This is a genomic window from Caballeronia sp. LZ065 (assembly GCF_031450975.1).
Lineage (GTDB): Bacteria > Pseudomonadota > Gammaproteobacteria > Burkholderiales > Burkholderiaceae > Caballeronia.
The window spans coordinates 1,018,324-1,132,493 of sequence record NZ_JARUXV010000002.1; the positions used below are offsets into that span (position 1 = coordinate 1,018,324).

Annotated in this window: 108 protein-coding genes (1 of these 108 running past the window's edge); 44 read left to right on the forward strand and 64 right to left on the reverse strand. The window is 65.2% G+C overall.

The genetic code is table 11. From position 1 onward, the window contains the following. From tssI to QCE63_RS18765, 11 genes are all read left to right on the forward strand, one after another. Positions 1-1,051 (forward strand): type VI secretion system tip protein TssI/VgrG (tssI, locus tag QCE63_RS18715; RefSeq protein ID WP_309835030.1); only part of this gene is annotated, 1,051 nt, incomplete at its 5' end. A 29-nt stretch (positions 1,052-1,080) separates the two neighbouring features. Further along, a complete protein-coding gene (locus QCE63_RS18720) occupies positions 1,081-3,528 on the forward strand; it encodes a DUF2169 domain-containing protein (RefSeq protein WP_309835032.1) in 2,448 nt (815 codons plus the stop codon). Beyond that, positions 3,525-4,598 (forward strand): pentapeptide repeat-containing protein, encoded by a 1,074-nt coding sequence (locus QCE63_RS18725; protein WP_309835034.1) that lies wholly within the window; start codon positions 3,525-3,527, stop codon positions 4,596-4,598. The genes QCE63_RS18720 and QCE63_RS18725 overlap by 4 nt, the downstream gene beginning before the upstream one ends. Positions 4,599-4,616: 18 nt before the next feature. Then, positions 4,617-5,279, forward strand: a complete 663-nt coding sequence (locus tag QCE63_RS18730) for a DUF3540 domain-containing protein (protein WP_309835036.1) — start codon at positions 4,617-4,619, stop codon at positions 5,277-5,279. A gap of 17 nt (positions 5,280-5,296) precedes the next feature. Next, on the forward strand, positions 5,297-5,686 hold the full coding sequence (locus tag QCE63_RS18735; protein WP_309835038.1) for a PAAR-like domain-containing protein: 390 nt from the start codon (positions 5,297-5,299) through the stop codon (positions 5,684-5,686). 14 nt (positions 5,687-5,700) lie between these two features. Then, positions 5,701-6,213 carry a type VI secretion system lipoprotein TssJ gene (tssJ, locus tag QCE63_RS18740; protein ID WP_309835041.1) on the forward strand — a complete coding sequence of 171 codons (513 nt, stop codon included), beginning with the start codon at positions 5,701-5,703 and terminating at the stop codon, positions 6,211-6,213. Between the two features lie 8 nt (positions 6,214-6,221). Beyond that, positions 6,222-7,592, forward strand: coding sequence for a type VI secretion system baseplate subunit TssK (gene tssK / locus QCE63_RS18745; RefSeq protein ID WP_309835043.1), 1,371 nt, complete (start codon positions 6,222-6,224; stop codon positions 7,590-7,592). Positions 7,593-7,649: 57 nt separating this feature from the next. Beyond that, the gene (gene icmH / locus QCE63_RS18750; RefSeq protein WP_309835045.1) at positions 7,650-8,906 is read left to right on the forward strand and encodes a type IVB secretion system protein IcmH/DotU; all 1,257 of its coding nucleotides are present in this window, start codon (positions 7,650-7,652) and stop codon (positions 8,904-8,906) included. Then, positions 8,903-12,451 carry a type VI secretion system membrane subunit TssM gene (gene tssM, locus QCE63_RS18755; protein WP_309835047.1) on the forward strand — a complete coding sequence of 1,183 codons (3,549 nt, stop codon included), beginning with the start codon at positions 8,903-8,905 and terminating at the stop codon, positions 12,449-12,451. Before icmH ends, tssM begins: the two co-directional genes overlap by 4 nt. Before the next feature lie 38 nt (positions 12,452-12,489). Then, complete coding sequence (locus QCE63_RS18760) at positions 12,490-13,374, forward strand: FHA domain-containing protein (protein WP_309835048.1); 885 nt, start codon at positions 12,490-12,492, stop codon at positions 13,372-13,374. A gap of 19 nt (positions 13,375-13,393) precedes the next feature. Continuing rightward, positions 13,394-14,221 (forward strand): peptidase, encoded by an 828-nt coding sequence (locus QCE63_RS18765; RefSeq protein WP_309835050.1) that lies wholly within the window; start codon positions 13,394-13,396, stop codon positions 14,219-14,221. A 15-nt stretch (positions 14,222-14,236) separates the two neighbouring features. Here QCE63_RS18765 and QCE63_RS18770 read toward each other — a convergent pair whose 3' ends face one another. From QCE63_RS18770 to QCE63_RS18810, 9 genes are all read right to left on the reverse strand, one after another. Then, positions 14,237-15,265 carry a hypothetical protein gene (locus QCE63_RS18770; RefSeq protein WP_309835053.1) on the reverse strand — a complete coding sequence of 343 codons (1,029 nt, stop codon included), beginning with the start codon at positions 15,263-15,265 and terminating at the stop codon, positions 14,237-14,239. Between the two features lie 63 nt (positions 15,266-15,328). Continuing rightward, the gene (locus tag QCE63_RS18775) at positions 15,329-16,258 is read right to left on the reverse strand and encodes a LysR substrate-binding domain-containing protein (protein ID WP_309835055.1); all 930 of its coding nucleotides are present in this window, start codon (positions 16,256-16,258) and stop codon (positions 15,329-15,331) included. A gap of 759 nt (positions 16,259-17,017) precedes the next feature. Further along, positions 17,018-17,776 carry a flagellar brake protein gene (locus tag QCE63_RS18780; protein WP_309835057.1) on the reverse strand — a complete coding sequence of 253 codons (759 nt, stop codon included), beginning with the start codon at positions 17,774-17,776 and terminating at the stop codon, positions 17,018-17,020. A gap of 199 nt (positions 17,777-17,975) precedes the next feature. Then, positions 17,976-18,995 carry an ABC transporter substrate-binding protein gene (locus tag QCE63_RS18785; RefSeq protein ID WP_309835059.1) on the reverse strand — a complete coding sequence of 340 codons (1,020 nt, stop codon included), beginning with the start codon at positions 18,993-18,995 and terminating at the stop codon, positions 17,976-17,978. Positions 18,996-19,025: 30 nt separating this feature from the next. After that, complete coding sequence (locus tag QCE63_RS18790; protein WP_309835061.1) at positions 19,026-19,931, reverse strand: SMP-30/gluconolactonase/LRE family protein; 906 nt, start codon at positions 19,929-19,931, stop codon at positions 19,026-19,028. A 36-nt stretch (positions 19,932-19,967) separates the two neighbouring features. Then, the gene (locus QCE63_RS18795) at positions 19,968-20,957 is read right to left on the reverse strand and encodes an ABC transporter permease (protein ID WP_309835063.1); all 990 of its coding nucleotides are present in this window, start codon (positions 20,955-20,957) and stop codon (positions 19,968-19,970) included. Further along, the gene (locus QCE63_RS18800) at positions 20,954-21,889 is read right to left on the reverse strand and encodes an ABC transporter permease (protein ID WP_309835065.1); all 936 of its coding nucleotides are present in this window, start codon (positions 21,887-21,889) and stop codon (positions 20,954-20,956) included. Before QCE63_RS18800 ends, QCE63_RS18795 begins: the two co-directional genes overlap by 4 nt. Further along, positions 21,886-23,343 (reverse strand): sugar ABC transporter ATP-binding protein, encoded by a 1,458-nt coding sequence (locus tag QCE63_RS18805; RefSeq protein ID WP_309835067.1) that lies wholly within the window; start codon positions 23,341-23,343, stop codon positions 21,886-21,888. Before QCE63_RS18805 ends, QCE63_RS18800 begins: the two co-directional genes overlap by 4 nt. 21 nt (positions 23,344-23,364) lie before the next feature. Continuing rightward, on the reverse strand, positions 23,365-24,393 hold the full coding sequence (locus QCE63_RS18810) for an ABC transporter substrate-binding protein (protein WP_309835070.1): 1,029 nt from the start codon (positions 24,391-24,393) through the stop codon (positions 23,365-23,367). A 474-nt stretch (positions 24,394-24,867) separates the two neighbouring features. On the opposite strand from QCE63_RS18810, the gene QCE63_RS18815 reads away from it, so the two are divergent. From QCE63_RS18815 to QCE63_RS18825, 3 genes are all read left to right on the forward strand, one after another. Continuing rightward, entirely contained in the window at positions 24,868-25,668 is an 801-nt protein-coding gene (locus tag QCE63_RS18815) for a hypothetical protein (protein ID WP_309835072.1), read from the forward strand. Between the two features lie 263 nt (positions 25,669-25,931). Beyond that, the gene (locus tag QCE63_RS18820; RefSeq protein ID WP_309835074.1) at positions 25,932-27,164 is read left to right on the forward strand and encodes a GNAT family N-acetyltransferase; all 1,233 of its coding nucleotides are present in this window, start codon (positions 25,932-25,934) and stop codon (positions 27,162-27,164) included. Between the two features lie 390 nt (positions 27,165-27,554). After that, positions 27,555-28,502, forward strand: coding sequence for a GNAT family N-acetyltransferase (locus tag QCE63_RS18825; protein WP_309835076.1), 948 nt, complete (start codon positions 27,555-27,557; stop codon positions 28,500-28,502). 113 nt (positions 28,503-28,615) lie between these two features. Here the strand turns inward: QCE63_RS18825 and QCE63_RS18830 are convergent, their stop codons facing one another. From QCE63_RS18830 to QCE63_RS18850, 5 genes are all read right to left on the reverse strand, one after another. Further along, complete coding sequence (locus QCE63_RS18830) at positions 28,616-29,797, reverse strand: GNAT family N-acetyltransferase (RefSeq protein ID WP_309835078.1); 1,182 nt, start codon at positions 29,795-29,797, stop codon at positions 28,616-28,618. A 486-nt stretch (positions 29,798-30,283) separates the two neighbouring features. Next, entirely contained in the window at positions 30,284-31,801 is a 1,518-nt protein-coding gene (locus tag QCE63_RS18835; protein WP_404990155.1) for a diguanylate cyclase, read from the reverse strand. A 179-nt stretch (positions 31,802-31,980) separates the two neighbouring features. After that, positions 31,981-32,328 (reverse strand): hypothetical protein, encoded by a 348-nt coding sequence (locus tag QCE63_RS18840; RefSeq protein WP_309835081.1) that lies wholly within the window; start codon positions 32,326-32,328, stop codon positions 31,981-31,983. 30 nt (positions 32,329-32,358) lie between these two features. After that, positions 32,359-33,474, reverse strand: a complete 1,116-nt coding sequence (locus QCE63_RS18845) for a CAP domain-containing protein (protein WP_309835082.1) — start codon at positions 33,472-33,474, stop codon at positions 32,359-32,361. Between the two features lie 256 nt (positions 33,475-33,730). Further along, positions 33,731-33,922: a hypothetical protein gene (locus QCE63_RS18850; protein WP_309835084.1), complete on the reverse strand. Its 192-nt coding sequence runs from the start codon at positions 33,920-33,922 to the stop codon at positions 33,731-33,733. A 121-nt stretch (positions 33,923-34,043) separates the two neighbouring features. On the opposite strand from QCE63_RS18850, the gene QCE63_RS18855 reads away from it, so the two are divergent. Beyond that, entirely contained in the window at positions 34,044-34,823 is a 780-nt protein-coding gene (locus QCE63_RS18855; RefSeq protein ID WP_309835086.1) for a helix-turn-helix domain-containing protein, read from the forward strand. A gap of 110 nt (positions 34,824-34,933) precedes the next feature. Then, a complete protein-coding gene (locus tag QCE63_RS18860) occupies positions 34,934-35,188 on the forward strand; it encodes a DUF1272 domain-containing protein (RefSeq protein ID WP_309835089.1) in 255 nt (84 codons plus the stop codon). Positions 35,189-35,275: 87 nt separating this feature from the next. Here QCE63_RS18860 and QCE63_RS18865 read toward each other — a convergent pair whose 3' ends face one another. Further along, on the reverse strand, positions 35,276-36,133 hold the full coding sequence (locus QCE63_RS18865; RefSeq protein WP_309835091.1) for a DMT family transporter: 858 nt from the start codon (positions 36,131-36,133) through the stop codon (positions 35,276-35,278). Positions 36,134-36,277: 144 nt separating this feature from the next. Here QCE63_RS18865 and QCE63_RS18870 point away from each other — a divergent pair, with 144 nt between their 5' ends. Further along, complete coding sequence (locus tag QCE63_RS18870) at positions 36,278-37,147, forward strand: LysR substrate-binding domain-containing protein (RefSeq protein ID WP_309835093.1); 870 nt, start codon at positions 36,278-36,280, stop codon at positions 37,145-37,147. Here QCE63_RS18870 and QCE63_RS18875 read toward each other — a convergent pair. Together QCE63_RS18875 and QCE63_RS18880 are read right to left on the reverse strand one after the other, a co-directional pair. After that, positions 37,139-38,134 (reverse strand): FkbO/Hyg5 family chorismatase, encoded by a 996-nt coding sequence (locus QCE63_RS18875; RefSeq protein WP_309835095.1) that lies wholly within the window; start codon positions 38,132-38,134, stop codon positions 37,139-37,141. The genes QCE63_RS18870 and QCE63_RS18875 overlap by 9 nt on opposite strands. Continuing rightward, positions 38,131-38,403, reverse strand: a complete 273-nt coding sequence (locus QCE63_RS18880; protein ID WP_309835097.1) for a hypothetical protein — start codon at positions 38,401-38,403, stop codon at positions 38,131-38,133. Before QCE63_RS18880 ends, QCE63_RS18875 begins: the two co-directional genes overlap by 4 nt. Before the next feature lie 209 nt (positions 38,404-38,612). Here QCE63_RS18880 and QCE63_RS18885 point away from each other — a divergent pair, with 209 nt between their 5' ends. Continuing rightward, positions 38,613-39,677 (forward strand): Ldh family oxidoreductase, encoded by a 1,065-nt coding sequence (locus QCE63_RS18885; RefSeq protein ID WP_309835099.1) that lies wholly within the window; start codon positions 38,613-38,615, stop codon positions 39,675-39,677. A gap of 104 nt (positions 39,678-39,781) precedes the next feature. Then, positions 39,782-41,974, forward strand: coding sequence for an ATP-binding protein (locus QCE63_RS18890; RefSeq protein ID WP_309835101.1), 2,193 nt, complete (start codon positions 39,782-39,784; stop codon positions 41,972-41,974). An 18-nt stretch (positions 41,975-41,992) separates the two neighbouring features. Here QCE63_RS18890 and QCE63_RS18895 read toward each other — a convergent pair whose 3' ends face one another. From QCE63_RS18895 to QCE63_RS18905, 3 genes are read right to left on the reverse strand one after another with little or no spacing between them, the layout of a single operon-like run. Further along, positions 41,993-42,580: a flavin reductase family protein gene (locus QCE63_RS18895; RefSeq protein WP_309835104.1), complete on the reverse strand. Its 588-nt coding sequence runs from the start codon at positions 42,578-42,580 to the stop codon at positions 41,993-41,995. 19 nt (positions 42,581-42,599) lie between these two features. Beyond that, entirely contained in the window at positions 42,600-43,286 is a 687-nt protein-coding gene (locus QCE63_RS18900) for a GntR family transcriptional regulator (protein WP_309835105.1), read from the reverse strand. Next, complete coding sequence (locus QCE63_RS18905) at positions 43,283-44,200, reverse strand: polysaccharide deacetylase family protein (protein ID WP_309835107.1); 918 nt, start codon at positions 44,198-44,200, stop codon at positions 43,283-43,285. Before QCE63_RS18905 ends, QCE63_RS18900 begins: the two co-directional genes overlap by 4 nt. A 272-nt stretch (positions 44,201-44,472) precedes the next feature. Between QCE63_RS18905 and QCE63_RS18910 the strand changes: the two genes are divergently transcribed. From QCE63_RS18910 to hpxZ, 7 genes are read left to right on the forward strand one after another with little or no spacing between them, the layout of a single operon-like run. Next, on the forward strand, positions 44,473-45,528 hold the full coding sequence (locus QCE63_RS18910) for an ABC transporter ATP-binding protein (protein WP_309835109.1): 1,056 nt from the start codon (positions 44,473-44,475) through the stop codon (positions 45,526-45,528). Between the two features lie 37 nt (positions 45,529-45,565). Beyond that, on the forward strand, positions 45,566-46,855 hold the full coding sequence (locus QCE63_RS18915) for an extracellular solute-binding protein (RefSeq protein ID WP_309835111.1): 1,290 nt from the start codon (positions 45,566-45,568) through the stop codon (positions 46,853-46,855). A gap of 16 nt (positions 46,856-46,871) precedes the next feature. After that, complete coding sequence (locus QCE63_RS18920; protein WP_309835113.1) at positions 46,872-47,786, forward strand: ABC transporter permease; 915 nt, start codon at positions 46,872-46,874, stop codon at positions 47,784-47,786. A 1-nt stretch (position 47,787) separates the two neighbouring features. Further along, positions 47,788-48,675: an ABC transporter permease gene (locus tag QCE63_RS18925; RefSeq protein ID WP_309835114.1), complete on the forward strand. Its 888-nt coding sequence runs from the start codon at positions 47,788-47,790 to the stop codon at positions 48,673-48,675. 39 nt (positions 48,676-48,714) lie between these two features. Further along, positions 48,715-48,909 carry an AtzG-like protein gene (locus QCE63_RS18930; RefSeq protein ID WP_309835115.1) on the forward strand — a complete coding sequence of 65 codons (195 nt, stop codon included), beginning with the start codon at positions 48,715-48,717 and terminating at the stop codon, positions 48,907-48,909. Next, a complete protein-coding gene (locus QCE63_RS18935; protein ID WP_309835117.1) occupies positions 48,906-50,312 on the forward strand; it encodes an AtzE family amidohydrolase in 1,407 nt (468 codons plus the stop codon). Before QCE63_RS18930 ends, QCE63_RS18935 begins: the two co-directional genes overlap by 4 nt. Then, positions 50,309-50,689 (forward strand): oxalurate catabolism protein HpxZ, encoded by a 381-nt coding sequence (hpxZ, locus tag QCE63_RS18940; RefSeq protein ID WP_309835118.1) that lies wholly within the window; start codon positions 50,309-50,311, stop codon positions 50,687-50,689. The genes QCE63_RS18935 and hpxZ overlap by 4 nt, the downstream gene beginning before the upstream one ends. Before the next feature lie 12 nt (positions 50,690-50,701). Here the strand turns inward: hpxZ and QCE63_RS18945 are convergent, their stop codons facing one another. The 11 genes from QCE63_RS18945 to QCE63_RS18995 form a co-directional block, all read right to left on the reverse strand. Further along, on the reverse strand, positions 50,702-51,763 hold the full coding sequence (locus QCE63_RS18945; protein WP_309835120.1) for an amidohydrolase family protein: 1,062 nt from the start codon (positions 51,761-51,763) through the stop codon (positions 50,702-50,704). A gap of 1 nt (position 51,764) precedes the next feature. Then, complete coding sequence (locus tag QCE63_RS18950; protein WP_309835122.1) at positions 51,765-53,069, reverse strand: MFS transporter; 1,305 nt, start codon at positions 53,067-53,069, stop codon at positions 51,765-51,767. A 156-nt stretch (positions 53,070-53,225) separates the two neighbouring features. Continuing rightward, the gene (locus QCE63_RS18955) at positions 53,226-53,876 is read right to left on the reverse strand and encodes a GntR family transcriptional regulator (protein WP_309835125.1); all 651 of its coding nucleotides are present in this window, start codon (positions 53,874-53,876) and stop codon (positions 53,226-53,228) included. Between the two features lie 190 nt (positions 53,877-54,066). After that, positions 54,067-55,503, reverse strand: a complete 1,437-nt coding sequence (gene aldA / locus QCE63_RS18960; protein WP_309835127.1) for an aldehyde dehydrogenase — start codon at positions 55,501-55,503, stop codon at positions 54,067-54,069. A 50-nt stretch (positions 55,504-55,553) separates the two neighbouring features. Then, the gene (locus tag QCE63_RS18965; protein WP_309835129.1) at positions 55,554-56,468 is read right to left on the reverse strand and encodes an SMP-30/gluconolactonase/LRE family protein; all 915 of its coding nucleotides are present in this window, start codon (positions 56,466-56,468) and stop codon (positions 55,554-55,556) included. A 27-nt stretch (positions 56,469-56,495) separates the two neighbouring features. Further along, positions 56,496-57,839: an MFS transporter gene (locus QCE63_RS18970; RefSeq protein ID WP_309835131.1), complete on the reverse strand. Its 1,344-nt coding sequence runs from the start codon at positions 57,837-57,839 to the stop codon at positions 56,496-56,498. A 48-nt stretch (positions 57,840-57,887) separates the two neighbouring features. Continuing rightward, positions 57,888-58,298, reverse strand: coding sequence for an OB-fold domain-containing protein (locus QCE63_RS18975; RefSeq protein WP_309835132.1), 411 nt, complete (start codon positions 58,296-58,298; stop codon positions 57,888-57,890). A gap of 3 nt (positions 58,299-58,301) precedes the next feature. Then, positions 58,302-59,486 (reverse strand): thiolase family protein, encoded by a 1,185-nt coding sequence (locus QCE63_RS18980; protein ID WP_309835133.1) that lies wholly within the window; start codon positions 59,484-59,486, stop codon positions 58,302-58,304. Continuing rightward, positions 59,483-60,700 (reverse strand): CoA transferase, encoded by a 1,218-nt coding sequence (locus QCE63_RS18985; RefSeq protein ID WP_309835135.1) that lies wholly within the window; start codon positions 60,698-60,700, stop codon positions 59,483-59,485. The genes QCE63_RS18980 and QCE63_RS18985 overlap by 4 nt, the downstream gene beginning before the upstream one ends. Continuing rightward, positions 60,700-61,839, reverse strand: a complete 1,140-nt coding sequence (locus QCE63_RS18990) for a CoA transferase (protein ID WP_309835136.1) — start codon at positions 61,837-61,839, stop codon at positions 60,700-60,702. The genes QCE63_RS18985 and QCE63_RS18990 overlap by 1 nt, the downstream gene beginning before the upstream one ends. A gap of 134 nt (positions 61,840-61,973) precedes the next feature. After that, positions 61,974-63,395, reverse strand: a complete 1,422-nt coding sequence (locus QCE63_RS18995; protein ID WP_309835137.1) for an aldehyde dehydrogenase family protein — start codon at positions 63,393-63,395, stop codon at positions 61,974-61,976. A 100-nt stretch (positions 63,396-63,495) separates the two neighbouring features. On the opposite strand from QCE63_RS18995, the gene QCE63_RS19000 reads away from it, so the two are divergent. The 3 genes from QCE63_RS19000 to QCE63_RS19010 all read left to right on the forward strand — a co-directional run bounded on the left by QCE63_RS19000 (position 63,496) and on the right by QCE63_RS19010 (position 67,923). Continuing rightward, positions 63,496-64,428: a LysR family transcriptional regulator gene (locus QCE63_RS19000; RefSeq protein ID WP_309835138.1), complete on the forward strand. Its 933-nt coding sequence runs from the start codon at positions 63,496-63,498 to the stop codon at positions 64,426-64,428. A 410-nt stretch (positions 64,429-64,838) separates the two neighbouring features. After that, the gene (locus QCE63_RS19005) at positions 64,839-66,053 is read left to right on the forward strand and encodes a porin (protein WP_309835488.1); all 1,215 of its coding nucleotides are present in this window, start codon (positions 64,839-64,841) and stop codon (positions 66,051-66,053) included. A 94-nt stretch (positions 66,054-66,147) separates the two neighbouring features. Continuing rightward, positions 66,148-67,923 carry a tannase/feruloyl esterase family alpha/beta hydrolase gene (locus tag QCE63_RS19010; RefSeq protein WP_309835139.1) on the forward strand — a complete coding sequence of 592 codons (1,776 nt, stop codon included), beginning with the start codon at positions 66,148-66,150 and terminating at the stop codon, positions 67,921-67,923. 25 nt (positions 67,924-67,948) lie between these two features. Here QCE63_RS19010 and QCE63_RS19015 read toward each other — a convergent pair whose 3' ends face one another. After that, positions 67,949-68,842, reverse strand: a complete 894-nt coding sequence (locus tag QCE63_RS19015) for a LysR family transcriptional regulator (RefSeq protein ID WP_309835140.1) — start codon at positions 68,840-68,842, stop codon at positions 67,949-67,951. 177 nt (positions 68,843-69,019) lie between these two features. On the opposite strand from QCE63_RS19015, the gene QCE63_RS19020 reads away from it, so the two are divergent. The 6 genes from QCE63_RS19020 to QCE63_RS19045 all read left to right on the forward strand — a co-directional run bounded on the left by QCE63_RS19020 (position 69,020) and on the right by QCE63_RS19045 (position 75,196). Continuing rightward, complete coding sequence (locus QCE63_RS19020) at positions 69,020-70,480, forward strand: amidase family protein (RefSeq protein ID WP_309835142.1); 1,461 nt, start codon at positions 69,020-69,022, stop codon at positions 70,478-70,480. 40 nt (positions 70,481-70,520) lie between these two features. Further along, entirely contained in the window at positions 70,521-71,981 is a 1,461-nt protein-coding gene (locus QCE63_RS19025) for a TIGR00366 family protein (RefSeq protein ID WP_309835143.1), read from the forward strand. 637 nt (positions 71,982-72,618) lie between these two features. Next, positions 72,619-73,635 (forward strand): lipopolysaccharide biosynthesis protein, encoded by a 1,017-nt coding sequence (locus tag QCE63_RS19030; RefSeq protein WP_309835489.1) that lies wholly within the window; start codon positions 72,619-72,621, stop codon positions 73,633-73,635. Between the two features lie 87 nt (positions 73,636-73,722). After that, entirely contained in the window at positions 73,723-74,004 is a 282-nt protein-coding gene (locus tag QCE63_RS19035) for a hypothetical protein (RefSeq protein WP_309835144.1), read from the forward strand. 93 nt (positions 74,005-74,097) lie between these two features. Next, positions 74,098-74,640, forward strand: coding sequence for a hypothetical protein (locus QCE63_RS19040; protein ID WP_309835145.1), 543 nt, complete (start codon positions 74,098-74,100; stop codon positions 74,638-74,640). Positions 74,641-74,665: 25 nt separating this feature from the next. Beyond that, positions 74,666-75,196, forward strand: a complete 531-nt coding sequence (locus QCE63_RS19045; RefSeq protein ID WP_309835147.1) for a hypothetical protein — start codon at positions 74,666-74,668, stop codon at positions 75,194-75,196. A gap of 154 nt (positions 75,197-75,350) precedes the next feature. Here the strand turns inward: QCE63_RS19045 and QCE63_RS19050 are convergent, their stop codons facing one another. Genes QCE63_RS19050 through QCE63_RS19060 form a run of 3 tightly spaced genes read right to left on the reverse strand, consistent with a single transcriptional unit; the run spans position 75,351 to position 78,251 of the window. Then, positions 75,351-76,226, reverse strand: a complete 876-nt coding sequence (locus tag QCE63_RS19050) for a tyrosine-protein phosphatase (protein ID WP_309835148.1) — start codon at positions 76,224-76,226, stop codon at positions 75,351-75,353. Further along, entirely contained in the window at positions 76,223-77,518 is a 1,296-nt protein-coding gene (locus tag QCE63_RS19055; RefSeq protein WP_309835149.1) for an ATP-binding protein, read from the reverse strand. The genes QCE63_RS19050 and QCE63_RS19055 overlap by 4 nt, the downstream gene beginning before the upstream one ends. Before the next feature lie 4 nt (positions 77,519-77,522). Then, positions 77,523-78,251, reverse strand: coding sequence for a response regulator (locus QCE63_RS19060; RefSeq protein ID WP_309835150.1), 729 nt, complete (start codon positions 78,249-78,251; stop codon positions 77,523-77,525). A gap of 233 nt (positions 78,252-78,484) precedes the next feature. Here QCE63_RS19060 and QCE63_RS19065 point away from each other — a divergent pair, with 233 nt between their 5' ends. Beyond that, positions 78,485-79,234: a response regulator gene (locus QCE63_RS19065; protein ID WP_309835151.1), complete on the forward strand. Its 750-nt coding sequence runs from the start codon at positions 78,485-78,487 to the stop codon at positions 79,232-79,234. Positions 79,235-79,249: 15 nt separating this feature from the next. Here QCE63_RS19065 and QCE63_RS19070 read toward each other — a convergent pair whose 3' ends face one another. The 6 genes from QCE63_RS19070 to QCE63_RS19095 form a co-directional block, all read right to left on the reverse strand. After that, positions 79,250-79,903 carry a flagellar basal body L-ring protein FlgH gene (locus tag QCE63_RS19070; RefSeq protein WP_309835153.1) on the reverse strand — a complete coding sequence of 218 codons (654 nt, stop codon included), beginning with the start codon at positions 79,901-79,903 and terminating at the stop codon, positions 79,250-79,252. A gap of 18 nt (positions 79,904-79,921) precedes the next feature. Next, positions 79,922-80,542 carry a hypothetical protein gene (locus QCE63_RS19075; protein WP_309835154.1) on the reverse strand — a complete coding sequence of 207 codons (621 nt, stop codon included), beginning with the start codon at positions 80,540-80,542 and terminating at the stop codon, positions 79,922-79,924. Position 80,543: 1 nt separating this feature from the next. After that, complete coding sequence (locus tag QCE63_RS19080; protein WP_309835155.1) at positions 80,544-80,726, reverse strand: DUF6726 family protein; 183 nt, start codon at positions 80,724-80,726, stop codon at positions 80,544-80,546. 3 nt (positions 80,727-80,729) lie between these two features. Then, complete coding sequence (locus tag QCE63_RS19085) at positions 80,730-80,900, reverse strand: hypothetical protein (protein WP_309814673.1); 171 nt, start codon at positions 80,898-80,900, stop codon at positions 80,730-80,732. A gap of 140 nt (positions 80,901-81,040) precedes the next feature. Continuing rightward, positions 81,041-82,195 (reverse strand): phytanoyl-CoA dioxygenase family protein, encoded by a 1,155-nt coding sequence (locus tag QCE63_RS19090; RefSeq protein WP_309835156.1) that lies wholly within the window; start codon positions 82,193-82,195, stop codon positions 81,041-81,043. Between the two features lie 62 nt (positions 82,196-82,257). Next, a complete protein-coding gene (locus tag QCE63_RS19095) occupies positions 82,258-83,034 on the reverse strand; it encodes a helix-turn-helix transcriptional regulator (protein WP_309835158.1) in 777 nt (258 codons plus the stop codon). Between the two features lie 97 nt (positions 83,035-83,131). Between QCE63_RS19095 and QCE63_RS19100 the strand changes: the two genes are divergently transcribed. Then, positions 83,132-83,410 carry a hypothetical protein gene (locus tag QCE63_RS19100; RefSeq protein ID WP_309835160.1) on the forward strand — a complete coding sequence of 93 codons (279 nt, stop codon included), beginning with the start codon at positions 83,132-83,134 and terminating at the stop codon, positions 83,408-83,410. Beyond that, a complete protein-coding gene (locus QCE63_RS19105) occupies positions 83,407-84,363 on the forward strand; it encodes a zinc-binding alcohol dehydrogenase family protein (RefSeq protein WP_309835161.1) in 957 nt (318 codons plus the stop codon). The genes QCE63_RS19100 and QCE63_RS19105 overlap by 4 nt, the downstream gene beginning before the upstream one ends. 23 nt (positions 84,364-84,386) lie before the next feature. Here QCE63_RS19105 and QCE63_RS19110 read toward each other — a convergent pair whose 3' ends face one another. From QCE63_RS19110 to QCE63_RS19135, 6 genes are all read right to left on the reverse strand, one after another. Next, entirely contained in the window at positions 84,387-84,728 is a 342-nt protein-coding gene (locus tag QCE63_RS19110) for a DUF3140 domain-containing protein (protein WP_309835162.1), read from the reverse strand. A 62-nt stretch (positions 84,729-84,790) separates the two neighbouring features. After that, a complete protein-coding gene (locus QCE63_RS19115) occupies positions 84,791-86,044 on the reverse strand; it encodes a hydantoinase/carbamoylase family amidase (protein WP_309835163.1) in 1,254 nt (417 codons plus the stop codon). Then, positions 86,041-86,922 carry an alpha/beta hydrolase gene (locus QCE63_RS19120; protein ID WP_309835165.1) on the reverse strand — a complete coding sequence of 294 codons (882 nt, stop codon included), beginning with the start codon at positions 86,920-86,922 and terminating at the stop codon, positions 86,041-86,043. The genes QCE63_RS19115 and QCE63_RS19120 overlap by 4 nt, the downstream gene beginning before the upstream one ends. Before the next feature lie 16 nt (positions 86,923-86,938). Further along, complete coding sequence (locus QCE63_RS19125) at positions 86,939-88,072, reverse strand: pyridoxal phosphate-dependent aminotransferase (protein WP_309835166.1); 1,134 nt, start codon at positions 88,070-88,072, stop codon at positions 86,939-86,941. A gap of 10 nt (positions 88,073-88,082) precedes the next feature. Then, complete coding sequence (locus QCE63_RS19130; RefSeq protein ID WP_309835167.1) at positions 88,083-88,868, reverse strand: short-chain dehydrogenase/reductase; 786 nt, start codon at positions 88,866-88,868, stop codon at positions 88,083-88,085. A 148-nt stretch (positions 88,869-89,016) separates the two neighbouring features. Further along, positions 89,017-90,333: an MFS transporter gene (locus tag QCE63_RS19135; RefSeq protein ID WP_309835168.1), complete on the reverse strand. Its 1,317-nt coding sequence runs from the start codon at positions 90,331-90,333 to the stop codon at positions 89,017-89,019. Positions 90,334-90,562: 229 nt separating this feature from the next. On the opposite strand from QCE63_RS19135, the gene QCE63_RS19140 reads away from it, so the two are divergent. From QCE63_RS19140 to QCE63_RS19155, 4 genes are all read left to right on the forward strand, one after another. Further along, entirely contained in the window at positions 90,563-91,633 is a 1,071-nt protein-coding gene (locus tag QCE63_RS19140; RefSeq protein WP_309835169.1) for an SDR family oxidoreductase, read from the forward strand. Between the two features lie 59 nt (positions 91,634-91,692). Beyond that, positions 91,693-91,899, forward strand: coding sequence for a hypothetical protein (locus QCE63_RS19145; protein WP_309835170.1), 207 nt, complete (start codon positions 91,693-91,695; stop codon positions 91,897-91,899). Between the two features lie 81 nt (positions 91,900-91,980). Continuing rightward, the gene (locus tag QCE63_RS19150) at positions 91,981-92,277 is read left to right on the forward strand and encodes a DUF4148 domain-containing protein (RefSeq protein WP_309835171.1); all 297 of its coding nucleotides are present in this window, start codon (positions 91,981-91,983) and stop codon (positions 92,275-92,277) included. 340 nt (positions 92,278-92,617) lie between these two features. Continuing rightward, entirely contained in the window at positions 92,618-94,423 is a 1,806-nt protein-coding gene (locus QCE63_RS19155; RefSeq protein WP_309835490.1) for a serine hydrolase domain-containing protein, read from the forward strand. 16 nt (positions 94,424-94,439) lie between these two features. Here the strand turns inward: QCE63_RS19155 and QCE63_RS19160 are convergent, their stop codons facing one another. The 14 genes from QCE63_RS19160 to QCE63_RS19225 all read right to left on the reverse strand — a co-directional run bounded on the left by QCE63_RS19160 (position 94,440) and on the right by QCE63_RS19225 (position 109,234). Then, complete coding sequence (locus QCE63_RS19160; protein WP_309835172.1) at positions 94,440-95,201, reverse strand: 3-oxoacyl-ACP reductase; 762 nt, start codon at positions 95,199-95,201, stop codon at positions 94,440-94,442. A gap of 71 nt (positions 95,202-95,272) precedes the next feature. Next, positions 95,273-96,619, reverse strand: coding sequence for an MFS transporter (locus QCE63_RS19165; RefSeq protein WP_309835173.1), 1,347 nt, complete (start codon positions 96,617-96,619; stop codon positions 95,273-95,275). A gap of 158 nt (positions 96,620-96,777) precedes the next feature. Further along, on the reverse strand, positions 96,778-97,230 hold the full coding sequence (locus tag QCE63_RS19170) for an RpiB/LacA/LacB family sugar-phosphate isomerase (protein WP_309835175.1): 453 nt from the start codon (positions 97,228-97,230) through the stop codon (positions 96,778-96,780). Between the two features lie 41 nt (positions 97,231-97,271). After that, positions 97,272-98,033 (reverse strand): triose-phosphate isomerase, encoded by a 762-nt coding sequence (locus tag QCE63_RS19175; protein WP_309835176.1) that lies wholly within the window; start codon positions 98,031-98,033, stop codon positions 97,272-97,274. A 71-nt stretch (positions 98,034-98,104) separates the two neighbouring features. Beyond that, complete coding sequence (locus QCE63_RS19180; RefSeq protein WP_309835178.1) at positions 98,105-99,058, reverse strand: D-ribose ABC transporter substrate-binding protein; 954 nt, start codon at positions 99,056-99,058, stop codon at positions 98,105-98,107. A 61-nt stretch (positions 99,059-99,119) separates the two neighbouring features. Then, on the reverse strand, positions 99,120-100,220 hold the full coding sequence (locus tag QCE63_RS19185) for an ABC transporter permease (RefSeq protein WP_309814739.1): 1,101 nt from the start codon (positions 100,218-100,220) through the stop codon (positions 99,120-99,122). 23 nt (positions 100,221-100,243) lie between these two features. Then, on the reverse strand, positions 100,244-101,797 hold the full coding sequence (locus QCE63_RS19190) for a sugar ABC transporter ATP-binding protein (RefSeq protein ID WP_309835179.1): 1,554 nt from the start codon (positions 101,795-101,797) through the stop codon (positions 100,244-100,246). Beyond that, positions 101,794-102,447 (reverse strand): DUF2291 domain-containing protein, encoded by a 654-nt coding sequence (locus QCE63_RS19195; RefSeq protein WP_309835181.1) that lies wholly within the window; start codon positions 102,445-102,447, stop codon positions 101,794-101,796. Before QCE63_RS19195 ends, QCE63_RS19190 begins: the two co-directional genes overlap by 4 nt. A 61-nt stretch (positions 102,448-102,508) precedes the next feature. Continuing rightward, positions 102,509-103,153, reverse strand: coding sequence for a dihydroxyacetone kinase subunit DhaL (gene dhaL / locus QCE63_RS19200; protein WP_309835182.1), 645 nt, complete (start codon positions 103,151-103,153; stop codon positions 102,509-102,511). Then, on the reverse strand, positions 103,150-104,172 hold the full coding sequence (locus QCE63_RS19205) for a dihydroxyacetone kinase subunit DhaK (protein WP_309835184.1): 1,023 nt from the start codon (positions 104,170-104,172) through the stop codon (positions 103,150-103,152). Before QCE63_RS19205 ends, dhaL begins: the two co-directional genes overlap by 4 nt. A 10-nt stretch (positions 104,173-104,182) precedes the next feature. Continuing rightward, positions 104,183-105,115 (reverse strand): TIM barrel protein, encoded by a 933-nt coding sequence (locus QCE63_RS19210; protein ID WP_309835185.1) that lies wholly within the window; start codon positions 105,113-105,115, stop codon positions 104,183-104,185. A 16-nt stretch (positions 105,116-105,131) separates the two neighbouring features. Next, a complete protein-coding gene (locus QCE63_RS19215; protein ID WP_309835186.1) occupies positions 105,132-106,640 on the reverse strand; it encodes a glycerol-3-phosphate dehydrogenase in 1,509 nt (502 codons plus the stop codon). Positions 106,641-106,661: 21 nt separating this feature from the next. Continuing rightward, complete coding sequence (locus tag QCE63_RS19220; protein ID WP_309835187.1) at positions 106,662-108,257, reverse strand: FGGY-family carbohydrate kinase; 1,596 nt, start codon at positions 108,255-108,257, stop codon at positions 106,662-106,664. Then, positions 108,257-109,234 (reverse strand): sugar-binding transcriptional regulator, encoded by a 978-nt coding sequence (locus tag QCE63_RS19225; protein WP_309835188.1) that lies wholly within the window; start codon positions 109,232-109,234, stop codon positions 108,257-108,259. Before QCE63_RS19225 ends, QCE63_RS19220 begins: the two co-directional genes overlap by 1 nt. Positions 109,235-109,411: 177 nt before the next feature. Between QCE63_RS19225 and QCE63_RS19230 the strand changes: the two genes are divergently transcribed. Together QCE63_RS19230 and QCE63_RS19235 are read left to right on the forward strand one after the other, a co-directional pair. Then, positions 109,412-110,929, forward strand: a complete 1,518-nt coding sequence (locus tag QCE63_RS19230; RefSeq protein ID WP_309835189.1) for an FGGY-family carbohydrate kinase — start codon at positions 109,412-109,414, stop codon at positions 110,927-110,929. A 16-nt stretch (positions 110,930-110,945) separates the two neighbouring features. Then, positions 110,946-112,664: a glycerol-3-phosphate dehydrogenase/oxidase gene (locus QCE63_RS19235; protein ID WP_309835190.1), complete on the forward strand. Its 1,719-nt coding sequence runs from the start codon at positions 110,946-110,948 to the stop codon at positions 112,662-112,664. An 8-nt stretch (positions 112,665-112,672) separates the two neighbouring features. Here the strand turns inward: QCE63_RS19235 and QCE63_RS19240 are convergent, their stop codons facing one another. From QCE63_RS19240 to QCE63_RS19250, 3 genes are all read right to left on the reverse strand, one after another. Then, complete coding sequence (locus QCE63_RS19240) at positions 112,673-113,134, reverse strand: GNAT family N-acetyltransferase (protein ID WP_309835191.1); 462 nt, start codon at positions 113,132-113,134, stop codon at positions 112,673-112,675. A 163-nt stretch (positions 113,135-113,297) separates the two neighbouring features. Then, positions 113,298-113,618: a hypothetical protein gene (locus tag QCE63_RS19245; protein ID WP_309835193.1), complete on the reverse strand. Its 321-nt coding sequence runs from the start codon at positions 113,616-113,618 to the stop codon at positions 113,298-113,300. Between the two features lie 88 nt (positions 113,619-113,706). After that, a protein-coding gene (locus QCE63_RS19250) for a chloride channel protein (protein ID WP_309835195.1) crosses the window boundary here: on the reverse strand, positions 113,707-114,170 show its 3' end. 844 nt of this gene lie beyond the right edge of the window; the window shows 464 of its 1,308 coding nt (coding positions 845-1,308); the start codon falls outside the window, past its right edge; it ends in the stop codon at positions 113,707-113,709.

The following is a 114,170-nucleotide window of genomic DNA, read 5'->3' on the forward strand; positions in this document are numbered from 1 at the left end:
GACCATCTGGACCGATCAGCACGGCCGCGTGAAGCTGCAATTCCGCTGGGACCGCTACGGCAAGAGCGATGAGAACAGCTCCTGCTGGGTACGCGTCTCCGATGCATGGGCCGGGTCCAACTATGGCGGTATCTATATCCCGCGCATCGGTCAGGAAGTGGTGGTGGACTTCATGAACGGCGATATCGATCGCCCGCTCATCACCGGGCGCGTCTACAACGCCTCGCAGATGCCGCCGTTCAACCTGCCCGACTCGGCCACGCAGAGCGGCTTCCTCACCCGCACGCCCAACGGCAACAGCAGCAACGCCAACATGTTCCGCTTCGAGGACAAGCAAGGTTCCGAGCAGGTCAAGCTGCATGCCGAGCGCAACTACGACACGTCCGTCGAAGCCAACACCACGCATGCCACGGCGGGCTCGCATACGATCGAGGTCGGCCTGCCGCTCGCCTCCGGCGACAGCTCGACCTCGCCACCGCCCTCCGGTGCGCAGCGTCTGTTGCAGCAACAAACAGGCGCCAGCACGGCCGAGCCATTGCAGCAAGCCATGGCCGCGCGACCTGCCAAGCGCGGCAGGAACGCCCATGCGCGCAGCGGCATGCAGCAATCCACGCCGTCGACGTCGGACTCGACGTCATCGGGCACGCCACAGTTCAATACGCTGGCCAGCCAGATCCCAGCCTTCGTCCAGAACTTCTTCCATCCCGCCCTGGGCGGCAGCGTCTACAGCGTCACCGTGAACGGATTCAAAAATTCCCTCGTCGTCGGCGAGTCGACGTCTCTGACGTTCGGGGTCGCCAACGCCGTCATCAGCGGCGTCGAGAACCGCCTCAGCATAGGCAACAAGTTCGAAATCATCGCCGGCGCGCGTGAACAGCTTCACGCTTTCAACATGAGCATCCGGGGCGTCGAAGTCGCGGCGAGGGCCTTCTCCGTCGAAACCAAGGGGAGCGAAATCAAGGCCACCGGTTCGTCCATCTCGACCCTCGGCTCATCGATATCGAGCACAGGGTCATCGATGCGTACCGTCGGTTACGACGTCAAGTTCTGAGACCGGCATCCCATGAAAGAAGACGTGCAATGAAGATCATGAAACCAACCCGGCTGACGGTGCTGACGCGCCCTTACCGTCACCAGGGCAATGAACTGCTGGGCGTTGCAGTGGCGTGCATGGCCACGCTGGGCGACGCCTCGCGCGTCCTCGGCGAGCAGACGCTCTGGAACACGGTCGGCGCTGAACTGGCCGGTCAGACGCTGGATCTCGGCTTGCCGAAACGCCATCCCGAGTATCTGGCCACCGCCTGGGCCTACGGCGTGCATTGCGATGACCAGCATGCCTGCGAAGTCGGTCTGCGGGTCGCGCAGAGCAGCAAGCGGCTGCGCGTCACCGGCGACCGGGTCTCGCAGGACGGGCGGCCCCTGCCCGCCGCCCCGTTCGAGCGCATGCCGCTCGACTGGACGAAGGCGTATGGCGGCGCGGACTATCCGCAGAATCCACTCGGCCTGGGTCATGAGGCCTCCCCTGCGAAGCTGCCGAACCTCGCTTACGCCGACGACCTCATGACGTCATCGGACGCACCAGTGCGCAGCGCCAGCTTCGCGCCGGTGCCCTCTTCGTGGCCGCAGCGTCGCGAGCTGTACGGCGAACTCGACGACACCTACCTCGAAGAGGATTTCCCGGGCTATCCGCGCGGCATGGATGCCGCGTACTTCAACATCGCGCCCGCCGACCAGCAGTTCCCCGACCTGAGCGCGCTGCCCGCCGCGTGCGACTATGAGCTCGTCAACCTGCATTCGGAGCGCGCGCGCATCGCGGGCCGGCTGCCGCCGCTGCACGTGCGCGCCTTCGCCTGGCACACGAACACCGCCTCAGGGCGCGAGATCCCGATGCGGCTCACGACGCTCTGGTTCCTGCCGCACATCGAGAAGGTCGTGATGATCTATCACGGCGTGGCGGCAATTCGTAGCTTCGATGCAAGCGATATCGCCTGCCTGATGCTGGCCGCCGAGACCGCCGGCCATCCGCGTCCCGCCGCGCACTACGAAGACATTCACACGCGCAGACTCGATCCACGGCGAGGCGTGCTGTACGCGATGCGCGACGGCGATCTGTTCCCGGAAGATCTGGCGGCGAGCGGCGACTCGGCATGGACGCCCGGCGAACCGAATGCGATGGCCCGCCAGTTCCTCAACCGCCTGGAGCGCGAGACGCAGGCGCTCGGCGCGCCGGCGGCTCCGGCCGCGACGCCCATGCCCGCGCGACCGGAGCAACTGGTCGACTACGTCGAGCAAACCCAGACGGACGCGGACCGCAAGATTGCCAATCTGCGCGAGCGCGCCGACGAAATCCTCGCGGCCCCGCGCCCGCCCGCTCCCGCGGAGCACGCGACGCCTCCGGAGATGCCGGAGATGCCGGGAGCGGTCATCGATCCCGCACTGCTCGCCATGCGCCGCAAGACCCACTTGCAGTCCGCGCAATTCCGGCCCGCGCCGCCGCTCCTTCCGGGCCAGAGCGCCCGGGCGGCCAGCAAGCGCGCGTGGGTGACGCAGGCGCTCGCGGACGGCCTGTCGCTGATCGAAGCCGATCTCGCCGGAGCGGATCTCTCGAACCTCGATCTCTCCGGTGTCGATCTCTCGCGCGCCAGCCTCGACGGCGCCGACCTGAGCGGCGCGATCTTCATCGGCGCATGTCTGCGGCAGGCCAATCTGGTGCGCGCGAAGCTGCGCGGCACGCGCCTGTCCAACGCCGACCTGAGCGAAGCGAATCTCTCGCTCGTGGAAGGCGAATCCGCCGATTTTCGCGAGGCCTGCCTGCGGCAAAGCGTGATCGAGCAAGGCAGCTTCGAACAATGCGATTTCTCGGGCGCCACGCTCGACCGCACGCAGCTCAGCAAGGGACGGCTCGGCACGAGCTTCTTCCGCGAAGCGCGCATCAGCAACGTCGTCATGATGGATCAGGAGATCGACCGGGCGGACTTCAGCCGCGCGATCATCCGCAAGTTCGTGCTGTTTCGCTGCCCGTCGCAGACGCTGGACTTCAGCGACGCCGACATCATCGGGCTCGGGCTGACGGAATCTCCGGTCGAACAACGCCTGTGCTTCAAGGGCGCGCGTCTGCACAAGGCGTGCTTCCTCCAGTGCGGCGCGCTGCATGCGAGCACCTTCGCGGAAGCCGAGCTGGTGGAAGTCAATCTGCACGCGGCCGATCTCGCCCGCAGCGACTTCACGCGCGCCCGCATTGCCAACAGCGACCTCTCGAACGCCGATCTGCAAGCCTGCACGTTCCTCGACGCCCGCTTCGAGCGCGGCTATCTGGTCCGCGCCGACCTGCGTCTGGCCAGCCTGCACGGCGCCGATCTGATCGAGGCCCTGCTGCGCGCCGCGGATCTGCGCGGCGCGGACCTGCGTGAGGCCAATCTGTTCCGCGCCAATCTGGGCGACGTGCTGATCGACGACGCGACGCGTCTCGACGACGCCTATCAGGAACGGGTCATCTGGTGTCCGCGCGCGCGTCCGGAGGCGGCATGATGGATCGGCTCGGACTTGAACAGCAGGTGCGTGACGGCATGCCGGTCAGGGCGCTGTTGCTCGAAAGCGCCGCGTTGCAAGGCATGGATTGTTCGGGCGGCGTCTTCGAGAAGGTGGATTTTCGCGCCGCGAACCTGACGGACGCCGTGTTCGCCGACTGCGTGTTCGACCGTTGCCGCTTCGAACACGCGGTGCTGGCCGGCGCGCGCGTGAAGGGCAGCCAGTTCCTGAATTGCGACATGGAACAGGCCGACTGGTCCGCCTCGACCGTGCAGAGCGTCAGCTTCGTCGATTGCCGCGCGCCGCATGCGCGCTTCACGCGGGCCGCGCTGGACAGCTTCAATGTCCTGAAAGGCGATCTTGCGGGCAGCCACTTCGATCACGCGCGGCTCGCGCTCAGCTTCTTCGACGAAACCGCCGTGGCCGGTGTGAGTTTCAACGCCAGCACGTTGCACAAGGTGTTCTTCCATCGCGTCGATCTGCGTCAGGCGGCGTTTCCCGAGGCCTCATTCGACAACGCGATCTTCGCGGAATGCAACCTGAGCGGACAGACGTTCAGCGGCCAGACGCTGCTGCGCTGCCAGTTCATCGAATGCGACATGAGCAAGGTCTGCTTCGAAGACGCGCATCTGCCTTACACCGGCTTCACTGGCTCGCTGCTCGAAGGCGCGCGCTTCGACGGCGCGCGCGCGGCCTCGGCCTGCTTCTTCCGCGCCCGGGCCGAACGCATCCAGTGTCGCGACGCCGATCTGTCCGGCTCGATCTGGAGCGAGGCGCACATCGACAACGCGGACTTTTCGCGGGCGCAGCTGCGCGGCAGCCAGTTCCGCCAGGCACAGGGCCGCGCCGCCTGCTTCGACGCGGCTCGCCTCGACGCCGCGGATTTCACGGGCGCGGCGCTGCACGACGCCCGCTTCGAAGACGCCACCTTCGAACGCACGCTGTTCCATCGCGCCGAGTCGGAAGAACGGCCCTGGTCGGACAAGGAAGGCGCCCGCGACACCGACGAAGAACTGTATGCGGCCGAACAATGGTCGTCCCGGCGCGCCAGCCGGGCGCCTGCTGCCTGATTACCGGAGAACCACTCAATGAGCAATCCTGCCAACCTGTTGACCCAGCAGCACATCGAAGCACAGTGGCCGCGCATCGGCCGTGTCCAGCAACTCGACGACGACGGCGCGACCGTAGGCGTCGCGCTGGACGGTGAAGTGATCGCGTGCCAGCCCGCGTTCAGTTGCCTGCTCGCGCCGGCCTGCGGCGACACCGTGCTGGTCACGCGCGAGCGCACGCACGGGCATTTCGTGATCGCCATCGTCGAGCGGCCCGGCGACGCGCCGGCCACGCTGCGCATGTCCCGCCCGCTGGTCGTCGAAGCTGAAGGCGGCTTGCGGCTGTCGAGCGCGCGCGATATCGAACTGGACGCGGCGCGGCGCTGCGCCATTCGCACAGACCACATGACACTCGACAGCACGCGCGCCGAGTTGCACACCCAGACGCTGTCGCTGCGCGCGACGGTGGCGCAGGCGAGCGCGGAGACCTGGCGCAGCGTGACGCGCTCGCTGGAAACGCTGGCCGATCACATCGTGCAGGTCTGCAAGCAAAGCTTCCGCACCTGCGAAACGGTGGATCACGTGCGCGCCGCGCAGATCGATCACGAAAGCACGGAACTCATGCGGCTGCACAGCCGCAACGTGCTGCTGAGCGCCGAACATCTGTCGAAGATCGATGGTGAACAGATCCATCTCGGCTGAACCCAGGGAGAACCAACATGGTGATGGTGAATTCAAGTGCGGGCGGCGGCAACGACGCGGTGTCGGTGAACAAGACGCCGCCGGTCGGCACGCCGGCAGGCTACGACAACAACTCGCAGCGCGCGTCCGCCCAGCCCAACGTGACCAACGTGATGGTCGGCGGCGGCTTCGCGCACAACATGGGCACCACGATCCCGGCGTCCAACGGCGATCAGGGCGGCGCGCAAGGCGGCGTGGCGTCGGGCTCGGTATCCGCGTCGTCGCGCAATTCGCGCGGCGCGAACACCGTGTTGCTGCAAGGCATGCCGACCACGCGCATGACCGATCCCACCTTGCAGAACAACGCCAACACCACGGGCACCGGCAGTTCGCCCAGTCAGACCAAAGTGCTGAACATGGCGTCGTGACACCGGGAGTTCCCATGATGAAAGGATTCGCACACCGTGCGGTCTGCGTCGTCGCGGCCATCGCGATGTGCGGATGCGCGTCCACCGAGCGCGACATGGACGTGCCGTACGAGATCACGCTGCACGTCGCCGAGGACGCCAATCTCGGCGTGACCGGCAAGCCGTCGCCGATCCTCGTCGGCCTGTACGAACTGAAGTCGACCTCGACCTTCGACGCAGCCAGCTTCCCGACGCTTCAGGACCGCGCCAAGGAAGCGCTCGGCGAAGACCTCGTCTTCACGCAGCAACTCATCATGCAGCCCGGCGAAACGAAAACGCTGCACCGCCCGGGCGGCGCGCTCGCCACGCAACTCGGGATCGTCGCGGGGTATCGGCTGATCGACAAGCGTGTGTGGAAACAGTCCGTGGCGCTGACGCCGCCGAAGAGCACCAACCTCTACAAGGTGTGGCAGTTCTCGCCCCGCACCGAAAAGATTGCGGTGGACATCACTCGCCAGAGCGTGACCGTGACGCTCGGCAAACGTTGAAGAACCTCATGAAAAACACCATCCGGACGCGCGAATCATGGATCGATCACAGCAAGGTCGTGTGGTCCGAAGGCATGTATCTGCGGCCCCAGCACTTCCAGCAACTCGAGCGCTACGTCGAGCACTACGTGCAGCATCGCAGCGCGGCCGGCGCGTCGCCGTTCTTCTGGGGTCTCGCCGATGTCGAACTCGATCATGGCGCGCTCAAGATCGGCAAGATCGCGTTGTTGTCGGCGGAGGGCGTGCTGCCTGACGGCACGCCGTTCTCGTTCCATAGCGGCGAGGACGCGCCGGTGCCGCTCGAGGTTCCCGCCACGCTGCGCGACCAGCGCATCGTGCTCGCCGCGCCGCTGCGCCAGCACGGCGCGGTGGACGTGATCTACGAGGACAGCCAGGCCTCGCTCGCGCGCTACGTCGCGCAGAACACCGAACTCGCGGACAACGTTGCGGTTTCGCTCGGACCGGCGGCCGTGCAGCTCGGCAAGATGCGCCTGATGCCCGAGTCCGAACTCGGCGCGGACTGGCAGGGCATCGGCGTGGTGCGGGTGCGCGAGCGCCATCCGGACAACCACGTGTCGCTCGATCCGGACTACATCGCGCCGATGCTGTCCGCGATCCGTCATCCGGTCCTGACCGGGCTCGTGCGCGAACTGCATGGCCTGCTTGAACAGCGCGGCGCGCTGCTCGAACAGCGGCTCAAGCGTTCCGGGCGCGGCAGCGTCGGCGAAGTGGCGGACTTCCTGCTGCTGGGTCTCGTGAACCGCGCGCAGTCCGAAACCTGGCACGTGCAGCAGGCCGGCATGCAGCATCCGGAAATCCTCTTTCGCGACTGGCTCAGGCTCGCCTGCGATCTCAGCACCTTCACCAGCCCGACACGGCGCCCGGTGGTGTGGCCGGTATATCGCCACGACGATCTGCAAAGCTCGTTCGGCCCGCTGATGCTCGAACTGCGGCGTTCGTTGTCGAGCGTGCTCGAACAGAGCGCGGTGGCCATCGAGTTGCAGGAACGCGCGCAACGCGTCTGGGTGGCCCGCATCCCGACGCCCGAGCTGCTGCGCCGCGCCGCCTTCGTGCTCGCGGTGCGCGCGGACCTCCCCGCCGAAGCCGTGCAGACGCGCTATCCGGCGCAGGTCAAGATCGGGCCGGTCGAGCATCTGCACAACCTCGTGCATCTGCAGCTGCCCGGTATCGGACTGCGCGCGCTGCCGGTCGCGCCGCGCCAGATTCCCTATCACGTCGATCACCACTACTTCGAGCTGGACTCCAGCTCGGAACTGTGGGGCCAGCTCGAAAAGTCAGGCGGGCTCGCGCTGCATGTCGCGGGCGACCTGCCCGGACTCTCGATGGAATGCTGGGCAATCCGCAGTCAGGAACGCTAGCCCGGCGCGCCGCCCCGACTCACTGTTCACCGACCTCAAGACGCTATGGCAGAAGCAATGGCACTGACGCCGCCGGATACGGTTGCGTCGCCGGCAGCCCCGGCACGCGGCGGCACCCTGCTGCTCGCAACGGCAAACAACCTGCTCGATACGGCTATCCAGATCCGCATCGGCGGCCCCATCGAGCTCGAGGCCTTGCGCACCTTTCTCGTCAGCGAGATGCACGCGTTCCAGGAGCGCGCGACGATGCTGGGCATTCCGGTCGAGACGATCATCGGCGCGCGCTATTGCCTCTGCACCGCGCTCGACGAGGCGATCGCGCTGACCCAGTGGGGCGGCGAGGGGCGCTGGTCCACGCACAGCCTGCTCGTCACCTTCCACAGCGAAACCTGGGGCGGCGAGAAGTTCTTCCAGCTGCTGGCGCGGCTGTGCCAGAACCCGGAGGCGCATCTCGATCTGATCGAGTTGCAGTACTACTGCCTGCAACTGGGCTTCGAAGGCCGTTACCGCGTGCTCGACCAGGGCCAGAGCCAGCTCGACGGCATCCGTCAGCGGCTGTTGCGGATCCTGCGGACGCAACGCGGCGAGTACGGCGCGCTGCTGTCGCAACATGCGCTGCCGGACAAGCGCATGGCAAACGGACGGCGCGGCCGCGTGCCGGTCTGGGTCTGGCTGATCGGCGCGGTACTGGCGACGGGCGGCATGTTCATGGCATTCAAGAGTTCCGCCGATCGGCGCGGCGACGTCGTCGCGGCTGCGATTCGCCACGCGCGGCTGCCCGACATCGCCGCGCAGAGCGCAAAGACGCCGACGGCGGCGAATCTGCTGCAGGGCCTGTGCCGCCTCGGGCTGATCGAGGTGAAGGATCTGCCTGACCGCAGCATCGTGACGATTCACGGCGACGGCCTGTTCGCGTCGGGTTCGGCCAACGAGAAGGACGCGTACCGGCCGGTGCTGGCGAGCATTGCGGGCGCGCTGAACCAGTTGCCCGGCGACATCGTCGTCAACGGTTTCACCGACGACCAGCCCATGCACACCCAGGCATTCCCGTCGAATGACGCGCTCTCGCTGGCGCGCGCCCGGCGCGTCGAACAGATGCTGCTGGTGAACGGTTTGTCCGCCAGCCGGCATATCACCGCGGCGGGGCTCGGCGACGCGAATCCCGTCGCGTCGAACGACACGGCGGGCGGCCGGTCGCGCAACCGTCGTGTGGAGATCGTGCTGATGCGCTCGTCGGCCTCGCAGATCGGCAACGCACCGGGCGGCGACTCGCACAACCCGCAGGACAGCAATACCCAGGGAGCAGCGCAATGAGCTTTTTTCAACGAATCAGGAGCGCGCTGTTCAGCCGCGAAATGGCGGTGACGATTCTGGTGCTGATCGTCGTCTGGCTCATCTGGAACGACTTCTCGCTCATCGCAATCGGCAATGCGCATCCGTTCGAAACGCCCGAGGCCCGTGAGTGGCTGATCGGCGCCGTGCTGGTGATTTGGGCCATCTGGCTGCTCTGGCGGCTCGGCTGGATCGTCGCCATCGCGCGGGCCTGGGGACGCACGCGCACCCGCTGGGTCGACCGCGCCGAGGTGGTGCAGCAACGGCGCGTGCCGCTGGGCGAGACCGAAAAGCGGCTGCGCGACGCGCTCACCGTGCTCAGGCGCGGCACGCACGAGCGCGGCAAGCCCTGGCGCGGCTGGCTCGACCGGCTCACCGGCCACTACGTTTACACGCTGCCCTGGTATGCGCTGCTCGGCTCGGACGGCGCGGGCAAGACTTCGTTCATCCGCGAAGCCGGGCTCGCGCAGCCCAAGTCGTCCGGGCCCGCTTCGCCGCTCGAAGACTGCTCGTGGTGGTTCGGCAATCGCTGCGTGCTGGTGGACGTGCCAGGCAGCTTCCTCGCGCCCGCCGACGGCAGCGCCGAGCGCTTTCCGCTGATGCGTCTGTTGCGGCGGCACCGTGCGGATCAGCCGGTCAACGGCGTGATCCTCGCGCTGCCCGTCGACGACCTGATGCATGCCGACGAGCGCCACTGTCTCGAGCTGATCGCCCGGCATCGCGCGCGTCTGCAACGCATGCAGGAAGAAGCCGGGATCGTGCTGCCGGTGTATCTCGTCGTGACCAAGATGGACCGTCTCGCAGGCTTCCCCGATACCTTCGACGCCCTGCCCTCCGAAGCGCGCGCGCAAGTGTGGGGCTGGACGCGCCCGGCCGATCCCGGCGCGGCGCCGGACGTCGCTTTCGAAAACGGACTTGCGGCGCTGCTCGACCGCCTCAACGACGGCCTCGCCGATACCCTCGCCCGCGAACCCGACGTGCGCAAGCGCCAGGACATCTATGTGTTTCCGCAGCAGTTCGCCGCGCTCAGGCCACGGCTCGCGCAGTGGTACGGAGAACTGTCGCGTCACTCGCAATACGAAACCAATCTTGCCGTGCGCGGCGTCTATTTCACCAGCGCGCGACAGGGCGGCGAGCCGCTCGACCTGGTGCTCGGCGAACGGCGCCAGCGGCTGGGACTGGCGGCCGCTCAGGCCATGCCGGCCCTGGCGCCGCGCCTCGGCAGCACGTTCCTCGCGCGGCTGCTGCCGGACGTGTTGCTGGAGGAAAGCGCGTGGGCCGGCCGGAACCGCGCGCAAACCGTCAGGCGCATGCTGATGCACGGCGGGGCGCTGCTTTGCACCGGACTGGCGCTGACCGTGCTGGCCGCGCTCTGGACCAACAGCTATATGTCCAACCGGACCTTCCTGCGCGATGTCGCCGGGCAGACAGCCGACCTCGATCACTACGCCGGCGCGCCGCTGGAAGTGCCGCCCGGCGATGTCAGCGCGCTCGCGCCGCTGCTCGAGATGGAACGGGCCTTGCCGGAGAGTCCGGTCATCGACGTCGAGAATCCCTCCACGCTGAGTCACCGCATGGGCCTGTACCAGGGCGACAAGATCGTCGACGCAACCGGCGAGCTCTATCGGAAGACGCTGCGGGAAAAGCTGCTGCCGGTGGTCGCGGTGCGCATTCACGACATCCTCGAAGGCGCGCCGTCCGCCGACCTGGAATTCACCTATGACGCGCTGAAGGCCTATCTGATGCTCTACGACCAGAAGACCTGGGATCCCGAATTCCTCGCCGCCTGGCTGCAACTGAACGTCAACCACGCGCTGCCCAGCAATGCCACGAAGGAGGCGCGTTCCTTGATCGACGGCCAGCTCTCGGATCTCGTCGCGCTGGGGCCGCTCGCCTCGCCGTTTCCGCTCGACAACACGCTCGTGAGCACCGTGCGCAGCCGCCTGCTGCAAATGCCGTTCGCGCAGCGCACCTACCATTACCTGCGCCGCAAGGAGATGGACGCCATCAAGGCGCCCGCCATTTCCATCGCCTCCGCCGGCGGTCCGGAAGCGAGCCTCGTGCTGACGCGCAAGAGCGGACGGCCCATCACCGAAGGCGTGCCCGCGCTGTTCACCGTGAGCGGTTACTGGGAGCACATCAACAAGGATATCGACGACGCGGTCGAGCAGATGCGCCGCGAGGATCACTGGGTGCTCGGCGTGCCCGCCGACGCCGCCGGCCAGGAGAGCGGCGATTCGCGCCGCCAGTTGATCGACGCGGTCAAGCGCCAGTATTTCGGCGACTTCATCCAGACCTGGGACGACTATCTCGCCGACATCAAGGTCGTGCCCAGCCAGTCGCTGGTGCAGAGCATGCAGATTGCCCGCACGCTGTCCTCGCGCGACTCGCCGCTCAAGCTGTTCTTCACGGCGGTCGCCCGTCAGACCGATCTGCTGGATGGCCACGGCGCGCAGGTCCGGCGCGATACCGGGCGCATTGCCGAACGCATCGGCGAGGCGCGCAGATCGCTGGCGCAAATGTTCGGCGACGAATCGTCGCCCGCGAGCAGCAGTTCCGGCGAGCAGCCCGAGAGCATCGTCGACGATCATTTCGCATCGCTCAGGCATCTGGTGCTGACCGGCGACGTCAACGACAAGGGCCCGGCGCCGATCGACGACGTGCTGAAGACCATCGACGGGCTGTATCAGTATCTGGTGTCGGTGAACGGCGCGGTGGACAGCAACAATCCGCCGCCCCAGACCGACGTGTTCAACCGGCTGAAGGCCGAGGCGGGACGCATGCCGTCGCAGATGCAGGGGATCGTCACCGACGTCTCGAAGACCGGCGAGGCGCAGGTCAACGGCATGATGAAGCGCGATCTGCGCAAGAACGCTTACTCCAGCGTGGGCGCGGTGTGCGCGCAGACCATCGCGGGACGCTATCCGTTCGCACGCAATTCGAATCATGACGTGGCGAGCAGCGACTTCTCGCGGATGTTCTCGCCAGGCGGCCTGATGGACGACTTCTATCAGAAGAACCTGACGCACGCCGTGACGACGAGCGCGGACACGGCGTCGTTCAATGCCGATCCGGGCGGCGGCTTCGCGGGCTCGTTCCACAATGCGTCGATCATCCGCAACGTGTTCTTCGCGGGCAACGCGGCTTCGATGTCGTATGGCTTTTCCATGACGCCGCTCGACCTGGATCCCGCGATCACGGAATTCGTGCTCGACGTCGGCGGCCAAAGCATGCGTTACGCGCATGGCCCGCAGATTCCCGTCAACATGCAATGGCCCGGATCGCACAGCGAAGTGGTCAGCCTGCAGGTCGTGACGCCGTCGGGCGCGTCGGGCATCCGCACGCAGGGTCCGTGGGCGCTGCAACACCTGTTCGATCAGGCGAGCATCGTGCCCAACGGCAACGCGGACGGCTTCGTCGCCACGTTCACGGTGGACGGCCACAAGCTGTCGATGACGATTCGCAGCAATAGCGCCTACGACCCGTTCTTCCTGCCGCAGATGAGGGCCTTCGCATGTCCGTCGTGAACGCCTTGCACCACAGCAACACAGATAGCGAGTCCCTCATGCGACCTCTCAGACTGACCGCCATTGCGTACGACAACAAGATCCTGACGTCCCGCCTGAGCGCGACCTGCGACGCCGACGGCGCGGGCATCGGCCGGGCCGACGGCAATCTGCTGATCCTGCCCGACGAAGCCTTGCGGGTCATCGAGCGGCACGCGGTGCTGCATCACGAAGACGGCTGGCACATCGAGAACCTGGGCCCCGCCGCGTCCGTGGCGTTGAACGACCGCCCGCTCGCGGCGGGCGAGCGGGCGGGCATCGCGCCGGGCGACCGCATCGCGGTGGGTCCGTACACACTCCTCGCCAGCGACGCCGCCCCGGCCAACTGGAATCTCGCGCCGGCCGCCCCCTCGCCAGAGACCAGCGCTACGGCCAAGGAAAGCACGCTGACCAGCCTGACCGGCACGGCCTTGCCGGACCTCCTGGATCTGCCTTCCGACCCGCTGCTGCTGTTCGCGCAGCAGGACGGCGTGAACCGCACGCTGCTCAGCGGCCCGGAGGATCCGATGGGCATGCCCGGCCTGGCGGAGTTCGGCGCGCCGTTGTTCGCGGAGCGCTCCGGCGGGCTCAAGTCCGAGTATTCGCGGACAGCCAGCCTGGACGACGGCGCGATGCACTACGACAGCCACTTCGGCGCACTCCATCCGCATGAGGACGACACGCCCGCCGCGCCGCCGCCCCGAAACATCGAGGCGAGCGCGAACGTGCGCGGCGCATCGCCGGAACTGTCGCGCTGGATCGAACTCGCCCGCGCCCTGGCCGCCGGCGGCGGCTGGCAGGCCGAGCAGGCGCTGCCGCCCGCGCAGCTCACGCCGGAACTGATGCACACGCTGGGCTCGTTGCTGCGCTATCTCGAATTCCGCACGCGCGGCGATCTCCAATGAACGCCCTGAAGGAGATTTCATGACCTACTGCGTGGCGATCAGCGTGGATGACGGCCTCGTGTTCCTGTCGGACACTCGTGTCAGCGCGGGCGTCGAGGAAGTCGCCGAGGCGCGCAAGATGACCGTGTTCGAAACGCCCGGCGAGCGCGTGCTGGTGCTGCTCGGCGCGGGCAGCCTGGCGCAGACCCAGGCGGTCGTCGATCTGCTGAAAGACGCCTGCGACGGCGGCAGCGCGTCCCTGCTGACGGCGCCGACGCTGCGAGCGGCAGCCGGCATGGTCGCCGATGCCGTGCGCGCCGTGCATCGGCGCGAGGCGTCCGCGCTGGAGGCGTTCGAGCTCGACTTCAATTGCAGCTTCATTCTCGGCGGCCAGATACGCACGCATGCCGTCATGCCGCCGGCACGGCCGCTCCGCGACGGCGAGCCTGTCGCGCCGCCGGAGCCGCAACTCTTCATGATCTATCCGAGCGGCAACGCGGTATGCGCGTCGGCTGCCATGCCTTATCTGCAGATCGGGGAGTCGCGCCATGGCCGTCCGATGCTCGACTGGGCATTCACGCGGCGCGGGCTGTCCCTCGACGAAGCAGCCAAGTGCGCGTTGCTCTCAATGGATGCGACCCTGCGCGCGAATCTCTCGGTGGCCTATCCGCTCGATCTGCTGGCTTACGAGCGCGACACGTTCCGCGTGGACCGGTTCACGTCGCTGGATCAGCATCACGACTATCCGCGCAACTTGCGGCGCGCGTGGTGCGAGCGTGTCGATGCCGCGCTCAAGAGCATGCCTTCGCTCATCTGGGGCGAGCCCGAAGGCGTGCCCCGCGCGCGCAAGGCAAGACGCGCGGGCTGATGCGGGACCGGCGTCTTACCTGAACCGTCCGAGCAGGCCGACATCGGCGGCCATGCGGGCGCATGCGCGGATGTCGTCGAGTCCGAGCTTCTTCTTGATCGACTTGTACAGCCGGTAGACCTGTCGCTGCGTCACGGAGAGATCGGCGGCGGCGTGGCGCGCGTCGCCGCCGCGCCGGATCCATTCGAGAATGATGCGCTCGGAGTCGCTGAGCCTGTACTGCAAGGCGGCCGTGCGGCGGAAGCGGATCGACGGCCAGTCGAGCAGTTCTTCAGCCAGGCCGCGCAACTCGCGTTGACCCTGCCAGATCCGCTCCTCTCCCGCCGGCGCGGCCCCCTCGGACCCAACGTGCAGCAGGCCGAACACGCGGCCGTTGGCGCCGCCACGGTTGGCGGGAAAGAAGACGTGGTTGAGCAGTCCGTGCTGATGGGCCTCGGCGCCCAGCCAGGAACCGCCCGATCCGGCGAACGTGCCGAGGCCGCGCACTGGAAAATGCTCGTTCCGGGCATATTCCAGCACCGGGTCCGTCACGACGCGGCGCACGTAGGTCTGCAGCCAGCCCGGCGAACAGGCAGCCAGGATCACGTGGGTGTCGTAGATCGCCCGGCTGGGCGCCGATCCCGGCGTGGTCGAGAGCCAGTGAAACAGGGCGAACGTGCCGCCATGGCGCTGACACACCGAGCGCATGAGCCTCGACACGTCAAGTTCGCTCATGCACTCGGACACGCTCGCTGGCGGCCGCACCGCGCCGTGCGCGCGTGCGCGGTGGGCAATGGCATCGAGACAGGTGCGGTAGTGTTGCGCCAGCATTTCCTTGTAGGGATCGCTCTCGCGGAACTCGATCAGTTCCGCCACGCCGGACACCGGCAACAGCTGCACGACGACACTGCCGTCACCCCGCGTGAGGACACGCTGGAGCATGACTTCGTCGTCGCCGGCGTCGTCGAGCCGCAGTTCGACCGACCCTTCCCGCACCACGGCGCGCTGGCTCCCGGCCATGCTGCCGCCCGCCTCACGGAACAGATTGTGGAGCTCACGGCTCATTGCTCGAGACTTCCGCCGGTCGGTGGTTATGCGTGTCAGGGACAGGCGTGCCGGAACGCGCGCCTAGATCCGCACGAGGCCCGAGTTGATCAGTTGCGTGTCCCAGCGCGCGGGTTCGCCGATCTCCTCGATCAGGTGATCGACCAGCACCTTGATGCGCGGCGGCGTGCCCACCGTCTTGCGATACACCGCCGAAATCCGCCCGCCGCTCGGCGCGTAGTCCTGCAGCACCGGCACCACATCGCCCGCGAGGATGGCATCCGCCGCGACGAAGGTCGGCAGGATCGCGAGTCCGAGGCCGGCGCGCACGGCCTCCAGCAGGACGGCGCCCGAGTCGGCGCGCATGCGGCGGCCGATGCGGAACGAGCGATACTTGCCGTCCACCATCAGGCTCCACATGCCGTTGGGTTCGAAATTGCAGTTGTTGAGGCCGTCATGGTGGATGAGGTCGCCGGGATGCGCCGGCGTGCCGCGCTTCTCCAGATACGCCGGGCTCGCGCACACCAGGGTGTGATTGGCCGTGATCGTGCGGGCCACCAGCCGGGAATCCGGCAGTTCTCCGGTCCGGATCGCGACGTCGTACTGTCCGTCCTGCAGGTTGCCGATGCGGTTCTGCGCTTCGACATCGAGGCACAGATCGGGATGCCTTGCCGCGAACGTGGTAAGGACCGGCCCGAGGTGCGACGCCAGCAGGCTGGTCGGCACCACGATGCGCAGCGCACCGCGCAGGCTCGACTGGCTATCGCGCACCGACTCTTCCGCGAACTCGACTTCCTCCAGGATCTGCACCGCGCTCTTGTAGAACACGAGACCCGGCCCGGTCGTCCGCAGCGGCCGGCCCCGCTCGAGCAGCGCGCAACCCAGATAGCGTTCGAGCTGGGAGATGCGCTCGCTCACGATCGACTTGGTTGCCCCAAGGCGGCGGGCGGCCTCGGAAATACTCGCGGCTTCCACTACGGCCACGAACGTCGCCATGTCGCTGAACTTGTTCATACTCTTTTTCCCCTGATGCAGAAAGCCTGTTGCGTACCGCTTTTCTGATTCGGCATCCCTGCCCGACCCTTGCATGAAACCGGCAGTGCCGGCGCATATCACGATGCGAAGAAATATCGATTTCGTGAGATTTTCATGCTACTCAATCGCCACTTGATATTTTTGGCGAATCCTTGAAACAAAACCGTATTCAGCATTTATTTCGCAGGCAATTTTAGAAAACACTTAATGCCCCGCTTTAGAAAACACTTAAATCGCTTGCGTATGAAACGTTTAAACGCGGGTCGCCCCGACGGAAAAACCGCGAGTAAGATAAATGACAGGGAGGCAAAGTCTTTTGAAATATTTCGAAAAAGCGCCGGCTTCGCCGGGCATTGCCGTTGTGGATTCCGCAACCGGGACCTCAACGGCGTGGCTGTTTCATTTCTTTTGAAAATTCATTCGAGACAACTCGAAAATGACGTGATCACCCCGGCCCGCGTTGCGCAGTCTACTACGCCATTCATCGCCGCAAATAGTGATATTAATTCATAGCGGGATAACTTCGGAGAATTGCCTTGGAACACGTCACATTTGTAATACGCGGTAAGAATGGCATTAATCCAGCGGATTTTCAACCGCATGTCATTTTCGAATGGACCAGGCCAGAGCGGAAGTCGAAACGCAGAAAAGGGCTGCCAGCCAGCGGCTTGCAGCACCCGTGAGAAAGAAATCGAAAGCGCCGTGGCTCATCCCGATGAGCCACGGCGCATAGGCGGATCAACGGCCGGAGGTGCGCAGGTTGCGGCTTTCCAGTTGCGTGATGACTCGCTGCAGCGTGCGTTCCGCGCGGCCGGAGAGGTCATGAAAACGGCAGCCGAGCACGGTGCGCGCTTCGCCGGAAGGCGTGAGTGCCTGACGCGGCGCGACGATCCCGAGATTGACCGTCACCAGGCTGAACGCGCCCATTTGCAGCGTGACGTCGTTCCAGACCGTCCCGCGCGGCAGCGCTGCAAAGCGCGGGTCGGACGTCCGCAACGCAATGCCGCCAAGCGACATGTCTTGCAGGTCGAGATCGAACGGCTCGCCTTCCGCATCGATTCCGCTCGCGACGAACGGTTCGCCCACCGGCGTCTCCACGCGATGAAACTCGCGCCGCTGGACGAAATACAGCAGTGCGGGAAAAGCGGCTTCGAAGGCCGGGCGGCCCTCGAAGCTCACCGGCGTTGCGCGGCCCGTGTCGAACTCCGTGCGGATGCCGCCCGGATGACTGCGGAACGTGAGGCTGTCGGCGGCGGCGAGCGCGGCGTTGTCGCTGCGCGCGCCGCCGTAGTCGAACACGAAGCGCGCCCTGCGGGAATCGACATCGAGGAGTTGCGTGACAATCTGGCCGCCTTCGAACCCGGCCACCAGAAAGTCGCGGCGGGCCGCCAGCCCGCGCAGACAAAGCGCCATCTGCAACGGATGGCGCAACGCGTAGCGTGCGTCGATCTGGCTCGGGCGCGCAGCGGTATCGGCGAAAGTGAGTTCGGCAGTCATGTTGGGTTGGTCTCAGCGTATGGTTTTTTTTCGGCACATGAAGCGCCGCCTTCCACCATGCAGAGTCCGTGCCAACCGGCGCTGAAGCCGTCTGGTCGAGCGGGAGCGGGTTTTAGCCGCTCCCGAAGTGCCCGGCGTTACGTTACGTCCCCACCGCGTCACGTGCCTGCGTCACGCACATCGAGCCGCACGCGACGCGTTACTTCTTGCCGTCCACCACCGCGACCACCTCCTCGCGCGTGTATTCCTTGTTCGCGAGCGCGCCGGCCGGCGTCTTCGCGAGCACGGCATCGAGTTCTTCCGGCTTCACTTCGAGCACCGGCATGCGGATGTCGTGCGGCACCTTCTTGCCGGCGAGAATCTGCTGCGTGACCCAGAACGCAAACGACGACGCCCCCGGCGGAATGGTCACTGACATCGTCTGATAGCCGCTCTTCTTCTGCTCGGCCCACCACGCGAGTTCTTCCTGACGGTTGCCGAGGATGATGATCGGCGTCGGACGGCCGGCTGCCTTGAGCGCCTGCGCCGCGCCGAAGCCATCGCCGCCCTGCGTGACGACCGCGTCGATCTTCGGCAGCGTCGGCAGGATGCCCGCTACCTGCTTTTGCGCGACCGTTTGGGTCCAGTCGCCATGCACCGACCCGACGATCTTCATGTCCGGATACTTCTTCAGCTCGTCGACGATGCCCTGATGGATCTCGTCATCCACCGACACCCCGGCCAGCCCCCTGATCTCCAGCAGGTTGCCCTTGCCGTTGAGCCGTTTGGCGAGGTAGTCGACCTGCATGCGCCCCATGCCCTGGAAGTCCACGGCAATGCGATACGCGCACGGTTCGGTCGCGATGCCGTCGAACGACACGATGGTCACGCCCGCGCCGCACGCCTGCTTGATGACGCCGTTGAGCGCCGTCGGCGAGACCGCGTCCACGGCGATGGCCTTGTAGCCCTGCAGGATCAGGTTCTGGATCTGCTGCACCTGTTCGGTGGCCTGGCTCTCGGCCGTGGTGAAGCTCGGCGCCGCCGCGACCACCTTCTGCTTCACCGCCGGATCGGCGACATTGGACCAGCTCTTGAGCATCTGCTGGCGCCAGCTGTTGCCGGCATAGTTGTTGGACAAGGCGATCTTCATCGCCGAGGTATCGCCGCTGGCAACCTGCGCGAACGCGGATGCCGAGAGTGCGGCCATGAGCAGGCCCGCGGCCAGTCGATGCAAATGCATGCTGAGTCTCCTGTTATGGGTGCTTGCCGGTCAGCGGCCCGCGCCTCGCACGCCCACGTGCAGCGAGTAGATGGACGAGGTCGCGGCAATGAAAAGCCGGTTGCGGTTGAATCCGCCGAAGGTGAGATTCGCCACCACTTCGGGGATCAGGATCTTGCCGAGCAGCGCGCCATCGGGCGCGTAGCAGTGCACGCCGTCATCGGCGCTCGTCCAGATGTTGCCGTGTTCGTCGAGGCGCATGCCGTCGGGCACGCCGCTTTGCATCTCGATGAAGACGCGGCCATTGCGCAACGTGCCGTCCGTCGCGACATCGAACACGCGGATATGACGGGGCGCTGCGTCGTCGTGCGACGCGCCGGAGTCTGCTACATACAGCTTCGTCTCGTCGGGCGAGAACGCGAGGCCGTTGGGCTTCACGAAGTCGTCGCATGCAATGCGCACCTGCCCGTTCTCCGTCACGCGATACACGTTGCAGCGCCCGATTTCGCTGTCCGCGCGATAGCCTTCGTAGTCGCTGAGAATGCCGTAGTCGGGATCGGTGAACCAGATTTCGCCGCGCGAATCGACGATCACGTCATTGGGCGAATTGAGCCGCTTGCCTTCGAACTTGTCGGCCAGCACGGTCACGCTGCCGTCGTGCTCCGTGCGCGTGACGCGCCTTGCGCCGTGCTCGCAGCTGACGAGCCGTCCTTCGCGGTCGCGCGTGTTGCCGTTGCTGTAATTCGACGGCGCGCGATACACGCCCACGCCCATGCCGGGCGCCCAGCGCAACATGCGGTTGTTCGGGATGTCGCTCCAGATGAGCAGGTCGGAGGCCGGGAAATACACCGGGCCTTCGGCCCACAAGCACTGGTCCGTCAGCTTGCTCAGGAACGCGTTCGGCTGCAGCAGCAGTCTGAAGCGCGGGTCATGGACTTCGATATCGCTCGGTTTCATGTCTCCTCGTCCGGTTGGTTTTTCAAGTTGTGCGGTTCAACGCAGCGCCTTGCCGCCCGCCGCGACCGTCACCGCGATGATGAGCACGCCATAGACGATCGAGCGCACGCCCGCGTCCGCGCCCACCGCGTTGAGCACGGCATTGGTCAGGAACAGGAACATCGACGCGCCCCACACGCCGGCGATGCTCGCCTTGCCACCGGTTACGAGCGTGCCGCCGATCACGACCACGGCGATCGAGATCAGCATGTACTCGACGCCCATGTCGAGCGACGCGCCGCCCGACACCGCAGCAAGCAGCAGCGCGGCGAGCGCCGCGATCATCGACGAGAGCACATAGGCGAGGCAGCGCGTGCGATGCACGTTCACGCCGGCAAGCCACGCGGCGCGCGCGTTCTGGCCGATGGCCGAGAGCCTGCGTCCATACACCGCGCGATGCAGCAGCACGGCGAGCGCGCAGGACAGCGCCAGGGCCACGAGCGCGATATAGGGCACATCGAGCAGACGGCCCGTCGCGAACGCGCCGAGCGCGGGCGGCGGCGGCGGAAGCTGGCGGCCCTGCGTGATCGCGACCGACTGGATGATGAAGCTCGAAGACAGTGTCGCGATGATCGGCGGAATGCGCAGCAGGCGGATCAACGCGTAGTTGGCGATGCCCACCACGACGCCCACGCCGAGCGCGGCCGCGACGCCTGTGGCGATCTGCGCGTTGTCGGCGTGCATTGCGTGCATGCCGACGACGCCCGCGAGCGCGATGGTCGAAGGCACCGACAGGTCGATGTTGCCGACGCCCGAGGTGATGACGAGCATCTGCCCGAGCCCGACCAGCACCATGAACACGCCGTAGGTGAGCGCCGTCTGCGCGACGTTGCCCGCGATGCCCAGTCCGAAGATCCCGGCGATGGCGATCCACACGAGCACCGCGCCCACGAATGACCACGCCCACGGTGCCTGAATGTTGCGCAGCCGCGTCCAGCCACTTTGCGCGGGGGTGGCGACGGCGTCGCTGGAAGTGTGCGGATTCATCGGCGTTCTCCCCGTTGCAGCAGCACGCGCAGCGACAGCACGACGATCAGGATCGCGCCCTGCATGCCGACCTGCCAGTCCGCCGAGATATTGAGGAAGGCGAGGAACGACGCGGCCAACGTCAGCGTGATTGCGCCGAGCACCGCGCCGATCACACTCACGCGTCCGCCGATGAACTCGCCGCCGCCGAGAATCACCGCCGCGATGGAGAGCAGCGTGTAACGCAGGGCGAGATTGGCGTCGGCGGACGTGGTGAGGCCGAGCAGCGACAGTCCCGACAGCACCCCGAAGCAGCCCGCCACGCCATACAGCGTCGCCTTGCTGCGCACCAGCGACCAGCCGAAGCGGCGCATCGCGCGCGGATTGCCGCCCGCGCCGCGAATCCGCACGCCCGCGGAGGTGCGCATCAGCAGCAGATGGCCGATGGCCGCGATCAGCACGGACCACACGATGGGCGCGGCAATCCACGGCGTCTGATAACTCATGGCCGTGCCGAGCCACGCGGGGCTCGTGCCGCCCGGCGACGGCAGCAGCACGATGGCAAGACCGCTCCACACGAACGAGAGCCCGAGCGTCACCACGATCGACGGTATCTGCCGCAGTTCGATCAGCGCACCGACGGCGGCATACGCGAGCACGCAGCCAACCAGCGCCAGCACGCCGAGCCACGGCTGCTTCACGAGCAGCGTCGCGCCGATGCAGGCAACCAGGCTCACGAACGGACCGAGCGAGAGATCGAGATCGTTCACGGTGATGATCGCGAGTTGCGCGAGCGTCGCGAGCACGATGGGCACCGCGAGATTGAGCAACAGGTTCGAGCCGAAGTAGCTCATCACCGCCGGCTGCATGACGAGGATCGGCACCAGCACGGCGATCAGCGAAATGGCGGGCAACGCAGCGCGCAAACGCCCTTGAGCAATGGCGAGACTCATGCGGCGTGCTCCTGGAAACTGGCGGCGAGCAGCGCTTCTTCCGTGCATTCGTCGGCGTGCAATACGCGTGTAACCGCCGATGAGCGGAACACATAAGTGCGGTCGCAATGCGACAGCTCCTCGTTCTCGGTCGTGTACCAGACGAAGGTGCGGCCCTTCGCGGCCTCGTCATGCACAAGTTGGTAGATGTCGCGCTTCGTGCCGACATCGACGCCGCGCGTGGGATCGTCCATCAGGATCAGATCGGCGTCCGATGCAAGCGCACGCGCGAACAGCACCTTCTGCTGGTTGCCGCCCGACAGCGACAGGATGCCCGCGCTCATCGCCGCACCGCGTATGCCGATCTTCGTGCGCCACGCCTCCACCACCGCGCGCGCCGCCGCGAAGTCGATCAACCCGCGCTTCCTGCGCGCGCCGCCGAGCAGCCAGCGTATGTCGAGATTGCCGGCAATCGACCAGACCGGGAACACGCCGTCGCGGCCACGGTCGCCCGCGACGAACGCGACTTTCGCGCGCGCCGCGCCATGGCCCGTCGCGGCCGTGTAGATGGACAGCAGCGCCTCGGTCTGCCCCTGCCCCGCCAGCCCCGCAAAGCCGACAATCTCGCCGCGCGCCGCCTCGATCGCCGTATGCCTGCGCGCGCCGACCTTCCATTGAAATTGCGGCCCGGCCTCGCGCACGGCTCGCGCGCGCTGCGCGGCCGGCGTGCGCTCGGCTTCGAGATGCTGGCCCATCGCCTGGATGATCGACGCACGGCTCGACGCCTCGCGCGGCAACACGCTGACGATGCCGCCGTCGCGCATCACCACGACCCGGTCGGCCACGCGTTCGATCTCGCCCAGCATGTGTGTGATCAGCACGCACGTGATGCCGCGCTGCGCTGCCTGCCGCACGAAGGCGAGCAGCTGGTCGGCCGTATGGGCGTCGAGCGAGGACGTGGGTTCGTCGAGAATCACGAGCCGCACCGGCGACTCCGTCACCGTGAAGCCGCGCGCGATCTCCACCATCTGTTGCTGCGTGAGCGTCAGGTCGGAGACGAGCTCGTTGCCCTTCAGGCCATTGCCCGGAAAGATGGCTTCCAGCGTCTCGCGCATCAACGCCGTGGCGCGGCGCCGCCAGCCGCGTCCGCGCAACTGCGGGTGCACGATGCACATGTTCTCGGCCACCGTCAGGTTCGCGCACAGCGACAGTTCCTGGAACACGCAGCGCACCCCCGCCGCGCGCGCCGCGTTGGCGTCGTAGTGCGGCGCGGCCTGTCCGTCCACCTCGATGCGGCCGTGCGTTGGCGGATAGACGCCCGCGAGCACGGCCATCAGCGTCGACTTGCCCGCACCGTTGTGTCCGGCGATGCCCACACATTCGCCGCGCTCGAACGCGAAGTCCACGCCTTCCAGCGCGCGCACCCGGCCGAACGTCTTGCCGATGCCTTCGAAGCGAATCAGCGCGTCATTCATCCACAAGCTCCTTGCGGGCAGTTATTTCTTGTCGAGCAGCGCGACCGTCTGCGGCAGCGTGTAGGTCACGTCGGCGATGCCGCCCGGCGGCGTGGCCGCGAGCGTCGCGGGCAGTTCCTGCTGCGAGATCGCGAGCAGCGGCACGTTGATGGTCACGTCCTTCGGCAGCTTCTTGCCCGCCAGCACCTGCTGGGCGACCCAGAACGCAAAGCTCACCGCGCCCGGCGGATTCGACAGCGAACGCGACTGGTAGCCGCTCTTCGTCTGCTCGTTCCACCATTGGAGTTCGGGATAGGTGCTGCCGATGATCATCGGCGGCGCGGGACGGTTGGCCGCCTTGAAAGCCTGCGCGATGCCGAACGACATCTCGCCCTCGGTCGCGACGCCGTCCACTTGAGCGAGCGTCGGCAGGATGCCCGCGACCGCCTTCTGCGCGACGGACTGCGTCCAGTCGCCATTGACGGAGCCGACCAGCTTCATCTCCGGATGCTTCTTGAGTCCTTCGAGGACGCCTTCGTGCATCAGGTTATCGACGGAAATGCCCGCGACGCCGCGCACTTCCAGGATGTTGCCCTTGCCGTTCAGGCGCCCGGCCAGATACTCGACGCCCTGCTCGGCCCAGCCCTTGAAGTCGAAGTTCACGCGATACGCGCAGGGCTCGTCGACGATGCCGTCGAACGACACGACCACCACGCCCGCTGCGCAAGCCTTCTTGATGGTGCCGTTGAGCGCGGTGGGCGAGACGGCGTCGATGACGATCGCGTTGTAGCCCTGCAGGATCAGGTTCTGGACCTGCTGCGCCTGTTCGGTGACCTGATTCTCGGCGGTCGTGAAGGCGGGCGCGGCGGCGACTTTCTTCTCCATCACCGCCTGCTGCGACACGGCGTTCCAGCTCTTGAGCATGGACTGCCGCCACGCGTTGCCGGCGAAGCTGTTGGAGAGTGCGATCTTTTTCTGCGACGTGTCGCCGGTGGCGACTTGTGCGTGCGCGGCCTGGGTGAGCATGCAAGCGGCCAGCGCGGCCGTGGCCAGCATTCCTGTGCGGAACATACCGTTGTCTCCTGCTGTTCTTGTTGATCGAACTGCGCCGCGTTCAGCGGCGGTGACGGGATGGGCGGCAAGGTGGAAAGCGGGTGTGGCAGGCGTGGCTTGAATGCGGGAAGGACGGATGGAACGACATCATCTTGAGCACGCCTCTTTGGGAGCGCCTCGGTGCGATTACCGAAGCCTTGCTTTCGAACAGCTGCCGGAGTGTTTCCATTTTGGTCAGGCCAATCAGAGTGGTCAGGCCAGACCGCCGACGCAGTATAACGATTGCTTAACTGGCATGCAATTCGTTCGAGGAAGGGCTTGAGCACGGCGCGCGGCCTGTGTCAGCGCGGCCGTCGTCAATTTATGTTGCTGATAGTCGGTGGAAAGCGCGCGTCCTTAGAATCGTTAACCGCGCCCGCTCGGTCTCCCGCCCGGCTCCGAACTTCAGCACAGGAACGCCTCATGTATCGATTCCCCACACGGCTCCGAAGCATGCCTGCGAAACGCACGCTGGCCACGATCCCGGAGCAGGACGAAACGCGAGCGAGCCCGTCGCTCATGCAGGACGCAGGCGCCTCCAGCTCGCCTGGACAGGTCGAGGCGGAGTTGACCGCGTCACGCGTGCAGGCGCTGCTCAATCTCGTGAACTTGCCGGAGTGGCAGGCGTTCTGTCATGACCTGGACCTGAGTGCGGCGCTGGACGACGAAGTAGACGGCGCGGAGCCGGACGAGATTTATGCCCGCCGGGCCTTCGTCAGGGTCCGCAACCAGTTCAGCAAGGTCGGCTTCAAGTCGGGCAACAAGGTCCGTCCGGACGATCCGGCCAGCATGCAGCGTGCCGATGTCGCCAACGATATGGTCACTGCTCTTCAAGATTGCGTGTATGGCACCATGCCGCCCGATTTCGTCCTGCCGATGATCTGGGGCTGTGGCAACTGCGGCGAAATGAGCGGTGCCGCAGCGCGCCTGCTCAGGCGTGCCGGCGTGCAGGCATCGATCTATGGCGTGGACTACAAGGGCAGCCATGCCTTCACGATGGTCGGCGACGTTCCCGATAGGGCCATGGATCACGTCGGACTGACGGACTATGACGGATGCTGGGTCGTCGATGCGTGGGCCGGTATCGTGTGCCCGGCCACTCGCTACTGCGACACGTTTCTCCGCAAGATGAACACGTGGACGGGGCGAGGAAAGATGATCATGCACGGCGAGCATTGGGTCAGGGCCAATGACCCGGACTGGCTCGACGCGGTCATCAAGGGGCTCAAGCATCCCACCGTCGCACAGCCGTGACGTCACTCTGCGGCAAGCACATCGCCTACACCCACGCAAGCTCGATGGCCCGGTCGCGCGCCTATGCCGCAGGCCTGTTCCGGCGCTTTATTACAATTTGTCAGGAATGTGTTCCAGCGCATATTCCGGTACCGACGTGCACGTGAAACTGGTCGCCGATCTGCTCTATCGAAGCAGCGAAGCACAACGAGAAGTGCACTGACTCCGCACGGAACGCCGCGTTTGCGCGCCCGGCAGGGGAATCACTCATAGGGGCCGGAGACATGAACAGCACATCGGAAGACGGCGACGCGCATCCTGCCAGATTCACCAGCGCGGTGGACCGGACGCTCAGCATCGAAGCGTGCCGCGACCTCGAAACATTTCGGCTGCTGCGCGACGAATGGACCGATCTGTTACAGCGCGCCCAGGGCCGCTACTTCCAGTCGTTCGAGTATTGTCACGGCAGTCTCATGGCCGAACATGCCGGCACCACGCGCACGCTGCATTGCGTCGTTGCACGGCGCGAGAGCCGGCTCGTCGCGGTGTGGCCGCTGCTTACGTCGGGGCGTCGCTGCTGGACCTTCGCGGAGCCGCTGGCGCCGCGCAACCAGTCGCCGACCGATATCCTCGTCGCGCCTGAACCCGACGCCGACGCCATCGTCAAGGCCGTCTGGGACCATGCCGCGCGCACGAGCCGCGCGGACGTGTTCGAGCTGTGGCGCATCCGCAAGGATTCACCGCTGCATGCGTGCCTGAAGCGGCACGCGATGATGCGTCGCGAGGTCGATGAAGCCACGCCGTTCGCCGCGTTGCGCGAGGAGCGCGACTGGCTCGCATATTGCCGCTCGCGACCCGCGCGCGAGCGGAATGCGCCCGAGTATCTGAAGCGCCGCATGGCAAAGCACGGCGCCATTGCGATCGACGTGATCGAGCCGACGGATGCGCGTCTGCCTGTGCTCATCGAATGGTTCGTCGCGCAAAAGCGCAAGTGGGCCGAAGAGAAAGCGGCAGACAGCCAATGGACTTTTTCCGCCGCGAGCCTGCGGTTCTGGCAAGCGTTGCTCACCGCAGACGCAGGCAAGCATCCGGCGTTTCGCCTGTTTGTTCTCACGCTCGACGGACACGCGATTGCCGCCAACATTCTCGCCATCGACAGCGACACGGTCAGCCTCGTCGCCAATACCTACGATCTCGCGCACCGCAAGTTATCGCCGGGCACGGTGCTCGTCGATGAATGCGTGCGCTGGGCCTTCGAACGCCAACTGGACTTCGACTTCGGTCCCGGTGAACAACGCTACAAAACTTCGTGGACTGCGGGAGCGTCGTATGCCAGCGCGTCGTTCGTCGTGCTCGCCACGCGCTGGGGACGAGCGGGCTACATGAGCAAGCAAGCCGTCAAGCACGCGCGTGACATCGCGATGCGCGGGCTGGAACGGCTCCCACGCCGCCGTGATTTCAGCGAACATTTACCACGTGTGGGGTCGACAACAAATCATCCATGCACCAGCAGATAACATTTCGTAACACATTGCATGCATTGGCAGTTATCGCGGCATGCGTATCTGTAGTTTGCGAGACCGCATCGACACGGGATCGGCGTAGGCCAGCACTTCATTGAGCGGGTCCGTTCTGAAGCGCTCCGCCACGCGTTCCGATGTTGCCTTGAACAGCGCTACACGACGTATCGACCTGTTCCGAACCGCACAACACTACATAATGGTCCTGAATGTATGGAATCGTCACTCGCCGGTAAATTCCTGAGGTTCGAGACGAACCGCAAGACCCCGTCCAGCAAGTTTCGCTTCGAAAGCGATCTTCGAACCACGCCAAGCCGCATCGATCCGATGGCGGCACAGCCCGCTCGAGCCGAAGCGCCTGCGTCCCCTGTGTCGCCTGTGTCCCTTGTGGCCGACCCGCTTCCCGCCCCCTCGATCTTCCATGAACCCTGGTGGCTCGACCTCGCAACCGACGGCAACTGGCAAGCGGCCACCGTCCGGCGCGGCAACGAAGTAGTGGGTGAGATGCCCTACTCGCTGCAACGCAAGGGATGGTGGACCACCTCGAAGATGCCGCCGCTCACGCGCACGCTCGGCCCGGCGTTCAGGCCATCGACGGGCGACACGACCCGCACGATGCTCGACCGCATCAGCATCACCGAAGAACTGATTGCGCAGATTCCCGAGGTCGACAGCTTCTATCAGATCCTCGATCCGCGCATCGAAGACGCGCTCGCTTTCGGACTCAACGGCTTCACCGTAGCCACGCGCTATACCTTGCAGTTCGCGCCGGACCGGGACGTCGAAGCCGTGTGGAAAGGACTCAACGGCAAGACGCGCAACCTGATCCGCACGGGACAGAAGTTCCTGACGGCGCGGCGCATCGAGTCGCCCGAGGAGTTCAACGCGTTCTACGAAGCGAACCTCGCGGTGCGCAGCCGCAAGAACGTCTATGGCACGCAGTTGATGCGCAGGCTCGTGGAGGCATTCGTGGAGCGCGACGCGGGCTATCTGCTCGGCGCCTACGATGCCAGCGGCAAACTGGTCGCCGCGATTGGCGTGACCTTCGATTCCCATGCCGCCTACTACCTGCTCTCGTCACGCGATCCCGGGGCGCACGCGGGCGCGATCAGCGTGCTGATCTGGGAAGCGATCCAGGATGCCAGGCGCCGCAATCTGATCTTCGATTTCGATGGCATTCCCAATGCCAGCACGTTCCGCTTTCTCTGCGGCTTCAAGCCGATGCTCAAGCCGCGCCTCGTGATCGAGCGCCACAAGTCGGTGTGGTCGATGGCCCGCGCAGTCAAGCGCGTGTTGCGCCCGGGCCGGTCCGAATGGTTCCTTCCCACGGCTTGAATGAAGGCAGGCGCATGAAAGAACAAGGGCGGACATGAATCTTCATGTCCGCCCTTTTTGCTTGCCTGAAAAGATTCGTTGAGCCGCGGCGTTCATGCGCCGCGGCTTCCTTTTCATGCTGCCGGATGCTCCGCCCCGTTGCCACTGGCCGGCACCGGGGCGACCGGGCGGCGCGAGCGATTCGCGCGCCATTCCTTGAGTTTCTTCGACAGCAGTTTCGCGTGGAAGGCAAAGCGCCCCCAGCCTGAAATCGCGATCTGATAGCTGCGCGTCGAGTCGACGTTGCCGCGGCTCCAGTACGCCTTGAACTCTTCCTTGCCGACGCCGAAGTCGAGATCGAGCCGGTTGTCCCAGCACCATTTCACGCAGTGCGCCATCATGATCGCGCCGGGCGAGAAGCGCGCGAAGGCCGGATCGAAACCCGCGATCAGACCGCTCGCCGACGTATCCGCCAAGCCCACGATATTGACGACGAGCGGCACGCCGTCGAGCGTCATCACGAACATCACGCCAAGCGGTTTGTCACGCGTGCCGTCGAGCAGATCGACGAGAAAGCTGCGATATTCCTTCGAGTACAGCCACGGTCCGTTCTTGCCGGAACGCTCGGCCCATTCCTGCTTGCGCGCGAGCATCCAGTCGACCCAGTGCGCGTGGGCGGCGGTATCGTCGGTGGCGAGCACGCGGATCTCGAGCGCGCCTTCTTTCATCAGGCGCCGTTCAAGTGCGGCAGGCTTCTTCTTCGAGAGCTTGCCGAGCGCATCGCGATATGCATCCCAGTCCGGCTCCGCGCGCAGCAGCGCCATGGCGCAGACATCGGTGGTGGTTTCGGCGAGGCCCGGATGGCGTGTCGCGAGCTGGTCGAGCCGCGTGTCGTGGCCGACGTAGGGCAGCGCAAGGACATCGCCGCGGCATTGCCGGGTGACCGCTTGCCAGGCGGCGTCGATGGCCGCGCGCGCGTCGCTGCGGGCCAGGATCGCGCTGTGTTCGGCCGTACCCGGTGTAAGCGGCTCAATGACATTCCAGAACAGCCGGCGATGACTGACGAGCGGCCATACGAGCACCAGTTCGCCCTTCTCCCGAACCACGATGCAATGCAGCCGCCGGCCGCGCGGACCGGCCACGCGCGTCCAGCACAACCTGCATACCTCGAAGGCCTGATTATGCTGTCCTTCGACGGCGCTCCAGAGCGCGTCCCACTCGCTCTTCAGTGCAAGAAACGCGGCTTCATCGCTGATGATGCTCAGGCCGTCGGGCTGAACTTCCGGATTGCAATTCGAATTGCGGTCTGATGGCATGGCGCTGGGTCGGATCGTTTTGTTTTGATGGTCGTCGAACGTGCCTCGCACGTCCCGCTGCATGCCGATGCATGCATCAGGGACGAACACGAACGCGCCTCGGGACATCGGCATGCGAGAGTCGATGGCCTTCGACATCCATCAAGCTACCGGATGTCGCGTTCGGCAAATGGGCGTTTGCGCACGAGCAGCGCAGCGATGGCGACAATCCACTCGGCTTTGTCGCGGCATGACAGGAGCCATCCGGCATGACGGCCGGCGGACGGCTGCGGCGGCATCCGACGCGTTGCTTGCCGACGCGTTGCTTGCCGACGCGTCGCTGGTTCCCTGAAGGCAATCCCCGGCCTCATGTCGATCGTCCTTTGCTGGTTCTTTTTGTGCGCGTCGGGCATCGCGAAGATGCGCCAACCCGGTGCAAAGTCTAGACCCGCTCGCGTGAGTGCGAACGTTCGATCACGCGCATTGATGAAGATCGCGGCGCGACGCTCAGCCCTGACCCGCCCGCATGACGCGATTACGCCCGCGCGCCTTCGCGTCATAGAGCGCTTCGTCGGCGGCACGGATGACCGCGCTGACATCGTCGTCGCGTTCCGGCCGCCAGCTCGCGAGCCCGATGCTCGCCGTGACCCGGCCGAACTCGCTGCCCGCGTGCTCGATCGACAGATCGCTGATCGCCTTGCGAATCGTCTCGGCGACGCGCGCGGCGCCCTCGGCGGGGGTGTCGGGCAGCACGACGACGAACTCCTCGCCGCCATAGCGCGCCGCCGTATCGAGCGGCCGCCGGATGTTCTCGCCGATGCAGCGCGCCACGGCCGCCAGCGCATCGTCGCCGGCCTGATGGCCGTAGGCGTCGTTATAGGCCTTGAAGCGATCGATATCGACGAACAGCAGCGAGAACAGACTCCGGGTACGCCGCGCGCGCCGCCATTCCTGATCGAGGATCTCGCCGAGCGTGCGGCGATTGTGCAGCCCCGTCAGGCCATCCGTGCGCGCCAGCAATTGCAGTTCGGACTCCGCGCGGATACGTCGCCGGAACTGCGCGGCCAGCACGAACGACAGCGCGATGAAGCCGATCGCGAGCGCGCCCATCGACGAGCCGATGATGATCGCGCGCCGCGTCCACGCCGAATAGATGTCTCCCTCCGCTTCGGCGACCATGATGATGAGCGGCAGGTTCGGAAAGTTGCGGTAGAAGTAGAGGCGCCGCGTGCCGTCGATCGACGAGGTTTCGCTGAAGCTGCCTTCCGGCGCGTTCTGGAAGCGGCGGAAGGAGTCGGCGCCGCGAATGTCGCGGCCGATCACGTGTGATTCGAACGGCTGACGCATGATCATGAGGCCGTCCTTGCTGATGAGCGACACGGCGCCATGCCGTCCGAGCGACAGACCTGCGAACAACGTCCGGAAATAATCGAGATTGATCGTGATCATCGCGATGCCCGCGAACGAGCCGTCCGGATGCTTCAGCCGCCGGCTGAGCGCGATGCTCGGCGCGCCCCCGCGCAGCCGCGACAGGAACGGGCTGCTGATGTACAGCCCGGCGTCGGGGTTGTCGCGCTGGACGGTGAAGTAGCTGCGGTCGGCGAAGTTGCCTTGGCGCGGAGTGACGCTGCTCGAATCGATGACGATGGTGCCGGTCGAATCCAGCACGAGCAGCGAACCCAGGTCGCGCGCGGTGGCGGCGCGGTCGAACAGCACGTCGTTGCGCAACGCCGGCGGCAGCGCGGCCACCTCCGGCCGTTCGACACCCTCGACCACCGCCTGCAGCGAGAGTTCATACAGCTCGAAGTTACGTTCGATATCGCGTTCGGCGAGCAGCGCCAGGTTGCGCGAGGTGTCGCGTGCGCGGTCCAGCGCGTCGACCCGGCCCTGATACAGCACCAACGCGCACAGGCCCATCATGATCAGCGCGATCAGCGTGCCGCACAGCACGATGATGTTCGGCGTCGAGATTTCCGGCTTCGCCGCCGCCGGTGGATTCAGGGTCAGGTGAGAGAGTTTGTCGATTGCCACTATTAGGATTTCTCAAATGCCGCAAAGCAAATGCATCGTTGCTCAGCACGGTCCTGGTTAGCGAACGTCGACGGTATTCTCTCCTATTTGTCCGAAACGGGTCGAATAAGCAACAAATCGACCGATTTGTTTCGGGTCTTGCAATCATCTCGGCGCCGGGCCGTTCTGGCCGATCATGCGGCCTTCTGCCGGCTGAGACCTTCGTCGATGGCATCCTTCGCCACCGGCACGGCGGCGATGGCCGCGGTCAGATCGGCGAATCCGTCATGCGGAAAGCGGCCGTCCAGCTCGTGCAGGTTACGCAGCGGGCACGGCTCTCCGCCCTTCGGATCCTCGACGATCAGCACGTACCGCCCCGCCTGATTGGCGCTCACGCGCAGCAGATAGCCACGATGCGATTCCCGGTATTCGATCGACGACGGTCCCGTGACCGGGGACTCAATGAATGCGTCAGCCGATACGGACGCCTCCGCGCGCCGGCTGTGCCGCAACGTCCTCCGGATCAATGATGGCAAGCACATGACAGTTGAATCCCCCGAAAGGCCGCTTGGTCATTCGAGCACCATGGGCAGGCGCGAGCGGCCTTGCGCCTTGTTCGTCGCCGCGAGCGCCGCGCCGGTCGTGAATGACCAGCTCACGGAAAACGCTGTGGCGGTGGTGATCGAGGTGTTCGTCAGTGAACCGGTCACTGTCACGAAGTATCTGGAGTTCGCCGCCAGCGGCGCGTATGGGACGCACAGCGCGAGGCGAGTCGAGTCTTCGTTGTTGGAGTTGTCGGATTCTTCGCACGGCACCGGGTTGCCGGAAACGTCGGTGATCGCGAAGCGCACGTTCGAGAACGCGCCATTGCCCGAGGCGTTCAGCGTCACCGGATAGCCGACGCTTTTCATGATGTATTGCGGGACGCGCGCCATCGGATTCGGGCTTTCGTTCGCGATCCACGAGGGCTTCACGTTCGTCTGGCCGTCGTACGGATAGGCAATCAGCCGGTTGTCCGGCGTCGCCGCGACGTAGTCGACGAAATCGGCAACCAGGGTCGCGTATTGGGTGGGATCAGTGGTCGGCACCTGGCCAATGCCCACGCTCGTCGTGTCGAACAGGAAGATGGAGCGGTGGAACGGGGCGTCGAACAGGGCGTCGATCGCCTGGATCGAATTGAGGAAGCCACCGCCATAACCCGCCGCGATTTCTCCCGTCGAGTTCGTGGTGTAGCCGGCGGCCGCGACGCGGTCCGAAGGCTTCACGCCGGAGAAATACGGCTGTCCCGCGGTTTCATAATGACCGATGGCCCCAGCCGCCTGCATGTAGCGCGCATGATTCGCCGCCGCCACGCCCACCGCCGACACATACTTCAGCGCGCTGAGGTTCAATTCCGCGCGGCGCGCGTTGATGTAAGCGAAAGAATCGTTGACGATGTCGCCGGTCGTGACCGTCGCGGGCGCCGCCGCCGCGCCCGCTGGCGCGAACAGCGCGATGGCCGCCGGATCATTCGTGGGGGCGATCGTGGGCGTGACGACAGGCTTCTGGGTCGAGTCGCCGCTGCCCTTGTTCGATTGCGTCGCACCCGTGGTCTGCGCCGCGCCCCCGCCATCCCCGCCGCCACCGCCGCCGCAGGCAGCAAGAAGCAATGACAACGCCGTCACGGCAGTCCGAGCCGCTTTTTTCATCCAATACCCCGTCAAATTTGTTATTAGTGCCTGCGCTATCTGTCTGAGAACGCGAGGTAAGTGCTTGCATGGATGTTATCGGCGCGCCGGCTCCGGACTTTCGGTTTGTCTCTCAGGTTCGTTCAAGTTCGTGTATCTGCCATGTTCCTCGACCCATACCGTCGCTGTCGGACAAAGTGTCCGCAAAATCCTCTCAAATCGTCCGGCAGTGTCTTGCGGTGCCCTGCCCGCGACTCCAGCCGCGAACTCTCGGGTGTCACTTAAGCTCCAGCTTAAAACCACCGATAACACGGAAAATCCGAAAGAATTCAACACGTAACGAGACACCGGCTCGTCGCCGCCGACTTTTTCCATGCCGCAACCGCTCCACTTCGACAGTGCGCTGATCGACGCCGAGACCGCCGAGGAAATCTGGCGCGAGAGCCTCAAGCCGATGTACGAGATCCATCGGCCGCGCGGGGTGCCGTTCCGGGCGTCGATGCGCACCTGGGATCTGGGCGGCGCGCTGCTGATGACGCATCACGGCGCCGGCGACGAGCGGCGTCGATCATTACCTGCTGCATTGCCTGTTGGGCGGCGCGCTGACGTCCGAATCCGTCGATGGCGAGCAGCGCGTGCCGGTGAACAGCGTCGCGATCCGCGACGTGGCGGTGGAAAACGTCGGCATTGCCCGCGATGCACCGATGCTCACGCTCAGCATCCGGCGCGCGGCGCCGGATCGCCGCATCCCGGCCGGCGCGCGGCTGCACGGCGCATGCTGGGACGCGCACGATCCGATCGGCGGAATGATTGCCGCGCATCTTTGCTCGCTGGCGAAGTTTGTGACCGACATGGACGACGCGCAGGCCGCGGAAGCCGCGCTCGAACTGCTCGGCGCGTGCCTGATCCCGAAAACCAGTCTGGATGTGAGGAAGGACGATCCGCGGCGCGCGCCGATGCTGCGTGCGCGGGCGCTGTCCTACATCGAGCAGAACCTGTCCGATCCGACGCTCGGCGCGGACACGCTGCGCGGCGCGCTGGGCGTGTCGCGCACGGCGCTGTACGAACTGTTCGATCAGGCGGGCGGCGTCGCGCGGCATATCCGTGACCGCCGGCTCGATGAATCGATGCGGCGTCTGATTGCGCCGCGACATCGTCACGAACGCATTGCCGACATTGCTTATGCGATGGGGTTCGGCAGCGAGAAGACGTTCAATCGCGCGTTCCGGAAGCGCTTCGCGTGCGCGCCGGGCGAAGTGCGCGAGCAAGGCGAGATGCGTCCGGCGCAGCGTGCGGCGCTCGAAGAAGCAAGCGATGTCGGCACGATTGCCGCGCAGTATCACGCGAAGGTGCGCGGCATTCGCGGATGAGGCCGGGCAGCGGGAATGCATGACCGCTGACGGTCAGCGTTTATGATTCGGCGACGGCCATGGCATGCGTGCATGGCGTTCAATGCATGTCGATCTTAAGGAGACTCACGATGCTCGAACTGCGCCCCGGCTGCGAATGCTGCGACAAGGACCTGCCTCCCGATGCCACCGATGCCCTCATCTGCTCGTTCGAGTGCACCTTCTGCAGGGACTGTGCGGATCATGTGCTGAGCGGTATATGCCCGAACTGTGGCGGCGAACTCGTCGCGCGTCCGCGACGTCCTGTCGCAAAGCTCGCGAAGAACCCGGCCTCCACGAAGCGCGTGTTCAATGCGCAATGCCGCGAGCAACACGCAAAGGCTTGAATGATCGAATGGCTGTGATGCAAGCGTGAATATCGAACGCGGATCCATGCGCAATCCAAAGACGCCCGCGCGAGGGACAGTTAGTTGCTACGAGCGACGACGACGCTGTTCGGCAAGCCCGATTGCGATCAGCATCAACATCACGCCCATCAGTTGCACGCCACCGAGACGCTGATCGAGCAACAGCCAATCGATGACGATGCCCACCGCCGGATAGACAAACTGAAGTACGGCGATGCGTCCCGTGTCGAGCCGCGCCATGCCGCTGTACATCAAGGTGTAGGCAAGACTCGTGTGAATGACGCCGAGTCCCGCTAGCCAGAGCCATGACGCGCCCCATGCGGGCCAGCCGTGCTGCATGGGCCAGATCCACAACGTCAACGTGCCGACCGCGCATTGCCACCACGCGAGCGTTCCGGCGGGCAGATCACGCAAGCGTCGCGCGATGATCGTCACGCAGGCCATGCAGAACGCGCCCAGCAGACACGATGCAATCGCGAGCCAATAGCCCTCGCCACCCGCCTCGTGCCCGATGACGCCCGTCGCGAGCACGAGGCCGATCATCGCCACCGCGACCGCGCCGGCGCGCCGCCTGCCGACGCGTTCGCCCAGGCACAGCGCGCCGAGCGCCAGCACCCACACCGGCTGCACATGGAACAGCACGATCGCCATGCCGGTCGGAATGTGTTCGATGGCGTTGAAGAACAAGCCCCAGCTCAGCACCATCAGCGAGCCGGCTGCCAAAACCCACGGCCCGGTTCGTCCATTGAGCCGGAGGAAGCGGACCTGACCGCGCAGCACGAGCCAGAGCGTCAAGCCGACCAGACCGAAGACGCAGCGAAACCACGTCGCGGTCAGCGGACCGGCGTGCGCTTCATGCACGAAGAGTCCGATGGTGCCCAGCAACGCACAGCCGAACACGAAGGGAACTGCACCGGATGCCATAGCCGGCCTCGCCAGGCCGGCCGTCGCGGGTTGAATGTGCGGGTGCGGGTTCGTGTTCATGCAGCCAGTGTGGTCTGCATCGAGATGTCAGAAAAGCGCATAATTCATCTGGTATCCATTCGAAAATCGAAAGCGACCAAAACGATGAAGCAAGGCGATCTGCAAACCGACTGGCTCAAGTGCTTCGTCGCGGTGGTCGATGCCGGCTCGCTATCGAGCGCGGCCGGCGAGGTCAATCGCTCGCAATCGGCGGTGAGCATGCAGCTCAAGAAGCTCGAAAGCGCGCTCGGGCTGCGGCTCATCGAGCGCAACGCGCGCACGCTCGAACTCACCCACGACGGCCAGATCTTGCTCGGCTACGCGCGCCGCATCCTCGACCTGCACACGCAGGCGCAGGTCGCGCTGCAAGGCGAGCAACTGACCGGGCGCGTGCGCCTCGGCGTGCCCGACGACTACGCGGAAAAGTACCTCACCCCTGTGCTGAAGCGCTTTGCGCCGCGTCATAGCGGCGTGGAGATCGAGTTGTCGTGCGAGCAGTCGACCGCGCTGATTCCGCGCGTGGCAAGTGGTGAACTGGACCTTGCCCTGATCTCGCGCGATCACGCGCGGCGCGGCACGCTGCTGTTTCACGAGCCGATGGTCTGGGTCGGCGCGGCGCAGTTCGAGTTATGGCGGCGCGATCCGCTGCCGATTGCCGTGTATGAAAGCGCGAGCCTCGCGCGACAGAGCGCGATACATTCGCTCGCGCAGCAGGGAAGACGCTACAAGGTGGTCTATCACAGCTCGAGTCTCGCCGGACAGATCGCGGCCGTGGACAGCGGCCTCGCCGTCGCGGCGCTCACGCAATGCAGCGCGCCCGGACATCTGCGCATACTCGGCAGCGAGGAAGGCCTGGGACCGCTCGGGCCGATGCAGGTCGCGGTCTATCGCAGCCGCGATTCGCGCGGCTCGAAGGCGGTCGACGGCCTGCACGGCCTGCTGCTCAAGACGCTGCGCGAGTCGGCGTCACTCTGAGTCGCGGTGCCGCGCGATCCCTTCGATCTCGACAAGAAGATCCGTACGGCAGATATCGACTTTCAGGAAGCGCACCTCGGCGCGCGGATGAAACGTATCGCGAGCCAGTTGCATCATCTGCGGCAGATCATCCGCGCGCCGGTAGTAGACCTTGATCTGATCGAGATCGTGCAACGTGTAGCCGTCGGTCACGCCCTGCGCCGCGAGATTGCCCGCGCTAATGAGATGCGCCACGTTGTCCGTGGCCACGTCCCACTGTTTCAGCAGGTCGCCCGCATGCAGGGTTTCGTGTCCGACAATGCTCGCCGTGCCCGACACATACAGCACACCGTGTCGGTACGTGGCGCGCGCGAAGCTCGGCGGCTTCGGACCGTAACGCTCGGGATAGCGATAAGCGGGCATCTGCCGCGAGTTCTCGATGTGCTTCGCGTCATCGTCACGGCAGGCAAGAAAGTAGAAGCCGACGCCCTCGCCCCAGGTCCCGATGCCAGTGGCCGCAGGCATGCCCGCCTGGCCCGCGTCCGCTGCTTCGAACGCCAGCGCGCGTCCCCGGCAGAAGTCGCGATAAACCTCGAGCCCGTCCGGATTCTCGCCATTGATCTCCGGGATGTAGTTCCACATGCGGAAGATTGTCGGGAAGTCGAGCGTGCGAACGAGCGCGAAGGCATCGCCATAGGCCTGGCGCGCGGCTTCCGTATAGCCTGCACCGGCCGGAATGAAGCCCGCGCAAAAGAGCAAGGCGTCGTCATGACCGTAGACAAGACCCTTCTTCATGCCGCAGCGCGTTTCGCCGGACGTGCGCCAGATTTCGGCGAAGCTGTCGCGGGCGTCGTCGACCATCTGCAGGCAGAGCGTCGGCACGCCGTCTTCCAGGCGAGGCGCGGCGCTCGCCGCACCGAACACGACCCGCCCGAGCACGCCGCCGCTCGCCGCTGCGCCGCTAGTGACGAAGCGCGCCTCGATCCCTTCCGGTTCAGCCGGCCTCAATCCGTTTCCTCCGCGTGCTCCGTGCCGAACAGATCGGCCATCGGGGGGGTGTCCTTCGGCGTCGGCAACGCGCCGCTGCGCACTTGCTCCAGCACATCCGGCGGCAGCCAGGTGTCCTCCAGCGCGCCGATGCCGTTTTCGATCATCTGCTGAAGGAAGAACGATTGCTTGCGTCCCGTCACTTCCGCGAGGAGTCGCAGCCGTTGTTCGAATTGCGGATCGACACGGACTGCGACCACCTTGAGCTTGTTTTCGGCGGTCCTTCTCACTGCATGCTCCTGTTACGTTGATGGCGCGCCGCGCTACGGCGCATCGATGCGGTGCTTCTACCATGGCGAATCGCAGCGCAGCAAGCGAAAGCTTCGATCGGTCTGCGGGCAGCCTGACTGCGCGGTCTGGCGCCCATGCAGGGCGGACGAAAGCTCAACCTGTTAAAGAGTGTCCGACACCCCAATGACCGCCACGGAGACTTTCGCTCATGACCGACGCCGCACTCGTCCGCGTGCATCCCGATGCGCTGCGCGCTTTCATTTCGCAAGTTTACCGTTCCGCGGGCGCGCCCCCCGAAGATGCGCTCCTGGCCGCCGATGCCATGGTGCAAGCCGACCTGTGGGGCCATCAATCGCACGGTGTGTTGCGGCTCGGCTGGTACTACGCGCGCTTGCGCTCCGGCGCGATGAAGGCGGTCACGCAGCCAACGTTTCCCGTCGATGCCGGCGCCATCGCGGTGATGGACGGCAACGACGGCATCGGTCCCGTCATCGCCCGGACGGCCGCGCTCGATGCCATCCGCCGCGCGAAGGCGCATGGTATCGGCGCGGTGTCGGTGCGTCATTCGAATCACTTCGGCACGTGCATGTATTTCACGCGCATGGGCGCCGAAGCGGGCTGCATCATGCTCGCGATGACCAACGGCGGCCCGAACATGGCGCCCTGGGGCGGTCTCAAGAAGATGATCGGTACCAATCCGTGGTCGGTGGCCGCACCCGCCGGCCGCTATCCGCCGATGGTCATGGACGTGGCCAACTCGGGCGTCGCGCGCGGCAAGATTGTGCTGGCGCAGTTGCGGCGCGAAACGATTCCGCAAGGCTGGGCCATCGACGTGCGCGGCCGGCCGACCACGGATCCAGTGGAAGGCCTCAAGGGCTTCATCCTGCCGATGGCCGGGCACAAGGGCTATGCGATCGGCACGATGGTGGACGTGCTGTCCGGCGTGCTGTCGGGCAGCGGCTTCCTGGACGACGTGCGCGGTCCTTATGAACCCGTCGGGCGCAGCAACGTCGGGCATCTGATGATCGCGCTGAACATCGCCGCGTTCCAGCCGCTCGATATCTTCGAGGCCCGCATGGAACATTATGTGGAGGCGCTGAAGTCCGCGCCGCGCGCGGATGGTGTCGACGAGATTTTTTATCCCGGCGAAAAGGAAGTTCGCACGCAGGAAGCGCAGTTGCAGCAAGGCCTTTATCTGCCCGCCGACACGCTCAAGGGCCTCGATGACGTGGCCTCGCAAGCCGGCGTAACCCCGGTGGCGCGCGACGACTGACAACGCACGAACGTGCAAGGTGCGTGGCGGCACGCGTGCTAACATCGACGACGCTTCGAGCCGACCGGTTCATGCTGTCGATCGTACCTGCCTGCACTGGCGTCATGGAAGAACCAGAAGAACTTTCCGGCTTCGGCACTGCGGAGCCGCTGCCCGCACTGCCGCCTCTCGACTTTCGCGCCGCGCGCAGACGGCTGTTTGCCGCGCTCGCTGCGTCCATCGCCATTCCGTTCGCCTTTTTCGCCCTGTACGGTTACTACACTTACGGACGCGCGCTGAGCGAAACCGGCGAATCACTGCAACGGCTCGTGCGCGTGGTCGATCAGCAGGCGGACACCGTCTTCAGCATCAATCGCGAAATGATTTCACGCGTCGAGGAAATGCTCGGCAGCGGCGATGCGGACTTCATCGCGCGCAGCCAGAAGGAACTGCACGACAAGCTGGACCATCTCGTCGAAAGCCATCCGCAGATCGCGGCCATTTCGGTTGTCGACAGCAACGGCAAGCTCCTCGTCAGCAGCCGCTTCCTGCCGGTGCCGGACGTGTCGATCGGGGATCGCGCGGACTTCATCGCCACGCGCGACACGCGTTCGACGTTTCATGTGTCGATGCCCGAACGCGGCCGCATCAAGAACACCGACATGATCAACACGCTCACGTCGCGCTTCGCGCAGGACGGGCGTTTCCTCGGCGAGATTTCGATTGCATTGCGGCGCGACACACTGATCGATTTCTATCGCCAGCTCTCGCTGAACGAGCCCGCGCTGACGCTTGCATTGCATCGCGCCGACGGAGGCGTGCTCGCGCGCTTCCCCGCACCAACGGCACCCGATGCGCCCGATCGCCATGGCGTGCTCGCCCAGGCCTTCGCGCAGCATGAGACCGAGGGCCTGATGCGCTACGTCTCGCCACTCGACAATGACGAGAAACTGGCCGCATGGCGGCGCGTCGGCGGCTATCCGCTGTATGCCGCCGCGGGTTTCTCGATCCACGATATACGGCTCGCCTGGTGGCGGCGCGACGTGTCGATTGCCTCCATCGCACTGATCCCGTGCATCGCGGTATGGGTGTTGATCGGCTTCTCGTTGCGGCGGTTGCGTGCCGAAGAAGCGGCGTGGCACAACTGGCGCGGCGAACTGGCCCGACGCCGCAGCGCCGAGGCCACGACGCGCCGCATGCAGCGCATGGGCGCGCTCGGCAATCTCGTCGCCAACGTCGCGCACGACTTCAACAACCTGCTGATGGTCGTGACCTCGAACATGGAGATCGCGCGGCGCAAGCGCTTCAACGGGCTCGAAAAGGAAGTGACCGCCGTGGAGCGCGCATCGGTCAACGCGCAGGCGCTCGCGCGCCGGCTGATGAGCGTCGCGCGCCGCCAGCCCTTGCAGATGCAGGTCATCCACCTGGACCGCTGGATGACGGAAGCGGAGCCGCTGATCCATGCATCGGTGGGCGAAAAGATTCGCGTACACACGCGCGTGCCGGAAGCGACCTGGCCTGTGCGCGTCGATGCCACCGAGTTGAACTCGGCGCTCATCAACATTGCCGTCAATGCGAAGGACGCGATGCCGAACGGCGGCACCTTCCATATCCAGTGCAGCAACGTGCGCCATCTGGACGGCCAGGAAGGACTGGATGGCGGCGAGTACGTCGTGATCTCGTGCAAGGACAGCGGCACCGGCATGCGGCCGGAAGTGGCCAAGCATGCGTTCGAGCCGCTCTTCACGACCAAGGGCGCGGGCGCCGGCACGGGACTCGGCCTCGCGCAAGTACAGGCGATGGCCGAGCAGGCCGGCGGCGGCGCGCGCCTCGATTCGGCGTGGGGCTACGGCACGACCGTGGTCATCCATCTGCCGCACTGGACCGGCGACGACGACACCCCCGCCGACGCACCGCCCGTCGCGAGCGTCGCGCGCGATGCGCCCTCGTCGACGGTGCTCCTGGTGGAGGACAACGAGGAAGTCGCGGCGGGCCTGTGCGCGGTGCTCGAAGTGCTGGGCTGGCAGGCGCGTCACGAACCTTCGGGCGACGCGGCATTGCGTGTGCTGGAAGCGGGCGACGAATTCGACCTCGTGCTCTCGGACATCCAGATGCCCGGCGCCTATGACGGCATCAAGCTTGCCGAATGGATCAAGGCGCGTCGCCCGAAGCAACCCGTCACGCTGATGACGGGCTATGCGGATCAGCTCGAACAGGCGCGGCGCACCGGCTTTGCGATCCTCGCCAAGCCCTTCAACATCGACGACCTGAAGGCGCTGCTCAACGGCCTGCCGATGCGCGGCGCGGGCAAGGCCTGACGCGCGCTCACGCAGGCCTTACATCTGGAAGCGTTCGCGCGTGGTGATGTAGTCGCTCGCGCCGAAGCGGCCGACCGGAAAGTAATGTTGCAGCCGCACGCGCCACGATTCAAGATCGATGAGTTCATCGCGCGCATGCAGCATCAGCACCTTGCCGATGAAGATATGGCGGCTCGCGGTCGTCAGCGTCTCCCATAGTTCGCATTCGAACGCGACGGGCGCCTGCGCGATGCGCGGCGGCTTCACGCGCGACGAAGCCAGCGCCGTGAAGCCCACTTCGTCAAGTTCGGAGATGTCGGCGGCGAAGCGCTCGCCGCAGCGATGCATCTGCTGCGCGATGGCTTCATCGGCGAGATGCACGACGAACTCCTTCTCGCGCGGAATATTCACCGCCGTGTCCTTCAACGTGCCGTCCGCCAGCCGGTTGATGCTGAGCATCACGATGGGCGGTTCCTCGCCCAGCATGTTGAACATCGAGAACGGCGCGGCGTTCACGATGCCATCCGCGCCGAGCGTCGTTACGAGCGCGATGGGACGCGGCACGATGAGGCTCGCCATCAGCTTGTAGCGCTGATATTCGGTGATCGCTTCGAAGTCGATTTCCATGTCACTCCACTGCGGTTCGTCATGCGGGGTCGATGCCGAGCAGATGCGCGAGTCCCTTTGCGCCCGGCATGCGCGAGGTCTCGATACGTGTTTCCAGCGCACGCAGATGCGCGCTCATGTGGGCCATGGCGCCTTCGGCATCGCGTGCTTCGAGACAATCGAGGATAGCGGTGTGTTCGTCGTGTTCGCAAGGCGCATGCCCCGCCGACTCGTAGGCGCCGACGATCAGCGAACAGCGCGACACCAGCTCCGTCAGATAGTGCTCGAGGATCGCATTGCCGGCAAGCGCCGCGATGCGCAGATGGAAGGTGCTCGCGAGCCGCGCCCATGAAGGCTGATCGAAGCGATGCATGGCTTCGTGCTCCTCGTGCAACTGCTCGCGCAGCGTCGCGATGTCGGCGGGCGTCGCGCGCTGCGCCGCCAGTTCGACCAGCGCCCGTTCAACGCCAAGACGCGCCTCGAAGATTGCGCGGGTCTCCTCGCGCGTCGGCTGCGCGATCACCGCGCCCTTGTTCGGACGCAGGACCACGATGCCGTCGTAGGCGAGCTTTTCGAGCGCGCGCCGCACCACAGCGCGGCCCACGCCGAACAGCGCGCAAAGTTCCGGCTCGGGCAGCTTCGTGCCGGGCGTGAGCTTGCGGCTCAGCACGCCTTCGAAGATCGAGCGATAGATGCGCGCGTCGGCGCTTGCTTCGCGCGGCTTCATGCGACGGAGGCCATGCGCGGCAAGACCGTATCGACGTGCTGCGCGATTGCACCGGGCGTCGTGAGCCAGATGTCCTGGCGCGCGGATGCGATATACGTGAGTGCGCGCCGCAGATGCCGCAGCCGATACGGCTGCCCGACCACATAAGGATGCAGCGCGATGCCCATCACGAGCGCCTGCGGCTCGCGGGCGCGTTGCGTCTGGTCGAGCATCTCGTCGAACTGGTCGACGATCATGTCGGCGAAGTCGCGCATGTCCATCTGCCGGGCCATGATCATCGGCAGATCGTTGAGTTCCTGCGGATAGGGAATGGACCACAGCGGACCGCTGCGCGTGTCCATGCGCACCGGACGGTCGTCGTGACACCAGTTGAGCGTGTAGCGGTAGCCCGTCTCCGCCAGCAGGTCCGGCGTCCGCCGCGATTCGGAGATCCACGGCGAGAGCCATCCCGCTGGCGCAACACCCGAGCGCTCCGCCATGCGGGCGCGGCAATGCGCGAGCAGCGCGCGTTCGCCTGCTTCGTCGAGATCGCTCTGGCGTTGCGCATTCGTGTGTCCGTGTGCGATCAGCTCGTCGCCACGCGCGGCGCAGGCTTCGATGAGTTCCGGACAGTGATCGTAGAGCGAGGTATTGATGAGCGTGCCCGCAGGCATGTCGAGCGCATCGAACAGTTCGATGCAGCGCCATGCGCCCACGCGGTTGCCGTACTCGCGCCAGCTGTAGTTGAGCACGTCGGGCTGCGGCGACAGTGGCCCGAGCGCGGCGCCGAGTCCCTTGCCGAACGCGAAGTGCTCCAGATTGAAGCCGAGATAGACGGCGAGACTGGCGCCATTCGGCCAGCGATAGCCATCGCCATCATGGATCGGGCGATAGGCGAAGCGCCCATGCGTCTGCAACGGTTCGAAGTCGTTCATGTGGGTTCCGGATGAACCGGTTTGGTCAGGTCATGCCCCATTGCGGACGTTATCCGCACCTCGATCGCACACGCGTGTTGCGTCTACGTGCCGACGATCGCGCAACGGAATCGTGTGCAATATGCGCGCCAATTCGTCGACATGCGTTGCCGGGCATGCGTCGCGGGGCATCGTCCCTCACTGCGTCGTACGCTGCGCAATGCGAATGGCATATGTCTTGCAATGGCTGGGGCGCTTCACCCTCCAAGCGTCTTCACACAGGACAAGCCTTCATGGTTCAGCCGGCATCCACCGTGGTTCACGCAAGCCCCGCCGATATCGAACTCGTGCACGTGACGAAGCGCTATGGCGATGCGCTCGCCGTCGATGCCATCGACCTGCGCATTCCCGGCGGCGCGTACTGCTGCCTGCTCGGCCCTTCCGGATGCGGCAAGACTTCGACACTGCGCATGATCGCGGGCCACGAATGGGTTTCCGCGGGTGACGTGCTGATCGGCGGACGCAATGTCACGCGCGAGCAGCCCGTCGCGCGCGGCACGGCGATGGTGTTCCAGAGCTATGCGCTGTTTCCGCATCTCTCCGCGCTCGACAACGTCGCCTTCAGCCTGAAGGTACGCGGCGTCGCGAAGGACGCGCGCAGAAAGCGTGCGGGGGAACTGCTCGACCTCGTCGCGATGTCGCCTTATGCGGAGCGCAAGCCAGCACAGCTTTCCGGCGGTCAGCAGCAACGCGTCGCGCTCGCCCGTGCGCTGCTCAACGAACCGCGCTGTCTGCTGCTCGACGAACCCCTCTCCGCACTCGATCCTTTCCTGCGCGTACAAATGCGCGCCGAACTCAAACGCTGGCAGAAGGAACTGGGCATCACCTTCGTACATGTCACGCATTCGCAGGAAGAAGCCATGGCGCTGGCCGATCTCGTCGTCGTGATGAGTCACGGTCATATCGAACAGAGCGGCACGCCGTTCGATGTCTTCAACCGGCCGCGCACGGAATTCGTCGCGCGCTTTCTCGGCGGCCATAACGTGCTCGGCACGCACGGGCGTCTCTTCACGGTGCGTGCGGATCATCTGCGCATCGCGCCGCAAGGCAGCGTGCCCGGCACGAGCGCGAGCGAGAGCGGGCTGTCGCGCATCGGCGGCCTCGCCTGCTCGGTGCGCGAGGCCGAGTATCAGGGCACGCACCTGCGCATGACGCTCGTCCCGCTCGACGGCTCGCCCGAACTCGTCTCGGTCATCAGCGACGCCGACTACGATCCGCAACGTGCCGGTCCCGGCGCGCGTGTGACCGTGTGGTGGGACGAACAGAATGCGCATCCGCTCGCTGCATGAAAAACCGCGCTTCACAAACGAATTCGAGGAGAGTCCAATGAACGACGATCAGGGCAAGGCTTGCGAAGACCACGGCACGAGCACGGGCATTTCACGGCGCACGTTCATCAAGGGCGCGGTGGCGGCGGCGGGCATTGCCGGCTTCCCCTATGTGCATGCGCAGGAAAAGATCACGCTGCGCTATCTCGGCACGGCGGTGAACCAGAGCGCGGAGATCGCGAAGAAGTTCAAGGAAGATACGGGCATCGAGATCCAGTACATCCCCGTCACGACCGATGACGTCACCAAGCGCATCATCACGCAGCCCAATTCCTTCGATATCGTCGATACCGAATACTTCGCGCTCAAGAAGCTGATTCCGGCCGGCACGCTCGCGGGCATGGACGCGAAGCGCATCAAGCTCGCCGACAAGATCACGCCCGTGCTCACGAAGGGCGAGGTGAACGGCAAGAAGATCGGCGACCAGGGCACCGCGCCGAAGAAGGTGATGTTCCTGAAGGGCGCACGTTCGACCGAGTTCAGCGCGACGCCCACCGAATGGATGACGCTCATTCCCACTACCTACAACGCGGACACGCTCGGCATCCGTCCGGATCTGATCTCGCGTCCGGTGAGCAGCTGGGCCGAACTGCTCAACCCGCAGTTCAAGGGCAAGGCCGCGCTGCTCAACATCCCGGCAATCGGCATCATGGATGCCGCGATGGCGATCGAAGCGATGGGTCAGGTGAAGTACGGCGACAAGGGCAACATGACGAAGGCCGAGATCGACCAGACCATCAAGGTGTTGATCGAGGCCAAGCGCGCGGGACAGTTCCGCGCTTTCTGGCGTGACTTCAACGAGAGCGTCAACCTGATGGCCTCGGGTGAAGTCGTGATCCAGTCGATGTGGTCGCCGGCCGTCACGAAGGTCCGCACGATGGGCATCGCGTGCAAGTTCCAGCCGCTCAAGGAAGGCTATCGCTCGTGGGCATCGGGCTTCGGCTTTCCGCGCTCGCTGCAGGGCAAGAAGCTCGATGCGGCATATGAATTCGTCAACTGGTTCCAGGACGGCTGGGCGGGCGCGTACCTGATGCGTCAGGGCTACTATCCCGGCGTGACCGACACGGCGAAGACCCATATGCAGGCTTACGAGTGGGACTACTGGATGGAAGGCAAGCCCGCCGCGCAGGACATCAAGGCGCCCGATGGCCAATTGCTGGAGAAGGCCGGCACCGTGCGCGACGGCGGCTCGTACACCCAGCGCATGAGCGCGATTGCCTGCTGGAACGCGGTGATGGACGAGAACATCTACATGGTCCAGAAGTGGAACGAGTTCATCGCTGCGTGAAGGAGGGCCGTTCAAGATGGCTTCTGTCGAATATCTCCCGCAGTCAAAGCCGGCGACCGTGCGTCACCGGCGCGTGAGCGCATGGTTGCAGGCCACACCGCTCACGCTGACCTTCGTGCTGTTCTTCATCGTGCCGCTGATCATCACGTTGATCGTAAGCTTCTGGGACTTCAACGAATATCAGATCATCCCCGCGTTCACGTTGAAGAACTATGCGGCGATATTCGACGGCTGCGGCTCGCTCACGGATGTTTGCGTGACCTTCAAGACCTATTGGTCCACGTTGCGGTTCTGCGCGATCGTATGGGCTGTGACGCTGCTGATCGGCTTCACGATCGCCTACTTCCTCGCCTTTCATGTGCGCACCACGGCAATGCAGACCGTGCTGTTCCTCGTCTGCACGATTCCGTTCTGGACCTCGAACGTGATCCGCATGATCTCGTGGATCCCGCTTCTCGGGCGCAACGGTCTCGTGAACCAGGCGCTGCTCTCGGCGCATCTGGTCGAGCGGCCGGTGGACTGGCTGCTGTACTCGAACTTCTCCGTGGTGCTGGCGTTCGTGCACCTGTACACGTTCTTCATGATCGTGCCGATCTTCAACGCGATGATGCGCATCGACCGCTCCTTGCTCGAAGCCGCGCGCGACGGCGGCGCGAATGGCTGGCAGGTGATTCGCGACGTGGTGCTGCCGCTCTCGAAGACCGGCATCGTGATCGGCTCGATCTTTGTCATCACCATCGTGATGGGCGACTTCCTGACGGTCGGGGTGATGGGCGGACAGCAGATCGCCTCGGTCGGCAAGATCATTCAGGTGCAGACAGGTTATCTGCAATTCCCCGCCGCTGCCGCGAACGCCATCATCCTGCTGGCAGTGGTGCTGATGATCGTATGGGCGCTGACGCGCGTGGTCGATATCAGAAAGGAGCTGTGACATGGCGGGCGCCATCATGCATCGCGAACATCGGCCGGCAAGCTTCTATTGGCTTGCGCTGGTGTTCGGGCTCTTCGTGCTGTTTCTCTATGGGCCCGTCATCACCATCTTCATCCTGTCGTTCCAGGGGCCGGAAGGCGGCCTCACCTTTCCGATGCGCGGCGTCTCGCTGCACTGGTTCGCCGCACTGCGCGACGGCGTGGGCGACATCGACATCTGGGCAGCGTTCGGGCGCTCGGTGAAGCTGGCGCTCGCCGTGACCGTGCTCACCGTGTTGTTCTCCGTGACCGCCGGGCTCGCGTTCAGGCGGCGTTTTCGGGGCGATACAGCGGTGTTCTATGTGTCCGTGGCGAGCTTGATCATGCCGTCGATCATCGTCTCGCTGGGGATCGGCCTTACGTTCCGGCTGCTCGATACGTGCATCAAATATCTGGCGAACGCATGGGGCTTCCAGTCCTTCGCCGACAACTGGACCACCTCGATGAGTCTCTATACCTCCGCGCTCGGCGCACATCTCACCTGGACCTTGCCGTTCGGCCTGCTCGTGATGTTCGCCGTGTTCAACCGCTTCAATCCCGCGTATGAAGAGGCCGCGCGCGACCTCGGCGCGTCGCCGTGGCAATCGTTCAAGCATGTGGTGCTGCCGATCATCGGGCCCTCGGTGATCGGCGTCGGCATGTTCGGCTTCACGCTCTCGTGGGATGAGATTGCGCGTACCTCGCAAGCCATCGGCGACCAGAACACCTTGCCGCTCGAATTGCAGGGCCTGACGACTTCGGTCACCACACCCGTGATCTATGCGCTCGGCACGATGACCACGCTGCTCTCGCTTGCAGTGATGATCGGCGGATTGCTGATTGTCTGGGCGATCTCGAAACGAAGGGCTTGAACAAACGCGCACGCTTCTCCAATGTCCTTGAGCCATATCTTGACGCTTCCTGAATCAAACGATGCCCTCGACGCCTACGCCGATGCCGCGCTCGCCCTGTACTTTCCGGCGCTCTCCGGCGAAGCCGCGCTGCGCGTAAAGGCCCAGTTCATGCGGATCGCGCAACTCGCCGCGCCCGTACTCGCCTATCCTTTGAACCCTGGCGACGAACCCGCGCCGGTATATCGCCCGTGAACGCACGTCAGCACTTTCCCCTCGATGCACTCGCCATCGCGCGCGCCTATGCGGACGGCGCGTTCAGTGCGCGCGATTTGATCGAAGCGACGCTCGCACGCATCGATGCCGGTAACGCGCATGTCAACGCGTTCACCGCGATCACGCGCGACCGGGCGCTTGCCGAAGCAGCCGCGCTCGATGCACGCCGCGCGCGCGGCGAACCTTTGCCGCCGCTCGCGGGCGTACCGTTCGCCGTCAAGAACCTGTTCGATATCGAAGGACTCGCGACGCTCGCCGGATCGCGCGTGCTGGCCAACACGCCGCCCGCCACGCACGATGCAACGCTCGTGAAGCGTCTTGTGATGCAGGGCGCGATCCTGATCGGCGCGCTCAACATGGACGAGTTCGCATACGGCTTCACCACCGAGAATCATCACGCGGGGCCCTGCCGCAATCCGCACGATCTGACGCGCTCGGCGGGCGGCTCATCCGGCGGCAGCGCGGCTGCGGTCGCAGCGGGCTTCGTGCCGGTCACGCTCGGCAGCGATACGAACGGCTCCGTGCGCGTGCCGGCTTCGCTGTGCGGCGTGTTCGGCGTGAAGCCCACGTATGGCCGCCTGTCGCGTCACGGCACCTGGCCCTTCGTTGCCAGCCTGGATCATATGGGTGCGTTCGCGCGCAACGCCGACGATCTCGCGGCCATCTACGATGCGTTGCAGTTCGCCGATCCGCTCGACCCCGCCTGCGCGCCGCGCCCCTTCGAGACGGCGCGCCAGACGCACGGCACGTTGCGCGTTGCGCGCCTGAGCGGCTACTTCGACGAGCATGCGCACGACGATGCACGCACTGCCTCGCATGCCGCGGCCGCAGCGCTCGACGCGGCGCAGACCGTCGAATTTCCCGACACCGATGCCGCACGCGGCGCGGCGTTCCTGATCACGGCGGCGGAAGGCGGACAACTGCACGCGGAGAATCTGCGCGCGCGTTATGACGAGCGCGAGCCGCTGTCGCGCGACCGGCTGATCGCCGGCGCGCTGCTGCCGGCCGCATGGATCGTGCAGGCGCAGCGCGTGCGTGCCGCCCTGCGACGGCGCGTGCTCGAACTCTTCGAGCATCATGACGTGCTGATCGCGCCCGCGACGCCGATGGTCGCGCCGCGCATCGGCGACGAATTCATGGAGATCAACGGCGAGACGCTCGCGGTGCGGGCCAATCTCGGCCTGCTGACGCAGCCGATATCGTGCCTCGGCTTGCCGGTCGTCGCCGTGCCGATGCGCAGCGCCAGCGGCCTGCCTATCGCCATGCAATTGATAGCGGCGCCGTGGCGCGAGGATCTCGCCTTCGAGGCCGCGCGCCGGCTCGAACGCGCGCAGCTTGCGTACTGTCCGCCGCCGCCGTCGTTCGACGCTGCACTGGCATGATGGAAATGAATCGTCCGGACGTGCTCGCCGAAGTCGATGCGGCCTTCGACGCCTATGAGCAGGCGCTCGTCAGCAACGACGTCACCATGCTTGACGCGCTCTTCTTCGACTCGCCTCATACGCTGCGTTATGGCGCAGCGGAAAATCTCTACGGTTACGACGCGATCCGCGCGTTTCGGGCTGCGCGGCCGGGCAAGGGTCTCGCGCGCACGGTGACGGCGCGCGTGGTCACGACTTATGGCGATGCATTCGCCGTGACCCACATCGAGTTTCGCCGCGACGGCGAGCCGCGAGTCGGACGGCAAAGCCAGACGTGGGTAAAGATGCCCGAAGGCTGGCGCGTGGTCAGCGCGCATGTGAGCTGGATGGAGCGTTGACTGGCAACGCCGCTATTCGATGCCATAGACGCGCGCGGCGTTATCGTGGAACAGCGCGGCCTTGTCGCGCGCATCCAGGCCCGCCGCGATCCGCTTGTACGCGTTCCAGATCACGCCATAGCTGAAGCAGCCTTTGTCCACCGGGAAATTGCTCTCGAACATGCAACGCGCGGGACCAAAAAGTTCGATGCAGGTTTCGACGTAAGGCCGGATCGCCTCCGCGACGCGCGCTGAATCCGGTGGCGCGGCCGTGGTGTGAAAGTCGAAACCGAACAGCGCCATGCCGAAGCCGCCCAATTTCACATGCACCTGCGGACATGCCGCGAGCGCGGCCATCTCCTTGTGCCACGCGTCGAACACTTCCGCGCGGTGTCCGCGATACGGCCCGAGCGCCAGCGGCCCGCCCACATGATTCAGCACGATCGTCGTCGCCGGGTGCGCCTGAGCGAGCGCGCGTAATTCGGCGAGCTGCGTATGCACGAGCCATGCATCGAAGGCGAGCGAGCGCGCCGCGAGTTCGCGCATGCCCTGGTTGAACGCGGATTGCAGCAGCAGTCGCGGCGGTGGCGTGGCAGCGGACGCGCGCACGTTCGGATCCGCATGCCAGACGGCGATGTTGCGGATGCTTCGCAGCCGCCCCTCCGACACCTCCAGCATGCGGTCGAGCACCGGCCCCACGGCTGCGCCGAGTGCGAGGTCCGCGTTGCCCACCTGCGCTGCCGCCACGCGTGTCTGCGTCTGTGTTTCCGTCTGTGCTCGCCGCGCCTCGCCCAACGCGAATTCGGTTTCGCCGAGCGACGCATACTCCGGCGGACCGTCGCTGCGATAGTGCGTGTGACACTCGACGAACACCGTCGCCCGCACGTTGTGGCCCGAGTCGAGATCGCCGACGAAATCCTCCGCGCGATAGATCTTCCCCGGCAACTCCCACAGATGATGATGCGCGTCGATGATCGGAAGCGCCGGTTCCAGCGCATCCTCATCATGCTGCGCGAGCCATGCCGTGCGAATGGCGATGTGCGGCGCGTTGGGGCGGGCTTCCGTTGCGGTTGCGTGCGTGGTCGTCCCGGTCATGTCAGCCCCCGACCTGTTCGGACATCGCGGGGTTCGCGGCCGGCACGCGGCGCGCGCCGATGTGCGACCGCGTCAGCAGCCACGACGACAGCGCGCCCACGACGAGCAGCCCGCCCGCGACGGCAAACGCCGCGTCGAAGTGGCCCGTTGCCGAAACGACATAGCCGGTCACGATGGGCGCCAGGAAACCGAATACATTGCCGCCGACGAGTTGCAGGCCCATCGCGCGGCCGAGGTCGCTACGCGAGTTGAGCAGGTCGCTCAGCAGCGTCATGTTGAGCGCGAGGCCTCCCGACACGCTGCCGAGCGCGATCGTGATGAGCAGCAGGATCACCACTACGCTCGACACGAACGGCACCAGCAGGATGACCGCGCCGCCGAGCATCACTGCGCCGAGCAACAGGCGCCGGCCGCCCGCTTCGACGGCGCTCGCCGTCAGCAGCCGGTCGCTCAGCAGTCCGAGCGCAATCGAGATGACCATCGAGCCGATATAGGGCGCGGCCATCGCGGTGCCGCTCGTCATCAGCGTCATGCCGCGTTCCGTTTGCAGATAGTTCGGCAGCCAGGTCAGGAAGAGGTATTGCGTGTAGGCGCCGGTGCCCTGCGTCAGCATGAGGCCCCACATGGTCGGACTTCTCATCAGCCCGCGCAGTCCGATGGGCGCTTCGTCCGCCTTGCTCTGGCTCGTGGTTTCGCGCTCGCGGCAGATCAGCGCGCGCTCTTCATCGCTCAGCCAGGTAGCCGCTTCCGGTTCGCGAAAATACTTGAGCCACAACGCGAGCCACACGAAGCCCACCGCCCCGCAGATGGCGAACGACCAGCGCCAGCCGATCGCGGACACGAGCCAGGCCAGCACCACCGCGCCCAGCGCCGGGCCAAAGTACGCGCCCGAGTTCGCAAAGGTCATGGCGGAGGCGCGTTCCTGGCGCGGCACCCATTCGCGGATGATGCGCGCCTCGGCCGGATAACACGATGCCTCGCCAATACCCATCACAATGCGCGCCGCCGCCACGCCCGCCAGTGTCGAGGCCGCCCCGGTCAGCGCCGTGGCGGCGGACCAGACCGCCATGCTGGTCGATGCGACGATGCGCGCACCGAAACGGTCCACCATCAGGCCGATGGGAATCAGGAACAACGTATATCCCCACAGGAACGACGAGAACAAATAGCCGAGCTGCACATTGTTCAGGCCGAGATCAGCCTTCACATGGCCCGCCGAAACCGAGAGCGCCACGCGGTCGAGATAGTTGATCGCGCACAGCGAGAACAGCATCAGGTACACCCAGTAGCGTGATTTCCAGCGCACTTCTGTCTCCTTGTTGTAGGTCGCGAACGGACCATCGTTCGCATGGCGCGATGGGTCACGGACGAGCGTTTATGCGCGTTCGAATATAATTTATATTTTGTATAGAGACAAACCAAACCCGTGGCTTACAGGGTAATCACGGGGAAGAAATGAAGTTCAGCGCGCTTCCTTGTGTTCCAGCAACAACGAGCCAACCCGGTTCCAGCCGCTTTCGATGTGATGGCACATTGCTTCCACGGCGCGCTCGAAGTCGCCAGCGGCCGCGTGTTCGAGGAATTCGTCGTGCTCGCTCGCAATCTGCTTGAAGCGCACCGACTGCTGCTCCTGATAGTTGAACGGATACTTTGCCCACAGCACGCGCACGAACTGTAGTGTCTGTGGCCGCTCCGCCATCTCGTACAGCCGGAAATGGAAGCGCACGTTGGCGGCGCGCGCCGCGAAGATGTCCTTGGATTTCGACAGCCGTGCGAACTCCGCCTCGGCTGCCTTCAGTTCCTTCAGCCCATCGATTGTCAGATTGGCGAGGGCGGCGCGTGTCAATTCGCGTTCGAGCAGCAGACGCAGCATGAAGATCTCGACGGCCTGGTCGTAGTCGAGTTCGGGCACGCACAGCCCGCGATGCGGCTGGCTCACGATGTAGCCTTCCATCTCGAGGACCTTGAGCGCCTCGCGCACGGGCGTGACCGACACGCCCAGTTGCTCGGCGATCTCGACCTGCTTGAGCTTCTCGCCGCGCGCATATTCACCCGCGATGATCTGCTCGCGCAGTTTCTCCGCCACCTGATCCAGTTTCGTCAAGAACGCCATGTCTGCTGCTCCCCGTTCGGCCGAACGTCCGTCGTATGCGCCGCTGCCGCTGTCGCCGCCGCTTGCATGATGATGCTGAAATTGCCGGAATGGAAAACGCCAGTCCCATCCGGCGGACTGGCGCAATTTTATAATATATAACCGCCCGGAACGACCCAGGCCCGGCTTGGAATCCTCCTAAATGTGCCGCTCAAGCCTGCATGTACACCACATGCGTATGCATGAACTCGTACAGCCCATGCTTGCCGTCCGCGCCGCCGATGCCGGACTTGCGCACGCCTGCATGAAAACCCTGCATCGCCTCGAAGTTCTCACGGTTGATGTAGGTCTCGCCGAAGTCGAGTTCACGGCACGCCTTCATCGCCGCCGAAAGATCGCGCGTATAGACCGATGACGTCAGCCCATAGATCGTGTCGTTGGCGAGCGCAATGCCTTCGTCGAGATCGTCGATGATCTGGATCGGCAGCACCGGCCCGAAGATCTCGTCGCGCATCACGCCCATGTCGGCGCTGCAGTTTGCGAGCACGGTAGGCAGGTAGTGGAAGCCGGGACCGTCGGTGAAGATCGCGCCGCCTGTCACGGCCTGCGCGCCCGCCTGCACGGCCGAGCGGACCATCGCATCGACCTTCGCGAGTCCCTCGCGATTGATGAGCGGCCCCATGTCCACGCTTTCATCCAGCAGCGGGTCGCCGAATGTCGTCAGCTTCATCGCAGCGGCCATTTTGTCGGTGAATGCCGCGGCGATGGAACGCTGCACATAGACGCGCTCCGCGCAGTTGCACACCTGGCCGCTGTTGATGACGCGCGAATTGCGGATGGCGCTGACGGCAAGGTCGAGATCGGCGTCGGCGAGCACGATGGCAGGCGCCTTGCCGCCGAGTTCGAGATTGACCTTGGTGACGTTAGCCGCGGCCGCCGCCATGATGCGCGAGCCGGTTTCCACGCTGCCTGTGAAGCTGATGAGATTCACGCCGGGATGCGCCGAGAGCGCCGCTCCGGTCTCCCCGGCTCCGCCCACCACGTTGAACACGCCGGCGGGAAGATCCGTTTCCGCGACCAGACGCGCGAACTCGAAACAGTTGATGGGCGTCTCCTCGCTCGGTTTCACGACGATCGTGTTACCAGTGACGAGCGCGGGCGCCATCTTCCGCGCGATCAGGAAGAACGGAAAATTCCACGGCAGAATGCCCGCCACGACACCGAGCGGCTTGCGGAACAGGAAGATCTGCTCGCCCGCCCGATCGCTCGTGATGATCTCGCCTTCGATGCGCCGTGCCCATTCGGCCATATAGTCCATATAGTCTGCGGTGAAGGCGACTTCCACCTGCGCGAGCGCGAGCGTCTTGCCCTGCTCTTCGCTGATGATGCGTGCGAGCCGCGCAGCCTGTGCGCGGATTTTCTCCGCGATGCGGCGCACGTATCCCGCGCGCTCGATGGCCGTCTTCTTCGCCCAGGCGGGCTGCGCGGCGCGCGCAGCGGCCACGGCTTCATCGACGGTCGAGCGGCTCGCCACCGGCGTGCTGCCGATCACCTTCCCCGAGGCCGGATTGACGACATCGAGCGTTTCCTGCGCATCGATGAAACGTCCGCCGATGTAATGCCGGTATCCATTTTTGTTTGCTTGCATCGCTATTCCAGTTCGAGAATGCGCGTCCCATGAAGGGCGTGCGCATGCGTTCAGAGGACCGGTACGCCGCGCGTTCCGGTGTAGATCGAGAACAGGCGCGGCCCCGCCGTAATGAACAGCCGGTTGAGCTTCGGTCCGCCAAAACACAGATTGGACACAGGCTCGGGCACATGGATGCGGCCGATCAGTTCGCCGTCCGGCGCGATGCACATCACGCCTTCATCGGAGACGGAACTGGTCCACACATTGCCGTCCACGTCGACACGCAGCCCGTCCGGCACACCCTTCTCTACCGAGAAGAACACGCTGCGCCTGCCCGGCTTGCCCGTGCTGTCCAGTTCGAAACGGTAGATCGCGTGCTCGCCCTGCGGATCGTGCGTGCGGCCGCTATCAGCGACGTAGAGGCACCCCTCGTCATGCGAGAAAGCCAGTCCGTTCGGCTTCGACAAACCCTCGCACGCAATTGTCAGTTCATGCGTCAAAGGGTCCCAGCGATATACATTGCATGCGCCGATCTCGCTCTCTGCGCGGTCGCCGGTGTAGTCGCTCAGGATGCCGTAGTCGGGATCGGTGAACCAGATCGATCCATCGGACTTCACGACGACATCGTTCGGTGAATTGAGGCGCTTGCCCTGATAGCGGTCCGCGATCACGGTGACAGCGCCGTTCAATTCGGTGCGCGTCACGCGGCGCGTGCCGCTTTCGCAGGTCACGAGCCGGCCTTGCCGGTCGCGCGTCATGCCGTTTGCATGATCCGACGGCTCGCGCAAGATCGAGACGCCCTGCCCCTCCACCCAGCGATGAATCCGGCTCGACGGGATATCGACGAACAACAGCGTCTGCGTATCCGCGAACCATACCGGGCCTTCACTCCAGCGCATGCCCGCATGCAGTTCCTCGAGTACGCTGTTCGTGATGTAGCGGCGAAAGCGCGCATAGTTGATGGCTTCAAAACTTCGTGACATCGAATGCTTCTCCGTTTGATGTGAGGCTCAGTCGCCGATCTTCTCGAAGACGGGTTGCGCCGACGGCATGGTCTGCATCGCGGGACGGCGGCGTTCGCCGTTCACGGGCCAGCGCATCGTCGAGACGACCAGTGCGCCGACAATCGCGGCCAGTGCGATGGCGAACAGGCCGTACACCGGCGAGCCCATGGTTTGCGCCACCCAGGTGCGCAGATTCGGCGCGATGAATGCCCCGACGATGCCGAGCGAACTCGCGAAGCCGATGCCGAGTGCCGCCGCGCCGCCCGCGAGGCAACGCGGCAGGAAGGTCCAGTAGATCGAGCACACCGTGAGCAGCGCCCCACACGACACGCACATGGACAACATCCGCAGGACGGGCGCGCCATAGGCGGTGAACGCCAGCGACACACCGCCTATCAGGAACAACGTGATGCAGATCGCGCGATGCCGGTGGATGCGGTCAGCGAGCGTCGGCAGCCAGATGCAGACGACGCACGCAATAGCCCATGGAATCGCCGTCACGAGGCCGACCTCGAAGCCCATCGTCTTGCCGAGCAGCGCGCCCACCTGCGCCGGCAGATAGAACACCACGCCGTAAAAGGCCATCTGCCCGAAGAAATGGCACACGGCTCCGCGCCATACGTTGGCGTCGGCGAGCACCTGTTTCCAGTTGCCGCCTGCATCATCGCGCGCCTTCGTCGACGCTTCGAGCGTGAGGCGATCGACGAGCGCCTGGCGTTCCTCGTCGGTAAGCCAGGCGGCCTTCGCGGGCGCATCGTCCATGTAGAAGAACGCCCATACGCCGACCACGCATGCGGCCAGCCCTTCGATCAGGAACATCCACTGCCAGCCGGCGAGCGACAGCATTCCGTGGAGATTGAGCAGCGCGCCCGACACCGGTCCGCCCACCACCAGCGCAAGCGGCGCCGCGACGAAGAAGTAGCCAATGGCCTTGCCGCGCGAATCGTCCGGAAACCAGCAGCTCATGTAGTAGATGGCCGCCGGGAAGAGTCCCGCTTCCGCGGCGCCGAGCAGCAGACGAAACACATAGAAGGACACCGGCCCTTGCGTGAACATCAGCGCGGCGCTCGCAAGACCCCACGTGACCATGATGCGCGAGATCCAGATCTTCGCGCCGAAGCGATGCATCATGATGTTGCTTGGCACCTCGAACAGCGCGTACGACACGAAGAACAACCCCGCGCCGAGTGCGAAGACGCTCTCTGATATCCCGACCGACACTTGCAGATCGCCCTTCACGAAACCCACGTTGGCGCGATCGAGAAACGACACGAGGAAGATGAGCATCAAGAAAGGAATCAGGCGGCGCTCGACCTTGGCCGTGGCGCGTGACAACGCTGCTTCGTTCACAATGGGTCTCCGATATTATTTATATTGCCTGTAGGCTGCGCGCCACGCTCATTCGAGCCTGAAGCGCGGCAGGATGGTGTGGTCATCGAGCTCGGCATACACGAGGCGCACTTTCGCGCCGATGGCGCACGCGGCTTCGTCGAGCGGTTCGGGATTGGAGATCATCACGGGGCCCTCCGCGAGCCGCACGGCAATCACCTTGTAGGGTGCGGGATAGCGTTCGAGATAGGTGCGCTCGAAGCGCACCCACGAGATGATTTCGCCCTTGCCCGACAGCGGCTTCCAGACCAGCGCAGGCGACAGGCAATGGGGACACGCCGGTCCCGGCGGATAGTGGAAGCGGCCGCAATCGGCGCAGCACGGCAGCTCCATCGCATGGCCGGCGATGCTGCGCCACATCGGCAGGTCGTAGTGCCCCAGCACCGCGCCCGGCGGGAATGAGAGGTTGTCTGCGTCCATGTCCTAGCCCTCGTTTCCGTAGATGATCGACACGGCCTTGCCCGCCACGTCCGACGTATAGTGCGCAAAACGCGCATCGCGCACCTGGCGCTCGCCGCATTGCCCGCGCAACTGGCGCACGCATTCGATCTGATGCGCCCAGCCCTGCATGTAGGTTTCCGACAGATGCCCGCCGCTTGTGTTGGTGGGCAGCGCGCCATCGGGCCCGATACCCTGCTCGCGCAGGAAGCGTCCCGCTTCGCCGACCTCGCAGTAGCCATAACCTTCGAGGGCGAGCGGCACGTGTACCGAGAAGCTGTCGTAGACCTGGAACACGTCGATGTCGCGTGGCCCGATGCCTGCCATGTCGAATGCCTGGCGCGCACAATCCTGCTGCGCCGGCAAGTAGAACTCTGTGAGGCGGGGCTCGAGACTCGTCGCGCCCGCGTTCAAGTCGCGCCTTCCGAGGGCTTCGATGAACACCGGCTTCTGCTTCGCGCGCTTCGCCCGCTCGCGGCTCGTGATGATCAGCGCCACACCACCGTCGTTGATCATGCAGTAGTCGTACAGGCGCAGCGGCGCGCAAATAGTCTTGGCCGCGAGGTAGTCATCAAGCGTGATGGGCTTGCGCATCACCGCGTTCGGATTCATCGAAGCCCATGCGCGCTGCGCCACGGAGACGCGGCCGAGATCGGCATCTTCGAAGCCGCGTGCGGCCTTGTATGCCTGGAAGGTGAGTGCATACAGCGCGCCTTGCGACGTCATGCCCCATGGTGCGTGATAGACGTATGAGAGGAACATGTCGCCGCCCATCGCCTGCGGGCCGCCGTACTGAATCTTCGCCGTGCGCTGGTCGTTGCCGTAGACGAGCGCGATGGTCTCGGCCAGACCGCTTTCGATGGCCGAGACCGCCTGCGCAACCGACAGCACTGCGTCGGCCTGATCGCCCCAGCGCGGATTGATGCCGAGCACTTCCGACATGCGTTCGTAGGCCGTGGTGGGTCCGACGATCAGTCCGTCGATGTCGTCGCGGGTCAGGCCGGCGTCATTGAGCGCCGCGCGGAAGGCGGCGGCGCCATAGCCATAGCTGTCGGCGGGCTTTTCGTCGCGGCGCGCACGTTGCCAGTCGCCGGGCCAGTCGGTATGACCGATGCCGACGACCGCTGCCGCATGGCTGAGCCGGCTTGTCGATGTCGATGTCCGCGTCATTTCAGGACCTCCCGTTCTTCCAGTTCGCGGATGCGTTCCTGCGAAAGACCCAGGTCGTCGCGCAACACCCGCCGGGTGTGCTCGCCAAAGAGCGGCGGCGGCGCAAGCGCGATGCGCGCGCCATCGACCAGGAATGGCGGCGAGCTGATGAGCGTCGGACCCACCTCCGGATGGGGCACGCGCTGCCAGTAGTCGCGCGCGGCGAGTTGTTCGTCTTTCTCGATGAGATCCCGCGAACTCGCAACGGCCGCCGCCGGCACGCCGGCTGCGCGCAGCAGCGCGGCCGCCTCTGCGGGCTGCTTGCCGAGGGTCCACGCCGACACCGCCGCTTCCACGCGATCCACCTGCGCGAGCCGTCCTGACGCGTGCTTCAGGCTGGCGTCGTCAGCGAGGTCCGTGCTACCGATGAGCCCGGCAAGCGCGCGCCATTGCGCGTCGTCGAGCACCGAGATGGCGACCCAGCGGTCCTGCCCCGCGCAACGGAAGATGTTGTGCGGCGAGTGCGTGCGATGCCGGTTGCCGACAGTCGGCGGCTCCTTGCCGGTGCGGGCGGCTTCGACGAGCAACGGTCCCATGAAGTTCGCCGTCGATTCGACCTGCGACAGATCGATCTTCATGCCGCGCCCCGTCTTGCGCCGGTGCCGCAGCGCGGCCAGCACCGCGAAAGCGGCGTGATAAGGATTGGCGGCGTGATCCGGGAAGTGCGTGCCCGGGCCGATGGGCTCGGCCGCATCGTAGGCGGTGTGCATCATGATCCCGGTCACCGCGCTGATCGTCATGCCCACGCCGAGCAGCGACGCACGCGGCCCGTCCTGGCCGTACATCGGCATCGAGAGATAAATGAGATCGGGTTTGAGGGTCTTGAGCGCGTCATAGCCGAGACCGAGACGATCCATCGCACCGGGGCCGAAGTTGTTGGTCACCACGTCGGACCGCGCGATCAGATCGAGCACGAGCTGCTTGCCTTCGGGCGTCTTCATGTCGATGGCAATGCTCTTCTTGCCCGTATTGCGCGACGCGAAGTAGCCACTGCGATTGGTGCCCGCAATACCGTCCTTGAACGGTCCCGCCGTGCGCACGGAATCGGGACGCGTCATGCTCTCGACTTTAACGACCTCCGCGCCGAAGTCCGAGAACACCTTGGTGCCGAACGGGCCCGCGCCCGCCCAGGTGAGATCCGCGAAGCGAATGCCCTTCAACAGGTCCTGCCGCATTACTGCACCTCCTCGGTGTCGATATGAGCCACGCGTTGCGGCAACCCCGGCGCGGGCGACACCTTCCACACGTCCTCCGAGAAGCGATACGGCGCGCCGGGCATCGTGAGCGTGTCGTCGAGCACACGGAAATAATCGGTATGCGCGAGTTGCGGATCGGCTAGCACGTCGCAGAGCGTCGAGGCCGGCCCGAGCACGATCTTGCGTTGCATGCCTTCGCGGGTGATGTCGTCCTTCGTGAACTGCGCAAAAAAAGGTTCGATGGTGCGCCGGAAGACGTCTTTCGCTTCGCGCGTCAGGCGCCATTGGCGGTCGGCCCAGCGCGGCGTCTCGAACTCATGCAGCGCGGCATGGCCGGTCTGGCCGATCCACGTCATCAGCGCATTCCACGACACGCCGAGCGTGCGCGGCGCGGCGAGGAACACGTAGCCGTCCCTGCAGGCGAAGACGTTTTCGCTTGCGTCGCGTGTGCCTTCGCCGCCGCGCATCGAAATGCGTTTCTCGAAGTCGTAGACCTGGATCGAGTTCTGCAATGAATGCGCGATGGCCTCCTGCGCCGATATCTCGATCACATGTCCCTCGCCGCTCGCCTGCGCATCGAACAACGCAACCGACAACGCGACCGCCAGATAAACGCCGGTGACCATCGTCGACTGCGAGCCGGGCAGACGCAGCGGCGCGTCGTCGAGCTGGCCCGACAGCCATGCGATTCCCCCCGCCGCCTGCAGTACGAGATCGCTCGACGGCGCATCGGCGAGCGGGCCGGTGCGGCCGAACGGCGACACCGAAGCAAGCACGGCGCGCGGCGCCACTTCACGCAGCCAGTCGAACGCGTCATAGAGCGCCGCGCCGCGTTCGACGACGATCGCATCGGCATCACGCGCTAGTTCCGCGAATGTGCGGCGCCCTTCGGCCGTGGTCGTGTCGAGGGCGATGGCGGACTTGCTGGCATTGAAGAATTCGAACTCACAGCGCGCCGCCGGATCGCCCGGTGACTGCGCCGCGCGCCGGTCGGTCGCACCGTGCGGCGGTTCCACCCGCAGCACGTCCGCGCCGAGGTCGGCGAACAATCGCGTGGCGTAGCGACCAAGATCGTCGGTCAGGTCGAGGATCTTCAGGCCCTCGTAAGGTTGAGTCATGGGTTGTCTCCATGGTCTGGTTTCCGTTGCTCGAAAATATAATTTATATTTTGTATCGAAACAAGGCAACGCGGATTCGGGATTACCCTTCAATGGCGGGAAGCCGGCACGGCTCCCGCTGCATCGTTATTTGATCAACTCAAGCCCAACAACGACTTCGGCTCCAGAAACGCTTCAATCCCAAACGTCCCGTACTCCCGCCCGATTCCCGATTGCTTGAAGCCGCCGAACGGCGCGAGCGGTTCGTGCGCGAGCGTATTGACCAGCACGCGTCCCGCCTCGATGCGCGACGCCACTTCACCCGCGCGAGCCTGATCGGCGGAACAGACGTACGCCTGCAAGCCGTAGGGCGTGTCGTTGGCAATGGAGATGGCGTCTTCGGTATCGCGATAGGGAATGATCGAAAGGACCGGCCCAAAGATTTCCTCCCGCGCGATAGTCATGTCGTTGCGCACGTCGCTGAACACGGTCGGACGCACGAACCAGCCCGCGTTCGCGCCGTCCAGCCGCCCCGCGCCTCCCGCAATCAGCCTCGCCCCTTCCTCGATGCCGATGCCGATATAGCGCTGCACGCGCTCCCATTGCTTGCGGCTCACCATCGGGCCGACGGTCGTGCGCGGATCGCGCGGATCGCCTGCCTGCACGTTCGCCACGGCGCGCACCATCTTGTCCTCGAACTCGCGCAAGCGCGCCTGCGGCACCAGAATGCGCGTGCCCGCGATACATGCCTGCCCGCTGTTCATGAAGCCGGCATCGAGCGCGAGCGGCACGGCGACGTCGAAATCGGCGTCATCGAGAATGATCATCGGCGACTTGCCACCCAGTTCCAGCGTCACGCGCTTGAGCGTTTCCGCGGCGTTGCGCAGGATCGACTTGCCGACCACCGTTGAACCCGTGAACGACAGCTTCGCCACATCCGGATGCGTGCCGATCTCCGCGCCCGCTGTCTCGCCACGACCTGTGACGATGTTGAACACGCCCGGCGGCAACCCGGCCGCATGCAATGCCTCGGTCACGACGCGCGTCTGCATGGCGCTCATCTCGCTCGGCTTGATGACGGCGGTGCAGCCCGCCGCCAGCGCCGCCGCGAGCTTGCCGCAGATGAAGCCCGCGTTGCTGTTCCACGGCGTGATCAGTCCTGCCACGCCAAGCGGCTGCATCACGACTCGCGCCGATCCCGCGCGGCGTTCGAACGCATAGTCTTCCAGCACGCGGGCTGCGTCGAGCAGCACGTTGGCGGCATGCTGCGCCATCCAGCGGCCGCGCGACACGGGCGCGCCGTACTCCTCGATGATCGCCTCGAACAGATCTTCCTCTCGCGCGCGAACCGCTTCGTGCATGCGTTTCAGCATGTCGATACGCTCGCGCTTGCTGGTGCGCGAGTGCGCCGGGAACGCCCGTTTCGCGGCGGCAATGGCGAGCCGCGCATCTTGCGCATCGCCTAGCCGCACCCGGCCGATCACCTGTTCCGTGGCGGGATTGACGAGCTCGAAAAGCTCGTCGCCGTGCGGCGTCACGAAGGCGCCGTCGATATAAATGTGCTCGATGTTCCGCATGTTCGATCCTGGATTGAAAGCCAATGCGAACAAGATAAAGCCATCCCATTGATTAAACTAGCCGTACAATCAAGGACGCCTTGTTGAGCCATTCAGGATAATGAAAACCACTGGAATGACCGAACTCGAAGCGGTGCTCGCCGTGGCGCGTCATCGCAGCTTTCGCGCGGCGGCAAGCGACCTGAGCGTGTCCACCTCCGCGCTGAGTCACACCGTCGCAGCGCTGGAGGCGCGCATCGGCGTGCGGCTCTTCAACCGGACCACGCGCAGCGTGTCGCTCACGGAGGCGGGCGCGCAGTTCGTGCAGAACGTGGCGCCCGCGCTCACGAGCATCCGCGAGGCGCTCGAGCAGGCGGGCAGCTTCCGCGACACGCCCTCGGGCACGCTGCGCATCAATACGTCGGCCGGCGCGGCGCACCAGGTCATGGCGGTGTTCATCGCGTTCCTCGAACGCTATCCGGACATGAAGCTGGATATCGTCACGGAGGGGCGGCTGATCGATATCGTCGTCGAAGGTTTCGACGCAGGCATTCGCCTGATGGACATCGTGCCGCAAGACATGATCGCCGTGCCGTTCGGCCGGCGCCAGCGCTTCGCGGTGGTCGGCAGCCCGGCCTACTTCGCGCGCCGCAAGCCGCCGCGCACGCCCGCCGATCTCGCCGCGCACGACTGCATCCGCAGCCGCATGCCGAGCGGTTCCATCTATCAATGGGAATTCGAGAAGCATGGCCAGGCCGTGCGCATAGACGGCGCGAGCGCGCTGACACTCGACGATCCCGGTCTCATGCTCGTGGCGGCGCGCGCTGGCATCGGCCTCACGTATCTGACCGAATGGAACGTCCGCGCCGATCTCGACAATGGCACGCTGAAGCGCGTGCTCGAAGACTGGACGCCGCCACTCGGTGGTCTGTGTCTCTACTATCCCGGTCGTCGCCATGTGCCTGCGGGGCTGCGCGCGCTGATCGAGATGATTCGCGAACACGCCGATGTCAAGCCTGAGCAGCCTGTCCGGCCGCGTCGACGACCGTCATGACGTCGTATCTCTTTTGCTGATCGCGAGGCGCGTACATGGCGTGTGGCCGTCTGAGCGCATCGCATTCGTTTCACCGACCATGTGACCGCGCCTTGCGAAGCATTGTCGGCCCCATCAGTTTTGTTTATCGCGTTTCGCCCGCCGCGCGGCACGACGAGCGCCCGCATACATCGCTTCAGACAAGGCCCGAGCGCGTCTTGCTCGTCTCGTGAGCGGATTCACCCACTGGTTAACCCTTTCTGTTTGCGCCGATCCATCGGAGTACGTTCGGATCCGCAGGCGTGGGTCGCATCATGCGCCCCGCCTTCGCGAGAGCACACCAACGACAAACCAGGAAGGGGCACACGAGAGTGAGACATTCGCTGAAACAGCTGAAGCCGCTGATACCGTTCAAGCGTCTGGGCGCGGGCATGATCGCGGGCACGGCGGTCGTCGCGGCGCCCGCGTTCGCCCAGAGCAGCGTGACGCTCTACGGCATCGTCGACGATTCGATCGTCTATCAAAGCAGCCAGACGAATCTCGCGAAGTCCAACGCGGGCCGCTCGAATGTCAAGATGGCCTCGGGCATCTGGGCAGGCAGCCGCTTCGGGCTGAAGGGCGCCGAAGATCTCGGCGGCGGCAACAAGGCCATCTTCCAGCTGGAATCCGGCTTCGACATCAACAGCGGCGGCCAGCAGTTCACCAATGCGATGTTCGGCCGCCAGGCGTGGGTCGGGCTGACCAATCCGGCCTACGGCACGTTGACCCTGGGCCGCCAGTACGCGTCGTACTACACGCTGCTCTCGCCCTATAGCCCGACCAACTGGCTGACCGGCTATTTCGGCGCGCACCCCGGCGATCTCGACGGCATGGACACCATCTACCGGGCGAACAACTCGGCGGTCTACACCTCGCCCAAGTTATACGGCTTCACAGTCAGCGGTTCGTATTCGCTCGCCGGCGTGCCGGACAGCGTGTACCAGGGCTCGACGTGGTCCGCCGCGATCCAGTATCAACAAGGCCCGATCGGCGGCACGGTGGCGTTCTCGCGCATCAACAACGCGGCCAGCGGCGGCGGCATCTACAACAGCAGTTCGACCACCATCAACAGCACCAGCGCCACCGACGGCTCCGGCCAGGCCGGCGTTTCGGCAATCACGGCGGGCTATCAGCGCGCCCAGGCGCAGCAGCGTTTCGCGGTCGCGGGCGGCTATCAGATCAACAGTGCATGGGACGTTTCGGTCACGTACTCGAACGTGCAGTACATCCCCGGCGTCAATTCGCTCTTCACCGACGAAGCCGTGTTCAACACAGTCGGTTCAGTGCTGCACTGGAAGGCGACAACCGCGTGGGACTTCGCAGCCGGCTATAGCTATACGTGGGCGAGCAAGGCGAACGGCATCGACGATGCCGCCTCGTATCACCAGTTCAACCTCTCGCAGTATTACTCGCTTTCCAAACGCACCGGCCTGTACGCGCTCGAAGCCTTCCAGCGCGCCAACGGCCGCACGCTGGCGGTGCCGTCAGGCACGACGGCCAACCGTCAGACCGCTGCAAACGCGTCCATCGGCGACGGCTTCCAAGGCGCGCCCTCAGCCTCGCGCAGCATGTTCGCCGCGGGTGTCGGCATCATCCATCGCTTCTGACTTCCCGTGTCTTCCAGCCTGCGCGCACAGTGCCGCACAGTTGCGCAGGCTGTCTTCCGCTGTTCGACATTACAAGAAATTTCAGGAGAGAACCATGAGAGCTCTGGTTTCCAGAAGGCTCGTCGCGGCCACGCGCGCGCGGGCCGCATCGTTGTGCACGGTGTTCGCGTGCGGATTCGCCGCCGTACTGCTCACCGCGTGCGGCGGCAACGGCGGCAATGACAGTAGCCAGACAGCCGCGAACACTGCGCTGACAGTCGTCAAACCCGTCACCGACTGTTCGAAACTGGCATCCGTCGATCTCAGCGACGTAGGCGGCGCGGGCAGCACGATCACCTCGGCGACGGTCACGGCCGCGACCATCAACGGCGCATCGGTCAACTTTTGCACGGTGAAGGGCACGCTCGCGCCGGCCAACACCTTCGAGGTCGCCTTGCCGGTCGATTCGTGGACCCAGCGTTTCGCCGCGCTCGGCTGCGGCGGCCTGTGCGGCAATCTCAGTGATCCGACCAAACAAACTTCGTTCAGCTTCAGCTACACCTGCCCGCTCGTGCAGCAGGGCGGCTTCGTGACGGCGGCCACCGACATGGGCCACTCGGGACAGGATGCGTCCTGGAGCACCGATCCGCAGAAGCAGGCCGACTTCGCCTATCGCGGCCAGCACATCACCACGCTCGCCGCGAAGAAGCTCATCAAGGCTTACTACGGACAGACGCAAAAGTATGCGTACTTCGTCGGCTGCTCGGACGGCGGACGTGAGGCGCTGATGGCGGCACAACGTTATCCGGCGGACTACAACGGCATCGTCGCGGGCGCGCCGGCCGCACATTTCCAGATCCAGAACTCGCTCTATCACGGCTGGAACGTGGTATCGAACAGCACGACCGGCACCAGCGCGGGCAAGGCCGTCCTGTACGCTGACAAGGCGCAGCTGCTGCACAAGGCGGTGGTCGCGGCATGCGGCGGCCAGGCGGGCGTGCCGGATGGCCTGCTCGCCGATCCGCGCACCTGTCACTTCAATCCCGCGACCATCCAGTGCGCCGCGAGCGCGACCGACACGAGCACGTGTCTCACCGCCGCCGAGGTCGCCACCGCGACGAAGATCTACAGCGGCCCGAGCGATACAAGCACCGGCATGCGGATGCTCGGCGGTTCGCCGCAGTATGGTTCAGAAGCAAACTGGATTGGCGTGGAAGTGCCGACCTCGAACTCCACGGATGCCGCGGTGCCTGTGACGAGCCTGTTCAGCTACCTGATCGTGAGCGGCGCCTACAACCTGATCTTCACGGGATCGCCGGCGATACCGACTGTCGATACCTTCGGCTATCAGGATGCGAGCTTCTACCCGGCCTATCTGCAAGCCAACCATCCGCTCAACGACGCCACGAGTCCCGACCTCTCGGCGTTCAAGAACGCGGGCGGCAAGCTGATCCTGTGGCACGGCTGGGCAGACCAGCACATCTCGCCGCTCTTCACGATCCGCTATTACGAGGCCGTGCAGCAGACGATGGGCGAAGCCAACGCCAGTGCGTTCTCGCGGCTGTATGTGGTGCCGGGCGTCGGACATTGCGGCGGCGGCGAGGGCTTCCCGAACATCGACCTGGTGTCGCAGATCACGGGCTGGGTCGAGCAGGGATCGGCGCCGAATGCGGTCATGAGCTATCAGATCGATGCCGACAGCAAGGTCACCGCGTCGCGCCCGGTGTATCCGTATCCGGCGGTTGCGAAGTTCAGCGGCAACGGCGATTGGCACGACGGCGCCAACTGGACGCAGGGCGCGCCGCTCGTCACCGATGCGTTGCCGGCATGGGCGGGCGCGAGTTTCTACACCTCGTACACGCCGAAGACGCAGGGTGTAGCGACGCCTTGAGCGACGCCGTCAGCCGCATCGCCTCTCAAGCGATGCGGCTCCAGACGGCATCGAGCGCGGCAAGCGTCGCCTGAATGGCGGGATCGCTGCCGCGCCCTTCGGCGTATACGAAGGCCACTTGCGTCGTCGCCGTGCAATCGCCGAAGAAGACCGCTTCGCCCGCGTCGCGTGCCTGCATGGCCAACGCTTCGCGCATCACGCCGACTCCCACGCCTGCCGCGACCAACGCGCGCATCGTCTGTTCATGATCGGCCTCGACCGTTTCCACGGGCTTGAACGCCGCTGCCCGAAGGATTTCGTCGAGCACCTCCTGATGACCGCTGCGCGGCGCCATGCGAATCCAGGGCTTGCCGGCGAGCAGGTCGAGCGTGGCCCGGCCGGCTTCAGGCAGGTCATGCCATGACGCCGGCACGACGAGCCTGAAGGTCATCTCGTCGAGCACCTTCATCGCCGTGCCTTCAGGACGCTTCTTGCAGACCAGAAGCGCGGCATCGATCTCGGCGCTGCGCAGCGCGTCGTGCAGCCAGCTCGTGCGGCCCACCTGAAGATCGATCTTCAGCCCCGGATGACGCACGACCATCTCCGCAAGCAAGGGGCCGACGCGCAACGCGGCCGGATCCAGCATCACGAAGCCGATGCGCAGCCGTCCTTCGATCTGTCCACGAAAACCCCGCGCCGCATGCACGAATTCGCCGAACGCCTCGATCGCGCGTTCGGCTCGTCCAAGCAGCGCCTCGCCGCTTTGCGTGAGCGTCACTGAGGCTGTCGTGCGCGAGAGCAGCCGTACGTCGAGCTCTTCCTCGAGGCTGCGCAACTGTCCGCTGACAGCGGGCTGGGTCACGTGCAGCGCCTCGGCCGCCTTGGTCACGCTGCCGAAGCGCGCGACGGTCACGAAGGTGCGAAGTTGCCGGATGTCCATGTCGTGTCGCCCGGGTCGAAGAGTCGAAGGGTCAATGCGTTGACGAGTCAGAAGACGCGCTTATGAGCTTCATCCGCGAAAGTGATTTCCGTGCGGAAGCAGCCGCCCCTATTCTGGACCACATCGAGCGTGCGGACTACTTCACGCCACACGAACCCATCCACGACGGAGACACGCATGACCGCCTCGTCCCTCCCCCCGAAAAACACGCTCGCCCGCGACGCTCACGGCCTTTGCAGCCTCGGCGCGAGCGAAGCCGTCGAACTGCTGAAGAAGCGCGAGATCGCGCCGCTGGATCTTGTCGATGCAGCGATCGCGCGTATCGAGCAGATCGATCCGGTCGTCAACGCGCTGCCGCTGCGCCGCTTCGAAGCCGCGCGCGAACAGGCGCGTCACTTCCCCCGGCCCGACGACGCCACGCTCGCGACGCCGGGCTGGCTCGGCGGATTGCCGGTCGCCGTGAAAGACTACAACGACCTCGCCGGCCTGCCGACCACCTACGGCTCGCCGATCTACCGGCACAACGTCGCGGCGCGCTCGGACCTGACGGTGGCGAATCTCGAACGGCATGGCGCGATACCGCTCGCGAAGTCCAACGTGCCCGAGTTCGCCGGCGCCAACACCTTCAACACCGTGTTCGGCGCGACCCGCAACCCGTGGAATACGCAACTCACGGCGGGCGGTTCCTCGGGCGGATCGGCGGCGGCGCTCGCGGCGGGCATGGTGTGGCTCGCGACGGGCAACGACCTCGGCGGCAGCCTGCGCATTCCCGCCAGTTATTGCGGCATCGTGGGCATGCGGCCGAGCGTCGGGCGCGTACCGCGTCCGGTATCGGTGGCGCCCTACGATGCCCTTTGGGTCGAAGGTCCGATGGGCCGCAGCGTCGCCGACGTCGCGCTGATGCTCGATGCCCAGTCGCACTTCGATGCGCGCGATCCGCTGTCGTATGCGCGCCCGCCCGTGCCGTTCGTGGAAGCCGTGCGGCATCCGCGCGGACCGCGGCGCGTCGGCTTCACGGCGAATCTGGGCATCGGCCGGGTGGAGGCGCAGGTCACGCGCATCTGCGCACAGGCGGCCGCACGTTTCGCCGATGCCGGCGCGCATGTCGATGAAGGCCATCCCGACTTCACGGGCGGCTTCGAAGCCTTCCAGACCTTACGTGCGAATCTAGTCGCAGCCGTGCGCGGTCCGCTGCTCGCCAGCGAACGCGAGCGCATCTGCCCGGAGATCATCTGGAACATCGAGAAAGGCCTGCGGCAAAGCGGCGCCGATGTGGCGCGCGCGGAGCGTCTGCGCGGCGAGCTGTTCCAGCGCGTCAGCGCCTTCTTCGACGACTACGACGTGCTCGCCTGTCCGACCGTGGCCGTCGCGCCGTTCGCCGTGGAGCAGCGCTATCCGACCGAGATCGACGGCACGCCGCTCGATTCGTACATCGACTGGATGTACCTGACCTTCGTGCTGACGCTGACCGGCTGTCCCGCGATCAGCATCCCTGCGGGCTTCACGGACGATGGCCGCCCCGTGGGCCTGCAACTGCTTGGACGTCCGCGCGGCGACTTCGACCTGCTCGGCGCGGCGCGCGTGCTCGAAACGACGCTGGGCCGTGCCGCGCACGATCCGCAAGCGGCGCTTGCCTGACACGCCCTGCCCGATCCCCATCAGATGGAGGAGAAACATCATGTCGGTGGAAAGCAAAAAGATCGTGGCCACGCCCATTGCGCGCGCCGACGAAGCAGCCGTTCCCGCGCTCGAACGCCTCGCACTGCGCGTCACGGCCTGGTGCGAGAAATGGTATCCCGATGCGTTCGTCTTCGTTGCCCTTACGGTCCTCGCGGTCGCGCTCGGCGCACTGGCGATGGGCGCGTCGCCGCGCGCCGTGGCCGTATCGTTCGGCAACGGCTTCTGGAGCCTGATTCCGTTCACGATGCAAATGGCCATGGTCGCCATCACCGGTTATGTGATCGCGAGTTCGCCGCCGGTTGCGCGGCTTGTCACGCGCGCAGCCCGGGTGCCTCGCGACGGACGCGCCGCCGTGGCCTATGTCGCGTTCCTGAGCGTGCTGACTTCGTTGCTGCACTGGGCCATCAGTCTTGTCTTTGCGGGGCTACTGGTGCGCGAGCTCGCGCGCCGTGACGATCTGCGCATGGACTATCGCGCAGCGGGCGCGGCGGCTTATCTCGGCATCGGCGCGACCTGGGCAATGGGCTTGAGTTCATCGGCCGCGCAGTTGCAGGCGAATGCCGCGAGCATTCCCGCCACGCTGTTGCCCATCACCGGCGTCATCCCCTTCAGCGAGACGCTGTTCCTCTGGCAAAGCCTCGTCATCTCCGCGGCGCTCATCGTCAGCTCGACGCTGATCGCATGGTGGACCGCGCCGGGCGAGGCGCGCGCACGCACGGCCAGCGACCTCGGCGTGACGCTCGACAACATCGAGGACAGCTTGCCTCCGCGCGAACGGCCCGGCGAATGGCTCGAATACAGTCCCGTGCTGATCCTCGTGCTAGTCGCACTGGGCGCGGGCTGGGTCATCAACGAGTTCGCGGGCAGGAACTGGCTCGTCGCCATCTCCGGGCTCAACACGTACAACCTGATCTTCCTGTTGCTCGGCATGCTGCTGCACTGGCGGCCAAAGCGCTTCCTGCGCGCGGTATCCAAAGCCGTGCCGGTGACGGCCGGCGTGCTCATCCAGTTTCCCCTCTATGGCGCCATTGCGAGCATGCTGACGTCAGCGAAGAGCGCAGCGGGCGAGTCGCTGACCCATCATCTGTCGAGCCTGTTCGTGAGCATTGCATCGACGGACAGCTTCGCGCTCGTCATGGGGGTGTATTCAGCGGTGCTCGGCTTCTTCGTGCCATCGGGCGGCGGCAAGTGGATCATCGAGGCGCCCTATGTGATGCAGGCCGCCAACGATCTGCATGTGCATCTCGGCTGGGCCGTGCAGATCTATAACGCAGCGGAAGCATTGCCAAACCTGATCAATCCGTTCTGGATGCTGCCCTTGCTCGGCATACTGGGATTGAAGGCACGCGATCTGGTCGGCTTCACGTTCGCGCAGTTCATCAGCGGCACGGTGCTCGTGCTCGCACTGCTATGGCTGCTCGCGCCGACACTCATTTATCATCCGCCCATACTTCCTTGACACCCGTATTCTTCCGAAGAAAAACGAGGTAATCGGTATCGAGCCTGACGCATGAAAACGGCTGCGATAAGGACCATTAAATACAGAACAAACTTTCGCGTCCGCCTTCGAACGAAGATGTTTTTTCCGCGTGTCGGGTTTACTTCCACCTCTTAACGAAGTAACCTTTCCTCCGCTGTGATGGTTGTCCCGCAATGTTTTCGACGGCCCACCCAATCCGCCTGTTAGTTAGTAAATCTGACGTATCGCGCGGGCCATCACAGCACATGTTACCGACGTCACATCCAACCCGTTTGGTGTGACTCGTCAAGCCGCTCGCCATTTGAATGGCCCAGCGGCGTCCGCACCCTGAACGCATGGCGAGCCATGCGCATCAGCATGCGGATAACAGCCAAGCCAGTACAACCTGGGCCTCACGACTCTCGCTCAATTGAACGGGAGCCGCGTCCGTTCGTGTGTTGTCATTCGGATAACTAACGCCCGTTCGCAATTAAACCGGCTGCTTTACTGAATCTGGTCGCTCTCAATTCGAACCGTTTGATTCGCCATCCTCATGTTCATGAAATCATCGACTCAAGCCTCACGCTCAACATCCCATTCCCTTCACGCGCCGACCCGCGCCGCGTTGATCACCGCCATGCTCGCGAGCGCGATGCTCACCGCATGCGGCGGCGGCAATGACAGCGCGGTGGATGCCGCCACGGGCAAGGCCGCGACGCCCAAGGCCACGTCGAAGGCCGCGAGCAACGGCTCGATCTTCTACGGCATGAACGGACACAACACCAATGGCGGCGCCTACGACGCCACCAGTCCGCAGACCCAGCTCGCGCAGCTCCAGGATCTCGGCGCGACCATCTATCGCAACGACGTCTATAGCTCGACCTCGGCGGCCGCGCTGGCCAAGGTCGCGAAGGTCATGGCCGATGGCGGCGTGACGATGTATCCCGTGTTGATGGCGAACCTGAACTACAACAGCGAAGACGATGCCTACAACGCCGGCTATCAACTCGGCCAGCAGACAGCCAGCTCGTATCACTATGCGTACTACGAGGTCGGCAACGAACTGGAAGCGAAGACGCTCAACGGCAACGTGGATGGCGTGCTATGGAAGCACTACGACAACAGCTCTTACATGCTGGCGCGCGGTGCGATTCGCGGGATGATCGCGGGCGTGAAGTCGGTGGATGGATCGGCGAAAATCATTCTCGGCGGCACCTGGCTGCACTATGCGTTCTTCCAGATGCTCGCGGACGGCTCGCAACCGGACGGCACCTGGGGTCATCCCGCCGTGTCATGGGACATCACGTCGTGGCACTGGTATTCGAATGAAGGCGACATCACCAACGCCTGCGGCGGCACGGGCTGTCATGACGTGCTGCAAGTGCTGCACAACATGGGCAAGCCCATCTGGATCAACGAGTTCGGCGTGCGGCCCGACTATGGTTCGTACAACCAGATCGCGTCGTACATCACCGGGGACACGATGATGGCGCAGTACGTGAGCGTCGCGTCGAAGTACAACATCCAGTCCATCCAGGGCTTCCAGCTCTATGACGACAGCGAAGGCAACTACGGTCTGATCGAGGGCGACGGCACCACGAAGAAGCCCGCGTACTACTCGTACAAGGACTTCGTGCAGAGCCACCCGGAGTAAGTAAGAAAGGGAAAGATCCGCGCGTTCAAGCATGCGCGCGGCTCGCCGTTATTGCAGTCCGCCAGACCAATAACGACGAGGATAGCGATGCAGATCTCCGGTGCGACCACCACGAGTGCCTACGTGAGCGCGGACGCGCCTGTGCAGCGTCGCGTGGCCGATGCCGATACCGATACAACCGCCGACACCACCACCGATGACGGACCGGCGCAAACCGCCGAGCCTTCGTCGGTGAAGTCCTTCGCATACGGCGCGCTGGGCCTCGAACGCCCTGAAGTGCAGGCCACCGATGCGAACGGCTTCTACACTGCGGGCAAGTGGGTCGCGGCCGCGGCGACGATCGGCGGGATCATCTCGCTGTTCGTTTGAAGACGGTTTGAAGCCGGCTTGAAGAGGTCGAGTTAATACCTGGAAACAACTTGTCGAATCGGCGTGTTGCTTGCCGAATCGGAACGCGTGGTCATGCGCGACGATGCTGATGCCGCGCGGACGACGCGCTGCGCACCGCGCCACGCGGTGTTTCCTCATTCGACATTACGCCAGGTCATGCACGCTCAACACATCGCCACCCGCTCCTTCACTCTCGCGCTGGGCCGCGCGCTCGCCGCCGCCGTGCTGCTCGCGCCGATGCTCCCCGCCTCCGCCGAAGATCTGCCTGACGTCTGCACGGCATTGCAGACGATCGTCGCCGCGCCGTCGTTCGGCACGCTCGCGCAGAGCCGCCCGCTGCTTCCTGCCGGTTCGCCGGGTCAGGGCACGTGTCGCGGCAGCGCACACGCCTACGATTGCCGCTGGCGCGCGCACTGGGGCGCGGACGGTGTCGTCGCCGATCCGTTACAGGAACTCGGCGCGGACATCGCTTCATGCTTCCCCGACGTGCGTCACGACGTCAACAGCGCCACGCGCCAGCATTTCGTCTTGCGCACGGCGGACACGTCACGCGTTACGACGCTGACCGCCACAATCGAAGGAGCGAACACGGTGCGCTTGCGCGTCGTGCGCTGACCCCGCAATACGCAAGCACACGGCCATGCCCGGGCGTCTCTCCCTCGCGTTGGCGCTCGCCCTGGGCGCGAGCGCGCTGACTGGCTGCACATGGACCCTGATCACCGCAGCCGATGCCGCCGGCTCGCTCGTGCAGGCCGGCTTCTCGGTGGCGTCGAACTATTCGTCCCCGACTTCGGTGACGGGCGAGCCGGCGTCGCTGCAATCGGTGTGCATCGAACTGAACCAGACGGTCGCAACCGGTGACTTCGTCCCCAATCTGCAAGTCTCGTTGCAGCGACGCGGCGTCAATTCGACGGTCTATAACCCCGGCACGTCGCCGCCCGGTTGCGAGGCGATGCTCGTCTATGCCGCAACCACGAGCTGGGACAAGCATGCGTTCAGCAGCAACCCGGTGTCGTATCTGTCCGCCATCGATCTGACGCTGCTGCGGCGCGGCCAGATTCTCGTCACCGCGCGCTACGAGACCAACGACCTCAGCATGGACCGCTTCGCCAGCGCCCGGCAAAAGCTGGATGCGCTGGTGGGACGCATGGTGGTTGCACAGGCGCCATGAACCTTGAGCCCTGCCTTCCTTTCCGCATCTTTCCATTGGCTCGAGGAACGATGCCGCGATGCTAATCTGCGTGCGTAGTACGAGTTGTACCGATCCCTCTTGCGGCTCACCTGTCTCAGGCGAGCCGCTTTTTTTATGCAGCGGACGCGCGACATCAGGCCAGCAGCTTCGCGCGCAACATGCCGATGTCGTTCCCGCTCAACGACAGCCCTTGCGAGAGGTAATCGTTGAGCGTGCCGAAGCTGCCAACCATCTCGTCGAAGGCGGCTTCGATGGTCGCGCTCTGCGCCTGATACAGCGGCGCCACGGTTGCCATGGTCGTGCCGAGCCGCGCCGAATGCGCCTGCATGCGCGCGGCAATCTGCGGCTGGGCCGCCGTGTTGGTCAGCAGATAGTCCTGGATGATCACGTCGAGCGGCACCTCCGCGATGGCCAGCAGCAGCGCCGCCGCCCAGCCGGTCCGGTCCTTGCCCGCCGCGCCATGAATCACTTGCGGCCCGCTGACGCGCGCCAGCCGCGTGAGCAGCAGACCGAACTGCAACCGGGCCACCGGATCCGTGACCAGCTTGCGCTGCCGTTCGATCATCCATGCGCTTGCCGCCGTCGCATCATGCGGCGTGGCGGAGACGACATCGATCGGCGCGACTTCATGCGTCTCGCGCACCGCATTCGCGGGCACGCGATCCACCGCCAGCGAGGCCTCGGCCACCATGCGCAGATCATGCAGCGCACGCAGTCCGAGCCGAGCGAGCGCGGCGGCATCGGCATCGTTGGGCGCGAACGCGCCCGAGCGATAGAACACGCCGCGTCGCAGACGGCGTCCATCGAGCGAGGCATAGCCATCGCCGATACCGGCCACGTCGCGGAAGTTTTCGACCGATGCCACGCGCGGCGTGTCAGCCATCACGGCTTCGTCGCTCGCGCCGCCGCACGCGGACAGCAGCGCACTCGCGCCGAAAGCGGTCGAGAGCAGCGCGGCGCCGCGCAGGAAAGCGCGACGCGAGGTCGGAGATAGCGAAGTGTCGATCATGTTGATTCAACGGGAATGACGATACGCACGACCAGCCCGCCGCCCTCGGCGTTGCCGATCTCACAGCGGCCATGCTGTTCGCGTACAAGGCGTTCGACGATGGCAAGACCCAGTCCGCAATGTCCGTTGCCGCTGCGCGCGGGATCGAGCCGCACGAAGGGGCGCAGCGCATCGTCGAGTTGTGTGTCGGGAATGCCGGTGCCGTGATCGCGCACTTCGATCAGCCAGTCAGCACGCAGCCGCGCGGTCCTGATCTCCACAGGCGGCTCGCCGTGTTCGAAGGCGTTATCGACGAGATTGGTCAGCAGCCGGTCGATGAAGGTGCGCGGCAGCACGAACCCATCGCCCGCGTGCAGCGACAGCCGGAACAGCGCATCGTCGCCGTCCTCGGGCGCGGCAAACTGTTCCGCGATGAATGCATCCACGCCCGCCGGCGCGCTTTCGGACGGCGCGCGCGCGGCGAACTCCAGGAACTGCTGCACGATGCGCGTCATCGAGTCGATGTCGCGCAGGAAATGCGCGCGTTCGCGCTCGTCCTTCGCGAGCACCGTCGCGCGCAGCGACAGCCGCGTGAGCGGCGCCTTCAAGTCGTGTGCGATGCCGGCGAGCATGACCGCGCGATCGTCGTCGGCCTCGGCGATCTTGCTCACCATCTGATTGAACGCACCGATCAGATCGCGCAACTCGCGCGGCCCATGTTCGCCCACTGGCACCGGACGCTCGCCGCTGCCGAAGCGCCGCGCGGCCTGCGCGACCCGCGCCAGCGGACGCTGCAATTGCCAGGTGACGAACAGCGACAGCAGCAGCGCGCCGCACAGCAACACGATGGACTCGGTGAAGATGGGCGCGGGCGGCGGAAGGTCGATGGGCGTGACGATCCAGAACGCGCTCGACGGATAACGCACCCACAGGCGCGGCATCTTGCGGCCGATGCTGTCGACTGCGATCTGCGAGCCAGGCGGCAAGCCATCGGCAATCTGTTTCGCGAGATGCGCGTGACGCGTCGTGCGCGGATCCTGCAGTTCGAGCGGCTCCGGCATGTTCCAGACCGGCACGATATGCACACGCGTCTGGCGCATCAGCTTGCCGCCGAGCGTCACGTCGTTGTGCGCGGCTTCGAGCACGATCAGCAGCGCGCGCGCATAACCATCGGCTTCCTTGTGCGGCGCTTGAATATGGAGCATCGCGAACCATCCGCCCTGCAACACCAGCAGCACGCAGACCGACAGCAGCGCCATGCGCCCGAACAAGGTATCCGCGATGCCGCGCGGCGAGAAAGCAGCCAGCCGCATCGTGCTAGGCCCGGATGCGTTCGAGCGCCGCGTGCTCTCCATCGGGCACGAAGACGAAGCCTTGCCCGCGCACCGTCTGCAAGTGACGCGGCTGCGACGGATCGTCCTCGATCAGACGGCGCAGCCGCCAGACCGGCACGTCGAGGCCACGGTCGCGGAACGGCAGGTCGTCGCGATGCACGAGGTCATGCAACAGCACGCGCGACAGCACCTTGTACGGATGCTTGATGAACACCTTGAGCAACGCGAACTCGCTTTCGCGCAGCGGAATGCGCTGCTCGCCGCAGATCAGCGCGCGCGTGACGAAGTCCACTTCGAAGCGTCCGAAGCGTTCGCGGGCGCAGCGTTCGGGCTGGCTCGGCGTGCTCGCGCGACGCCGCAGCACGGCCTCGATGCGCGCAAGCAGTTCGCGCGGATCGAAAGGTTTCGCAAGGTAATCGTCCGCGCCGGTTTGCAGTCCCGTGATCTTCTGCGCCACGCTGTCGCAGCCCGTCACGAAGATCACCGGAATGTCCTCGCCCGCCGCGCGCAGGTCGCGCAGCGCGCGCAGGCCGTCGGTATCCGGCATCATGATGTCCAGCACCACGATGGAAGGACGCTCCAGTTCCAGACGACGGCGCAGCCCCGCGCCATCATGCAGCACGGAGACCTCGATGCCTTGCGTATGAAAGAAGCGGCGCAGCAGATCGCGCACCGCGGAATCGTCGTCGACGATCAGAACCGATGTAGCCATATCGAAATTTTATTCGGTGCTTATTCCAATCGGCGCGCGCTACTTTATTCAGCACATTACCGTTTCTTACGGCAGCGCGCGCCGCGACCTTGCGACCTTGCACACAACGACCCGTCCGGCCAGCCGCCACGGACGCCAGCGGCCTGCGCCATGCGCAAGGAACGCCGTAACAGAAAGAAATGGAAAGTTTCGCGCGATGGTCAGACCGCCGATGCCGAACATAGAATCGGCGCATGACACCACATGTACTCATGGTCGACGACGACCCCGTCGTGCGCGAACACGTGCGCGACTTTCTGACGCAACACGGCCTCGACGTGTCCGTGCTGGACGACGGCATCGCGCTCAAGAGCGCCGTGCAGAACCTGCGGCCCGCGCTGGTCGTGCTCGACGTGATGATGCCGGGCAAGGACGGCATCAGCGCGCTGCGTGAACTGCGCCACGCCCACGACGACATTCCCGTGATCCTGCTCACCGCGCGTTCGGACGTGCTGGATCGCGTGATCGGACTCGAACTCGGCGCGGACGATTATCTCGGCAAGCCCTTCGATCCGCGCGAACTGCTGGCGCGCATTCGCACCATCCTGCGACGCCGCAACGGTCCACCGTCGTTCGTCCCCGGCGCGCCGGAAATGCGTCCGAGCTATCGCTTCGGTCCCTTCGAGATGGACTTCAGCGCGCGTGAATTGCGCCGCGACGGCGAACGCATCGCGCTGCGCTCGGGTGAATTCGCGCTCTTGAAGACGCTCGTGAAGAACCAGATGAACGTGCTCTCGCGCGCGCAGCTGAACGAGCATTTGCGCGGCGCGGGTGCGCATCGCGACCGCAGTCTGGACGTATCGATCTGGCGGCTGCGCCGTCTGCTCGAAACCGATCCGTCCGAGCCGCGCTACGTGCAGACCGTCTGGGGCCAGGGCTATATCTTCGTGCCGCATGGCGATCCGAGCGCGGCGGGACGCATTGCCGCGCGGCCGTCGCATTGATGCGTTGCCGCAAGCTTAGAACGTCAGCACGCTCATGAAGAGGTGCTGCAACCATCCCATGGTGGTCGAATCGGCGAGCATGCCCACGCCCGCCTGTTCGATGCGCGCATTCGCCACCTTGTTCGACGCCACGTAATTTCCCGCCTCGATATCCTTCGGATTGACGATGCCGGAGAAACGCAGTTGATCCTGATTGCCGCTCATCGCGATGATCTTGTCGCCTGCGACCACGAGATTCCCGCCCGGCAAGGTGCCGATCACCGACACCGCGAGCGTGCCGCTCATCGCGCTCAGGTTGCTGGTGCTGCCGTTGCCCTTGAACGAGGTATCCGCCGAACCCACGTTGAACAGGCGTGCAAGGCGCGCGGCCGCGCCGGTCGATTGATCGGCGGCCGTGGCGCTGATGCTGCTCGCACGGCTCGCGCTGGCATCGGCGGTATTGCTGCCTGAGTAGGACTCGGCGAGGCGAATGGTGAGCACGTCGCCCACGCGCTGCGCGCGCGAGGTCTCATACAGCGACACGGAATTGCCCGCCTGATAAATCGCGCCGAGCGTGTTGACGTTGACCGGCTGCGCGACCGTCGGCGCATAAGTCGGCATCTCGACGATGGACCGCGGCGACGAACACGCCGACAGCGCACACGCGCACAGCAAGACTGTCAATTTCATGACGATGCTTTCCGGGATTCAAGGGGTGTCATGCAGGGCGGCGAGACGCCATGTGTCTTCGGTCTCGCGCAACCAGGTTTCGTAGGCTTTCAGGCGATAGATCACGCGCGCTGTCGCCGACGCGCCGTTCGCCTCCAGCGTGATGGAGCTCGTCGCGTTCTCCCAGCGGCGCGTCCGGTAGCCGTTCGCGCGCACGACGCGGCCCGCACCGAAACGCGACGACAAGGCCGCGCCGAGGTCGTCGGCCACGCGGGCCTCGATCACGAATGACATGCGATACAGGCGCGGCGTCGGATCGCCCGGCATCGCGGCGAAGCGCAGCACGTGATCGCGCGCGGGAGCGCCATCGACGACGGCTTGCGACGCCTGCCATCCCGACTCGCCGCGATGCGCCCACTTGCAGCTGATGGTGAGGCTGTGCGGATCGCGCAGCACCATGCCGAGCGCCGCCGCTTCGACGTCCGTGTCGCACAGCGCGACACTGCGCGGCGGCGTGGCGCGCGCGGGCTCTTCGCGGCGGAAGACATCCAGCGGAACGCCGAGCCGCAGCCCGCGAAAGTCGAACGGTTGCTGCGCCTGTGCGGTTGCGGACCACAGCATGGCGGCGAGAAGCGCGCAGGGCAGAAGGATGCGCTTCATGTCAGTCGATCGCCGAGGCGCAGACATCGAACGGCGTGGCCGCCGCGTGGCCGACCACCGGCACGACCTTGAGCGTCGCGGCCGTCACGCGGCACGGCAGCGCGGCGAGGGCGCAGCCTTCGAGCGTCAGCGGACACGATGCGAGCGCCGCGCACGCGAGCGCGAATCGAACGATCGCAGGCATGGCTCAGGCGGTCGTATCGACGTGATTGCCGAGATGCGCGGGATTGCTCACCGGCGTCTTCGTCGTGGTCGAGGGAAGGCTTTCGGCCGCCGGGACTTCGGTGTTGCGCCGGATCGGCAGTGTGTTCGCCGTCTGCGGCACCGCGTGGCTGTTGAGGGGACTGTTGACGTTCATCCTGCGCGCTCCTTGAAGAAAATGGACGTTGCTGCTTGCAACGGCAGCCATCTTCTCCGGGCGCGAGGCACGGCGATCGGTTGAGAAAAATGCGCTTTTCGTCAGTGCTTACAAGGCGTTACGCACGCGTACCGAATGTTTTATGTCGTGCGTTTCCATGCGTGCTGGCGCAGCGCGTCGGTCAGGCTGTGCAGCGGCCAGCCTTCGCGCAGCGCCTCGCGCAGCAACGCTTGCTGACTCGGCGGCGCGAGACCGCCCGAAGGCGGATCGCGATCGAGATTCGTCGGAAAGGCATAGCCCTCCGCGCACGAAGCGATGACCGCTTCGATCTCGTCATCACTCATGCGGCCGGCAGACTTGCATTCGCTCAGGAACGGATACACGGCTTCGCACATGCGCGCGCGATCCAGCGATTCCATCGCCCGCCCGTAGGCCGACGACACCTGCAACAAGTTGGCCATGCGCTGCACGTCGCGCGTATGGTTGGCGCCCGCCGCATGGAACAGCGCGGGGCTGAAGAACAGCGCGTCGCCCTTTTCGAGCGGCAGTTGCACGCAGTGCGCTTCGAAATAGTCGCGAAAGTCCGCGCGCCGCCACGCGAGATAGCCTTGTGCGTAACGCTGCGAAAACGGCAGGAGCTTCGTCGGACCGCTTTCCACCGGCATGTCGCTGTGTGCCACCGCGCCCTGCAAGGTCAGGAACGGCGACATCGCGTGAACATGCGCGGGATAGCGGCGAACTTCGTCTTCGGTCTGGAAACCGAGGTGATAGTCGCGATGCGCCTCCTGCGCCGCGCCGCCCGGCCGCACGACATTGACCTGCGACGTCATCTGATACGCCGGACCGAGCCACGCTTCGGCCATGCACGCGAGGAACGGGTTCGCGAAGTAGCGCGCGAAGACCTCGGGTGCTTGCAGACAGAGCTTTTCCTGCGCGTTCCAGATGCGGTCGTTGGCGCCGGCCTTCGCGAAGTGATCCGCGCGGCTCGTGCCCTGCTCGCGCTCTTGCCGGATGATGTCTTCGAAGACGGCGGTGGCGTCGTCGATTAGAGCGGTATCGGCGTAGGCATGCTTCAGGACCAGCACACCGGCGCCCGCGCGCAGCACCTCGGCCCATTCCGCCTGCAAGGCCATGCGTTGAGGCGCATCGTCGCCCAGCGCGCGGCAGTCATAGAGCGGAATGCCTCGCTGCATCGCGGCGGCGTAACGCGGCGGATGCGCCTCTTCCTGCGCGAGGTCGCGTTTGAAGTCATCGAGGGAACAGGCGTGCTCGTCGTACCAGTTCGTCTGGCTCATGTCTCCTCCTCGCTCGTTCGACGATAGTATCCCGAACCGCCCCGCCAGCAAGCCAGACGCGTTCAGTCGCTCGCGTGATAACGCCCGGGCGTCGTGCCGAACGTGCGGCGAAACACGTCGATGAACGCACTGATGTTCTCGTAGCCCGTTTCCAGCGCGATGGTCGTCACCGGCACACGATCGGCCACGCGCTCCAGCGCCCGCAGCATGCGCGCCTGCTGACGCCATTGCGCGAAGGTCAACCCGGTATCGGCCATGAAGCGCCGGCTCAACGTGCGCGGCGAGACCCCCGCCCACGCGGCCCATTCTTCGAGACGGCGGTTATCGGCGAGATCGTTGGCGAGCGCGTCGGTGATCTTCAGCAAGGCCGGATCGCGCGGACGCTGTAGATGAAACGGCGCTTCGGGCGCTGCGGCGAGTTCATCGAGGATGACGTCGGCGATGCGCGTCCGCGCTGCATCGAGCCGGTCGTCCTGCCACGAGGACGCGCGATGCACCGCTTCACGCAGCAGCGGCGTGGCGCGTATGGCGCGCGGCTCGGCGGGCAAGGCCGCGCAACGCGCCTCGGTCACGAAGACACTCCATCCCGAGAACGGTCCGTAGGACCGCACCGAATGCGGCCGATGCGGCGGAATCCAGATGGCATGAACGGCGGGCACGACCCACTGGCGCGTATCGACGCCAATCGACACCAGCCCGCTCGACGCGCCCATCAACTGGCCGCGCGCGTGGCTATGCGAAGCCACTTCGCGCGGCTCGCTTTGCGTGAGTTCGGCGGCGGCGAGGAAAGGGCCGTCCTGTGACATCACCAGATCGGGGCGAATCAGGGGTGTATTCATGGCCGGAATGCGGTATCGAATGGCCTTTATACCGGAGACGGGCCTTTGACGCACGTCTAGACTCGGCTTCATTGATTCATTCACGGAGCCTTACGCGATGCGAGCCAGCCAGATGCTTCCCGATCATCTCGACGAAACCCGTCTCAACGGCACGACGATCCGCAAGGGCACGGTCGGCGCGTTTCTCGTCAATGCGCGCGTGTGGAGCGATCCGCACGCCAGTCCCGCGAGCCGCGCGGAAGCCGGACGCGACATCGAGGAAGCCTTGCCGGCATTGCTCGCGCTCGGCCTGTTCGACGTGCTGGACATCCGCGACCCCGCGTTGCGCGCATGGATGACCGGACTCGGCACAACCATCAACCAGGAGCAAGCATGAAAGCAGCAGTCGTCAAGCAGGCAGGCACCCAACCCACGTGGATCGAATTCGATGAACCGGTCGCCTCGCGTGAACAAGGCATCGTGAAAGTGGGCGCGTCGGCGTTGAGCCGCCTGACGCGCGGACGGGCATCCGGCGAGCATTATTCGTCGTCGAAGATCTATCCGTTCGTCGCAGGCGTCGATGGTGCGGGTCGTCTCGACGATGGCCGGCGCGTCTACTTCTTTGGTCCTGTCGCGCCGTTCGGCGCGATGGCCGAGCGCACGCTGGTGCCGCTTGATCATTGTCTGCCGCTGGCCGATTCCATCGACGACATCGATGCCGCCGCCATCGCCATTCCGGGCATGTCGTCATGGGCGGCGCTCACGGAGCGCGCGAAGTTCGTTGCCGGCGAGACGGTCTTGATCAACGGCGCGACCGGCGCGTCGGGGCAGCTTGCCGTGCAGGTGGCGAAGCGGCTCGGCGCGGGCAAGATCATCGCGACGGGACGCAATCGCGCGATGCTCGACCGACTGCGCGAAATGGGCGCGGACACGACGATCACCCTTGACGGCGACGAAGCCGCACTGAGCCGCGCATTCGAAGCGCATTGCGCGGAAGGCGTCGATATCGTGCTGGACTATCTGTGGGGGCCGACCGCGCGGGCGCTGCTGATTGCCGCCGCGCGTGTATCCGAAGCACAACGCGCGCTGCGCTTCGTGCAGATCGGTTCGATGAGCGCGCAGGAGATCACGCTGCCGGCGGCCGTGTTGCGATCGAGCGCGATCAGTCTGCTCGGCAGCGGGCTGGGAAGCGTCGCGATGCCGCGTCTGTTCGCGGCCATGCAAGCGGTGTTGAATGCGGCCGCGGAAGGCGGCTTGCGCGTGGAAACGAAAGCCGTGCCGATGCCGCATCTCGCCGAGCACTGGAACGACGATGCTGGACGCGACCGCATCGTGTTCGTGAACGGCTGAGGCACGCGCGCTCACTTGAGCGCTCATTTGAGTGGATCATGCCCCCAGTTCATCAGCGAGTAACGCCAGTGCGAATGCTCGACCTCATGCGGACGCTGCGCAAGGTGCCGCTTCACGTAGCCGTTCACCTTGCGCATGTGCGCGTAGTCGTCGGCGCCGAGATCGGCTTTCTTCTTGCCGAGAATGTCGATGATGTGCCGCCCCGACCTGTGCCCCACCGACTCCCCGCCGTCATTCTTCTGTCCGACTTCGCGGGACTCGTCGGTATCGAGCCATGTGTGGAGTTGCGACGCCGTCATGTTGACGAGTTCCTTGAACGTCGCGTATGTCTCTGCGTCTTCTGCTTCATCATGATGCGCGGTCATGAATCCCTCCCTTTGCGTCGAGCGAACCTTGCATGCTCAATCAGCAAAGTCCGCTCCCGCCTTCAGAAAGCCAGCTCGACGAGCACATCCGCGAGCACGCGCGCTCCGGCAGCCAGATCCGCCGACGCCGTGAATTCCGCCTCGCAATGCGTCAGCCCGAGATGCGACGGCACGAAGATCATGCCGCTCGGACACACCGCGTGCAGATAGCGCGCATCGTGGCCCGCAGTGGACAGGATGTCGCGATGCGGCAGATCGAGCCTTGCCGCAGCGTCACGGATGAGGTCGCGCATCCGTGCGGGAAAGTCGAGCGACATCGCCGTGGAAAGCTCCGTCACCTGCACCGTACACACGCCCGCATGCGCCTCGCAGATCGACGCGATGCGGTCGCCGAGACGTGTCAGCGTGTCCGAGTCGGGATGCCGCAAATCGATGGAAAAATCCACCGAACTCGCCACCACCGACGGCGCACTCGGCTTCACATCGAAACGCCCGACCGTGAACTTCACGATGTCTTCGGCGTCGTGCATCGCATCGGCCAGCGCCTGCACCATCGCGATGGCGGCCAGCAGCGCGTCCTTGCGTTCCGCGCGCGTGGACGTGCCCGCGTGCGCGGCCTCGCCGTCCACGCGCACCTTGAACGTGCGCTTGCCCTGAATGCCCGTCACGACGCCGATGGTCAATCCTTCCCTTTCCAGCATCGGGCCCTGCTCGATATGCGCTTCGACAAACGCGGCCGGCCGCAGCCCCAGAGCACGCTCGGGCACCTCATTCAGCACCGCGCGCACGTCCGCAAGCGCCGCCGCCACGCTGACGCCGCCTTTGTCCGTCACGGCGCGTACCTGATCCAGTTCACGCGCCCCCGCAAACACCGCCGACCCCATCATGCCGGGCGCAAAACGGGAACCCTCCTCATTCATCCACGCAACGATATCGATGGACGCACGCGGCCTCACGCCCGAAGCGATGATCGCCTCGACCGCTTCGAACGCGGCCAGCACGCCATAGACGCCGTCGAACTGACCGCCGGTCGGTTGCGAATCGAGATGCGATCCCGACAGCACCGGCGCCGCGTCCGCGTCCGTGCCTTCGAGGCGCAGAAACAGATTGCCGATGGCATCGACGGACGGCTTCAGGCCCAGCGCCTCGCCCCAGCGCACGAGTTCGCGCTGTGCCTGTGCATCTTCCGCCGACAGCGCCTGCCGATTCACGCCGCCCTTCTCCGTGGCGCCGATGCGCGCCATCGCGTCGAGCCGGCCAGCGAGACGCTGCTCATCGACAAACGCGCTTGCACGGGTCTGTAGCGGCGCACTCATGATGTCTTCATGATCTGCGCGGGCACCGCGCGCGGATCACGCGGCAGCCAGCGGTCCTGCTCGACCATCGCGAGAAACTCCGCGACATGCTGATTGAACAGCGCCGGTTCTTCGAGATTGAGCGTATGGCCGGTCTTCGCCATCACGACAAGTCCGCTCGCGGGCACCGTGCGCTTCAGGAAGATGCCGGGTTGAAGACAATGATCGTCCTCGTCGCCGACGACGATCAGCGTAGGCACCGTCATCGCCTGAAGACGGGCTTCGAGGTCATAGATGGACGGACGTCGCGCCTGCACGCCGCGCATCGTCAGCGCCGAGCCGCGCGCGGAATGTTCGCCGAGCATCGTCGCGAATTCGAGCCAGCCGCGCGGGTCCTTCACCTGGAACGCAATGCGCGATGCCGCCAGCGCATAGGTCTTCGAGAACTGCGCGGCGCCCTGCGCCTCGAACTGCTTCGCAACTTCCAGCGACACGTCGCGGAAGTGGTCCTCGAAAGCTTTCTCCGCGCCATAGCCCGCGCCCGCGATCACCAGCGAACGCGCACGCTCCGGATAATCGAGCCCGAAGTGCAGCGTCGCGAAGCCGCCCATCGACAAGCCCACGATATGCGCGCGATCGATCTTCAACGCATCGAGCACGTCGCGGATATCGCGCGCGGCGATGGACTGCGAATAGCGCTCGATGTCGTCGGGCACGTCGGACGGCGCATAGCCGCGCGCCGCGAAGGCAATGCAGCGATAACGCCGGCTGAAGTAGCGCATCTGCGGTTCCCAACTGCGCAGGTCGCCGCCGAATTCATGCACGAAGACGAGCGGCGTGCCTTCGCCCGCTTCTTCGTAATACAGGTTCACATCGTCGGAAGTTTTCAGATACGGCATGTCGGTACCGGCCTCGTCAGAATTGATTCGCGGGCTGCTTGATGGACCGTGCGCGCTCGACCATAGAAGGCAGCAGTTCGCAGAAACGGTCGGCCCAGGGTTCTGGCACCGTCAGGCTCACCTTCACGAAGCGATGCCCGAATTCCTTCGTGTGGTAGGCGCCCTGACGGATCATCACGCGCTCGGCCTGGAACGCTTCCACCAGCGCTTCCGGCGTGATGCCCGCGTTGATGGTCTCCACGACCAGCAAGTTCGCCTGCGACGGATACACCGGCACGCTCAATCCTTCCACATTCTTCGCCGCTTCGACGACCGCCGCCTGATTGCGCCGCTGACGCCGGTTGATCTCGGGAAACCATTCGCCCTTCGTGCGCAGCCCGGCGATGGCCGCGCGTTGCGACAACACGTTGCTGCCAAGATTGTTCGGCGGCGCGGAAGCGAAGCGTTCGATCAGATCCGGATGCGCGATCACCGCGCCGAGCCGCATGCCCGCCAGACCGAGCCACTTCGAAAAGCTGTACGTGACGATGGTCTTCTCGGGATAGAAGCGGTACGCGGGGGTGAAGTTGTCGGCGAACTGGAAGTAGGTGGCGTCATGAATGAAATACGCGCCGACCGAACGCGCGATCTCCGCGAACTCGCGAATCTCGTCTTCCGTGTGGCAGGTGCCGAGCGGATTGTTCGGATCCACCAGATAGATCACGCCGGTATTCTCGTTCACCACCGCACGCAATTGCGCGGGCGTGAGCTTGTAGTGCTGGCCGGCTGAATAGATAGGCAGTTCGATCACGCGTGAACCCGCGCGCGCCGCGAACTGCATCGGCCAGGCCCAGCTCGGATTGGTGGTGACGAAATCCTTGCCCGCCTCGCAGATGTTGCGGCAGACGTTGTACAGCCCTTCCACCGCGCCGTCGGTGATCATCACCGATGCATCCGGCAAACCGATATCCTCGCGAATCAACTGCCGCAGTTCCTCGAAGCCGAGCGGCGGCGCATAGGCGTGGTACTCGCCGCCATCGAGTGCGTCGATGACGGCCTGACGCACGGCGGGATGCGGCTCGAAGTGATTGGTGTTCTGGCCCAGCCACATCAGCCCTTCGCTGTTGCAGAGCCGGTCGAAATAGGCGTTGCGTTCCTCGAATCGACGCATGACGTCCCCCTCAGATGATGGAACGGCGCGACGCAATGCCGCCGTCGATGGTCACGATCGTGCCCGTGATATAAGCCGCGCGATCCGACGCGAGCCATACGATCAGGTCGGCCACTTCGTCAGCCCGCGCTGCACGCTTGCCGGGATACTTGTCGAAGAGTTCTTCCCAGCGGCTTTCGTCGTTGTACCAGTCGAGCGCGCGGCGCTTCATCAGCTTCACCATGCGGTCGGTGGCGACCGGCCCCGGGTTCACGCCCACCACGCGGATGCCGTCGTCCAGCGCCCAGCCGCCAATGGCGCGCGTGAAGGCCATCATGGCCGCGTTGCCCGTCGAGCCGATGATGTAGTTCGCGTCCCAGTTCTCGCCCGAATTGCCGATGTCGTTGACGATCACGCCGCTGCCGCGCTGCTTCATCGACGCGTACAGCTCGCGCGTCAGCGTGACGTAGGAAAAGATCTTCATGTCGAGACTGGCGCGCCACTCCGCGTCGCTCACCTTGTCGAGCGGGCCGGGGCTGGAATCCGCCGCGTTGTTCACCAGGATGTCCGCGTTCGAGCAGGCGCGCGCCAGGTCGATGGCGTTCTGCGTGACGGAGAGATCCGTCGCATGCACGTGGACGCGCGTGCCGTGCTTCGTCGCGATCTCGTCCTGCGCGCGATGCAGCGCATCCGCCGAACGCGCCGCCAGATGCAGTTCCGCAACGCCTTCCGCGGCGAATGCCCATGCCGTTGCCAGCCCGATGCCCTTCGACGCGCCTGTGATCAGCGCAGATTTGCCTTTCAGGTTCAAGTCCATGACTGTCCTCCTTGATGTATTTCTATGTGGTTTCTATGAATACATAAACTAACACGAAGAAATACAAATGCCCACTGCTGCGAATGAAAAAAAAACCGGCATGCGCGCGTGGCGGCATGCCGGTTCCTTTGCTGCGAGATTGGGAAAATCAGCGGTTCACGAGCTTGGCGGGAATCAGCAGGATCATCGCGGCCCCAACGACCAGCATCCCCGCCGACACATACATGGCGATCACGGAGGTATGCGTGACATCGCGCAGCCAGCCGATCAGATAGGGACTCACGAAGCCCGCGAGACCGGCGAACGCGTTGATCGCCGCGATGCCCGCCGCCGCGCCGGTGCCGGCGAGAATCGCGGACGGCAGCGCCCAGAACAGCGGCCCCGGCGTCAGCACGCCCGCCGCCGCCAGCGAGAGGCCGAGCAACGCGAGCGGCACGTTCGATCCCGCGCCGGCCGTGACGGCATAACCCACCGCGCCAATCAGCATCGGCACGATCAGATGCCAGCGGCGCTCGCCGGTACGGTCCGAATTGCGGCCGCAGGAGACCATCGCAATCGCGCCGAAGATGAACGGGATCGCCGAGAGCACGCCGATATGCAGCGCGCCCGAGACGCCGGACGCCTTGATGAGCGTCGGCATCCAGAAGGTCAGGCCGTACTGGCCCATGATGACGCAGAAGTAGATCAGCGCCATCAGCAACATGCGCGGGTCGCGGAACACCTGGCCGACCGTCTGCGAGATGCGCGTGTGCTTGGACGGGACCGAATCGAGCGCATTCGCGATGATCGCGGCTTCCTCGCGCGTCAGCCACTTCGCCTTCTCCGGACGGTTTTCCAGGTAGAAGAACGCCGCGATACCCAGCACGAGCGACGGCAGCGCCTCGATGAGAAACAGCCAGCGCCAGCCCGGATGCCCGTGTGAGCCGTTGAACGCTTCGAGAATCCAGCCAGAAAGCGGCCCGCCGATGATGCCCGCCAGCGGAATGCCCACCATGAAGATGGCCAGCACGTGCGAGCGCCGGCGCGCCGGATACCACTGCATGAGATAGAGCACGATGCCGGGATAGAAGCCCGCCTCGGCCGAGCCGAGCAGGAAGCGCAGCACATAGAACTGGGTAGGCGTCTGCACGAAGAAGAAGGCGCCGGAAATGAAGGCCCAGGTCACCATGATGCGGGCGATCCAGGCCTTCGCGCCGACGCGCTGCATCATCAGGTTGCTCGGCACCTCGAAGAGGAAATAACCGATGAAGAACACGCCCGCGCCCAGGCCGTAGATGGTTTCGCTGAACTGGAGGTCGCTCAGCATCTGGAGTTTCGCGAAGCCGATGTTCACGCGGTCCAGATAGGCCGCGACATAGCAGAGGATCAGGAAGGGAATCAGCCGCAGCGTGACCTTGCGATAGGTCCGGTCCTCGATCATCTGCGCTTGCGCTACGTCGCCCGGCGCATGCAGCGTGTCGCTCATTGACTGCTCCTTGTGGTACGTGCCTGCAGTTGAGGAGTGGAAGCCCGCCTTCTCTGTATCTCGTTCGGGCTTCAATGTATTCCGATGATACTCAAACAAAATACATTGCAAGCGCTTTTTTGGGTGGAACAGCGGATGCGCGACGCCCCAGGCGGTGTCAGCAGCTTTCCCGGCGAGGCGGCACACTGGTGCGATCCCGCATTCACCCACCCGAACACAAAGAGAAGCCATGGATAAACAAGCACTGATCATCGGCGGCACTGGTATTGTCGGACGCAACCTTGCCGAGCATCTCCACTCGCGCGGCGACTGGACAATTGCCGGGCTGTCGCGCGGCCGGACGCCCGTTCCGACCGGCATGGAGTCGATCACGGCGGACCTCACGTCGGCAACTTCAGTGGCGGACGCGCTGAAGGGACGCCAGTTCAGCCATGTTTTCTTCACCGCATGGGCGCGTCAGGCGACCGAAGCCGAGAACATCCGCGTCAATGGCGCCATGGTCGAGAACGTGCTCGCGGCGCTCGGCCCGGGCGGCGCGTTGTCGCATGCCGCGCTCGTCACCGGCCTGAAGCACTACCTCGGTCCGTTCGAAGCGTATGCGCAGGGCAATGTGCCCACGACGCCGTTCCGCGAGGAACAGGGCCGGCAGCCCGTCGACAACTTCTACTACGAGCAGGAAGACCGTCTCTTCGACGCCGCCAGCCGGTATGGCTTCGGCTGGAGCGTGCATCGGCCGCATACGATCATCGGCTATGCGGTCGGCAACGCGATGAACATGGGCGTGACACTCGCCGTCTACGCCACGCTGTGCAAGGAAACCGGCGCGCCCTTCGTGTTCCCCGGCTCGGCCGTGCAATGGAACGGGCTGACCGACATGACCGACGCGCGTCTGCTCGCCCGCCATCTCGAATGGGCCGCGACGTCCGCGCCGGCCCGCAACGAGGCCTTCAATGTCGTCAACGGCGACGTGTTCCGCTGGAACTGGATGTGGGCGCGCATCGCCGGATATTTCGGCATCGAGCCCGCGCCATTCGACGGCGAAACGCGTCCGCTCGACAGCCGCATGCAGAAGGCGCGCGCCCAGTGGACGGATATTGCGGCGCGGCATGCGCTGGCCGAACAGGACATCGACCGGCTGGTGTCCTGGTGGCATACGGACGCCGACCTTGGCCGCCCGATGGAAGTGCTGACCGACATGTCGAAGAGCCGCAAGCTCGGGTTCCTCGACTATCAGAGCACGCCCGATGCGTTCTTCGACTTGTTCGACCGACTGAAGCGCGAACGCATCATTCCTGCGTGACGAACGGAGCAGGCATTGCCGATGCTCGGTGAATGTCTCGACGAACAACGGAGCCGGACATGAGCAAAGACGTGAAAGTGAGCCCTGCGAAGCCCGGCTGGAAAGCCGAGATCCCCCGGGAAGGCCATACTTTCGTGGTCGTCACGGCAAAAAAGGAGGATGCAATCGATGCAGCCAGGGCCGTGGAGCCCGAGGCGCCGATCGAAGTCGAGGACGAGCAAGCGCAGCCGGACGAACCCGGCAAGCCTGACGCCGATCCATCCTGAGAGCGGTGCCGCTGTGCGCCGCGCCTGCCGGCCGCGCGGCCATCGTTCATACTGCCGGCAGCGCAACCCGCGGAGACCACCATGAGCCTGTCAGGAACACGACTACAGATAACGATCGGCGCGCTGGCCGTCGCGCTGTCCGGCTGCGTCACCTCCGCTGGACAATACGACGGCCGGCACCTGAGCCCCCAGCAATGCGTGGATCTCACCGCGCTCAAGAATCAGGAGCCGCTCACGCGCGCACGCAACTTGAGCGAACTGGCCGCCCTCGAACAGGCGGGCTACGACCCGTCGCGCTTCTTCGACCCGTATTATCCGGACGACCTGCATCAGGCCCAGCGTCTGGTGGACCAGTGGTATCAGGCGGAGTGCCAGTAACGCGGCACTCACGGCCGGGGCTCTCATTTACCTACCACCATTCCCATTCCTAACGTATATTTCTCGGCAGTGACTTAAGAAGCGCGTCATCGAAGGGACCGGACGTTGCCTGCTCGCCCGAGCGGCAACGTTCATCGCATTGCGCCACGATCAACAAGCAACACAGCAATGGCGATGTCCCGTCTACCGGCTCCGGCCGGGCATCAGGCTGCTCCCAGGTCACACAGCGCACGTTGCCATCCCAACCGCATTTCTCCGCCCTGTGAGAGGAACTGCCGTGTCCGACATCAAGCGCGTCAACCCCGCCCCCGTTCGCCTCCAGCGCCGCCACTTTCTCGGCATGACCGGCGCCGGCCTGCTCGCCACCTTGCTGCCCGGCTGTGGCAGCAGCGACGACGATCACTCGTCCTATCCGCAGACGGTCGCGATGGGCCAGCAAATGATCCAGCAGGCCATCACCGATCCGGAAGAACCGGTGGCGGGCATTTCCGTCGCCATGCTCAAGGGCAATACCGTGTTCTGGCAGCAGGCTTTCGGCGTGTCGTCGGTGCCGGCGAAGACCGCCGCGACGACGCAGACGCGCTTCAACATCGGCTCGGTCAGCAAGCTGTTCGCGGCGCTGTCGGCGGCGATCCTGCAGGACCGCGGACTCCTCGTGCTCGATACCCCCATCGTCAAGTATCTGCCGACCTTCACCATGCTCTCGCCGGAGTTCGCGCAGATCACCACGCGGCATCTGCTGTCGCACTCGTCGGGGTTTCCTGGAACGAATGGCCGCAATCTGTTCACCTTCGCCCCGGTGGCCGGCTATGCGGCCGACACCCAGGCAGAACTCGCGAACACGCACCTGAAACATCTGCCGGGCGAACTGGCGGTGTATTGCAACGACGGCTTCACGATGGTCGAACAACTCGTGCTGGCGCTCAGCGGGCAGAGCTACGCGGATTTCGTGCAGACGAACATCCTCGCGCCGCTCAAGATGACGAACTCCAGCTATCTGACGAGCGTGCCTTCCAGCGGCACGTTCTCTTATCCCTACGTGAACGGCACGCAGTATCAGGAATTCGTCAATGCGTATGCCACCGGCGGCCTCAGTTCCACGCCCGCCGACATGATGAATCTCGCGCAGATGTTCCTCGGCGGCGGCGTGTTCCAAGGGACGCGCGTGGTGTCGGCGGCCGGCATCGCGGAGATGGGCATGGACCAGACCTTGACCCTCACGATCAACCCCGCACCCGATTTCCACTGGGGTCTGGGCTGGGATTCGGTGCAGCAACCGGCATTGGGCGCCGCCGGCGTGCTCGGCTGGGAAAAGGACGGCGGCACCGCGTACTACTCGACCGAGTTCTTCGTCGTGCCGAAAGCGCAGCTCGCCCTGCTCATTACGGGCAATTCCGGGTACGACGCGCGCGGCATCGCGGAAGCGCTGGTGCTGTCCGCGCTGAAGGAAGACGGCTCCATCGCTACGCTGCCGCCCAAGGTGGGCACCACGGTGGCGCCGGTAGCGTCGGGGCCGAATATCTCTGCGGCCGGCGGCATCTATGGCAATTCGGACTCGCCGCTGCAAGTCATCGCGAACGCGGACGGCAGCGTGCAGTTGAATCAGTGGAACGGGAAGACGCGCGTATGGAAGCCGCTCGGCGCGTATCAGTATCGCAGCGACGGCTGGTGGGCGAACAGCACCGATCCCTCGTCCTATCAATTCACCGTGGTGACAGGAACCGACAGCGGCGGCAACCCGTACAACTTCCGCTATCTGATGAAGCGCGTGGTGCCCGGCGCGGGCTATGCGTTTCTCACGCTGCCGCTCGGCCAGCAGCTGGCGCCGCTCGCCGCGCTCGACGCGGCATGGCAACAGCGCCTCGGCACGCAATGGACACTGACGAACGATGCGCCGTCCGCCGTGCCGATCGTCGTGCTGGGTAACGAGCCCGCCTTCCTCACGAGCCTGCCGGAACTGCCGGGCTACGTGCTGTACGGCAACGAGGATCTGCGCTACCAGCTCATCGTGCCGCTGCAGGACGACCGCGGCTTCATGTCGGTGAAGGTGCCGGGCAACTTCGGCCGCGATCTGTACGAGATCCGCTTCGCGCCGGGCAACGACTCGACATTGACGCTCGGCAGTTCGATCTACGCAAAGCTATAAGCGCGCGCGGTCTGGCTCAGCCCTTGACCAGACCGCCATCGACGACGAGGTTCTGCCCCGTCACCGCGCGCGCCCACGGCGACAGGAAGAACAGGACCGCATCGGCGAATTCGGCGGGCGTCGTGACGCGGCGCAGCGGCGTGAAGCCCGCGACCATGTCGAAGACCGCTTCGGGGGTTGCGCTGCTGGCGTCGGTGGTGCGCAGCAAGCCGCCCGACACCATGTTCACCGTGATGCCGTCCGGCCCGAGATCGTTCGACGCGGTTCTCGTCAGCGCCAGCAGCGCTGCCTTGGCCGCGGTGTAGTCGTGATAGGGCACGACCGGATTCTGGAACAGGTTGGTCCCGACATTCACGATGCGGCCGAAGCCCGCCGCGCGCATCGCGGGCAGCGCGGCCTGGATCGTGTTCAGCGCGCCCTTGACGGCGCCCTCGATCTGCTGCTGGAAGCGCGTCCATTCGATGTCGCCGAGCTTCGGACGCGCGTCGCCGTCGAAGCTGAAATCGGCGAGCGCGTTATTTACGACTGCATGAATATGCCGGCCGGTTTGGGCGTTCGCCTCGTCGAACAGGCGGGCGACCGACGCGGCGTCGGTGACGTCGCCCTGCACCGCCACCACGCGCGGCCCGAGGCGCTCGGCCAGCGCCTGCGCCTGCGCGTCGCTGCGGCGATAGTTGATGACGACGCCCGCGCCTTCCCGAGCCAGCGCTTCCGTGATGGCCGCGCCGAGCCCCCGCGCGCCACCGGTTACCAGTACGTTTTGTTCAGACAGCAGCATCGACTTCTCCGATGTTCATTTGGACTGGACGGTCCATTATGCCGGAGGGGACGCTGGGCCAACGCGCCAGGCTATGCAGGATCAGCGGTCGCGACGGCATGATCCGCGCCCGGCTGCGGCGCGCGACGTGACCTGACGAGGCATACGGCCAGCATCGCGATGACGCCCGGAACGGCGATGGCGATGAAGTTCTGTTGCAGAGGCAACGCCGCGCTCACCAGAAAGCCGATCAGCACCGGCGCCAGGATCGCGCCGCTGCGCCCCACGCCGGAAGCCCAGCCGATGCCCGTCGAACGCGCGGCCGCCGGGTACATCTGTCCGGCGAAGGCATAGGTGACGATCTGCGTGCCGATCGTCGACGCACCCGCAAGACCCACCAGCAGGAACAGCATTTCGATGGGCATCCGGACGCCCAGCAGACTGATGGAGAACGTGGCGAGCCCGTACATTGCAACCAGGACGTAGCGGATGTCGAAACGGTCCGCCAGCCAGCCTCCGCCGATTGCGCCGATCATCGCGCCGAAGTTCAGCACGAGCACGAACGTGAGCGCCGAGCCCAGCGAATGACCCGCGCCCGCCATCAGCTTCGTGAGCCACGAACTCAGCGCATAGACCATGAACAGACACATGAAGAAGGCAATCCACAGCAGGACCGTGTTGAGGCCGCGGCCATCCGCGAACAGTTGCCTGAGCGGAGAGCCCGCGTTGATGCTTGTGCCGCCCGTCGAGAAGGTATCGGTAGCGCGCGGGACGTAAGCCGGATCGACGGCGGACAGGATCTTCTTCAGCCCTTGAGTCCGCTGGCTGCGCACGAGAAAGGCCGCTGACTCCGGCATGTACTTCCAGATCACCGGCGCGAGCAACGCCGGCAGGCCCGCTGCCAGAAACACCGACTGCCAGCCGTGTTGCTCGATCATGGCCTTGCCCACCAGCGCCGCCAGCATGCCGCCCACCGAGTAGCCGCTGAACATCAGCGTGACCAGGGTGTTGCGCATCCTGCGCGGCGCGTATTCGGTCATCTGCGCGACGACGTTCGGCATCACGCCGCCGATGCCGAGCCCCGCGAGAAAACGCGCGACGCTGAACGTCACGGGATCGCGGGTGAAGCCGGCGGCGGCCGTGAAGAGACTGAAGAGCAACAGACAGATGACGATGGCGCGCACGCGGCCGATCCGGTCCGCAACCGATCCCAGCACCACCGCGCCGAGCATCATGCCGAGCAGCGCGGAGCTCACCATGAAGCCGGCGCTTGCCGGTTGCACGCCCATGTCCCGCATGATCGACGGCAGCGCGATGCCGACCACCGCGAGGTCATAGCCGTCGAAGATGATGATGAGCGCGCACCAGAACAGCAGCAGGAAATGGAAGGGGCGCAGGCGCGCCTGATCGCACAGGTGTTGAACGTCTATTCGACGCATGGTTGTCTCCGTTGATTGTCAGTGACGCTCTTTTCAGCCGGCCCAGATTAGGCGAGCCGCGCGCGCAGCGTCCAATACCGATTGGGTGTCGGCCGATACCTGACAGGAATGAAACGGAGACTTACCGGGACAGGCGGGTTTCGCCTGTCTTCACGACGCTAGCGGTGATACTTCGCGTCCACCTGATCGATGGCCTTCACATTGCCCGCGCTGCGGCCGTTCTCGTCGAAGGTGTTCGCCAGGAAAGAGTCAGCGATGGTCTTGGCCACTTCCGGACCGATCACCCGTGAACCCATCGTGATGATCTGCGCGTTGTTCGAAAGCGCCGCGCGTTCGGCCGAATAGGTGTCGTGACACAGCGCCGCGCGTATGCCCGGCACCTTGTTCGCCGAGATGCTGACGCCAATGCCCGTGCCGCACACCAGAATGGCGCGGTCGTACTCGCCGCTGACCACGCCGGACGCGACGCGGTCCGAGAGGTCGGCATAGAACTCGCCGGGGTTCTTCTCGTTGTTCGATACCTCGAACACGTCGTAGCGGTCTTTCAGATAGTCCGCCAGCACGCGCGCCAGACCAACGCCGGCGCTGTCTCCGCCAATGGCAACCTTCATGATGAACTCCTTGATGTTTGAATGGGCAGTCGCATCCGGCGTCACAGCACCGCTGCGACGCGCTTGAGAATGTCCAGATAGCCCTCGACGTGCCATGCCGAACGCCCGATGAACAGGCCATCCACGTTCGGGCACGCGGCGAGTTCCGCGCAGTTGTCCGGATTCACCGAGCCGCCATAAAGGCAGGGCACGCGACGGCCGAGCATCTCCTCCGCCACGCGGCTGATTTCGGCCTGACGCGCATCGGCATAATCCGGGCTGGCCGGAATGCCGTTCTCGCCGATCGCCCACACGGGCTCATAAGCGAACAGCACCGGCGCCGCTTGCTGCTCCGGCGTGAGCCGCGCCAGCGCACCGCGCACCTCGGCGGCCAGCACCTCTTGCGCGCGGCCGCCGTTCCGGTCCGCGAGCGTTTCGCCGACGCAGATCAGCGGCGTCAGCCCATGGCGCACGGCGGCTTCGACCTTGCGGCCGACGGTGTCGTCGGTTTCGCCGAAGTGCTCGCGCCGCTCGGAATGGCCGAGCTCCACCAGATCCATGCCGCAATCCACCAGCATCGGCGGCGAGATTTCGCCGGTCCACGCGCCGCGCTCGGCCCAGTGCATGTTCTGCGCACCGACCTTGACGTTGGTTTCGGCGAGGATCGACTTCACTTCGCGAATCGCCGTGAAGGGCGGGATCACGAAGCACTGGATACGCGGGTCGTCGTGACTGGCGAGCAAGCCCTCGGCGAAAGCACTCGCTTCCGAGAGAGTCTTGTTCATCTTCCAGCTCGTGCCGACCCAGAACAAAGATTCAGACATGATTTCCTGGCCGATCAGAAAGTCTCATCGAGCGGCCCGCGTCCTGTTCAACGCGGGCCGAAACCGTCACCTCACTTCGACAGCACGAACGGCGCGGTGTACTTCGACACATTCGCCTTCGTGATCAGCACGCAGTCGAACAGTTGCTTCTCGCTGGCCGCGCCCGTCTTGCCGGTCTTCAGGAACTGGTCGGCTTCCTGCACCGCCTTCGCCGAGAACTCCGCCACCGGTTGCAGCACCGTGTATTGCAGATCGCCGGCCTTGACCGCTTCCACCGCAGCGGGCGAGCCATCGAAGCCGCCTACCTTGACGCTCTTCAGCTTGCCCGACTGCTTGAGCGCGGCGATGGCGCCGAGCGCCATTTCGTCGTTGCCGCTGATGATGCCGATCACATCCGGATGCGCCTGCATCAGGCTCTGCGTCGCGTTGAAGCCTTGCGTGCGGTCCCAGTTCGCCACTTGCGAGCCGACCATCTTCAGATCCGGATACTGCGACAGCACCGACTTGTAGCCGTTGGAACGCGTCGCGGCGTTGTTGTCGGACGGCGCGCCGAGCAGTTCAACGTAGTTGCCCTTCGAGCCGACGTCCTTGGTCCATTGCTGCGCGCCGAGCGCCGCGCCCTGCGCGTTGTTCGAGACGAGCTGCGCCTTCGCAAGACCGGTCTGGTTGATCTCCGCGTTGACGAGGAACACCGGGATGTTCGCGGCCACCGCCTTCTTCACGGCGCCCACAGAACCGCTCGCGTTGGCCGGATCGAGGATGATGGCCACCGACTTGTTGGTGATGGCCGTGTCGATCTGCTGGCTTTCGGTGTTCGTATCGCCCTTCGATGCCGAGACGTTCGCGCTATAGCCGAGCTTCTTCGCCTCGGCGGCCGCGATGTTGCCTTCGGCGAGCCAGTACGGATTGGCCGGATCGTTCACGATGATGCTGATGAGTCCGCCCGCCGCCTGAGCTTGTGCGGCGAACAGCGGAGTAGCCAGCGCAACGGCGGCGAGGAGCAGCGTTTTCTTCTTCATGTTCATGTCTCTCTCCAGAGTCAGTTGTGGATGCAGAACTACGTGATACTTCTCGCGGACGTACCGCTCATGCCTTGCTGCCGCCTTGCGGAGAAGCCAGCTGGCCGCCGCCCGGTGCGGGACGCTTGACGCGACGGCGATACTGAATGGCGTTGAGCAACACCGCGAGGACGATGACCGCGCCGGTGAAGACCGTCTGCCAGTAAGACGAGATGCCGATGATGACCAGACCATCGGACAGGAAGCCGATCACGAACGCGCCGAGCAGCGTGCCGCGAATGTTGCCGGTGCCGCCCATCAGCGACGCCCCGCCAATCACCACTGCCGCGATGGCCGTGAGTTCGTAGGTGGTGCCGGCGGTCGGGCCGGCGGACGTCAATTGCGAGGACAGGATCAGCCCGGCGATGGCCGCGCAGACGCCCGACAGCATGTACACGCTGATGAGCACGCGCTTGACGGGCACGCCGGACAACTCGGCTGCGCGGTCATTGCCGCCTGACGCATAGAGCCAGCGGCCGAAGGCGGAGCGGTTGAGCGCGATGCTGCCGAGGATCGCGATGACGGCGAGGATCAGCACGCCCACGGGAACGTGGAACAGGCGGTCGAAGCCGAGATAGTCGAAGCCCGTGTTGCCGAGGTCCGCCTGACCGCCGAGGTTGTTGTACGTGAGACCATTCGTCATCAGAAGCGCGAAGCCGCGCACGACATACATCACCCCGAGCGTCGCGACGAACGCGGGCACCTTGAAGCGCGCAATGAGAATGCCGTTCACGAGGCCGATGAACGCGCCCAGCAGGCAGCACAGCACCACGACCACCCAGACCGACGGATACAGCACCACGCCGAACAGGTTCAGCGTGACGCCCTGCATGAAGAAGCCCGCGACGACGCCGGAGAGGCCGAGCGTCGAGCCCACCGAAAGATCGATGCCGCCGTTGATGATGACGAGCAACATGCCGATCGCGAGAATTCCGTAGATGGCCACGTGCGAGGCCATCGTCAGGAAGTTTTCCAATGCGAAATAATTCGGCGAAAGGAATGAAAAGATAATGATGATCGCGATCAGCGCGAAGAACGCGCGTCCTTCGAGCAGCATGCGGCCGAGATCGAAACCTTCTCCGTTCGATGCGGAGTGAGTCGATCTGGAGGTCTTGGCGGCGTCGTTCATGTGAGTGTCTCCTTGTGCTGCGTTCAGGCCACCACGGCTTCGCCGGAGGCGGCCATGATGTCGTCCTTGTCGGCGTCGGGGCCGAATTCGGCGGAAATCTTGCCGCGCCGCATGACTATGATGCGATGCGCGACGCTCAGGCATTCGCCCACTTCAGACGTCGAATACACGACCGCGAGGCCCTTCTTCGCGTTCTCGGCGAGCAGGCGGAACACTTCGGCCTTCGCGCCGATATCGATGCCCCGGCTCGGTTCGTCGAGCAGGATGACCTTCGGGCCGGTCGCGAGCATCTTGCCGATCACCACCTTTTGCTGGTTGCCGCCCGAAAGCGAACGGATGGATGCGCCCGCGCCCGAGGTCTTCACATGCACGTTGCGGATCGATTCGCCGACGAGTTCGCGCTCGGCGGGCGGCGACATCAGTACGCCCTTCACAAAGCTGCGAATGCTCGCAAGCGACAGATTGGAGCCAACGCTCATGGTCGGCACGAGGCCGTCGCGCTGACGGTCTTCCGGCACGAGCACGAGTCCCCGCCCGATGCGCTGCGCGATGCTCAGTCCCGCGAGGTTCTCGCCTTCGAGCCGGATCGTGCCGCCGGTGACGGGCAGGCGCTTGCGCCCGGCCACGGCTTCGAGCAGTTCGGTGCGGCCCGCGCCCATCAGTCCGTAGATGCACACGATCTCGCCCGCGCGCACTTGAAGCGAAAGATGATCGACAACCGAAACGCCGGAGCCGGATTCATCGGCGACGCTGACTTCGTCGATATCGAGCGCGACTTCGCCGAATGCATAGCCCGTCGGCGGCGAACCAAGATCGAAATTCTCGCCGACCATGTTGCGCACGATCCAGCCGAGGTCGATGTCCTTGCGTTCGGCGGTGGCGGTGATGCGGCCGTCGCGCAGCACCACGGCGTAGTCCGTGACCTGCAAGGCTTCTTCGAGATGATGCGAGATGTAGACGATGGACACGCCCCGGCTCGTCAGATCGCGGATCACCTTGAACAGCACTTCCACTTCCGACGCGCTCAGCGCCGACGTCGGCTCGTCCATGATGAGAATGCGCGAGTCCACCGAGAGCGCGCGGGCAATCTCAACCACCTGCTGCTGGCCGAGCCGCAGGTCGCGGATGAGCGTCATCGGATCGACGTCTTCTTCGAGTTCCTGCATCAGCTCGCGCGTCTGGCGGGCTTCTTCGGCGAAGTTCACGCCGGTGCGCGTGCGAATCTCGCGGCCCATGAAGATGTTGTCGCGCACGCTCAGATTCGGCGCGAGACTCAGCTCCTGGTGAATGATCGAGATGCCGTGGTTGCGGGCATCGGTGGAAGACGTGAACGCGACGGGCGCGCCATCGAGTTCGATCTCGCCGGAGGTCGGCTTCTCGACGCCCGACAGGATCTTCATCAGCGTCGACTTGCCCGCGCCGTTCTCGCCGAACAGCGTCGTGACCTTGCCGCGATGAATCTCGAAGTTCACGCCCTTCAGCGCATGCACGCCGCCGTAGGACTTGACGATATCGCGCGCCGACAGCAACACGCTGTCCTTCGCCGCGCCGGTTGGAGTGGGAGTCGCGGTGCTCATTTCACGTCCAGTTTGACGGGAGTCACGAGCCAGCCGTTCGGATTGACGAGCTGGAACACGCCGGTGACCTCAATGGTCTTGCCGGACAGCTTGGCCGTATCGACTTTCGACAAGACCTGTTTCTTCATCTCGGCATTGATCGCGTAACCCGCGTTCTGATAGTCGATCTGATTGGTGAACTGGCCGAAGCTGATGTCGCCGGTGGCGTCGCGCAGGTCGGTGCCGTTGATCGCGGGACCGGTCTGCACGCGGATCTTGAGCGTATCCGCCAGGCCGGGCACCTTCACGTCATAGATGCCCGAGTCGTCGTTGCCCGCGACGCCGGTGAACTTCACCGACATCTCCGGTCCAATGCCGCCGCCCGCAATGCCGTACTGCTTGCCCGCCGCATCCTGATCCTTGGCGATGGCGGCGGCGAGCGTCGCGGCATCGACGGCGCGCTTCGAGATCGCGGCCTGCGTCTTCGGGAACTGTTTCGCGCCGTAGGCGGCAGGCTCGAACTCCTTGCTCTGCGCATCCGGACCCGAACCGATCTTCACGACCTTCGTGCTCATCGCCATCGCGACCAGCACGGCCAGCACCACGACCCCTTCGATCGCGATACGCATGCCGCGCGTGGACGGCCTCTTGGTTGAAGCGACTGCATTCATCGACCCACCTCCGTCTCGAAGGAATCACAAAGTGGCTGCCGTGCAGCCTGTTTATCCGGTGTCACGCCTGGCTCCAGTCGGCGGCGATGACCGCCAGCACCATCGACGCCGACGCCGCGCCCGGGTCCATATGGCCGAGACTGCGTTCGCCGAGACGCGCGGAGCGTCCCTTGGTGGCGACCATCGCCTTGGTGGCTTCCGCGCCCTGCGTCGCGGCTTCGCGCACGCGCTGCATGATGTCGCGCACGGGCAGGCCGTCCGCCATGCCTTGCGATGCACTCGCTGCGGCAGGCGCCCACACGTCCACCATGGTCTTCTCGCCGGGTTCGGCCTTGCCGCGCGACTGAATGCCTTCAGCCATCGCGACGATCAAACCGGGCGCCTCGGCAAGCGGCAACTCGGAGCGCGCGCCCGCCGCTTTCGCGGCGCGCATGAACGCGGTCGCGTACAGCGGCCCCGACGATGCGCCCACCGCATTCAGAAAGCCTTTCGCCGCCGCGTTCCATTGATCCGCGAGCGTGGCGTCGGGCGGCAGCGCATCGATGGCTTTTGATGCCGCCGTGAAGCCCTGCTCCATCGCGATGCCGTGATCCGCGTCGCCGATCACGCCGTCGAGGCGGCACAGTTCGTCGCGGGCGGCGGCAATCGTACGCGCGAGTTCGCGGAACAGTTGGGCGATGTCGGCGGTAGTCAGCGCGGGCATCATGCGGGCCTCTGCTGGAACATTGCGCACTCGCACGGATGATCGATCAGGCGTTGCAATTCATCGTCGAGATGCATCACGGTGATCGACGCACCCGCCATTTCCAGCGACGTGCACAACGGCCCCACCAGCGTGCGATGCACGACGAGGCCCGCGTCCTTCAGACGTTGCGATACGCGCCGGTTGAGGATGTACAGCTCCATCAGCGGTGTGGAGCCGAGCGAGTTCACCAGCACCGCGACGCGATCGCCCTGGGCTGCGCCCATCTCCGCGAGGATGGCGTCCATGATTTCGTCGGTGATGGCATCGGCGGAACGCAGGCTTTCGCGGCGCATGCCCGGCTCGCCATGAATGCCCATGCCGATTTCCATCTCGCCGATGGCAATCTCGAAGTTAGGCCGGCGCGTCTGCGGCAGCGAGCACGGCGCAAGCGCGACGCCCAGCGTATATGTGCGTGCATTCGCATGGCGCGCGACGCGTTCCACTTCGTCGAGCGGCAGCATCAGGTCCGCCGCCGCGCCCGCCGCCTTGAAGATGAACACATTGCCCGCCACGCCCCGGCGTGTCTCGCGCTTGTCGCGCGGCGCGGAGGCGATGTCGTCGGTGGTCAGCACCGTGCGCGCCTCGACGCCTTCGAGTTCGAGCATCTCGGTGGCCATGTCGAAGTTCATGACATCGCCGGCGTAGTTGCCGTACATGAACAGCACGCCCGCACCGCCCTGCGCCGCGAGCGCCGCATCCACGGCAGGTTGCGGCGGCGGCGAGGCGAACACGTTGCCGATCACGGCGGCATCGGCGAGACCTTTGCCCACGAAGCCCAGGAAGGTCGGCTCGTGCCCCGAACCGCCGCCGATAATCAATGCCACCTTGCCTTCGCGCGGTCCGTGGCGCGCGATGATCGCGCGCGGCGCCTGCTCGCTGCGGGTCAACAGATCACCGTGCGCGGCCATGACGCCTTCGAGCATTTCATCGACGGCGGCGTTGCCGTCGTTGATCAACTTCTGTGTCATCGTGCCTGACATGGCCGGTTCCTCAGATGTGGAGACTGGCGACGCCAGTATCGAAATGCGGCGCCCAGAAGGCCACCGATTCAGCGATCTGCGCGACCACTTGCCGGTCGGTCGGCTCGCGTTCCTTGAACGACAGTTCCAGACAGATCTCGTTATCGCGGCCGCCGCCTGCGTGCAGCGCCTCGATCAGCGGCTCCGGCTGGATACGGCCGCGCGCATTGTGCTCGGCGGTGAAGGGCCGGTGACCGCCCTTGTCCAGCAGCGACTGCTTGATATGGATGATCGGCGACACGGGCGGCACCGCGCGAGCCCAGGCATAGGGATCGAAGTCGTCGGGATTGGAACTGGTGACGTCGCCGTGATCGATGTCGGCCATCATCCACATCGGCACGGCCATGTTCGCGGCGCTCAGGCGCTGTTGCAACGTCATGCAGGCGTCGATGGTCTCGCCAAATTCGCGGCCGATCGACATCGGTTCCCAGAACACGTACTTCAGGCCCGCCGCCTTCGCGTGTTCGGCCACTTCGGCCCAGCAGTCGATGGCCGTCTGAATGAGCGTCTCGCGGCGCTGTGCGTCGTCGAAATCGCGGTAGGTGAAGATCGCGAACTGCGTGCCGATGGACTCGCCGCCCAGATCCGCCGTGATGTCGGCGAAGGTCTTGAACCAGTCGATGTAATAGCGGCGCACGTCGGCATCCGGATGGCCGAAGTGATTCAGCCGCCCATACGGTCCCGTCATGCCCGAGGTGATGCGCACGCCAGTGCGGTTCATGGCCGCGCGCATCTCGCGCGTGAGACGGCGCGTGACCGCCGCCGGCCAAGACGGATTGATGAACTCGTGCGTCAGCTGCACGTCGCGGATCTTCATCTCGTGCGCGATGCTGTCGATGAGATCCGCCGGCTCGGCGAAGCGGTTCACCAGCGGATTCGTGTTCAGTGAAAGCGTAAAGGGCATGTTCGTCTCGTAACGTTCAGGCGGATTTGCGCATCAGGCCATCGAGCCAGGTTTCGAACGCGGTCTTCTGCGCGGCGCTCATGTGCAGTCCATGCTTGGTGCGGCGCGTGAGCATGTCTTCCGCCGTCGCAGCCCATTCGTGCGCCATCAGGTAGCGCGCCTCAGCCTCGTAGAAATTCGGCCCGAACTGCTCGCCCAACCCCGCGAGCGAGGTCGCGCCGTTCAGCACTTCCGACGTCAGCGAGCCGTAGGTCTGCGTGTAGTAGCGCGTGAGCGGGCGCGGCAACCAGTCGTGCGCCGCTTGCAGCGAGGCCATGAAACGCGGCACGTCCGCGCCTTCGATATCGCCGCCCGGCAGCGTCGCGGAAGCGGTCCAGTCGGCGCCCATCTTCGGGAAGGCCGGCTGGAGCTTTTGCAGCGCATGTTCGGCGAGCTTGCGGAAGGTCGTGATCTTGCCGCCGAACACATTCAGCAAGGGCGCACCGCCGCTGTCGTCGAGATCGAAGACATAGTCGCGCGTGACGGCGGACGGATTGCCCTTGCCGTCGTCGTAGAGCGGACGCACACCCGAAAAGGTCTGCACGATGTCCTGGCGGCGCAACGGATGCTTGAAATAGCGGTTCACCGCCGACAGCAGATAGTCGATTTCCTCGCTCGAAATCTGCACGCTTTCTGGCGCGCCGTCCCAAGGCACATCGGTGGTGCCGATCAGCGCCTTGTCGCCTTCATAGGCGTTGATGAAGATCACGCGCTTGTCGTGGTTCTGCACCAGATACGAATGCGGACCGTCCCAGAACTTCGGCGTGACGATATGGCTGCCCTTGACGAGCCGCACCTTGCGCGTGGATGTCGCATTCGCGCGTCCGATCACGTCCGACACCCACGGTCCCGCCGCATTGACCAGCGCCCGCGCAGTGACGGTGCGCGTGGAACCGTTGCGCGTATCGCGCAACTCGACGCGCCACGCGCCGTTCTCGCGCCGCGCCGCCACGCAAGCGGTGCGCGTCAGCACTTGCGCGCCGCGCTGCGCGGCATCGACCGCGTTGAGCACGACGAGGCGCGCGTCGTCGACCCAGCAGTCCGAATACTCGAACGCCCGGCGATACTCGTCCTTGATCGGCGCGCCTTCGGGCATGCGATGCAGGTCCAGCGAACGCGTGCCCGGCAGCTTCTTGCGGCCGCCAAGATGGTCATAGAGAAACAGCCCGGTGCGCACGAGCCACGCGGGCCGGTCGCCGGGACTGTGCGGCAGCACGAAGCGCAGCGGCCAGATGATGTGCGGCGCGGCGTTGAGCAGCACTTCGCGTTCGATCAGCGCCTCGCGCACGAGCCGGAACTCGTAGTACTCGAGATAACGCAGCCCGCCATGCACCAGCTTGCCGGAGCGCGACGACGTGCCTTGCGCCAGATCGTCCTTCTCGCACAGGATCACCGACAGCCCGCGGCCCGCCGCATCGCGCGCGATGCCCGCGCCGTTGATGCCGCCGCCGATGACACACAGGTCCACCATGTCGTTGTTGCTCATCTCAGCGTTCCATGTTCGACGTTAGTTCAGGCTCGCGGGTAGCGTGTCCGGCCGCTGCCGCGCTTTCAGCAGCCGCGCGGTTTCATCCCACGTCGGCACCAGCGCCTGCCGCGCCTGCCGGTACGCGGGAAAGAGCCGCGCATACAACTGCATGAGGTCGGCGTCGGGCGTCTCGGGCTGGCCAAGCAAAGGCGTCACCCATTCGGCGATGCACGCCTCCATGTCCGGATACACGCCGAGCGCGACGGCCGCCATCATCGCCGCGCCTGCCGCGCCGGCTTCGTCGCGCGTGGAGATGCGCGTCGGCGCGCCGACCACCGCGCCGAGCACGTCGCGCAATGCACGCGAACGCGTTGCGCCGCCGGTGAGGCGCAGTTCTTCGGGCATCGGTACGCCCATGGAGAGATAGCAGTCGCGCGCGGCCATGCCGAGCCCTTCCACGACCGCACGGAACAGGTCGGGATAGCGGCTCTCGCTCGTCAGGCCGATGAAGTCCGCGCGCGCGTTCGGATCCACGAACGGGCCGCGCTCGCCGGCATCGGAGATGTAGGGGTGATACAGGAGCGCACCCGGACGGCCGGCGTGCAGCCAGCCGTCGATGCACTTCATCCGGTCCGCATGCGACAGGCTCGTGCCGAACTGTTGCAGCAGGTCCGACGCGAGGTTCAGCACCCAGTCCACATTCAGCGTCGCGGCCATGTTCGACTGCACCTGCGCCGACATGCCCGGCAGCGGCAGCGCAATCACATAGCCCGTGCCTTCGGCGTTCAGTTGTACGTCTTCGTTGCGCATCGCGCGCATGTGCATGCCCGTCGAGCCGACGATGGAGCAGCTCGCGCCCGCCGCGCCTTGCGTGTGGATGCCCGCGCCCAGCGCGGTCAGCACGATATCGACGAAGCCCAGGCACACAGGCGTGCCTTCAGCGAGGCCCGTCGCCGCCGCGGCTTCGGCCGAGAGCGGATGCGTGGTTTCAGTGCCGTCGACGATGTCGGGCAGCAGACGCCGGAACGACGTGAGGCCGAGTGCGTCGATCACGGTGTCGTCGTAGCGACGCGTGCGGAAGTTGCCATACGTGAAGCTCGCTTCCGAGGGATCCGTGGCGCGCACGTCGGTCAACTTCAGATACAGCCAGTCCTTGCAGTGCAGCGCGACTTCGGTGCGCTTCAACACCTCGGGCGTGGTCGCGGCCATGTGCGCGATCTGCGCGCCCTGGCTGCACGATGCGAGGCCGGTGCCCGTCGCCTCGAAGCGCGCCCAACTGGCAGGCGCTTCCTGCAAACGTCGCACCGTGGCGGCGGCGCGCGCGTCGAGCCAGAGCCAGGCATCGCCTGCCGGACGGTTGTCCGCACCGACCAGCCAGGTGCCGTCGCCTTGTCCCGTCACGGCCAGCGCGAGCGTGCGCTGCGCCAGTCCGTCGACCTTCGTGCCGAGATCGCGCAGCGTCTGCGCGCAGTCGGCCCAGGTCTGATCAAGCGATTGCGTCGCGGCGCCATCGGCGCTCGTCGCATAGCGGTTCGGCACGGACGCGACGGCAATCTGCCGTCCCGTCAGGTCGAAGGCCACGGCCTTGATGACCGAGGTGCCCGCATCGATGCCGATCAGAAGGTCGCCGTTCATCACCCTTGCTCCGCGTCGTCGAAGTCTTCGCGCAATGCGAGCGCCGAGGCTTCGTCGGTAATCAGTCCGCTCAGCAGGCCGCTCTTCAATACCGCGCGAATCGCCGCGATCTTCGACGTGCCGCCCGCAATCGCGACGATGCGCCTGCCCTTGACATCGGCGAGCGCGGGCGCGACCGTGCGCGCGGCCAGCGAGGTTTCGACGGACTCGCCCGCCGCGCTGAAGAAATGCCCCAGCAATTCGCCGCGACCGCCGCGCTCGTGCACTTCGTTGATTTCGGCAGGCTCGATCATCTGCGACGCCACCAGTTGCGCCTCCGCATTCGCCGTGCCGATGCCGACCACCATCAGATCCGCGTGCGCGGCGAGATCGAAGACCTCGCGCACGCCGCGCTGCGACATCAGCACTTCGCGATCTTCAGCGGTGTTCGCGAAGAACGGCAGCGGCATGACATAGGACACGGCGCCGGTCTGTTCGGCCAGCCGATGGATCACGTCGTAAGGATTGGCGGTGTACTTGCGGGTCACGCCGCCGAGCAGCGACACGAAGCGCACCGTGCCCGCGTCCATGCGCGGCATGCTCGCGACGACCGCCGCCAGCGTGCGGCCATGTCCGATGCCGATCACGCCGTCCTGGCACGCCATGATTTCGCGCTGCAGGAACTGCGCGCCCGCGACGCCGAGCGCGCGCAGCGGCAGCTCGTCCTCGTTCAGGTCCGGCACCACCTCGCAATAGCTCAGACCATAGCGCTGCGCCAGTTCGGCTTCGAGTCCCACGCATTCCGCCACATCGCCGTCGATGGAGAACTTCACCGCGCCGCTCTGGTTGGCGCGCATGATCAGCCGGTGTGCCTTGAGACTGCTCACACCAAGGCGTGCGGCGACGTCCGCCTGCGTCTGCCCGGCGACGTAATGCAGCCACGCCGCCCGGATCGCCAGGCTTTCGTCTCCATCGCGCCTTTCGACGGACTTCGTCATGTGTTCTCCGTTTTTGCGTGGGTGATATTTTTTCCACGCGATGAAATTTTTTTCAGTTCGCCCACGATATTCGCGTGCAACCTCGATTAACATCGGCAGTAACCCTAGATGCGCGTCGCGGGCGGAAGAGACCGGACAGGCCCTGCTGCGATGCAATAAAAATCTTTCGGAGACACGATGGAGACGTATCTGCTGGGCGTCGACAGCGGTTCGACGGCCACCAAGGCGGTCATCTTCGACACCGCCGGGCGCGCGCTCGCCACCGGCAGCCGGCGCGTGGAACAGCGCCAGCCGCACGCGCGGCATGTCGAGCGCGACATGAACGACACTTGGCTGGCCGCCTGCGGAGCAATCCGCGACGCGCTGGCGCAGATGCCGGATGCGTCGATCGCGGCCGTCGGCGTGACAGGTCACGGCGACGGCCTCTATCTCGCCGACGCCGCCGGCGCGCCGCTCGGGCCGGGCATTTTGTCGCTCGACAGCCGCGCGTTCGGCGTGCGCGAAGAGTGGCGCGAGGCAGGCGTGCTCGATGCAGCGCTCACGTTGACGGGGCAGCAGCCTTATCCGTATGCCGCCGTGAGCCTGCTCAAGTGGATTCAGCTCAACGAACCCGAACGCTTTGCGCGCATCGGCCATGTGCTGTTCTGCAAGGACTGGCTGCGGCTTTGCCTGACCGGCGTGCCCGCGACGGACCCGACCGAGGCCAGTTCATCGTTCACGGAAGTGCGCTCACAGACCTATCACGACGATGTCCTCGCGCTCTACGGCCTCGAAGCGGTACGCGGCGCGTTGCCGGAGATCGTGCCGTCCGTCGCGCAGGCCGGGCGGGTCAGCGCACTCGCCGCCGCGCAAACGGGTTTGGTGGAAGGAACGCCGGTCGCGTGCGGGTTGCATGACGTCACATCGAGCGCGGTGGGCATGGGCAACACGGAACCCGGCGTGCTCTCGATTACGGCGGGGACGTTCAGCATCAACGAGATCCTCTCGGATCAACCACGCACCGATGCGCGCTGGGCGTGCCGCAACGGCACGCGTCCCGGTCAGTGGATGAACATGTCGATCTCGCCGGCGTCGTCGAGCAATGTCGACTGGGCCACGCGCGAACTCTTCCAGCACGAGGCGCAGGAAGCCGCACGGCGCGGCTGTTCGCTGTTCGATCTGATCGGCGAGGAAGTGGCAGCGGCCTTTAGTGAACCGAGTTCGGTCATGTTCCATCCGTTCCTGTTCGGCTCGCCCTTCGAGGAGCCGGCAAGCGCTTCGTTCTTCGGCGTGCGCTCGTGGCATCGCCGGGCGCATCTGGCGCGCGCGGTGCTCGAAGGCATGGTGTTCAACCATCGCTGGCACGTCGAGGCGCTGACCAGCGCATTTCCCGCCACGCGCGCCGGGCTGACAGGCGGAGGATCGTCGAGTCCGTTGCTCGCGCAGTTGTTCGCCGATGCGCTTGGCGTCGCCGTCGATATCCCCGAAAGCCAGGAAGCCAGCGCGCTCGGCGCGGCACTGTGTGCGGGCGTGAGCGTGGGCGTGTATGCATCGCTTGCCGATGCCGCCGCCCGCGCCTGCCGCGTGCAGCGCACACACACGCCGGACCCTCAGCGTCACGCCCGTCTCGACGATGCATACCGCTTGTGGACGCAACTTGCCCAGGCCGTTCAACCTTTGTGGGCGGCGCTGGATCGCTCGGCGAGCGCGCTTTGATGCAGGAGAACAATCAATGACTGAACGAAGCCGCGACTCATTTCTCGACCGGCTCAGGCAGAGCCCGAAGGTCAGCGTGTTGATCATCGGCGGCGGGATCAACGGCGCCGGGTTATTCCGTGATCTGTCGTTGCAGGGCGTGGACTGCCTGCTGATCGACAAGACCGATTTCGCCGCGGGCGCGAGCAGCGCGCCATCGCGGCTGATTCACGGCGGCGTGAAGTACCTCGAAACCGGCGAGTTCCGTCTCGTCGCGGAATCGACGTTGGAGCGCAATCTGCTGCTGAAGAACGCGCCGCATTTCGTGTGGCCGCTTCAGACGGTCCTGCCCATCCATTCGTACTTCGGCGGCTTGATCGCTTCGGCGCGACGCTTCTTCGGCCTGAAGGCGAAGCTCACCGAGCGCGGCGCGATCATCTCGAAGATCGGTCTTGCGCTGTATGACTTTCTCGGGCGGCACGATCGCACCATGCCGCGTCACCATTTCGCGCTGCGAGCGCGTTCGCTTGCCTCGCTGCCCTTGCTCGATCCGACCATCAAGGCGACAGCCACGTACTACGACGCTCAGGTCACGCATGCCGAGCGCCTGAACTTCGAACTCGTCGTCGATGGGCTCGCGGCCTGCGCAGGCTCGGCGGCGGCGAACTATATGAATGTGGATCGGGCGGAAGGCGGCGTCGTCTGGCTGCGCGATCTCGACACGCACGCGCTCATCGCGGTTGAACCGGCCGTGATCGTCAATGCGGGCGGCGCGTGGATCGACAGCGTCAATGCGGCGCTTGGCATCGAGCGGAAGTACATCGGTGGGGCGAAGGGCTCGCATTTGGTAGTCGACCATGCGGAGCTTTACAAGCAGTTGCAGGGACGCATGGTGTATTACGGCTCGAACGACGGGCGCATCTCGCTGGTGTATCCGTTCATGGGCAAGCTGTTGATCGGCTCGACCGATATTCGCGTGAGCGATCCCGACACCGTCCGCTGCGACGACGACGAAGTAGCCTACATGCTGAGCGTCTTGCGCGAGGTGTTTCCGGGCGTGGTGCTGAAGGAGTCGGACATTCGCTTCCGGTATAGCGGGGTGCGTCCGCTACCTTTCTCCGATGCCGCGAATCCCGGCGACGTCAGCCGCGACCATGTGATGCATACCGACCGCTTGCCCGATGCGCAGACGCCCGTGCTCTCGCTTGTGGGCGGCAAGTGGACGACGTTTCGCGGCTTCGCGGAAAGCGCCGCCGATGCCGTGCTGACCCGACTCGGACGCGCGCGCAGGACGGGCACGCGGCATGAGGCGATAGGCGGCGGACGCGGCTTTCCACGCGATGCGAAGGCGCGCACTGGATGGATCGATGAAGCTGTGCAGCTATATGGCGTGTCGGCGGCGCGGGCCGAGTCGCTGTTGACGCGCTATGGCACGACCGCGAGTCGCGTCGCTGCCTATTGCGCGCAGGCGCCCGATAAGCCGCTCGTCAGCGAACCGGGCTTCACCGCGCGGGAGATTGCGTATCTGTGCGCCGACGAAATGGTGACGCGTCTGTCCGACCTGCTCTTTCGCCGCACGACGCTCGCCATCTCGGGACAGTTGACGAACGCCTTGCTGCTGGAAGTTGCGGAGATCGCCGCAAAGACACTGGGATGGAATGCGGACCGCATGCAAACCGAGATCGATACGACGCGCGAGATGGCGCGCGATCGTCATGGCGTCGTGCTTGCGGCCACCGCGCGCGATACAGCCTGAACGCTGCTTCAGAGCGCCTTGCGATACACGAGGAAGCCCGACTTCGTCGCCACCTGATCGTAGAGCTTCATGGCGGTTTCGTTGGTTTCGTGGGTCTGCCAGTAGACGCGTTCGGCGTTGGCCTTCTTCGCCTCGACATAGACCGCTTCGATCAGCGCACGGCCGATGCCCTTGCCGCGCACCGAACTCAGTGTGAACAGATCCTGCAAGTAGCAGATGGGACCGGCCATCGTCGTGTGACGGTGGTAGAGGAAGTGAACCAGCCCGACGAGCTTGCCCTCGCTCTCCGCGACCATCGCATGCATGGGTTCATAGCCGTCGAAGAATCGGCCCCAGGTGATGTCGGTGACCGACTGGGCCAGCGCCGTCTCGCCTGAACGTCCGTAGAACGCGTTGTAGCCGTCCCAGAGCGGCAACCACGCTTCGTGGTCTTCGGGCACGGCATAGCGGATGGTGAGTGAGCTGATCATGTCGATAAGTCCTCGCGGATGGGAGCGTGCAGTATAGGCACGCGCATGACGCGTTGGGGAGAACCAATCGGGACATCGGCATGGGAGCCATTGCGGAACCGCAACGACAGGAAGCGGGTCACGGCGTTGCGCGACCCGCTTCAGACTTCAACCCGCATGAAGCTTATTGCGCAGCAGGCGACTTCACGCTTGGCGTGGCGAGCGTGTTATTGCTGGTCGGCGCGGCGGTGGTGGCGGCTGAATTGCTGTTGGTTGCGCTCGGCAGACCCGAGTTCGGCGAGCGCGTGCCCATGCCGCTACCCGAGTTGGTCATGCCCGGCGTGCCATAGCCGCCCGTGTTGTTGGCGCGATTCACCTGATTGGCGGGGCTGGCCGTGCTGCCCGACGTACCGCCACCGGCGCCTCCGCCGGACTGTGCAAGCGCCGCGCCCGACAGCGTAAGTGCGGCGACGGCCGCGATGAGCATTCCGTTTGCCTTCTTCATGATCCGTCCCTCCTGACCTGAATGGGTTTTTGAGCGCAGGCGGTCATCGCCCGCTCAATCATGGTTCAGCAATGACCGTGCCGCGGCCTCACTTGCTCATGTACTTCTGCGCGAGCGCCTCATACAAAGCCGGCGCAAACAGCTTCGAAACCTGACTGGAAATGAGCGCGGTTGCCATCAAGGACAACACGAGCGCATGCCCGTTGATCATCTCGATGACGATCACAAACGCCGTGATCGGGCTCTGCGTGACGGCCGCGAGATAACCGACCATGCCGAGTGCGATGAGCATCGGCAATTGCATGTGGCCGAACACGAGATGCAGCGCGTTGCCGATGCCCGCGCCAATGGCAAGCGACGGCGCGAACAAGCCGCCAGGTGCGCCGGGGAGGTAGGAACCGACCATCGATGCCATCTTGAGCAGCGGATAGCTCACGCCGAGCTGCGAATTGCCTTCGAGCATGCCGCGCGCTTCCGCATAGCCGCTGCCGAAGGTATGGCCGCCCGCGGCCACGCCGATCACGGCGATGAACAGTCCGCATGCCGCGCCGA

Excerpts from the sequence above, each read along its gene's own strand:
- QCE63_RS18720 (WP_309835032.1), top strand. The coding sequence starts at position 1,081 with ATGAAGATCATGAAACCAACCCGGCTGACGGTGCTGACGCGCCCTTAC.
- QCE63_RS18725 (WP_309835034.1), top strand. The coding sequence starts at position 3,525 with ATGATGGATCGGCTCGGACTTGAACAGCAGGTGCGTGACGGCATGCCG.
- QCE63_RS18730 (WP_309835036.1), top strand. The coding sequence starts at position 4,617 with ATGAGCAATCCTGCCAACCTGTTGACCCAGCAGCACATCGAAGCACAG.
- QCE63_RS18735 (WP_309835038.1), top strand. The coding sequence starts at position 5,297 with ATGGTGATGGTGAATTCAAGTGCGGGCGGCGGCAACGACGCGGTGTCG.
- tssJ (WP_309835041.1), top strand. The coding sequence starts at position 5,701 with ATGATGAAAGGATTCGCACACCGTGCGGTCTGCGTCGTCGCGGCCATC.
- tssK (WP_309835043.1), top strand. The coding sequence starts at position 6,222 with ATGAAAAACACCATCCGGACGCGCGAATCATGGATCGATCACAGCAAG.
- icmH (WP_309835045.1), top strand. The coding sequence starts at position 7,650 with ATGGCACTGACGCCGCCGGATACGGTTGCGTCGCCGGCAGCCCCGGCA.
- tssM (WP_309835047.1), top strand. The coding sequence starts at position 8,903 with ATGAGCTTTTTTCAACGAATCAGGAGCGCGCTGTTCAGCCGCGAAATG.
- QCE63_RS18760 (WP_309835048.1), top strand. The coding sequence starts at position 12,490 with ATGCGACCTCTCAGACTGACCGCCATTGCGTACGACAACAAGATCCTG.
- QCE63_RS18765 (WP_309835050.1), top strand. The coding sequence starts at position 13,394 with ATGACCTACTGCGTGGCGATCAGCGTGGATGACGGCCTCGTGTTCCTG.
- QCE63_RS18770 (WP_309835053.1), bottom strand. The coding sequence starts at position 15,265 with ATGAGCCGTGAGCTCCACAATCTGTTCCGTGAGGCGGGCGGCAGCATG.
- QCE63_RS18775 (WP_309835055.1), bottom strand. The coding sequence starts at position 16,258 with ATGAACAAGTTCAGCGACATGGCGACGTTCGTGGCCGTAGTGGAAGCC.
- QCE63_RS18780 (WP_309835057.1), bottom strand. The coding sequence starts at position 17,776 with ATGACTGCCGAACTCACTTTCGCCGATACCGCTGCGCGCCCGAGCCAG.
- QCE63_RS18785 (WP_309835059.1), bottom strand. The coding sequence starts at position 18,995 with ATGCATTTGCATCGACTGGCCGCGGGCCTGCTCATGGCCGCACTCTCG.
- QCE63_RS18790 (WP_309835061.1), bottom strand. The coding sequence starts at position 19,931 with ATGAAACCGAGCGATATCGAAGTCCATGACCCGCGCTTCAGACTGCTG.
- QCE63_RS18795 (WP_309835063.1), bottom strand. The coding sequence starts at position 20,957 with ATGAATCCGCACACTTCCAGCGACGCCGTCGCCACCCCCGCGCAAAGT.
- QCE63_RS18800 (WP_309835065.1), bottom strand. The coding sequence starts at position 21,889 with ATGAGTCTCGCCATTGCTCAAGGGCGTTTGCGCGCTGCGTTGCCCGCC.
- QCE63_RS18805 (WP_309835067.1), bottom strand. The coding sequence starts at position 23,343 with ATGAATGACGCGCTGATTCGCTTCGAAGGCATCGGCAAGACGTTCGGC.
- QCE63_RS18810 (WP_309835070.1), bottom strand. The coding sequence starts at position 24,393 with ATGTTCCGCACAGGAATGCTGGCCACGGCCGCGCTGGCCGCTTGCATG.
- QCE63_RS18815 (WP_309835072.1), top strand. The coding sequence starts at position 24,868 with ATGCCTGCGAAACGCACGCTGGCCACGATCCCGGAGCAGGACGAAACG.
- QCE63_RS18820 (WP_309835074.1), top strand. The coding sequence starts at position 25,932 with ATGAACAGCACATCGGAAGACGGCGACGCGCATCCTGCCAGATTCACC.
- QCE63_RS18830 (WP_309835078.1), bottom strand. The coding sequence starts at position 29,797 with ATGCCATCAGACCGCAATTCGAATTGCAATCCGGAAGTTCAGCCCGAC.
- QCE63_RS18840 (WP_309835081.1), bottom strand. The coding sequence starts at position 32,328 with ATGTGCTTGCCATCATTGATCCGGAGGACGTTGCGGCACAGCCGGCGC.
- QCE63_RS18845 (WP_309835082.1), bottom strand. The coding sequence starts at position 33,474 with ATGAAAAAAGCGGCTCGGACTGCCGTGACGGCGTTGTCATTGCTTCTT.
- QCE63_RS18850 (WP_309835084.1), bottom strand. The coding sequence starts at position 33,922 with ATGGATCTCGTACATCGGCTTGAGGCTCTCGCGCCAGATTTCCTCGGC.
- QCE63_RS18860 (WP_309835089.1), top strand. The coding sequence starts at position 34,934 with ATGCTCGAACTGCGCCCCGGCTGCGAATGCTGCGACAAGGACCTGCCT.
- QCE63_RS18865 (WP_309835091.1), bottom strand. The coding sequence starts at position 36,133 with ATGGCATCCGGTGCAGTTCCCTTCGTGTTCGGCTGTGCGTTGCTGGGC.
- QCE63_RS18870 (WP_309835093.1), top strand. The coding sequence starts at position 36,278 with ATGAAGCAAGGCGATCTGCAAACCGACTGGCTCAAGTGCTTCGTCGCG.
- QCE63_RS18885 (WP_309835099.1), top strand. The coding sequence starts at position 38,613 with ATGACCGACGCCGCACTCGTCCGCGTGCATCCCGATGCGCTGCGCGCT.
- QCE63_RS18890 (WP_309835101.1), top strand. The coding sequence starts at position 39,782 with ATGGAAGAACCAGAAGAACTTTCCGGCTTCGGCACTGCGGAGCCGCTG.
- QCE63_RS18895 (WP_309835104.1), bottom strand. The coding sequence starts at position 42,580 with ATGGAAATCGACTTCGAAGCGATCACCGAATATCAGCGCTACAAGCTG.
- QCE63_RS18900 (WP_309835105.1), bottom strand. The coding sequence starts at position 43,286 with ATGAAGCCGCGCGAAGCAAGCGCCGACGCGCGCATCTATCGCTCGATC.
- QCE63_RS18905 (WP_309835107.1), bottom strand. The coding sequence starts at position 44,200 with ATGAACGACTTCGAACCGTTGCAGACGCATGGGCGCTTCGCCTATCGC.
- QCE63_RS18910 (WP_309835109.1), top strand. The coding sequence starts at position 44,473 with ATGGTTCAGCCGGCATCCACCGTGGTTCACGCAAGCCCCGCCGATATC.
- QCE63_RS18915 (WP_309835111.1), top strand. The coding sequence starts at position 45,566 with ATGAACGACGATCAGGGCAAGGCTTGCGAAGACCACGGCACGAGCACG.
- QCE63_RS18920 (WP_309835113.1), top strand. The coding sequence starts at position 46,872 with ATGGCTTCTGTCGAATATCTCCCGCAGTCAAAGCCGGCGACCGTGCGT.
- QCE63_RS18925 (WP_309835114.1), top strand. The coding sequence starts at position 47,788 with ATGGCGGGCGCCATCATGCATCGCGAACATCGGCCGGCAAGCTTCTAT.
- hpxZ (WP_309835118.1), top strand. The coding sequence starts at position 50,309 with ATGATGGAAATGAATCGTCCGGACGTGCTCGCCGAAGTCGATGCGGCC.
- QCE63_RS18945 (WP_309835120.1), bottom strand. The coding sequence starts at position 51,763 with ATGACCGGGACGACCACGCACGCAACCGCAACGGAAGCCCGCCCCAAC.
- QCE63_RS18955 (WP_309835125.1), bottom strand. The coding sequence starts at position 53,876 with ATGGCGTTCTTGACGAAACTGGATCAGGTGGCGGAGAAACTGCGCGAG.
- aldA (WP_309835127.1), bottom strand. The coding sequence starts at position 55,503 with ATGCAAGCAAACAAAAATGGATACCGGCATTACATCGGCGGACGTTTC.
- QCE63_RS18965 (WP_309835129.1), bottom strand. The coding sequence starts at position 56,468 with ATGTCACGAAGTTTTGAAGCCATCAACTATGCGCGCTTTCGCCGCTAC.
- QCE63_RS18975 (WP_309835132.1), bottom strand. The coding sequence starts at position 58,298 with ATGGACGCAGACAACCTCTCATTCCCGCCGGGCGCGGTGCTGGGGCAC.
- QCE63_RS18980 (WP_309835133.1), bottom strand. The coding sequence starts at position 59,486 with ATGACGCGGACATCGACATCGACAAGCCGGCTCAGCCATGCGGCAGCG.
- QCE63_RS18985 (WP_309835135.1), bottom strand. The coding sequence starts at position 60,700 with ATGCGGCAGGACCTGTTGAAGGGCATTCGCTTCGCGGATCTCACCTGG.
- QCE63_RS18990 (WP_309835136.1), bottom strand. The coding sequence starts at position 61,839 with ATGACTCAACCTTACGAGGGCCTGAAGATCCTCGACCTGACCGACGAT.
- QCE63_RS18995 (WP_309835137.1), bottom strand. The coding sequence starts at position 63,395 with ATGCGGAACATCGAGCACATTTATATCGACGGCGCCTTCGTGACGCCG.
- QCE63_RS19000 (WP_309835138.1), top strand. The coding sequence starts at position 63,496 with ATGAAAACCACTGGAATGACCGAACTCGAAGCGGTGCTCGCCGTGGCG.
- QCE63_RS19005 (WP_309835488.1), top strand. The coding sequence starts at position 64,839 with ATGATCGCGGGCACGGCGGTCGTCGCGGCGCCCGCGTTCGCCCAGAGC.
- QCE63_RS19010 (WP_309835139.1), top strand. The coding sequence starts at position 66,148 with ATGAGAGCTCTGGTTTCCAGAAGGCTCGTCGCGGCCACGCGCGCGCGG.
- QCE63_RS19015 (WP_309835140.1), bottom strand. The coding sequence starts at position 68,842 with ATGGACATCCGGCAACTTCGCACCTTCGTGACCGTCGCGCGCTTCGGC.
- QCE63_RS19020 (WP_309835142.1), top strand. The coding sequence starts at position 69,020 with ATGACCGCCTCGTCCCTCCCCCCGAAAAACACGCTCGCCCGCGACGCT.
- QCE63_RS19025 (WP_309835143.1), top strand. The coding sequence starts at position 70,521 with ATGTCGGTGGAAAGCAAAAAGATCGTGGCCACGCCCATTGCGCGCGCC.
- QCE63_RS19030 (WP_309835489.1), top strand. The coding sequence starts at position 72,619 with ATGCTCGCGAGCGCGATGCTCACCGCATGCGGCGGCGGCAATGACAGC.
- QCE63_RS19035 (WP_309835144.1), top strand. The coding sequence starts at position 73,723 with ATGCAGATCTCCGGTGCGACCACCACGAGTGCCTACGTGAGCGCGGAC.
- QCE63_RS19040 (WP_309835145.1), top strand. The coding sequence starts at position 74,098 with ATGCGCGACGATGCTGATGCCGCGCGGACGACGCGCTGCGCACCGCGC.
- QCE63_RS19045 (WP_309835147.1), top strand. The coding sequence starts at position 74,666 with ATGCCCGGGCGTCTCTCCCTCGCGTTGGCGCTCGCCCTGGGCGCGAGC.
- QCE63_RS19050 (WP_309835148.1), bottom strand. The coding sequence starts at position 76,226 with ATGATCGACACTTCGCTATCTCCGACCTCGCGTCGCGCTTTCCTGCGC.
- QCE63_RS19055 (WP_309835149.1), bottom strand. The coding sequence starts at position 77,518 with ATGCGGCTGGCTGCTTTCTCGCCGCGCGGCATCGCGGATACCTTGTTC.
- QCE63_RS19060 (WP_309835150.1), bottom strand. The coding sequence starts at position 78,251 with ATGGCTACATCGGTTCTGATCGTCGACGACGATTCCGCGGTGCGCGAT.
- QCE63_RS19065 (WP_309835151.1), top strand. The coding sequence starts at position 78,485 with ATGACACCACATGTACTCATGGTCGACGACGACCCCGTCGTGCGCGAA.
- QCE63_RS19070 (WP_309835153.1), bottom strand. The coding sequence starts at position 79,903 with ATGAAATTGACAGTCTTGCTGTGCGCGTGTGCGCTGTCGGCGTGTTCG.
- QCE63_RS19075 (WP_309835154.1), bottom strand. The coding sequence starts at position 80,542 with ATGAAGCGCATCCTTCTGCCCTGCGCGCTTCTCGCCGCCATGCTGTGG.
- QCE63_RS19080 (WP_309835155.1), bottom strand. The coding sequence starts at position 80,726 with ATGCCTGCGATCGTTCGATTCGCGCTCGCGTGCGCGGCGCTCGCATCG.
- QCE63_RS19085 (WP_309814673.1), bottom strand. The coding sequence starts at position 80,900 with ATGAACGTCAACAGTCCCCTCAACAGCCACGCGGTGCCGCAGACGGCG.
- QCE63_RS19090 (WP_309835156.1), bottom strand. The coding sequence starts at position 82,195 with ATGAGCCAGACGAACTGGTACGACGAGCACGCCTGTTCCCTCGATGAC.
- QCE63_RS19095 (WP_309835158.1), bottom strand. The coding sequence starts at position 83,034 with ATGAATACACCCCTGATTCGCCCCGATCTGGTGATGTCACAGGACGGC.
- QCE63_RS19100 (WP_309835160.1), top strand. The coding sequence starts at position 83,132 with ATGCGAGCCAGCCAGATGCTTCCCGATCATCTCGACGAAACCCGTCTC.
- QCE63_RS19105 (WP_309835161.1), top strand. The coding sequence starts at position 83,407 with ATGAAAGCAGCAGTCGTCAAGCAGGCAGGCACCCAACCCACGTGGATC.
- QCE63_RS19110 (WP_309835162.1), bottom strand. The coding sequence starts at position 84,728 with ATGACCGCGCATCATGATGAAGCAGAAGACGCAGAGACATACGCGACG.
- QCE63_RS19115 (WP_309835163.1), bottom strand. The coding sequence starts at position 86,044 with ATGAGTGCGCCGCTACAGACCCGTGCAAGCGCGTTTGTCGATGAGCAG.
- QCE63_RS19120 (WP_309835165.1), bottom strand. The coding sequence starts at position 86,922 with ATGCCGTATCTGAAAACTTCCGACGATGTGAACCTGTATTACGAAGAA.
- QCE63_RS19125 (WP_309835166.1), bottom strand. The coding sequence starts at position 88,072 with ATGCGTCGATTCGAGGAACGCAACGCCTATTTCGACCGGCTCTGCAAC.
- QCE63_RS19130 (WP_309835167.1), bottom strand. The coding sequence starts at position 88,868 with ATGGACTTGAACCTGAAAGGCAAATCTGCGCTGATCACAGGCGCGTCG.
- QCE63_RS19135 (WP_309835168.1), bottom strand. The coding sequence starts at position 90,333 with ATGAGCGACACGCTGCATGCGCCGGGCGACGTAGCGCAAGCGCAGATG.
- QCE63_RS19140 (WP_309835169.1), top strand. The coding sequence starts at position 90,563 with ATGGATAAACAAGCACTGATCATCGGCGGCACTGGTATTGTCGGACGC.
- QCE63_RS19145 (WP_309835170.1), top strand. The coding sequence starts at position 91,693 with ATGAGCAAAGACGTGAAAGTGAGCCCTGCGAAGCCCGGCTGGAAAGCC.
- QCE63_RS19150 (WP_309835171.1), top strand. The coding sequence starts at position 91,981 with ATGAGCCTGTCAGGAACACGACTACAGATAACGATCGGCGCGCTGGCC.
- QCE63_RS19155 (WP_309835490.1), top strand. The coding sequence starts at position 92,618 with ATGACCGGCGCCGGCCTGCTCGCCACCTTGCTGCCCGGCTGTGGCAGC.
- QCE63_RS19160 (WP_309835172.1), bottom strand. The coding sequence starts at position 95,201 with ATGCTGCTGTCTGAACAAAACGTACTGGTAACCGGTGGCGCGCGGGGG.
- QCE63_RS19165 (WP_309835173.1), bottom strand. The coding sequence starts at position 96,619 with ATGCGTCGAATAGACGTTCAACACCTGTGCGATCAGGCGCGCCTGCGC.
- QCE63_RS19170 (WP_309835175.1), bottom strand. The coding sequence starts at position 97,230 with ATGAAGGTTGCCATTGGCGGAGACAGCGCCGGCGTTGGTCTGGCGCGC.
- QCE63_RS19175 (WP_309835176.1), bottom strand. The coding sequence starts at position 98,033 with ATGTCTGAATCTTTGTTCTGGGTCGGCACGAGCTGGAAGATGAACAAG.
- QCE63_RS19180 (WP_309835178.1), bottom strand. The coding sequence starts at position 99,058 with ATGAACATGAAGAAGAAAACGCTGCTCCTCGCCGCCGTTGCGCTGGCT.
- QCE63_RS19185 (WP_309814739.1), bottom strand. The coding sequence starts at position 100,220 with ATGAACGACGCCGCCAAGACCTCCAGATCGACTCACTCCGCATCGAAC.
- QCE63_RS19190 (WP_309835179.1), bottom strand. The coding sequence starts at position 101,797 with ATGAGCACCGCGACTCCCACTCCAACCGGCGCGGCGAAGGACAGCGTG.
- QCE63_RS19195 (WP_309835181.1), bottom strand. The coding sequence starts at position 102,447 with ATGAATGCAGTCGCTTCAACCAAGAGGCCGTCCACGCGCGGCATGCGT.
- dhaL (WP_309835182.1), bottom strand. The coding sequence starts at position 103,153 with ATGATGCCCGCGCTGACTACCGCCGACATCGCCCAACTGTTCCGCGAA.
- QCE63_RS19205 (WP_309835184.1), bottom strand. The coding sequence starts at position 104,172 with ATGTCAGGCACGATGACACAGAAGTTGATCAACGACGGCAACGCCGCC.
- QCE63_RS19210 (WP_309835185.1), bottom strand. The coding sequence starts at position 105,115 with ATGCCCTTTACGCTTTCACTGAACACGAATCCGCTGGTGAACCGCTTC.
- QCE63_RS19215 (WP_309835186.1), bottom strand. The coding sequence starts at position 106,640 with ATGAGCAACAACGACATGGTGGACCTGTGTGTCATCGGCGGCGGCATC.
- QCE63_RS19220 (WP_309835187.1), bottom strand. The coding sequence starts at position 108,257 with ATGAACGGCGACCTTCTGATCGGCATCGATGCGGGCACCTCGGTCATC.
- QCE63_RS19225 (WP_309835188.1), bottom strand. The coding sequence starts at position 109,234 with ATGACGAAGTCCGTCGAAAGGCGCGATGGAGACGAAAGCCTGGCGATC.
- QCE63_RS19230 (WP_309835189.1), top strand. The coding sequence starts at position 109,412 with ATGGAGACGTATCTGCTGGGCGTCGACAGCGGTTCGACGGCCACCAAG.
- QCE63_RS19235 (WP_309835190.1), top strand. The coding sequence starts at position 110,946 with ATGACTGAACGAAGCCGCGACTCATTTCTCGACCGGCTCAGGCAGAGC.
- QCE63_RS19240 (WP_309835191.1), bottom strand. The coding sequence starts at position 113,134 with ATGATCAGCTCACTCACCATCCGCTATGCCGTGCCCGAAGACCACGAA.
- QCE63_RS19245 (WP_309835193.1), bottom strand. The coding sequence starts at position 113,618 with ATGAAGAAGGCAAACGGAATGCTCATCGCGGCCGTCGCCGCACTTACG.